Below are 115,343 nucleotides of genomic sequence, written 5' to 3'. Positions count from 1 at the left end.
GCGCAATTCGAGCGGCAGCATGACATTTTCGAGTGCCGTCAGATGGCCGACCAGCTGAAACGACTGGAACACGAAGCCGACATGCCTGCCGCGCAGTGCTGCGCGCCCGTCCTCGTCAAGCTGGAACAGGTCCTGGCCGTGCAGCCGGACGGCGCCCGTAGTCGGCAGATCGAGCCCGGCCAGCAAACCGAGCAGCGTCGACTTGCCCGAACCCGACGCGCCAACAATGGCCAGCGTCTCGCCGGCCGTGACGGAAAACGAGACGTCATGCAAAATCGTCAACGAACCCGTGGCGTCGGAAACGGTCTTTCCGAGAGACTCGACAGCAAGAATGGATGAGGACATGCGCGAGAGAATAGGAAACGTTGTACGCCGGCGATTGCTGGCGGCTTGTTGTGCGACCGCCTTCGCGGCGTTCGGTTCACAACTGGCGCTGGCCCAGCCCGCACCGCGCGCCGCTCCATCGCTGCTGATACTTGGCGACAGCCTGTCCGCCGAGTATGGCATCGCGCGCGGGACCGGCTGGGTCAGCCTGCTACAGGAACGGCTGCGCCGCGAGCGCTTCGATTATAGCGTTGTGAACGCAAGCATCAGCGGCGAGACCACGGTCGGCGGCAAAACCCGCCTGCCCGACCTGCTGCAGCGGCACAAGCCCGCCATCGTGCTGGTCGAACTGGGCGCGAACGACGCCCTGCGCGGGCTGCCCCTGCCGTCGACCGAAACCAATCTGCGCACCATTGTCGGCAGCGCCCAAAAGGCCGGGGCGAAAGTCGTGCTGATCGGCATGCGCATTCCGCCCAACTACGGCCCCGACTATACGGAGCGCTTTTTTCAGCTGTTTCCGAAAGTCGCGAAGGAATCGGGCGCGCAGCTCGTGCCGTTCTTGCTGGACCGCGTCATCACGCGGCCCGACTGGTTTCAGGACGACCGCATCCACCCGACTTCGGCAGCCCAGGCCACGTTGCTCGACAATGTCTGGCCCGTGTTGAAACCGCTGTTGAAGCCGGCTGCATCTTCGCGTTGATCGCCTAGGCCGGATTTGCACCGGCCTTTACTCCACGCTTGGATACCGCGTCGACAAAACAAAAAGCCCCTGCGGCCAATGCCTGCAGGGGCTTTTGTCACTCGGGATCCGAGCGACCTAGCGCGCGTCAGCCTCGCTGGCGGGTGCTGCATCCTCGGTCTTTGTCGGATGCAGGATCTTCACCTTCGCCTGAGCCTTCAACGCATCATAGAAGGCAGCGAGTTCTGTCTGGCCGGCCAGCTGGCTCAACTGCTGCGCGTCGGCATCCCGCTGCCCCGGATTCGAGGGCGCGGGCGTGCCGACCTTAGTGATCCGGTAGATGGCATAGCCATCGGCACCGAGATCGACGCCGACCAGCGAAGGCACCTTCGACGCATCGGCGCGCATGATCGCTTCCAAGGCCTTCGGAGACACACCATCGGCCTTGGTGCGCGACACGGTCATCACCGGACCGAAACCTTCGGCAGCTCCGCTCTTCTTGAGCGTTTCCAGTCGCGCTTCGCCATCCTTGCGGGCAAGTTCGGCCGCTTGCTGGGCAATATAGGCCTGGCGCACCTGCGCTTCGACGTCCTCGAACTTGCGCGCCGCCGCGGGGCGGTAGTCGACGATGCGCGCCGATACCAGCGTCGTGGGGCCGACCTGAACCGCTTCGATGTTGCGCTTGCTCTTGATCGCATCGTCGCTAAACAGGGCCTTCAGCACCTTCTCGTTGTTCAGCGGGCTATCCTTGAGCGCCGGGTTCGGCTGGCGCGTCACGTCGTCGGCGGTCTGGATCGTCAGCTTGAACTTGTCGGCCGCCGGCTTGAGGCTGTCCGACTGCTCGTAGACCATGTTGCCGAACGCATCGGCCTGCTCGGCGTATTTCTTGCCGGCCAGTTGCTTCTTCAGTTCACCTTCCAGCTCCGCACGCACCGCTTCCAACGGCTGCGTCTGCGCCGGCTTGATGCCGGTGAGCTTGATGATGTGGTAGCCGTAGTCGGTCTCGACGAGGTCGCTGATCTGGTTTTCCTTCAGCGCATACATTGCATCCTCGAACGGCTTGACCAGTGCGCCGCGGCCCATGAAACCGAGATCGCCGCCCTTTTCGGCCGAGCCGGGATCCTGCGAATTCTTCTTCGCCACATCGGCAAACGTCTCGGGATGCTTGCGCACTTCGTCGAGCAGCTTCTGCGCCTTTTCCTTGGCGGCCTGGCGGTCCGCCGGCTTGGCGTCCTTGGGCGAGGTGATCAGGATATGGCTGGCGCGCCGTTGTTCGTCAACGCGGAAGCGCTGGATATTGCTGTCGTAATAGGACTTCAGCTCTTCCGGGGAAACCTGCTGGCTGGCGGCCAGCGCATCGCCAGACAACACGACGTACTCGACCTTCGCCTGCTCCGGCGTGGTGTATGCGGCCAGATGCGATTCGTAATAGGCCTTCAGCGCGGCGGCGTCGGGCGAGACCTTCGACGTGAAATCGGCGGGCTTGATCGTCAGCGCCTGCACATCGCGCTGCTGGTCACGGATGGCAATCAGCCGGTCCAGCAAGGACTTCGGAACGAAGGCCGTGGTGCCGACGGCAGCGCCAAGCTGCTGCGATGCAAGCTCGAAGCGAATGCGCGAATCGAGTTGATCCGGCGTCATGCCCTGCGCGGCCAGCAACTGCACATAGGCCTTTTCGTCAAACTTGCCATCCGCCGTACGCAACTGCGCGACTGCGGGAATGCTCTGGATCGCCTGGCGCACCTGCTCGTTCGAAGCGGTCAGATATTTCTTCGCCGTCACGTCGGAAATCACGCGCTGCAGGATCAGCTGATCGAGCACCGACTGGCGCGCGGCGGCACCTTCGAACATGCGCGGGTCATAGTTGTTGCCAAGCATCTGGCGCATGCGTTCGCTCTGATCCCGTACCACGTTATCAACTTCCTGGACGGTGATGGCCCGGCCGTCGACCTTGGCGGCGTCGTGCGAGCTGTCCATGAAGCGCGAGTAGCTCTCGACGCCGAAGAACACGAACGACGGGAAGACGAGCACCAGCAGCAGCAAAAGCATCAAGCGCCGGTTATTGCGTACGAAATCAAGCATGCTGATCGGGTAAAAGGTTGGGCCTTGGGCCGATGGTCAAACCTTGCGATTCTAGCAGGTATGGAACTCCAGACAGCGGCAATCCCACGCTTGCGCGCAATATCTGACGCGAAAGGGATTTACAGTGCGTGCGCTGCGCGATGCGTCGCGCGCTCGCGGCGCAAGGCTTTCCGCATCGAGCCGACACGCATCGGATCGAATATGGAATGCATGCCTGAAAAACAAAAAAGCCCGCTGATGCGGGCAATTTTCGTTTGGCGGAGTGGACGGGACTCGAACCCGCGACCCCCGGCGTGACAGGCCGGTATTCTAACCGACTGAACTACCACTCCGTGTCGGTCCCTGGCTTGGCAACATGCTGGCGTGCAATGGTGAAGTGGTGGGTGCTGAGGGGCTCGAACCCCCGACCTACGCCTTGTAAGGGCGCCGCTCTACCAACTGAGCTAAGCACCCACTAGACCATTGCAAGCGATTGCCTGCAGGGTAATCTCGCTTCGCACGATTCGGCGGTTACTGCTTTGTTGCCGCTGTTTGCGTTGCGAGGCCGCGATTGTAATACGAGAGTTTTCGATTTGCCAAGTCTTGATTGCAAGATTCTTGCGGTCCTCGCCTGCCATATCGAGTGACCGGATGCGGGCGCCTGCGCACGCAAACAAAAACGCCGCAGGAATTACCCTGCGGCGTTCGAACGCGCGGATGACGCGACGCTCAGTGATGAATACGCTCGACCTGCGCGGCGGCCTTGTCTGCCACTTCGGCAGGCTTGGCTTCTTCGTCAGGCAGCGGCTCGGGCTTGCGCTCGAGTGCCAGCTCCAGCACCTTGTCGATCCAGCGCACCGGCACGATCTCGATGGCGTTTTTGACGTTGTCGGGGATGTCCGACAGGTCCTTCACGTTTTCCTCAGGAATCAGCGCCAGCTTGATGCCGCCACGATGGGCTGCCAGCAACTTCTCCTTGAGACCACCGATCGGCAGCACTTCGCCGCGCAGCGTGATTTCACCGGTCATTGCGACGTCGGCGCGCACCGGAATGCCCGTTAACACCGAGACCAGCACCGTGGTCATCGCAATGCCTGCCGACGGGCCATCCTTCGGCGTGGCGCCTTCGGGCACGTGGATGTGAATGTCGCGCTTCTCGAACATCTCATCCGCGATACCCAGACGGCGCGCACGCGAGCGCACGACCGACCGCGCCGCTTCGACCGATTCCTTCATCACGTCGCCGAGCGAACCCGTACGCGAGATGTTGCCCTTGCCCGGCATGATCGCGGCTTCGATCGTCAGCAGGTCGCCGCCGACTTCGGTCCACGCCAGACCAGTCACCTGGCCCACCTGGTTTTCCTTGCCGGCCAGGCCGAAGTCGTACTTGCGTACGCCAAGGAATTTATCCAGGTTGTCGGAATCCACCTTCACCGCACCAGATTCCTTCTTGAGCAGCAGCAGCTTGACCACCTTGCGGGCAATCTTCGACACCTCGCGTTCCAGCGAACGTACGCCCGCTTCACGGGTGTAGTAGCGGATGATGTCGCGGATCGCTGCCTCGGTGACCTCGATCTCGCCCTGCTTCAGGCCATTGTTGCGAATCTGCTTCGGCAACAGGTAGCGCGTCGCAATGTTGACCTTCTCGTCCTCGGTATAGCCGGACAAGCGGATCACTTCCATACGATCGAGCAGCGGCGGCGGGATGTTCAGCGAGTTCGACGTCGCCACGAACATCACGTCGGACAGATCGAAATCGACCTCGATGTAGTGATCCTGGAACGTGTGGTTTTGCTCGGGATCGAGCACCTCCAGCAACGCCGACGAAGGATCGCCACGGAAATCCATGCCCATCTTGTCGATTTCGTCGAGCAGGAAAAGCGGATTGCGCACGCCGACCTTCGACAGGCTTTGCAGGATCTTGCCCGGCATCGAGCCGATATAGGTGCGACGGTGGCCGCGGATCTCGGCCTCGTCACGCACGCCGCCCAGCGCCATGCGCACGAACTTGCGGTTCGTGGCGCGCGCCACCGACTGGCCGAGCGAGGTCTTGCCCACGCCGGGAGGCCCAACCAGGCACAGAATCGGCGCCTTGAGCTTGTCGACGCGCTGTTGCACGGCAAGATACTCGAGGATACGTTCCTTGACCTTTTCGAGGCCGTAGTGATCCTCGTCGAGCACGCGCTCGGCGTTTGCCAGGTCGTTGTTGACCTTGCTCTTCTTGCGCCACGGCAGGTTTACCAGCGTGTCGATGTAGTTGCGCACGACAGTCGCTTCGGCCGACATCGGCGACATCAGCTTGAGCTTCTTGAACTCCGCTTCGGCCTTCTTCTTGGCTTCCTTGGGCATGCGGGCCGCCTTGATTCGCTTGTCCAGCTCTTCAAGATCAGCGCCTTCCTCGCCCTCGCCCAGTTCCTTCTGGATCGCCTTGACCTGTTCGTTCAGGTAGTACTCGCGCTGACTCTTTTCCATCTGGCGCTTGACGCGGCCACGGATGCGCTTTTCCACCTGCAGGATATCGATCTCGCCCTCGAGCTGCGACAGCAGGCTCTCCAGACGCTCGGTCACCTTCACCATTTCCAGGATCTTCTGCTTTTGCTCGAGCTTGATCGGCAAATGCGCGGCAATGGTGTCGGCCAGACGGCCGGCCTCGTCAATGCCCGACAGCGACGTCAGGATTTCCGGGGGGATCTTCTTGTTGAGTTTTACGTACTGGTCGAATTGCGACACGATCGCACGGCGCAATGCCTCGGTCTCGGCCGATTCGACGGGTGCGGGCGGCACAGGCACGGCTTCGCACATGAAGTGCGAATCGTCCTCGCTCACCTCGGTGATGTTTGCACGTTGCGTACCCTCGACAAGCACCTTTACGGTCCCGTCGGGCAGCTTCAGCATTTGCAGGATATTGGCGATGCAACCGACCTCGTAGAGGTCTTCGGCAGTCGGTTCGTCTTTGGCGGCCGCTTTTTGCGCCACGAGCATGATGCTCTTACCCGACTCCATCGCAGTCTCAAGCGCCTTGATGGACTTCGGGCGACCCACGAACAGTGGGATCACCATGTGCGGAAACACCACCACGTCGCGCAACGGCAACAGTGGAAGGCGAATCGGCTCAGCCGGGAGGAGTTGTGTTCCGGACATCATTTTCCCCAGTCAGTCATTTAAGGCGTAAATAGGGTCACGGGAATCGATTGCAAGATACCCGTCATCAATTCCGTGCACAAAACGTGCTGCAAACTGCACCTGTGACCCCCAGTGAAACAGCATACCCGCGTTTGCTCCCGTTCGTTTGTGGAATTGAAGAAAAAAAGCCGTTCGCTTCCCTGCGAACGGCCGCTTGAAGATTTCGCCAGTCTGGTAAGGACCCCGCGGGTCCGGCGCATACGGCGTCAGTGCGATCTCCGCGTTCAGTTGGACCCCGCCACCTTGGGCTGCTGCTCCTCATACATCAGGAGCGGCGGCGCATCGCCGGTGATGGTGTTTTCGTCGATTACCACTTTCTGGACGCCCTTGTAGTTCGGCAGGTCGTACATCACGTCCATCAGCGATTGTTCGAGGATCGAGCGCAGTCCACGGGCGCCGGTCTTGCGGCGGATCGCCTTGCGGGCAATGGCCGTCAGCGCGGCCGGACGGATTTCCAGTTCGACGCCTTCCATCGCCAGCAGCTTCTGATATTGCTTGACCAGCGCATTCTTGGGCTCGACCAGGATCTGCATCAGCGCGGCTTCGTCCAACTTGGCCAGCGTGGCAACCACCGGCAGGCGCCCGATCAGTTCAGGAATCAGGCCGAACTTGATCAGATCTTCCGGCTCGGTCTGCGGCAGCACTTCGCTCGCGTCGCGCTCTTCCTTGCTTTGCACTTGCGCGTCGAAGCCGATACCGGTCTTGTCCGAACGCTGCATGATGACTTTTTCGAGGCCGTCGAACGCACCGCCGCAAATGAACAGGATGTTGGTGGTGTCCACCTGCAGGAAATCCTGGTTCGGGTGCTTGCGGCCACCCTGCGGAGGCACCGAGGCCATGGTGCCTTCGATCAGCTTCAGCAGCGCCTGCTGGACGCCTTCGCCGGACACGTCGCGCGTAATCGACGGGTTATCCGACTTGCGCGAGATCTTGTCGATTTCGTCGATGTAGACGATGCCGCGCTGCGCCTTTTCGACTTCGTAATTGCAGTTCTGCAGCAGCTTCTGGATGATGTTCTCGACATCCTCGCCGACATAGCCGGCTTCCGTCAGCGTGGTGGCATCGGCGATCACGAACGGTACGTTGAGCAGGCGCGCCAGCGTCTGGGCCAGCAGCGTCTTGCCCGAACCGGTTGGGCCGATCAGCAGAATATTGCTCTTGGAAAGCTCGACGTCGTCCTTCTTGCCGAGATGCTTGAGGCGCTTGTAGTGGTTGTACACCGCTACGGCCAGAATTTTCTTGGCCTGCTCCTGACCGATCACATACTGGTCAAGGCTTTGGCGGATTTCGTGCGGCGTGGGCAGGTCGGAGCGCGCAGCTGCGGTGGCGTCCTTGTCGGTCGCCGTGGCCTCGTCGCGGATGATCTCGTTGCACAGGTCGATGCATTCATCGCAAATGAACACCGACGGGCCAGCGATGAGCTTCTTCACCTCGTGCTGACTCTTGCCGCAAAACGAGCAATACAGAAGCTTCTCGCTGGATGAACCTTTTTTGTCCGCCATAGGAATCAGTCACATTAGCAGTGTGGCCCCCCGCCGGAAAAACCCTGACGGGAAACGCATAAAACGCATCATACGCCAAAACAATTGGCGCAGTCGGCGGCATCCCCTGCATGTGGGGCAAAACGCAAAAACGAGGCACGCGGCCTCGTTCCGGTGTAGCCTGCGTCATTTGGGACGATGCAGACTTCGTCGGCAGAAGCCCGGCATCACCGGACCCGGCTCGGATAATTCCGAGCGAATCCGCCGAGCCGACATGCCGTCACACCCGCTCCATTGTTAGCCGCGGCGCGAAATCACCTTGTCGATCAGGCCGTAGTCGACTGCCTGGTCGCCACTCATGAAGTTGTCGCGATCGGTGTCGCGGGCAATCTTCTCCACCGGCTGGCCCGTCACTTCCGACAGGATGCTGTTCAGACGTTCACGCAGGTAAAGAATCTCGCGCGCCTGGATCTCGATGTCCGACGCCTGACCACGCGCACCGCCCAGCGGCTGGTGAATCATGATCCGCGAATTCGGCAGCGCGCTGCGCTTGCCCTTGGCGCCTGCTGCCAGCAGGAATGCGCCCATGCTTGCCGCCATGCCCATGCACAGCGTTTGCACGTCGGGCTTGATGAACTGCATCGTGTCGTAGATCGCCAGCCCAGCGGAAACCGAACCGCCCGGCGAGTTGATGTACAGCGACACGTCCTTGTCCGGGTTCTCGCTTTCCAGGAAGAGCAACTGGGCCACTACCAGATTGGCGGTCTGGTCGTTGACTTCGCCAACCATGAAAACGACACGTTCCTTGAGCAGGCGCGAGTAGATATCGTACGCGCGCTCGCCCCGGCCGGACTGCTCGACGACCATCGGCACCAGTCCGAGACCCTGGGTCTCCAGGGCGGAAGCCTGCGTGGTAGCGAGACGATCAAGCAAATCATTGCGAGTCATGCAGGTTCTCCAGATATACAGGAATAGCGTCGATCGGCCAGCGCGCCAGGCCGATCGACGTTGCCCGGCGCCGCGTCATTCACGGCTGCCGGCCAGCCCGACGTCAGGCTTGCGCCGGGGCGGCGGTGAGTTCTTCGAACGACACCGTCTTGTCCGACACCTTGGCCTTGTCGCACACGAAATTTACCACGTTGTTTTCGAGCACGTAGGCTTCCATCTCGGCCAGGCGTTGCTGGTCGCCGTAGTACCAGCGCATGACTTCCTTCGGATCTTCGTAGCTCTTGGCGAAGTCCTCGATCTCGGCCTTGACCTGCTCCGGCTTGGCTTCCAGGCCGTTGGCCTTGACGATCTCGGCCAGGATCAGGCCCAGCTTCACGCGGCGCTCGGCCTGTTGCGTGAACATCTCGGCCGGAATCGGCATGTCCTTGGCATTCGGCATGCCGCGCTGTTCCAGATCGCGACGCGCCATTTCCACCAGACGCTGCTGATCCTGCTCGACCAGGGCCTTGGGCACGTCCAGCTCGCTGACCTTCAGCAGAGCTTCCATGACCTGGTCCTTCAGCATCGAATGCGTACGGCGCTTGACTTCGCGCTCGAGATTTTCGCGGATGTCGGCGCGCATCTTCTCGACGCTGCCGTCGGCGATGCCGAGCGACTTGGCGAAAGCGTCATCGACTTCCGGCAGATGCGCCCACTCCACCTTCTTCAGCGTGATCGTGAACTCGGCGGTCTTGCCGGCCACTTCCTTGCCGTGGTAGTCCTCGGGGAAAGCCAGCGGGAACGTCTTGCTTTCGCCTTCCTTCAGACCCAGCGCGGCCTGCTCGAATTCGGGCAGCATGCGGCCTTCGCCCAGCACGAAAACGAAATCTTCCGCCTTGCCGCCGGGGAATTCGACGCCGTCGATCTTGCCAACGAAATCGACCGTCACGCGGTCGCCATTCTGAGCCGCCACATCGCCGCCGCCGTCGCCATGCGCGCCGGCTTCGCCGCGGGCGTGGTAGTGCACGCGCTGCTTGCGCAGGATGTCGACGGTCTTGTCGATTTCCGCGTCGCCGATTTCGGTCTTCGTGCGCGTCACTTCGGCCGAAGCCAGATCGCCGATCTTGACTTCCGGATAGACCTCGAACGTTGCCTCGAAGGCCAGTTCGTCATCGGCCACGCCTTCGGTCTTCACGTCGAACTTCGGCTGGCCGGCAACCTTTACGTCCTGGGCCTGCGTGATGTCGAAGAACTTGCGGGCGGCCTTGTCGAAGCGGACTTCGAACTCGACTTGCTGGCCGTATTGCTTTTCGACCATCTTCATCGGCACCTTGCCCGGACGAAAACCGGACATCTTCACGGTCTTCGACAGGCGAACCAGACGCTCCTGGGTTTCCTTCTGCACTTCGGCCTTGGGGATAGCCAGGGTTACCTTGCGGTCCAGCTTGCCGAGGTTTTCAATGACGTTCGACATGGTCGTTAATCCAATCCAGAAATGTTGTTGTCAGCGCATCCGCTTGCGCGCCGCCGCTTGCGCGACCGGGAATGCTCGCGAGCGTGGTTCTCCGCGCAAACGGAAAACGCGGATTATCGCACGGATTTCATTCGCTTCCGGCAGTTTTTACCCTTGCCGGCATTAAGCGTGCTCAGAATGGGGATCCGGCCCGTCGCCTGCGCGCCCGTGGCGCAAGGCACGCAACAACAGACGCGCCGGGTCCAGCGCATCCGCCAGGTCGGCCTCCAGCGGCAACGGCTCGCCCTCGATCTGCGAGACGATCAGCTCCGCGCCCAACGCTGCCCAGGTGAGGCCGCGCGAGCCATACGCAAGGGCGGCGTAGAGGCCCGGCAGCCGCGGCACATCGCGCAGATGCGCGCCGCGCAGCGCTTCGGCGCGCGCCAGCGCCGCGGTGTCGTCGGCGATGCGGCCGATCAGCGGCAGGCGGTTGTGCGTCACCGTTCGCACGCCAACATAACCGCGCAAATTGGCTGGATCCAGCCGCCCGATCGCTGCGCCGCGATCGGGCAATAGCGACGCCAGCCGCGCAAGATTGGCCGCGTGGGTATCGGCACATTCGACCAGCGGCCCCTGGTCCTCGTCGTAGCTCGATCCCACGCGCGCATCGCCCCGCTCGCCGCGCGGCAACAGGTAGCCGTTGCCGGTGACCACGCAATCGGGCCACGCGCCCAGCGCCTCCACCTGCCGTGAGTCCAGATCGGTCAACTGGCCGCGAATGCGCCGCAGCGCGAGGAACCGGCCCGATACCAGCCGTTCGGCTTCATGCGCATTTGCCAGCACTGCCAGCGGCGCGCGCGCCAGCAGTTCGCCGCCCTCGCCCAGCGCATGCCATTCGCCTTCGACATGCGCCAGCGACGCCACGCGGCAGTTGAAGCGCGCGTCCACGGCGGCCCCGGCCTTGGCCAGTTGTGCGCGACAGATGTCCGGCGGCGCGACCCAGCCGCCTTGCGGAAACCACAAACCGCCGCGCGGCACGGGCGCATCGTGCTCACGCGCCGCCTCGTCGGCCGACATCCAGCGCACGAACGATTCCGGAAACCCGAGCGTCTGCAGGGCCGCGCGTTGCGCCGCATTGTCGGCAGCGTCCTCGCCGATCTGCAGCACGCCGCAGCCGTGCCAGCCGACCTTGTGGCCGGCTGCCTCCAGCGCATGCCACGCCCGCAACGCGTGGAGATTTCCCGCGCGCGACAGGCGCGACAGCACACTGTCGTCGGCCGACACATGCGCATGCATCGCGGCTGCGCGGTGAGCCGACGTCTGCCGGGCCTGCGCGTCGTGCTGATCGAATAGCGTCACGCGCCAGCCGCGCGCGGCCAGTCGCTCCGACACCGCACAGCCGGCCAGTCCGGCGCCGATCACGATGGCATGCCGGTCCGGCCAGTGCGCGGCGTCGGGCGGCGCATAGCGGCGATTTTTCCAGGCCGGGGCGAAATGCGCGGCGATCATGTCGCGCTTGCCGGCAAAGCCCGGCGCTTTTGTCACCACAAAACCCGCGGCCTGCAACCCGCGGCGCACGAAGCCGGCCGCGGTATAGGTGGCCAGCGTGGCGCCCATCCGGGCGAGCCTGCCCAGGCCACGAAAGACCGAATCCGACCACATGTCGGCATTGCGCGACGGCGAAAAACCGTCGAGATAGAAACCGTCGGCGCCGAGCGCAAGCCGCGGCAGCATCGTCTCGATATCGCCGAAGGCGAGCGTCAGCGTTATCACGCCGTCCTCGAAACTCAACCGGTGCAGTCCCGGCAGCGCATCGGGCCATTGCGCCTGCAGTTGCGTGGCCAGTGGCAGCAGATCGCCCAGCGCGGCGTGCAGCCGCGCCAGGCCGTCGCGCGTGAACGGGTGCTTTTCGATCGAGACGAAATGCAGGCGGCGACAGCGCTGCGGATCGTCACGCCAGGCCTGCCAGGTCGCGAGGAAATTGAGCCCCTGCCCAAAACCGGTTTCGACGATGACGAATTGCTCGCGCCGCGCCCAGTTGCCGGGCAGGCCGTTGCCGCCCAGGAATACGTGCCGCGCCTGTTCCAGGCCGCCGGCGGTGCTGTGATAGACATCGTCGTAACGCGGCGAATAGGGAATGCCGTCTTCGGAGAAAACGGGCTCGGCAGGCTCGAGAGCACGCGACATGGCGGATGGATATACGGCCGGAAATGGCGGCGGATGGTAGCATAGCGCCCTTCCCGCAAACCGCCCGGAATACCAAGCCCAACCGGATTCCCACGCGACATTTGCGCGCCGTCATTCCCCGCCGCCATGCTCAGTTATCGTCACGCCTTTCACGCCGGCAATCATGCCGATGTTCTCAAGCACGCCGTCGTAGTCCAGCTGCTCGACTACCTGACGCAGAAGGACAAGCCGTTCTGGTATGTCGACACTCACGCCGGCGCCGGGCTCTACGCGCTGGACCATGCCTATGCGCAAAAGAAGTCCGAATTCGAAACCGGCATCGGGCCGCTCTGGCGCGCGTCGGCCGCCGGCACGGCGCTGCCCGGCTTGCTGGAGGCATACCTGGAACAGGTGCGCGAACTGAACCCGGACGGCGCACTCAAGCATTACCCTGGCTCGCCATGGCTGGCGTGGCAAATGCTGCGCGACGCCGACCGCCTGCGCCTGTTCGAGCTGCACAGCACCGAGATCCAGGTGTTGCGCGACAACTTCCGCGGCGCCGGCCGCAAGGTCATGCTGTACGACGGCGATGGCTTCACCGGCATCAAGGCGATCCTTCCGCCCCCGCCGCGCCGCGCGCTGGTATTGATCGATCCGTCCTACGAGGACAAGCAGGATTACGCGCGCACGCTCGATACGCTCAAGGCCGGCCTGGAACGCTTTGCAACGGGCATGTACGCGATCTGGTATCCCGAGGTACAGCGCCGCGAATCGACGCAATTGCCGGCGCAGCTCAAGCGGCTGCCGCTCAAGAGCTGGCTGCATGTCACGCTGACCGTCAAGCATCCCGTCGAAGGCGGATTGGGTCTGCACGGCAGCGGCATGTTCATCGTGAACCCGCCATGGACGCTCAAAGCCGCGCTGCAGGACGCCATGCCGACGCTGGTGGACCTGCTGGGCCAGGACGACGGCGCGCGCTTCACACTCGAATCGCTCGAGAGCTGAACAGCATGCCGATCGCGATCCCGCAGGCATCGGCCACCAGGTCGAGCCACGAGGCGTCGCGATAGCCGGTCATCGACTGCAGCAACTCGATCAAGCCGCCGTAGGCGATCATGCCGACCAGCAGACGCCACGGCCGCCCCGGCCAGCCGCGCGCGCCCAGCATCGTCAGCACTCCAAACGCCAGCAGATGATTGGACTTGTCCCAGCCGGTGGTCGGCTCGGGCACCGATGGCGGCAGCAATGCCAGGATCAGCACGACCAGCGCGCAGACGGCGAATAACAACCGGAAATGTGAAGTTGCGAGACGAAACACTGCGCTGATTGCACGGAAGGCGGAACCGGGACGCTGTCAATCATTGCACAGTCAGAAACAGCGCTGTGTGGCGCACTGCACCGACCTTGCCGAGCCAGCCGCGCCTTGTCGAGCCGTCTCGCGGCGCTGGCCCGCCTCCAGGTACTCACGTCCGCAAGTCCCCAAGCTCCCAAGGGGGATCGGGCGGCGTTTGAGCGGCATTTCCCGTGGGGACGTATATTGCCGGATCCTGTAACGTCCGCCGGCATGTTGCGAGGGCACTGCGGCGGCGATCTTCCCTACGATGACCAAGACCCGCATCGACCCGACCACGCTGTTCCTGCTGACATTCCCGCCGCTGGCCTGGGCCGGCAACGCGATTGTCGGCCGCATGGCTGCCGGGACCATTCCGCCGATCACGCTGAATCTTGTCCGCTGGATCATTGCCGGCCTGTTGCTGGCGCCCTATGCGTGGCGCGGCGTCGTGGCCCATCGCGACACACTGCGGCGTCATGCGGGCATTCTGACCGCCATGGGCCTGCTGTCGATCGCCAGCTATAACGCATTCCAATATCTGGCGCTCACCACATCGACGCCGATCAACGTCACGCTGATCGGCGCGTCGACTCCGCTTTTCCTGCTGATCATCGGCGCCGGGTTCTTCCGGGAGCGCTTCCGCGCGTGGCATGTGGCCGGCGCGCTGCTGTGCCTGGTCGGCGTGACGTTCGTCCTGATGCGTGGCGAACCGCAGCGGCTGACGCAACTCGCGTTCGTCCCCGGCGACCTCTATATGCTCGCCGCAACCGTCGCATGGAGCTTCTATACGTGGCTGCTGCGCAAGAACCGCCCCGACCTGCCGTTGCCCGCGCTGCTGCTCGCGCAGATCGTTACCGGCGTGATCGCCAGTATTCCGCTCTCCGTCTGGGAAATCAGCGTGCTCGCGCAACCGCTGGAGTGGAACGGCAAAGTCGCGTGGATCCTGCTCTACGTTGGCACCGTGCCGTCGCTGCTGGCGTACTTCGTCTGGGATCGTGCGATTGCCAGCGCCGGCGCCCAATTGCCGGTTTTCTTTATTACGCTCACTCCGCTGTTTGCGGCCGTGCTTTCAACCGTGCTGCTGGGCGAGTCGCCGCATTGGTATCACGGGATAGGGTTGGCCTTTATCGCGGTGGGCATCTGGCTCGCCCAGCGTCGTTAGACCCGCCGGCCTCGCGAAAACGCCCCCATCACCCGCCGCACGACTAGCGGACGCGCTCCGGCCAGCGATCCCCACGCGCAATCACGTCCGCAAAAATTGCGCAGCGCCTGCGCCCGCCACCTGCCCACTGGCGAAGCACGCCGTCAGCAGGTATCCGCCGGTGGGCGCTTCCCAGTCCAGCATTTCCCCTGCGCAGAACACGCCGGGCATCGCGCTCAGCATCAGCCGATCGTCCATCGCCTCGAAGCGGACGCCGCCGGCCGAGCTGATGACTTCGTCGATCGGCCGCGCCCGTATCAGGCGCAGCGGCAGCGCCTTGATGGCCGCGGCGAGCGCCGCCGGATCATGCATCGCGTCCTTGTCGAGCACCTCGCGCAGCAATGTCGCCTTGACGCCCGTGATGCCCAGCCGGCTCTGCAGATGGCTCGATACCGAGCGCGAGCCACGCGGTCGCGCCACCTCCGCGGCGACGTTCTCGACCGAGCGGCCCGGTGCCAGATCCAGCGTGACGGTGGCGTGCCCATGCGCATCGATCAGATCGCGGATCGGAGCGGATAGCGCGTAGACCAGACTGCCTTCGATGCCGGATTCGCTGATCACGAACTCGCCCTGGCGCTGCCATACCGTGCCGTCCAGCGCGGTGACGCCGAGCGCCACCGATTTCACCGGATCGCCCGCATGGCGGACGCGGAACAGCTCGCTCCACTCGACATCGAACCCGCAATTGGCCGGCCGCAATGGCGCCATGCCCACGCCGCGCGCCGCCAGTATCGGCAGCCATGCTCCGTCGGATCCAAGGCGCGCCCAACTGCCGCCACCCAGTGCCAGCACCACGGCCCGGGCCGCCACCTCGACTTCCCCTTCCCGGGTGGCAAGGCGCAGCACATGCCAACCATCGCTCGACTGGCCAAAACCGGTCCAGCGATGCCGGGTATGGATCCGCACGCCCGATTCGCGCACCCGATGCAGCCACGCACGCAGCAAGGGCGCGGCCTTCATGTCGGTGGGAAACACACGGCCCGAACTGCCGACAAACGTGTCGATGCCAAGCGCATGCACCCAGGCGCGCAGACGCTCCGGACTCAACGCGTCAAGCATCGGCCCGATCCGGTCCGCACGCGCGCCATAGCGGCGCACGAATGCGTCCGCCGACTCGGAATGCGTGATATTCATGCCGCCCTTGCCCGCCATGAGGAATTTGCGCCCAAGCGACGGCATGGCGTCGTAGAGATGCACCGCGACGCCCTGCGCGGCCAGTGTTTCGGCCGCCATCAAGCCGGCAGGCCCGCCGCCGATGACAACGGCGCCTTCATGGCGAATAGGATCAGAGCGAGGGGAATCGGGCATGGCATCCGCAGAATCGAAAGACCCCGTCAATGGCGCGGTATCGCTACCCAAAGCGGCGTTGCGCGGCCCTGTCGCCATCGAAGAACGGCTCGGGAGCGGTGCTGCGTGCGAGTACCGCGAACGGGGCACGCTCATCCGGAATTCGTGGTGCGAGGGAGGGGACTCGAACCCCTACACCATTGCTGGCGTCAGGACCTAAACCTGGTGCGTCTACCAATTTCGCCACCCTCGCGGTCCTTGGACGGCGTTTGACAAAACAAAAAAGGCGGCTGGAACTGCCCGCCTTTGTTGCACGCGGCGCCGGGAGCGCCTGGAACGTCGTCCGTGCCGCCGGCGCAACTTCGGCCTGCGGCGCAATAAGGATGCGGATTGTAGCGCAAGGCGCGGGGGGAATCCAGCCCCCTTCGCCCTGCCCGCCGGCGCCGCCGGAATTACGCGCGGGCGCGGATGAAAACGACGACCAGCACCGAGGCGCAGAACTCCAGCGCCGCCACAAAGTACAGGCCAGCGGCCAACTGGCCGGTGTTGGTCTTGAACCAGCCGATCATGTAGGGCGCGACAAAGCCCGCCAGGTTGCCGATCGAGTTGATCAGCGCGATCCCGCCCGCGGCGGCCGTGCCGGCCAGGAATGCCGAAGGCAGCGACCAGAACACCGGGAACGCCGCCAGGATGCCGATCGACGCCACGGTCAACGCCACCAGCGCCAGCACTGCGCTATGCAGCAGGTAGCCCGTCAGCGTCAGGCCCACCGCCGCCAGCAGCGTCGCCAGCGCGCAATGCATGCGGCGCTCGCCGGTGCGGTCCGAATGGATGCCGTTGAGCACCATGGCGATGGTGCCCGCCACGAACGGAATCGCCGACACCAGCCCGATCTGCAGGTTGCCGTGCACACCCAGTTCCTTGATGATCGAAGGCGACCAGAACGCAATCGTCGCATTGCCGCTGACCACGCAGAAATAGATGGCTGCGCAGACCCACACGCGCGAATTGGCGAACGCATCCTTCAACGACGAGTGCTTGGCCGGATCGCGTGCCTCGGCCTCCACGTCGCCGGTGACGATGGCCTGCTGGGGCTGCGTCAGCCATTTCGCGCTGGCCGGCTTCTCGGGCAGGTACAGCAATACGGCGATCCCGGCCAGCACCGACGGAATCCCCTCGATCACGAACAGCCACTGCCAGTTGGCCAGGCCGTCGACGCCGTCCATCGCGCTCATGATGAAGCCGGCGATCGGACCGCCGACCACGCCTGCAATTGCAAACGAGGTCATGAACAGCCCGTTGATGCGCGCGCGGCGCGCGGCGGGGAACCAGTACGTGAGATACAGCACCACCCCCGGAAAGAAACCCGCTTCGAAGACGCCGAGCAGAAAGCGCAGTGCGTAGAACTGCGTGGGCGTCTTCACGAAAATCATCGCCATCGACGCCAGGCCCCAGAGAATAGTGATACGCGCCAGCGTTTTGCGCGCGCCGATCTTCTCGAGCAGCAGGTTGCTCGGCACCTCGAACAGGAAGTAGCCGATGAAGAAAATGCCGGCGCCCAGGCCGTACACGGCCTCGCTGAACTGCAGGTCCTGCAGCATCTGCAGCTTGGCAAAGCCGACGTTGACGCGATCGATCCAGGCCAGCACGAACAGGAAGACGAGAAACGGGATCAGGCGCACGGTGATCTTGCGATACGCCTCGTTGCGTTGCTGCGCCAACTGCGCTGGCGGCAAATTGTCCATGGCGCGTGGCGCGCCAGTCATCACGGAAGACATCGGTGGCTACTCCTTGGGTGTGGTTGACGGGGCTTTGCTACATTGGCAAAGCCCTCTCGCAGGGCGTTGTGCTGGCGTGGGAATCCGCCCGTCACTTCAATTTCGATGCGACGACATCGCGCGCGGCGTCACGCCAGCGCCTGCTCGATAGCGGCGGACACTTGAAGCACGCGCGCATCGCGGCCGTGCAGTCCGCAAACGCCGAGCCCCATGCCGTCGCCCATCGGCAACGAAGCCGCGCAGCCATCGAGGAAATTGATCACGCTGGCGTTGCGCAACACCAGGCCATTGGTTGCAAAGAAATCCTCGTCGCGTTCCAGCGCATCCAGACGCGGCGGCCGCACCGCGACGCTCGGCATCAGCCAGGCGTCGGCATCGCGCAGCCGCTGCGCAGCGCTTTGCTGCATCGCGCGCCGCTCGGCCAACAGGACGATGTAGTCGGCGGCCGTCAGTTTTTCGCCGCGACGAATCCGCTGGGCCACGCGCTGGTCATACTGGTCGCCCTTTTCCTGGAGCAACGTGCGATGCCAGGCCCACGCCTCCGCGGCGGTCAGGCCGCCAGCGGCGTTGATTTCGGGCAGGCGCCGCAGTTCCGGGAAATCGAACTCAACGATCTGCGCACCCTGCGTCGACAGCAAGCCGAGCGTCGCCTCGAATGCCTGCGCCACGGCCGCGTCAAGCCCTTCGCCGACGAAATCGCGCGTCACATACAGACGCGCGCCGCGCAAGTCCGCCGCGCGCGTGTCGAGCGTTTCGCCGCTCAGTACCGCATCCATCGCGGCGCAACATGCCACCGAGCGCGCCAGCGGCCCCGCGGAATCGAGCGACGTGGAAAGCGGCACCGCGCCGTCGAGCGGCACGCGCCGCGCGGTCGGCTTGAATCCGGTGAGCCCGCAGAATGCCGACGGAATGCGGATCGAGCCGCCCGTATCGGTGCCGAGCGCAGCCACGGCCATCTCCTCGGCCACGCTCACCGCGCCGCCAGAGGTGGAGCCGCCGCTGATGCACGCGGCGTCAAACGGCGTGCGCGGCGTGCCGTAGTGCGGATTGAGGCCCAGCCCCGAGAACGCGAACTCGCTCATATTGGTGCGTCCGATCAGCACCGCGCCAGCGGCGCGCAGACGCGCCACCGCCGGGGCATCCGCCTGCGCCGGGGCGCTGCCTTCGAGCGCCTTCGATCCCGCGCGCGTCACCTGGCCGCGCACGTCGAACAGATCCTTGATCGATATCGGCAAGCCGGCCAGCGGCGATGCAACATAGCCGGCCGCGCGCGCCTGATCGGCGGCGCGTGCCTGCGCCAGCGCGCCCTGTGCGTCCACGCTCATGAACGCCGCGCCGCCGGCCTCGCGATGGCGCTCGATCTTTGCCAGCGCGGCCTCGGTCAGCGCCACACTGGTGGTGTGGCCCGCCGCCAGCGCTGCCGCCAGTTCCGCGATCGTCGGGGCCTTCGGCCCGGAGGTCATCGGCGCGCTCATTCCGCCACCGCCAGTGCTTCGACGCGATACGCGTGGCGCAGCGTGCGGTTGCGCACGGGATCGTGCAGCTCCACCTCGAAGGCGTCGCCGTGGCCCAGTTCGCCGATGACTGCCTGCGTGCCGCAGAACATCGCGGTACCGGGCGGCAGTTGCGCTTCACCGGTCAGCCGCTCGATCAGGTCGCGCGGATCCAGCAGGCGCGTGACCTTGCCTTCCTGATACAGCGCGCGCTGGCCGTCGCGCACGCGCCAGCAGCGCATTTCCAGCGCGTCCCAGTGATCGGCGACCTCATCGAAACGCCACACTTCGTGGCCGATCGGCTTGGCGCACATCTGCTTGGAGACGGTGACGTCGTAGGCCTCGACCTTGCGGTCCGTGTGGTCCGATCCGATGCCGATGTAGAGCGCATCGGCGCCTTGCAGCAGCACGAATTCGGTTTCGCCCGACGAATCGCCGCGCGGCACTTCCAGCACGTCGTCGGTGGTCAGCAGTTGGGCGGCCAGCGGATAGAAGGTCGGCACGGTGGCCGGCGGCTTGACGCCGATGGCCTTCAGTTCGTCGATGTGATGCTGGACGGCGTCCAGGTCGCGGCCGGTCCAGCCGGCGATGATCAATCGTTCGATGTCGAGGGCGAGCGCGCCCCCGCCGGCTACCTGGAGATGCAGTGTCGGCATGGCTTACTACCTTGTTACGAGGGGAAAAATTCGGTCAGAGCGTCCGGATGATGTTCTTCCGGAATTCGTCGATGTGTTCACGGACGGCCTCGCGCAGCGCGGGCACGTCGCGCCGTTCCAGCGCGTCGATGATCTCGAGGTGCTCCTGATAGACGTTCTCGAGGTGCTGGGGATCGGACAGCGACAGGAACCAGAAACGCGCCTGCTTTTCATGCAGGCCGCGCAGCAGTTCGGCCAGTACGCGGTTGCGCGATGCGGCCGACATCGCGGTATGGAACTTCAGGTCCAGCGATGCCAGCGCGGGAATATCGCGGCGCGCGATCAGGTCCGGGGAGCGGTCGACGATTTCGCGCATCGCCTTGAAATCGCTGTCGTGCCCGCGTTCGCAGGCCAGCGTGGCGCACAGCACCTCGTTGGTGGCGCGCACTTCGATCATATCGAGCACTTCGTTGAGCGACAGCGGCGTCACCAGTACGCCCTTGCGCGGCAGGATAGAGACCAGCCCTTCCACTTCCAGCCGATGCAGCGCCTGATGCACGGGCGTGCGGCCCAGGCCCAGCAGCGTGGCCACCTGCGCTTCGTTGAGCGGCTCGCCCGGGCGGAATTCGCACGCGATGATGCGGCGCTTGATTTCGGTATAGGCCTGCTCGCGCAGCGCAGCGCCGCTCTGGGCGGGCGTCAGCGCAGCGGGCGCGGCGGCAGCGGCGGCGTCAACCAGCCGGATCGGATTCACCATGGCGACATCTCGGTCTGCATTTGAAGTTGCAGTGATACTAGTGTGATATTTCACTGCGCACAACCGGGAAATATCTAGGGGTAAACACTAGAACGCGACAGGTTTGGCGCGCGCCCGGTATCATGCCGCATCCGTTCCGAATCGATAATCGATTCTTATATATCTTGGTGCAATATTCAGCCATCGTGGTGCAGCGGATCACAGCGATGGTGCCGCCGATCCAATCCTTATGAGCGCAGCCGACGACGACCGCCCCGACCCGCTGTTCAACCAGTCACTGGAAAAAGGGCTGCAGGCGCTGCGCGCCTTCGGCGCGGTTCACCGTACGCTGACGCTGGCCGAACTGGCCGAACTGGCGGGCATGTCCAAGAGTTCGGCGCAGCGCACCGTGCACACGCTGGAACGGCTCGGGTACATCGACAAGCACCCGCAGACGCGACGCTTCCGCCTGACGCCGAAGGTGATGGAGATCGGCTACAACTATCTGGCCGCCGATGCGCTGATACCGATCGCCAGCCCCTATCTCTCGCAACTGGCCAACGCGAGTGGCGAAACCGCGAATCTGACCGAGCCGGTCGGGCTCGACATGGTCTACGTGGCGCAGTTGATGACCGCTAAGCACATGCCGGTACTGACGCCCGTCGGCATGCGCATTCCGATGTACTGCACGAGTTCAGGCCGCGCGTGGCTTAGCACGCTGCCCGACGATCAGGCCCGGGCGATGCTGGAAGCGTCAGCGCGGCCGGCACGCACGCCGGCCACGCTGACCGATGTCGACCAGATCATGCAGCGCGTGGTGGCCTGCCGCAGCGTCGGCTATGCCTGCAACGAGGAAGAGCTGTTCCTGGGCGACATGGGCATCGGCGCGCCCATCGTGAACAGCCGCGGCGAAGCGGTCGGCGCGGTGCACGTGTCGCCGCCCGCCAGCCGCTGGACGATGGAAGAGGCGCAGAAAAAACTGGCGCCGCTGGTGATCGAGTGCGCGTGGGCAATTTCCCGATCGATCTCGCATTGACCGCCGGGTAGCGGCGCAGCCTTACTGACTGCCGCCAGCGTGCTCGAGCATGGCCTGCAGCAGCACATTGGCGCCCGCCTCGATATGTTCGGGCAGCGCGTCTTCGAGTTCGTTGTGGCTGATGCCGTCCTTGCACGGCACGAAGATCATGCCCGTTGGCGCGCGTTGGGCGATGTACACCGCGTCATGACCGGCCCCGCTGACCACGTCCATATGCGGCAGTCCCAGGCGCGCGGCGGCGCGGCGCACGCTGTCCACGCACGCCGGCGCAAACAGGCACGGTTCGAACTTGACCACCTGGCGGATCTCGACGCTGACGCCCGCCGCCTCGGCGATGCCCGCAAACGCGCCGCGCATCGCCGCATCCATGCGGTCGAGGCCATCCTGCGACAGATTGCGGAAGTCCACCGAAAAATCCACGCGCCCGGGGATCACGTTGCGCGAGTTCGGCTTGACCTCGACAAAGCCAACCGTGCCGCGCCCATGCGGCGCCTCGTCGCGCGCGATGCGATTGACGGTCTCGATCATCCGTGCCGATGCCAGCAGCGCGTCGTGGCGCAGCGCCAGCGGCGTGGGGCCCGCGTGCGCGTCCTGGCCGATCACGGTCACGTCGTACCATTGCTGTCCGAGCGCGCCGGACACCACGCCGATCGGCAGGCCCGCTGCTTCCAGCACCGGCCCCTGCTCGATATGCGCCTCGAAATACGCCGCATACATGCCGCCCGGCACATCGCCCGCGCGCTGCGCGCCACGATAGCCGATCGCACCCAGCGCATCGCCCACGCTGATGCCGTCGCGATCCTGCTGCGCGCAGGCGAACGCGGCGTCGAACACACCCGCGAACACGCCCGATCCCATCATCACCGGCGTAAAGCGGGTGCCTTCCTCGTTGGTCCAGAACGCCACCTCCAGCGGCGCGCGCGTGCGGATGCCGAGGTCGTTGAGCGTGCGCATGACTTCCAATCCCGCCAGTACGCCGAAGTTGCCGTCGAACTTGCCGCCAGACGGTTGCGTGTCGATATGGCTGCCAGTCGCCACGGCCGGCGCGGTGGGATCGGTGCCCGCGCGGCGCGCAAACACATTGCCGATCTCGTCCACGCGCACGTCCAGCCCGGCCTCGCGGCACCAGCTCACCACGAGGTCGCGCCCCTTGCGGTCTTCCTCGGTCAGCGCGATACGGCACACGCCGCCCTTCGGCGTGGCGCCGATCGCGCCGAGATCCATCAGCGATTGCCACAGGCGGGCGCCATTGATGCGGGGAGTGAATTGCGAATCCATGTCTTTGTTGTCTGCAGTGAGTGAGCGTCGGCATCGATCCAGCAAGAAGCAGACCACGCGAAACGCGTCGATGCATGCCCACGGTGATGGTGCACGGCACTGGCACATCAATTGCTAGATCGAACCCGGCCTTCCCATCGTCCATTCCTCAATCAGGAGTTCAGCCTGTGATCCCCACCCAGTTCTCCCATGCGAAAGGTTTTTCCGCGGCGGCCCGTTCGATCTCTGCCGCCGTTGCGCTGTCGCTGCTCGCACTGCCCGGCGTTGCGATGGCGGAAAAGGTACTGCGTATCGGCATGACGGCCGCCGACATTCCGCGCACGCTTGGCCAGCCCGACCAGGGCTTCGAAGGCAATCGCTTCACCGGCATCCCGATGTACGACGCGCTCACGCAATGGGACCTGTCCAAGAGCAACGGCCCCAGCCTGCTGATTCCCGATCTGGCCACCGAATGGAAGGTCGACGACAAGGACAAGACCAAGTGGACGTTCAAGCTGCGGCCCGGCGTGAAGTTCCACGACGGTTCGGCGTTCAATGCCGACGCGGTGGTCTGGAACGTCAACAAGGTGCTCGACAAGACCGCGAAGCAGTTCGATCCAAGCCAGGTTGGCGTGACCGCGTCGCGCATGCCGACGCTGCGCAGCGCGAAGAAGATCGACGACCACACCGTGGAGCTGGTGACGTCCGAGCCTGATTCGTTCCTGCCGTACAACATCTCGAACCTGTTCATGGCATCGCCCACGCAATGGGAAAAGAAATTCGCAGCCGTGCCGGCCTCGGTGACGGACCCCGCGGAGCGCAGCAAACAGGCATGGGTGGCGTTTGCCGCCGATGCGTCGGGCACCGGCCCGTTCAAGATGACGCGCTTCGTGCCACGCGAGCGGCTGGAGCTGGCCAAGAACGCCAGCTATTGGGACAGCAAGCGCGTGCCGAAGATCGACAAGGTGGTGATGCTGCCGATGCCGGAGGCCAACGCGCGCACCGCCGCGCTGCTGTCGGGTCAGGTCGACTGGATCGAAGCGCCCGCGCCTGACGCCGTGGCGCAGATCAAGAGCCGCGGCTTCGAGGTCTATGCCAACGCCCAGCCGCATATGTGGCCGTGGCAGTTGTCGTTTGCGCCGAATTCGCCGTGGCTGGACAAGCGTGTGCGCCAGGCGGCCAATCTGTGCGTGAACCGCTCGGGGCTCAAGACGCTGCTGGGCGGCTACATGGCCGAAGCGAAAGGCATCGTCGAATCGGGCAATCCATGGTGGGGTAATCCGAAGTTCGACATCAAGTACGACCCGGCCGCGGCGCGCAAGCTGATGACCGAAGCCGGCTATTCGGCCGCCAAGCCCGTCAAGGTCAAGGTGCAGGTGTCGGCGTCGGGATCGGGCCAGATGCAGCCGCTGCCGATGAACGAATACGTGCAGCAGAACCTCAAGGAATGCTTCTTCGACGTGGATTTCGACGTCGTCGAATGGAACACGCTGTTCACCAACTGGCGCATCGGCGCGAAGGACGCCAGCGCGCACGGCGCCAACGCCATTAACGTGAGCTTCGCGGCGATGGACCCGTTCTTCGCGATGGTCCGCTTCGTCAGCACCAAGACGCAGCCGCCCGTATCGAACAACTGGGGCTTCTTCGGCAATCCGGAGTTCGACAAGCTGATCGAGACCGCACGCACATCGTTCGGCGAAAAGGACCGCGACGCCGCGCTGGCGCGCCTGCATGCGCGCATCGTCGAGGAATCGCCGTTCGTGCTGATCGCGCACGACGTGGGTCCGCGCGCGATCTCGAAGAAGGTCAAGGGCGTGGTCCAGCCGCAAAGCTGGTTTATCGATATCGCGACGATGTCGATGGACTGACCGCGCAAGCGCGCCGCCGCTGGCGGCTGGCGCGCTTGCGTGGCGCTGCGGCGTCAACCGTCTTCACCCCTTTCCCGCCGCACGCGGCGCATAGGCAAAACCACAACCACCCACAAGCCGGCCCAGACCATGACTTACCTGCTCCGCCGCATCGTGTATGCGTTGCCGATCCTGCTTGGGGTCGCCCTGCTGTGTTTCTCGCTGGTTCATATCGCGCCGGGCGATCCGCTGGTCTCGGTATTGCCGCCCGATGCGTCCGAAGAGCTGCGGCGGCAACTGAGCGCGCTGTACGGCTTCGACAAGCCGTTCCTGGAGCAATTCATCCACTGGCTGCTGCGCGCGCTGCATGGCGACCTCGGGACCTCGATCGCGACCAACCGGCCGGTCATGACCGAGGTTTCCACAGCGGTCGTCAATTCGATCCGGCTCGCCGCGGTGGCCACGCTGATCGGTTTCACGTTCGGCTGCCTGTTCGGCTTTGTCGCGGGATACCTGCGCGACTCCGTGTCCGATCGCATTGCATCGTTCCTGTCAGTGCTGGGCGTCAGCATTCCGCACTACTGGCTGGGGATGGTGCTGGTGATCGCGTTCTCGGTGCTGCTGGGCTGGCTGCCAGCCACGGGCGCCGGTCCGGGCGGATCGGGCGACTGGGCATGGGACTGGGAGCACGTGCAGTACATGCTGCTGCCGGCAGTGACGATGTCGGTGATTCCAATGGGCATCGTGGCGCGCACCATCCGCGCGCTGGTCGCGGAAATCCTTTCCAACGAATTCATCGTCGGGCTGCGAGCACGCGGCTTATCGGACATGGCGGTGTTCCGGCACGTGGTCAAGAACGTAGCGCCCACCGCGCTCTCGGTCATGGGCCTGCAGCTTGGCTATCTGCTCGGCGGCTCGATCCTGATCGAGACCGTTTTCTCGTGGCCCGGCACGGGTTTCCTGCTCAACTCCGCCATTTTCCAGCGCGATTTTCCGCTGCTGCAGGGCACGATCCTCGTGCTGGCGGTGTTCTTCGTGATGCTCAACCTGCTGGTGGACGCGCTGCAAACGCTGTTCGATCCCCGCATTCAACGTAACTGAGGACGCCATCATGGACGCGACACTGAACAAACCCATGGCGGCGCTACCGGTGGAGCGTTCGCCCGGCTACTGGTCCACGGTCGGCCGCCGCCTGCTGCGCAACCGCCTGGCGATGCTCGCCGCGCTGATCCTGCTCGCGCTGATCGTGATGGCGATCTTCGCGCCTGCGCTGATGCCGGCAGACCCCTATGCCTCCTCGATTCTCAAGCGCCTCAAGCCGATCGGCTTCGCGGGCTATCCGCTCGGCACCGACGAACTGGGACGCGACATGCTGTCGCGGCTGATGCTCGGCGCGCGCCTGTCGCTGTTCATGGGCATCACGCCGGTGCTGATGGCGTTCGTGCTGGGCAGCGCGATCGGCATCGTGGCTGGTTACGCCGGCGGCTGGACCAACACGATCATCATGCGGCTGACCGACATCCTCTACGCGTTTCCTTCCGTGCTGCTGGCCATCGCACTGTCCGGCACGCTCGGCGCGGGCGTGGGCAATGCGCTGCTGTCGCTGACGATCGTGTTCGTACCGCAGATCGTGCGCGTGGCCGAAAGCGTGACCACGCAGGTGCGCAACCGCGAGTTCGTCGATGCGGCGCGCGCCTCGGGCGCTTCGTCGCTGACCATCGTGCGCGCCCACATCCTCAACAACGTGCTCGGACCGATCTTCGTCTACGCCACGAGCCTGATCTCGGTGTCGATGATCCTCGCCTCGGGCCTTTCGTTCCTGGGCCTTGGCGTCAAGCCTCCCGAACCCGAATGGGGCCTGATGCTCAACACGCTGCGCACGGCGATCTACACGCAGCCGTGGGTCGCCGCGTTGCCCGGCGCGATGATTTTCCTGACCTCGATCTCGTTCAACCTGCTGGCCGACGGCATTCGCTCGGCAATGGAAATCAAGGAGTGAGCATGACCGGCAGAATTCCGATGCCTGTGTCCGCCGCCACCGATGTCGGCGGCCCCGCACAGCCGCTCGTCATCGCGCGCGATCTGATCAAGCACTTTCCGCTGAAATCGCCGATCCCGCTGCGCAAGGGCGGTGTGGTGCGCGCGGTCGACGGCGTGAGTTTCGACGTGCTCAAGGGCGAAACGCTCGGCGTTGTCGGCGAATCGGGCTGCGGCAAGTCCACCACCGCGCGATTGCTGATGCAGCTGACACCGCACGACAGCGGCGAACTGATTTTCGACGCGCAGGCAGTGGGATCCGCGCAACTGCCGATGAAGGCATTCCGCAGCCAGGTGCAGATGGTGTTCCAGGACAGCTATTCGTCGCTGAATCCGCGCCTGACGATCGAGGAATCGATCGCCTTCACGCCGCGCGTGCACGGCCTGCCGTCCCGCGAAGCCACCGAGCGAGCGCGCTATCTGCTGGAGCGCGTGGGGCTGGACGCCAAGCGGTTTGCGGGACGCTATCCGCACGAACTGTCGGGCGGGCAGCGCCAGCGCGTGAATATCGCGCGAGCGCTCGCGCTGCGTCCGCGGCTGGTGATCCTCGACGAAGCGGTGTCCGCGCTGGACAAGTCGGTCGAGGCGCAAGTGCTGAACCTGCTGCTCGACCTGAAGGCCGAGTTCGACCTCACCTACGTCTTCATCAGTCACGATCTCAACGTGATCCGCTACCTGTGCGATCGCGTGATGGTCATGTACCTCGGCAAGGTGGTCGAAATCGGCGACACCGAGACGGTCTACGCCAATCCCGCGCATCCCTATACGCGCGCGCTGCTGGCGTCGATGCCGTCGATGGATCCCGACCATCGCACGCTGGCCGCGCCGCTGGCAGGCGATCCGCCCAATCCGATCGATCCGCCGCCCGGCTGCAGTTTCCACCCGCGCTGCGCGCGCGCCGAACCGGTCTGCGAACGCCGCGCGCCCTCGTTGACCGACGCGATCGCCGGCCATCCCGTGTCCTGCCTGATGGCCATGCCGGACGGCGGCCATTCGTTGCCGCTGCAGCGCCTGACGCCGGGCCTGCACGCCGCCACGCCCTGATTTCGCGGAGATATCGATGTCCCATCCCTCCCCAGCACCCGCCATATCGGTACGCGACCTGCACGTGACGTTCTCGGGCGGCGGCAAGACGATCCAGGCCGTCAACGGCGTATCGCTCGATGTCGCCCCGGGCGAAGCCGTCGCGTTGATCGGTGAATCGGGCTCGGGCAAGAGCGTGACGCTGCGCGCGCTGATGCGCCTGCATCCGCCACGCCGCACCACGATTGCCGGCAGCATCCGCGTGGAAGACCAGGACGTGCTCAAGCTGGACAAGCGCGCGCTGGCGCGCCTGCGCGGCGGCACCGTGGCGATGGTGTTCCAGGAGCCGCTGCTGGCGCTCGATCCGGTCTACACCGTTGGTCAGCAGATCGTCGAATGCATCCGCACCCATCGCAAGGTGTCGAAGCAGGAAGCGCACGCGCTGGCGCTCAAGGCGCTGCAGGCGGTGCGCATTCCCAGCCCGGAGCGGCGCCTGGCCGCCTATCCGCACGAGATGTCGGGCGGCATGCGGCAACGCGCGATGATAGCGCTGGCGCTCTGTGCGCAACCGCGGATCCTCCTGGCCGACGAGCCGACCACTGCGCTCGACGCCACGGTGCAGATCCAGGTACTGATTCTGTTGCGTGAGCTGCAACGCGAGCTTGGTTTGTCGATCGTGTTCGTGACGCACGACATCGGCGCGGCGGTGGAAATTGCCGATCGCGTCGCGGTGATGTATGGCGGGCGCATCGTCGAGGAGGGCCCGATCCGCACGCTGATGCGCGAGGCGCGCCATCCCTACACCATCGCCTTGCTGCAAAGCCGCCAACACGGCATGGCGCGCGGCGAACGTCTGCAGACGATTGGCGGCGCCCCGCCCGATCTCGCCGCGCTGCCCGCCGGCTGTACCTTCGCACCGCGCTGCGCGCATGCCCGTGCCCAATGCCTGGCCCAGGTGCCGGCGGCGGTGTCGCTTGGCAATGGCCACCGCGTCAGCTGCGTGCTGGTGGGCGCGCCAGCCGCGACCGAATGCGCCGCGTAATGCGTCTTTCCCAGCGACGTTTCAAGAATCGAGGAATCCGAACATCATGAGCCTGTCCACCCATCCCGCCCGCGCATTCCTGCCCTATCCCGAGGCGGCTGTGCCCAACGCCGCCAGCGGCCCGCTGCACGGCCTGCGCTTTGCCGTCAAGGATCTGTTCGATGTGGCCGGCTATCCCACCGGAGGCGGCAACCCGCACGTGCTGGCGCGCTCGGGCATCAAGACTTCCACCGCGCCCACGGTTCAGAAGTTGCTCGATGCCGGCGCGAGCTTCGTCGGCAAGGTTCATACCGACGAGCTGGCGTTTTCGATGAACGGCCAGAACCATCACTACGGCGGCCCGTACAACGGCGCGGCGCCCGACCGCATCACAGGCGGATCGTCATCGGGATCGGCGTCGGCGGTCTCGCACGGGCTCGCCGATTTCGCGCTGGGCACCGACACCGGCGGCTCGGTGCGCGCCCCGGCCAGCCATTGCGGGCTATTCGGCATCCGTCCTTCGCATGGGCGGATTTCGCTGGCGCAATGCATGCCGCTGTGCGAATCGCTCGATACCTGCGGCTTCTTTGCGCAGGATATCGCCACGTTCGCCCGCGTTGCGGACGTGCTGCTCGGCACCGACGGCGATCCGCTGCCCGCCAGTCCGAAGCTGCTGCTGGCCGCCGATCTGTTTGAACTGCCCACGCCCGAAGCCCGCGCGGCGCTGGCGCCCGCCGTCGCGCGTATCGAAGCCGTGTTTGGCAAGGCGGTGCCGGTCGATGTGGCGGATCGCCCGCTATCGGACCTGTACTGGGCATTTCGTTACGTGCAGGGCTGGGAAGCGTGGCAGGCCGACGGTGCGTTGATCGAGCAATACGGACTGCAACTTGGCCCCGACGTGGCGGGCCGCTTTGCCTTCAGCAAGGCCGTGACCCACGCGCAATTCGAAGCGTCGAGCGCGGTCCGGCGCGAGTTCACCGCACACCTCGGCCGCCTGCTGGGGCACGACAGCGTGCTGGTGCTGCCGACGATGCCGGACATCGCGCCGCTGCGCACCACTCCGATGGAATCGCTCGAGGATTACCGTACGGCTGCCGCGCATACGCTGTGCCTGACGCCGCTGTCCGGCTTTCCGCAGATCAGCCTGCCGTTGGCGGGCCGCGCTGGCGCCCCGCTGGGCATTTCGCTGATCGGCCCCAAGGGCAGCGACCGAAGCCTGATCGCGGCAGCGCAGACGTTGATGGCGACATCGGTCTGAACTACGCTGGTAGCTGGCCGCTGCGGGCGGCGGCCAAGGCAAGGCCCAATCCTGCTGCCCCACTTTTACTCGCCCTTTTGCGGTCGCCTCGCGGGGCCGCGCCAACCAGAACGACGACAACCACAACCACATGACCCGACTGCGCATGACGGCCGCCGGCCACACCTTTATCGCCGAAACTCACCCGGACGCGCCGCAGACCGTGGCCGCGTTCCTGAAGCTGCTGCCATACCGGCAGAAACTGATCCACGTGCGCTGGAGCGGTGAAGGCTGCTGGATCCCGCTTGGCGAATTCAAGCTCGGCGTCGGCTTCGAAAACCACACCAGCCACCCGTCGGTCGGCGACATCCTGTTCTATCCCGGCGGCTATAGCGAAACCGAGATCATCCTGGCCTATGGCAGCTGCTGCTTCGCCAGCAAGATGGGCCAACTGGCGGGCAACCACTTCCTGACCGTGGTCGAAGGAAAGGAAAACCTGCGCGCGCTGGGCACCAAGGTGCTATGGGAAGGCGCGCAGGACGTGTTGTTCGAACTGGCCGAGTAGCCCGATCGGCGGCGCGGACCGCGCGCCGCCGGGCGTCAGCCGGCCGTCACGACGCCGCGCGCGTCGCCGGGCGGCTTGACGCGGAACCATGTGGCATATAGCGCCGGCAGGAACAGCAGCGTCAGCACCGTCGCCACCACCAGTCCACCCATAATGGCCACCGCCATCGGCCCCCAGAACGTCGAGCGGGACAGCGGGATCATGGCCAGCACCGCTGCGGCCGCGGTAAGGATGATCGGTCGGAAGCGACGCACCGCGGATTCGACGATCGCCTCCCAGGGCGGCAGGCCAGACTTGATATCCTGCTCGATCTGATCGACCAGAATCACCGAATTTCGGATGATCATGCCCAGCAGCGCGGTAATGCCAAGTTGCGCGACGAAACCCATTGGCGCGTGCAGCAACAGCAGCGTCGCGGCTGCGCCGATCAGCCCCAACGGCCCGGTCAAGAACACCATCACAGCGCGCGAGAAACTGTGCAACTGCAGCATCAGCAGCGTGAAAATCAGGAAGATACACAGCGGCAATTGCGCGGCAATCGACGCGCCCGCCTTGCCGCTTTCCTCCTGCGCGCCGGCAATGGTGATGCGGTAGCCGGGCGGCAGCGCGGATCGGATCGGATCGAGCTTGGGATCGATCTGCGCGGTCACGGTCGGGCCCTGGATGCCGTCGACGATATCGGACTGCACGGTGATACCGAAATCGCGGTTCTCGCGCCAGATCACCCCTGGCTCCGACTTCAGCGCTATCCGTGCGACCTGCGTCAGCGGCACTGCGCGCCCGCTGCTGGTGGGCACCAGCACGTTGTTCAGGTCGGCCATCGTGTCGCGTTCGCTGCGCGGCGTGCGCATGATGATGTCGATCAGCTTGTCGGCGTCGCGGTACTGGCCCACCGGTACACCGGTCAGCACCGCTTGCGTCGCGCGCGCGATGGCGTTGGTGGTCACGCCGAGCGCGCGCGCCTTGTCCTGGTCCAGTTCGAGACGCAGCATCTTGACGTTCTCGTTCCAGTTGTCGTTGACGCCGACGGTGTTCGGATTGGCCGCCATCACCGCGCGAACCTGGTCGGCCGCCTTGCGCACGCCAGCCGCGTCGGGCCCGATCACGCGAAACTGCACGGGATACGGCACCGGCGGGCCGTTCGGCAACAGCTTCACGCGGCCGCGCAACTGCGGGAAATCGCTGGCCAGCACGCGCTCTATACGCTTGCGCAGCGCATCGCGCGCCTCCAGGCTCACCGGCATCACGATCGCCTGCGCCACGTTCGATTGCGGAAAGATCTGGTCGAGCGGCAGGTAGAAGCGCGGCGCGCCGGTGCCGACGAACGACGTCACGCTCTGCACGGCCGTATCGCGCCGCATGGCCGCTTCGAAGCGCTTGGTCACGGCTTCAGTCTGCGCGAAACTCGTGCCTTCCGGCATCCACAATTCCACCATCAGCTCCGGCCGGCTCGAATCGGGGAAGAACTGCTTTTCCACGTACTTGAACGCGAACAGGCCTAGTGCAAACGCCGCCAGCGTGATCGCGATCACGGTCTTGCGCCACGTCACGCACCAGTTCACGAGCCGGCGAAAGCGCGCATAGAACGGGGTATCGAATACCTCGTGCTGGCCACCGGCGTTGCTGCGCGTCTTCAGGATCAGATAGCCAAGGTACGGTGTGAAGTACACCGCGGCCAGCCATGACAGCACCAGCGCCAGCGCCGTCACCGCGAAGATCGCGAAGGTGTATTCGCCCACCGTGGAACGCGCCAGGCCCACCGGCAAAAAGCCGGCCGCCGTGATCAGCGTGCCGGTCAGCATCGGCATCGCGGTGGACGTATAGGCGAACGTCGCCGCCTCCATTTTCGAGAAACCCTCTTCGAGCTTGCGCACCATCATTTCCACCGCGATGATGGCGTCGTCGACCAGCAGGCCGAGCGCGATGATCAGCGCGCCGAGCGAGATCTTGTGCAGCCCGATGCCGAAGATGTTCATGAACAGGAACGTCACCGCCAGCACCAGAGGAATGGTGAGCGCCACCACCAGACCGGGCCGCACGTCGAGCCGCAGCGGGCGGGTATGCAGGCCCAGCGACACAAAGCTCACGCCCAGCACGATCACCACGGCCTCGATCAGCACGCGCACGAATTCGCCGACGCTGCGCTTGACGGCCTGGGGCTGGTCCTGCACCTGATCCATCTCGATGCCGATCGGCAACTGGCCGCGCAGGCGATCGGTCACGGCGCGCAATTCCTTGCCCAGCGCGATGATGTCGCCGCCCTTTTCCATCGAAATGCCAAGCCCGATCACATCCTTGCCGTTGAAGCGCATGCGGCTGACCGTCGGATCGACATAGGCGCGATAGACGTGAGCGATGTCGCCGAGCCGGATGTTGGCGATGCCGTTCGGGCCGCGCAGCACCAGGTTCTGCAGATCCTCGACATCGCCAAGCTGGCCCGTGACACGCACTTGCAGGTTGTCGGTGGGCGTCACCAGCACGCCGCTGCCGGTGGGATTGTTCTGTTCCGCGATCTGGTTGGAGATGGCGTTGATATCGAGTCCCAGTTGCGCAAAGCGCGCCTGGTTGAATTCGATATAGAGCTTTTCGTCCTGCAGGCCTAGCAGCGAGACCTTGGCCACGGCAGGAATGCGCAGTAGTTCCTGGCGCACCAGGTCGGCATATTCGCGCAATTCCTTGTAGTTGAAGCCGTCGGCCGACAGCGCGTAGATCGATCCGTAGACATCGCCGAATTCATCGTTGAAGTACGGGCCGCGCACGCCTTGCGGCAGTGTTTGCTGGATGTCGCCGATCTTCTTGCGCACCGTGTACCAGATCTGCGCGGTGTCCCTGGCTGGCGCATTGTCGGCCAGTTGAAAGATCACCGTGGTTTCGCCGGGCTTGGAAAAGCTGCGGATCTTGTCGGCGTAGGGCACTTCCTGCAGCTGGCGCTCGATCTTGTCGGTCACCTGCACGGCAATCTGCTCGGCGGTGGCGCCCGGCCAGAACGCCTGCACCACCATCACGCGGAACGTAAATGGCGGATCTTCGTCCTGGCCCAGTTGGAAGAACGCCAGCAGCCCGCCCAGCAGCAGCACGACCAGCAGATAGCGCGTGAGCGGCTGGTGCTCCAGCGCCCAGCGCGACAGATTGAAGCGGGAATGTTCCATGCGCGGATCTCAGCCCAGATGCCGGTCGAGGGCGCTCAGTTGCGCGCCGGGATCCGAGGCCGGCTGGGCCGGCGCCACGCTCTGCATCGGCTTGACCTTCTGTCCCGGCTTGAGCAGATGCACGCCCGCGGTGACGATGGTCTGCCCCGGCGCAAGGCCCTGGCGCACTTCGATCAGATTGCCCTGCGCTTCGCCGAGCGTCACCGACACCGGCTTGACTGTGCCGGCGCCGTTAGCGCCTGGCTGGTAGATCCACACCTGATTGCTGCCCCTGTCCTGCAGCAGCGCGGTCAGCGGCACGCGGATCGCCGCGGCCTGGCCGGTGCGCGTGAACGACACCACGGCGGTCATGCCGATGCGCAGATCGGCCGGCGGATTTGGAATGCTGACGCGCGTGGGATAGGTGCGCGTGACGGGATCGGCCGCCGCGGAGATTTCGCGCACCCGGCCCGGCAATGCGCGATCGGGATCGGACCATGTATGGATCGACACCTCAGAAATACCGCGCAGCATGTCGACCTGATCTTCAGGCAAGCCGATGGCCACTTCCTTTTCCGCGGTTTGCGCCACGCGGATCACCGGCTGGCCGGGCGTGACGACCTGTCCCACTTCGGTATCGATCGCCGTGACCACGCCGTCGGCATCGGCGGTCAGCACCGCATAGCCGGTCTGGTTCGACTGGTTGCGCAGGTTGGCCTGCGCCTGGCCCAGCCGCGCGTCGGCGGAATCGAAAGTGGCCTGGCGACGCTGCAGTTCGGCGGCACTGATGAAGTTGCGCGCGGCCAGCTCCTTGTAGCGCTTCAGGTCTGCGGCGGCGAGATCGCGATCGGTCTTGGCCGCGTCGAATTGCGCGCGCGCGCCGGTTTCGGCCAGCGCCAGATCCGTGGGGTCCAGACGCGCCAGCGGCTGCCCCTTGCGCACCGACGCGCCGACGTCGACCAGGCGCGCCGCGATCTTGCCGCCGACGCGGAATCCCAGTCGCGACTCGATGCGCGGGCGCACCTCGCCCGAAAACTCGAAATCGGTCCTGCCTTGCGCCGGGCTCAACTGCATCAGCCGGACTGGCCGCACCTCCTCGACCGGTTCCACCTTCTTGCCACAACCCGTCAGCACCAGCGCTGCCGCCGCAAGCAGAAGCCCAAGTCGCGCGCGACCGACACGGCGCTGCACGACGCGGCGCGCCATTGGAGGTTCGTCAAATCTGGCGGCCGCAACTTCCGGCCTGGCGTAAGGCTCTGGCATGACAAGCGTCTTGATCGGTGGGAACGGTGAGGCGAAATTTGGCTGCTACGTCGCGGCTCGATGTTTCGCAATCGGGCCGGCGGGGAAACGGCCACGCGCGGCATCGGCCGAAGTGCCTCCCCAGGCGCCTCCGCTGCTGCGCGGAAATAAATAACTGGCCGGTCAGTAATATAGCGACGGACCCCGGGTGCGTCAAACGCCGGATGACGAACGCCTGTATGGCGCGACAAACCGCCACAGCGGCGGTGCCGGCCGATCACGCGTGCCCGTCGCGAAGACTGCTGCGGGCGTGCATGCGTTGGCGGGCGCCGATGTTACAATTCGCCGCTTTGGCGCCGCCCCGCCGCCCACCACTAAGAGATTGGCGTGACGCCCGATCAGTACTGCCAGGAAAAAGCCGCGAAAAGCGGCTCCAGCTTTTATTACAGCAGCCTGCTTCTCCCTCCCGAACGCCGCCGTGCCGTCACGGCCCTGCAGGCCTGGCGCCTCGAACTCGACGCCATCGTTCATGAAAATCACGATGCGGGCGTAGCGTTGCAGCGCCTGGACTGGTGGCGCGCAGAAATCCGCCGGCTATACGACGGCCAGCCCAGCCATCCCGTCAGCCACGCGCTGCAACCCTACCTGGCCGACCTGCCGCAGGCGGAAATGACCCAGGTGATGGACGGCACGGAGATGGATCTGGCGCAATCGCGCTATTTCGATGACGCTGCGCTGGGCAAGTATTGCCGCGCCGTCGGTGCGACGCTTGGCAAGCTCAATGCGCGCCTGCTCGGTTTTACCGATCCGCGCACGCTCGACGCGGCCGAACAGCTTGGCATGGCGCAGTTGCAGGTGCGTATCGTGCGCGAAGTCGGCCATGACGCGCGCCAGGGGCGCATCTATATTCCCGTCAGCACGCTGCAGCGCTTTGAAGTGCCTGCAGCGGACATCATGCAGTCGCGTAGCTCCGATCAGTTTGTCGCGCTGATGCGGGATCAGGCCGCCGCGGCGCGCACGCAGTACCGCGACGCCCTGGCACTGTTGCCGCGCGCAGACCGCCGCGCGCAGCGCGCCGCGCTGGCGTTGGCCGCCATCCACCAGGCATTGCTCGACGAAATCGAAGCGAGCCACTTCCAGGTGCTGTCGCAGCGCATCGCGCTCACGCCGATGCGCAAGCTGTGGATCGCCTGGAAAACCTGGCTGCGCAACGGTTGAGGCCGCGCCATGCGGGCGACCGTTTTTTGCACGCTGAAGTGTCGATGTATTGAAGCCACAAAGTCATGACCACTGCCATACCCGCCCTCGGCCAGTCGATACTGGACCACGCAGACGCCCTCGCCCGTCATTCCGATATGGAAGGCGGCCTCACCTGCGCGTTTCTCACGCCGGCCCATCGTCAGGCGCAGGCGCAACTGGCGCGCTGGATGGAAGATGCCGGCATGACCGTACGCATCGACGCAATCGGCAACGTGATCGGACGCTACGCCGCCGATCCCGCCGTCACCGCGCCCAAGGTGCTGATGACCGGCTCACACTTCGACACGGTGCGCAACGGCGGCCGCTACGATGGCCGGCTGGGCATCCTGTTGCCGATCGCGGTGGTCGGCGCGCTGCGCGATGCAGGCATTCGCCTGCCGTATCACCTTGATGTCGTCGGTTTTGCCGAAGAAGAAGGGCTGCGTTTCAAGACCAGCTTCCTGGCCAGCAGCGTGCTGGCCGGCCGGTTCGATGCGGCACTGCTCGACCGCGTCGATACGGACGGCGTCACGATGCGCGACGCGCTGACCGCTGCGGGCTTCCCGGGCGCCGGCAGCATCGACGCACTGCGCGCCGCCGCCATCGACCCCACTTCGCTGGCCGGTTTTGTCGAAGTCCATATCGAGCAAGGACCGGTGCTGCTCAATCGCCAGCTGCCGCTGGGCATCGTCACGCAGATTGCCGGCAGCAGCCGCTTCCAGGTGCGCGTGGAAGGACTGGCCAGCCATGCCGGGACCACGCCGATGGATATGCGGCGCGACGCGGCCACGGGCGCCGCGGAAATGATCCTGCTGGTGGAATCGCGCTGCGCCGCGGCGCCTACGCTGGTCGGCACGGTGGGCCAATTGCAGGTGCCGGACGGATCGAGCAACGTGATCCCGGCCGCGTGCGTGTTTTCGATGGATATCCGCGCCGGCGAAGACGGCATCCGCGAAGCCGCAATTGCCGACATCGTGGCGGGCATCGAGCGGATCGCGAAGCGTCGCGGGCTGCGCGCCAGCGTCGAGCGTGTGACGCCGGTCAATAATGCGCCGTGCGCGCGCTGGCTGATGGATCAGTTCTCCGCCGTGTTGCGCAAGCGCGGGCTCGATGCCTTCGAGCTGCCTTCCGGCGCGGGACACGACGCGATGATGATGCAGCGCGTCACCGACGTGGCGATGCTGTTCGTGCGCTGCGGCAACGGCGGGATCAGCCACAATCCGCTGGAGACGATCACCGTGGAAGACGCTCAGCTGGCAGCCGAAGTATTTGTGGATTTCCTGCGCCACTTCCAGCCCAGAGGCTAACGAACAAGGCGCGGCGGTTTAGCTGCCGCGGTACATCTCGCGGCTGAGATCGTAGAGATTCTTGCGCAAGGATTTGCGCTCGTCTGGCGAAAGCCGCGGATTGCCGCCGCGCTGCCCCTGACGGCCCGCGCGTTCGGCCATGTCGCGCTCGGTCTCGGATTGATTGGCGCGCCGTGCCGGCTGGCGGTTGCGCTCGGACTGGGCCTGGCTGCTGCCCTGTTGCTGGCCATTGGGATGAAGCAGGTGTGCCATGCCCGCGGACTGGGCGTGCGAGGCGGCTGGTATCGCCGCCCACAGTAGGGACACGCCGGCAAGCCATGCCACCCGTGCGCAGACTGCGCGACGCAGGGTTTGCCCGTGCCGGTTTTGCTTCACTTTCATTGGATAATGGCGGTTTCGACTGTGCTCCGGAAGGGCTTTGTCCCTTTCGATGCCGGCGCATCCGCACTCCGCCTGGCGATAACTGGCTGCGTGCCAGCGTTGCCGGATAGGGTTGCGCGATACCCGTGGTGTCTTGTTTCCGATGCAATCGAATCAGTCTCGGAAAACGGTTTGCGGAGTGTAAATGCACAAAAGGTGCACGCCGCCATACCACAGGGTAAAGTATGTAACGTTTTGTTAAGCCATTTTGAGCGAAAGCGATAATCGCTAAGATACCGCCATGGAAAATACCAGCCACAAGATTCTCGTCGTGGATGACGACCCGCGTTTGCGCGACCTGCTGCGCCGCTACCTTGGCGAGCAGGGCTTTACGGTCCTCGTGGCGGAAAATGCCACGGCCATGAACAAACTCTGGCTGCGCGAGCGATTCGACCTGCTGGTGCTCGATCTGATGATGCCCGGCGAAGACGGCCTGTCGATCTGCCGCCGGCTGCGTGGCGCCAATGACCAGACGCCGATCATCATGCTCACCGCCAAGGGCGAGGACGTGGACCGCATCGTCGGCCTGGAAATGGGCGCCGACGACTACCTGCCCAAGCCTTTCAATCCGCGCGAGCTGATCGCCCGCATTCACGCGGTATTGCGCCGCAAAGGCCCGGCCGAAGTGCCAGGCGCGCCGTCCGAAACCCCCGAAACCTTCGCCTTCGGCGATTTCGTGCTGAACCTGGCCACGCGCACGCTGACCAAGAACGACGAGGAAATCACGCTGACCACCGGCGAATTCTCGGTGCTCAAGGTCTTTGCCCGTCATCCCCGCCAGCCGCTGTCGCGCGAAAAACTGATGGAAATGGCGCGCGGACGCGAATATGAAGTGTTCGATCGCAGCCTTGACGTGCAGATCTCGCGCCTGCGCAAGCTGATCGAACCCGATCCCGGCAACCCGCGCTTTATCCAGACGGTCTGGGGCCTGGGTTACGTTTTCATCCCCGATGGCGTGAAGTAGAGCCGGTCCGTCCGCAAGCAGCATCGTGGCGACCGCTCTCGGCCGTACCGCAACGCGGTTCTTCGGTTCGCTGTTCTGGCGAACCTTCATGCTTATCGCCCTGTTGCTGGCGATCTCGCTGGGCATCTGGTTCCAGAGCTACCGGCTGTTCGAACGCGCGCCGCGCGCCCAGCAGATCGCCATGCAGGTGGTCAGCGTGGTCAAGCTCACGCGCGCCGCCCTGCTCTATTCGGACCCGGCGCGGCGCCGCTTCCTGCTGCTGGACCTGGTGCAGAACGAAGGCATCAAGGTTTATCCGCGTGAAAAGGACGACGATTTTGCCGCGCCCACGGCCAATCCGTTTCTTACCCAGCTGGTGCAGCAGGAAATTCGCAGCCGCCTGGGCGAGGACACGGTTATCGCCACCACCGTCAACGATATTCCCGGCGTGTGGGTCAGTTTCGAAATCGAAGGCGACGACTACTGGGTAGCCATCAGCCCCGAACGTTTCGAACGCGTGCCCGGCATCCAATGGCTGTGGTGGAGTATTGCCGCGCTGCTGCTGTCGATCATTGGCGCGGCGTTCATCACCGCACGCGTGAATTACCCGCTCAAACGGCTGGCCAACGCCGCGCGCCAGATCGGCACGGGCGGCGACCCGCCGCCGCTGCGCGAGCAAGGCGCCAGCGAGGTGGCGCAGGCCAACCGCAGCTTCAATCAGATGGTGCGCGATTTGCGCCAGCTCGACGACGATCGCGTGGTCATGCTGGCCGGCATTTCGCACGACCTGCGCACGCCGTTGACGCGCCTGCGGCTGGAAACCGAGATGTCTCCGGTCGATACCACCACCCGCGACGCGATGATCGCCGATATCGAACAGATGGACGCCATCATCGGCCAGTTCCTCAACTACGCGCGTCCCGGTCAGGAAGTGGTGGAACCGGTCGATCTTTCCGCGCTCGTGCAGGAGTCGGTTGGCGTCTATGCGGCCCACGACGATGTGCGCGTGCATGTGCGTTCGAACGGCCCAGTGATGGCCGTCGCAAATCGCATGGAAATCCAGCGCATTCTCGACAACCTCGTGGAAAACGCGCGCCGCTATGCCAAGGACGAAGAAACCGGCATGGCCGACGTGGAAATCTCCACGCGCGTCGAGGACAAGGACGCCGTGCTGATCGTCGCCGATAACGGACCGGGCGTGCCCAACGAGCAACTGTCGCTGCTGACGCGTCCGTTCTATCGGCTCGACAGCGCGCGCAGCGAAGCCAAGGGCGCAGGCCTTGGCATGTCCATCGTCAACCGCATTCTCCAGCGCAACGGCGGCCGACTGGTGCTGGCCAATCGCGCCGCGCCTAAAACCGGCCTCGTGGTCAGCGCGTTCTTCCGCCGCGCCTGAGGCGGCACACCACGTCTCGCATCGCGCCGCACCTTGGGACCGCGGACGGCAGTCCGCACCCTCTCTCCTCTTGATCCAACCGCATCAGCCCACGCCGCAATGGCGCATGCGCCGCATTGACAGGTTTTCTTCAGGAATTGATACGGAATTGAAAGGTTGTTGACAGGCGATTGACAGCGACACCGCGCACACTCCACGCCATCGACAGGCCGATGCATACCGATGCATCCGCAGCCACGGCGCCGCCTGCCGCATGACCACCGCCGTGGCTGATAACGATCGACAACATGCCGCCGGACCCAACTGGTGGCGACCGAGAGACAGCCATGTCCAACACTTCCAATCCTCAGCACAGTTTTCGCACCGTGTTCCGCGTTGTCAGCGGAAACTTTCTGGAGATGTACGACTTCATGGTGTACGGCTTCTATGCCGCCGCCATCGCACATACCTTCTTTCCGTCCGGCGACGAGTTTGCCTCGCTGATGCTGTCGCTAGCGACGTTCGGCGCGGGATTTCTGATGCGTCCGCTCGGCGCGATCGTGCTGGGCGCCTATATCGACCATCACGGCCGTCGCAAGGGGCTGATCGTCACGCTGGTTCTGATGGCGCTCGGCACGCTGCTGATCGCCGTGGTGCCCGGCTATGCGACGATCGGCATCGCCGCGCCGCTGCTGGTGCTGCTGGGCCGGCTGCTGCAGGGCTTCTCGGCAGGCGTGGAACTGGGTGGCGTGTCGGTCTACCTTTCCGAAATCGCCAAGCCGGGCAAGAAAGGCTTCTACGTGGCGTGGCAATCGGCCAGCCAGCAGGTGGCGGTGATCTTCGCGGGCCTGCTCGGCGTCGTGCTGCACGCCACGCTTGCTCCGGCGCAAATGGATAGCTGGGGCTGGCGCCTGCCGTTCCTGATCGGCTGCCTGATCGTACCGTTCCTGTTCATCATTCGCCGGTCGCTCGAAGAGACCGAGGAATTCCGCGCGCGCAAACATCGTCCCAGCATCAGCGAGATCTATCGCTCGATGCTCGACAACTGGGGCATCATCATTGCCGGCTGCATGATGGTGGTGATGACGACGGTGTCGTTCTACATGATCACCGCTTATACGCCGACGTTTGGCAAGACCGTGCTCAAGCTCGACGACGTGGACAACCTGATCGTCACGATGTGCGTGGGTCTGTCGAACTTCATCTGGCTGCCGCTGATGGGCGCCCTGTCCGACCGCGTCGGGCGCAAGCCGCTGCTGGTGATCTTCACGATCGCCACGCTGATTACCGCGTACCCTGCCGTGTCGTGGCTGGTGGCGGCGCCCTCGTTCGAACGTCTGCTGATGGTCGAGCTGTGGCTGTCGTTCCTGTACGGCAGCTATAACGGTGCGATGGTCGTCACGCTGACCGAAGTCATGCCGCCCGCCGTGCGCACCGCTGGTTTCTCGCTGGCCTACAGCCTGGCCACGGCGCTGTTCGGTGGCTTTACCCCGGCGATCTCGACCTACCTGATCCACACCACGGGCAACAAGGCCGCACCGGGACTCTGGCTGATGTTTGCTGCAGCATGCGGCCTGGTGGCGACGCTGATCATCTTCCGTACGCGCCGCACGCAAGCCACGCTCCGCGCGGCCTGAGCGCGTCTCGCGCGTTTGATCGCATTCATGCGTAGCCGGCGCCGTTTGCCAGCTACGCATGAAACGCGTGTGACCGCTTGAGACAAATCTGAATATTTCCGACGCTTCCCGTCATGCGCCGTCGCGCGTGGCATACTCGCTGCAGCCGCTCACGGCTGCACGCCCCCTCGCACGATGCGCGCCACACGATTCATCAGACGGCGCCTATCGGGCTGGTTGAGAATATCAATTGGCCGCAGCGCCTCCGGCGACGCATAATCACGTTTTAATGCGATCGCGCATCGACGCGTTCCTGCCCTGTGGGAACCGATTCGCGTATCGCGCGCCTCACTCTGTTCAACCGTATCAGGAGAAGTCTATGAAGACCGTTGGTGACAAGCTCGAAGCCTTCCACGTTGTTGGTGTCAAGCCTGGTTTCAACAACCACGAAGAGAACGGCCAGTCGGCTTTCGAAGACATTACCGAAAAGTCGTTCGAAGGCAAGTGGAAAATCATCTACTTCTACCCGAAGGACTTCACGTTCGTCTGCCCGACGGAAATCGTGGCCTTCGCCAAGCTGAACAACGATTTCGCCGATCGCGACGCAATCGTGCTGGGCGGCTCGACCGACAACGAATTCGTGAAGCTGGCATGGCGCCGTGAACACAAGGACCTGAACAAGCTGAACCAGTGGCAGTTTGCCGACGTGACCGGTTCGCTGGTGGACCAGCTGGGCGTGCGTGACCACGCTGCCGGCGTTGCCCTGCGCGCCACGTTCATCGTCGATCCGGACAACACGATCCAGCACGTTTCGGTGAACAACCTGAACGTCGGCCGCAGCCCGGAAGAAGTGCTGCGTATTCTGGACGGCCTGCAAACGGACGAACTGTGCCCGTGCAACCGCGCCGTTGGTGGCGCCACGCTGTAATTTGGCAGCACCTGCCAGGCCGCTTTCAAGCGGATCGGCACAGCGCGAGGAAGAGCACCATGCCCTTCCTCGCCGAAACCCGCTATGTGCGGGTTTTTTGAGCCCTCGTCGATAGGAGAAATGTATGGAATTCCTCAGTACGATCAAGAATTTGATTCCCGACTACGCCAAGGACATTCGCCTGAACGTGGATGGCACGATCGCGCGTTCGTCGCTGGAAGGCAACGATGCGGTAGGCGTGGCCCTTGCGGCCGCCTTTGCGGCAAAGAGCAAGGTCATCGTCGACGTGATCCGCAATGCCAACGTGCTGTCGCCCGAGGAAGTGACGGCGGCGCAGACGGCAGCTGCGTTGATGGGCATGAACAATATCTGGTATCCGTACGTCGAAATGGCCGAGGATCCGGATCTGGCGAGCCAGCCGGCCGGACTGCGCATGAATGCGTATGCTTCGCACGGCGGCGTCGACAAACGTCGCTTCGAAATGTACGCGCTGGCCGCTTCGATCATCGGCAAGTGCCATTTCTGCGTGAAGTCGCACTATCAACTGCTCAAGACCGAGCAGGGCATGAGCGCCCAGCAATTGCGCGATGTGGGGCGTATCGCCGCGGTGATCGGCGCGGCCGCCAACGTCATTACCGCCGAATAAGCGGCGATCGGCGTCCAACGCGCCGATTACATCCCGTGCGGGACCGCCGTACCAACGGCGGCCCGCGCCACAAGCCGGCCCACGCTTTGGCGTGCTGTCGGCTTTTTTCCCGTCTGCGGGGTCAGAAAGTCCTATGCCTCAGATCCGGTCGACACGCGTTCGTCAATCGGTGCAGACAGGCACAAATGAGCCGGTGCATTTGTGGATTGGACGGCCTACAATCGAGCCAAGGTCACGCTTTTCATCGTAGTCATGAGCACCTTGCCTTCGCACACTTCGCCGCGCTTTCGCTTTCGCCTGGCCGCGGTGCATGACTGGGGCGACATCGCCGCCGTTACGCAGCAAGCCTATGGGCAATACGAGCTGGGCATCATGGAAGATTGCCGCGCGTCGTTCCAGCGTGGCATGCAATCCGTGCTGGCCGCCAAGGACAATCCCGATATGGAGTGGTGGGTTGCGGAAACGGATCACGGCATCAGCGGCGCCGTGCTGTTCTGCCATCCGGGCGCGACAGTGCCTGCGCTCGACGACAGCCTCGTCACCCTGCCCCTTCCGGAAGCACGTCTGCTGTCCGTGAGTCCGCAAGCGCGCGGGCTGGGACTGGGCAAGCGGCTGATGCAGATCTGTATCCAGCGCGCTCGCGATATCGGCGCCCCAATGCTGGTATGCCGGACGATGCCGGAGATGGACTCGGCCATCAAGCTGTGCGAGCACATGGGCTTCGAGAAACGCACGGAAGCCGGATCGCGTCACGGTGCGATGGCCAGGCTGATCGACTACGTCTACACGATCCAGCCCGAAGACGCGCCGGCGCCGCCGCCGGCCTGACCGGCACGCCAGCGCAAGCCGCCCGGCCAACCGCGGCCAAGCCGCGAGCGAAGCGCGCCGCAGGCGCATCGCTCATCGGATTTCGTCTGTGATTCAGTCCTGCACGTCAGCGGTACGGCGGTAGATCAGCACCGCCGCCTGCGCGACGATCCCCTCCTCCTTGCCTTCGAAGCCAAGCTTCTCGTTGGTTTTCGCTTTCACGTTGCAATGCGTGACCGGCAGGCCCAGGTCGTAGGCCAGGTTCTGCACCATGCCCGCAATATGCGGCGCAAGTTTCGGTTTTTGCGCAATGACCGTGGCGTCGACATTGCCGATTTCGAAGCCCGCTTCACGCACGCGCCGCGCCGCTTCACGCAGCAGGACGCGGCTGTCCGCACCGGCGAAATCGGGATCTGTATCGGGAAAATGGCGCCCGATATCGCCCAGGGCCGCCGCACCGAACAGTGCGTCGGTGACCGCATGCAGCAACGCGTCGGCGTCGGAATGCCCCAGCAGTCCGCGATCGTGCGGAATCTCGACGCCACCGAGAATGAGCTTGCGACCGGCTACCAGCGCGTGCACGTCATAGCCCTGTCCAACGCGAAAATCGAACGGATTCAAAACAACTCCTTGAAGAAAAGGATCAGGCCGCGGACGGGGTCGATCCCGTGCGCAGCAGGACATCGGCCAGGGCGAAGTCCTCCGGATAGGTCACCTTGAAATTGCGCAGCGATCCGTTGACCAGACGCGGATGCAGTCCCAGCCGCTCGATCGCGCTGGCTTCGTCGGTCACCACGGCGCCAGCTGCCATCGCGTCCTCGAGCGCGTGACGCAGCACGCCAATGCGGAACATCTGCGGTGTCTGCGCCTGCCACAGGCCCTCGCGCGGCACCGTCGCGCCGATGCGCGCGCCGGCGTCGGCGCGCTTCAGCGTATCGGGCACGGGCACGGCAAGAATGCCGCCGATGGGCTCGCTGGCGGCGTCATCGGACTCCACCGCGCGCACCAGCGTGTCGATCATCGCCGGCGTCAGGCCTGGACGCGCGGCGTCGTGCACCAGGACCCAGTCGGTATCGCGCGCGCCGAGCGTGGCCAGATGATGCAGCCCCGCCAGCACCGACGCATGGCGCGAATCTCCGCCGACAAACGCGGTATCGAAGCGCAGTCCCGCAAACACCTGCGGACCGAAACGCGCCTCCAGCGGCAGGTCGTCCGGCGCCAGCACCAGCGCCGTGGCGCTGATGGCCTCACATGCCGAAAACGCGGCCAGCGCGAACCACAGCATCGGCCGTCCGGCCACCGTCTGGTATTGCTTCTGCACGGCGCCGCCGGCACGGCTGCCGGTACCGGCACAGGGAATCAGGGCGAATCGACGATCGGACACGGGCTTGGCGGTTGGGATATCGGAAGCCGGCCTGCAGGCCGGCCGGTGCGCATTCTATAATACGGCCCTCGCCCGCCGCCACGATCCTCCGATCCAGGCAGGCAAAAACCGATTTTCCCTGCCCGCGACATGCCGCACGCATGCGCCGGCGGGGTATGGTCGTTTACGCGTTATCTGCTGCCAATGCCTGACAACCAAGCTGCTTACCCGTTTGCCGTGCTGCCGCTGATCAAGCCCGGCATGCGCCATGCCGTGCCCGGCCTGACCGGATCTTCCGACGCGCTTGCCGTGGCCGCCTACGCGCGCCAGCATCGCGACAGCGTGCCGATGGTGGCCGTGGTGTGCGCCCATGCGATCGATGCGCAGCGGCTGGCCGACGAAATCCCGTGGTTTGCGCCCGAACTGCGCGTGCGCCTTCTGCCTGACTGGGAGACGCTGCCCTACGACAGCTTCTCGCCACATCAGGATCTGGTGTCCGAGCGGCTGGCGACGCTGCACGATATTCAAGGTGGCCAATGCGACGTGATGATCGTGCCGGCATCGACGGCGCTCTATCGTCTGGCCCCGCCGTCGTTTCTGGCTGCCTACACGTTCTTCTTCAAGCAGGGCGAAAAGCTCGACGAAGCCGCGCTCAAGGCGCAATTCACGTTGGCCGGCTACGAGCATGTGAGCGCCGTGATGCGCCCCGGCGAGTACAGCGTGCGCGGCGGGCTGATCGATCTCTATCCGATGGGCTCGGCGTTGCCATACCGGATCGACCTGTTTGGCGACGAAATCGAGACTATTCGCGCCTTCGACCCCGATTCGCAACGCAGCCTCTACCCGGTCAAAGAAGTGCGGTTGCTGCCGGGCCGCGAATTTCCGCTCGACGAGGCCGCGCGCACGGCGTTTCGCGGACGCTGGCGCGAGGTGTTCGAAGGCGACCCGACCAAATCGCCGATCTACAAGGATATCGGCAACGGCGTGCCGTCGGCCGGGATCGAGTACTACCTGCCGCTGTTCTTCGAGCAAAGCGCCACGCTGTTCGACTACCTGCCGCAAGGCACTCAGCTGGCATTCACCGGCGGCGTCGACGACGCCATCCGGCGTTTCTGGGCCGACACCACGCAGCGCTACAACTTCATGCGGCACGACCGCGAGCGCCCGCTGCTGCCGCCTGCGGATCTGTTCCTGTCCGAAGAACAGTTCTTCGTCGCGGCCAAGCCTCTTGCGCGACTGTTGCTGCAGCGCGAGCCCGCGCCGGAGCAGGCGCCATCGTTCGCGGCCGGGCTGCCCGATGTTTCGGTCAACCGGCGCGCCGAAGATCCGCTGGTCAATCTGGAAGCGCTGCTGCTGAACAAGGCCACGCGCGTGCTGATGTGCGCGGATTCGGCCGGCCGGCGCGAGACGCTGCTGCAGCTGTTTGCCGAAAGCGGCTTGCGTCCGACGATCGTCGACGACTTCGCATCGTTCCTGAGCGGCGAGTCGCATTTCTCGATTGCCGTGGCCCCGCTGCAAAGCGGCTTCGCACTGCCATCGGCGCAACTCGCGTTCGTCACCGAAAACGAACTGTATGCAGGCACCGCGCGCCGCGCGGGCCGCCGCAAGCAGGAACAGGCCAGCACCGTCGATGCCATGGTGCGCGACCTGGCCGAACTCAAGATTGGCGATCCAGTCGTCCACAGCGAACACGGAATCGGCCGCTACCAGGGCTTGGTCACGCTGGACATGGGCCAGGGCGACGAAGAGTTTCTGCATCTGGACTACGACAAGGCCAGCAAGCTCTATGTGCCGGTGCACCAGTTGCACGTGATCTCGCGCTATTCCGGCGCCGATCCCGAAACCGCGCCGCTGCACTCGCTCGGCACCGGCCAGTGGGACAAGGCCAAGCGCCGTGCCGCGCAACAGATCCGCGACACCGCCGCTGAACTGCTGAACCTGTACGCGCGCCGCGCCTCGCGCGAGGGCTTTGCGTTCCCGCTGCAGCCAAAGGATTACGAGACCTTCGCCGAGAGTTTCGGCTTCGAGGAAACGCCGGACCAGGCCGCAGCCATTGCCGCGGTGATCGCCGACATGACGTCGGGCAAGCCGATGGACCGCCTGGTCTGCGGCGATGTGGGCTTTGGCAAGACTGAGGTGGCGTTGCGCGCGGCGTTCGTGGCGGTGCTTGGCGGCAAGCAGGTGGCCATGCTGGCGCCCACCACGCTGCTGGCCGAGCAGCATTTCCAAACCCTGTCCGATCGCTTCGCCGAATGGCCGGTGCGGATCGTCGAGCTCTCGCGCTTCAAGACCAAGAAGGAAATCGACGCGGCGATCAAGCAGATCAACGAAGGCACGGTCGATATCGTGATCGGCACGCACAAGCTGCTGTCCGACGACGTGAAGTTCCAGCGGCTGGGGCTCGTCATCATCGACGAGGAACACCGCTTTGGCGTGCGTCAGAAGGAAGCGCTGAAAACGCTGCGCGCCGAGGTCGACGTGCTAACGCTGACCGCCACGCCGATTCCGCGCACGCTGGGCATGGCGCTGGAAGGCCTGCGCGATTTTTCCGTGATCGCCACCGCGCCGCAAAAGCGCCTGGCGATCAAGACGTTCGTGCGTCGCGAGGAAGACGGCGTGATCCGCGAGGCCATCCTGCGCGAGCTCAAGCGCGGCGGCCAGGTGTACTTCCTGCACAACGAAGTCGAAACCATCGAGAACAAGCGCGCCAGGCTGGCCGAACTGGTGCCCGAGGCGCGCATCGCCGTGGCTCACGGTCAGATGCACGAGCGCGAACTGGAGCGCGTGATGCGCGATTTCGTCGCGCGTCGCGACAACATCCTGCTGTGCACGACGATCATCGAAACCGGGATCGACGTGCCCACGGCCAACACGATACTGATCCACCGCGCCGACAAGTTTGGCCTGGCGCAGTTGCACCAGTTGCGCGGTCGCGTCGGCCGCAGCCACCACCAGGCGTACGCCTACCTGCTGGTGCACGATGTGGATGGGCTGACCAAGCAGGCACAGCGCCGGCTCGAAGCAATCCAGCAGATGGAAGAACTTGGTTCGGGCTTCTATCTGGCCATGCACGACCTGGAAATCCGCGGCGCCGGCGAGGTGCTCGGCGACAAGCAATCGGGCGAAATCCACGAAATCGGCTTCCAGCTCTACACGGACATGCTCAACGCGGCCGTGAAGGCGCTGAAGGCGGGCAAGGAACCTGATCTGATGGCGCCGCTGGCCGCCACCACCGAGATCAATCTCGGCACGCCGGCGCTGCTGCCCAACGATTATTGCGCCGATGTGCACGAGCGCCTGTCGCTGTACAAGCGGCTCGCCAACTGCGAGACCGGCGAGCGCGTGGACGACATCCAGGAAGAGCTGATCGACCGTTTCGGCCGGTTGCCGGCGCAGGCCCAGGCACTGATCGAAACGCACCGGCTGCGTATCGCCGCCGCGCCGCTTGGCGTGCGCAAGATCGACGCAGGCGAGGCGACGGTCAGCGTGCAATTCGTGCCAAACCCGCCGATCGACGCCATCCGTATCATCGATCTGGTACAGAAGAACCGCCATATCAAGCTGGCCGGCCAGGACAAGCTGCGCATCGAGGCAAAGATGCCCGATGTGGCCGCGCGTGCGCAAACCATCAAGCACACGCTGCGCCAACTGGCCTGATACGACCGCCCGGTGTACGATCACATCCTTGACGAATCAACCGTTTCGACGCCCCATGCAAGCCACTTCCGACACCAAGACCGCCGCAACCGAAGCGTCCGGGCGCCATAGTGCGCTCGACTGGACCAAGCGCCTGGTGTCGTTCGACACCACTTCGCGCCATTCCAACCTGGGATTGATCGAATCGGTGCGCGACCACTTCCTGGCCAAGGGCCTGCGCCCGCACCTGAGCTACAACCCGCAGGGCGACAAGGCAAACCTCTTCGTCACGGTGCCCGCCGCAAACGGCGCAACCGATGGCGGCATCGTGCTTTCGGGCCATACCGATGTGGTGCCCGTGGACGGCCAGAACTGGACCACCGATCCGTTCACCCCGGTGATCCGCGACGGCAAACTTTACGGCCGCGGTACGTGCGACATGAAGGGCTTTATCGGCACGAGCCTAGCGCTGCTGCCAACCATTCTCGAAGCGAAGCTGCGCGAGCCGGTCCATTACGCGCTGTCGTTCGACGAGGAAATCGGCTGTATGGGCGCGCCGTATCTGCTGGCCGAACTGCGCGATCGCGGCGTCAAGCCGGCCGGATGCATCGTTGGCGAGCCGACCAGCATGCGCGTGATCGTCGCGCACAAGGGCATCAATGCCTATCGCTGCTGCGTAAAAGGCCAGGCCGCGCATTCGTCGCTCACTCCGAAAGGCGTCAACGCCATCGAATACGCCGCGCGCCTGATCTGCTACATCCGCGACATCGCCGACGAATTCAAGGCCAACGGCCCGTACGACCGGGCTTTCGATGTGCCGTTCACCACGGCATCGACCGGCACCATTCACGGCGGCATTGCACTCAACACCATTCCCGCGGAATGCGAGTTCGTGTTCGAATTCCGCAATCTGCCCGGTGTCGATCCCGAAGCCATCCTCGCGCGCATCGAAGCCTACGTGCACGATGTACTGGCGCCGAAGATGCGCGCCGAGCATGTCGACGCCGGAATGGTCATCAGCAAGATTGCCGCCGCGCCCTCGCTCGACGCTGCGGAGGCCGATGCCATCACGCAACTGGTGCGCGCGCTGACCGCCGACCGCGACACCAACAAGGTGGCCTACGGCACCGAGGCGGGCCTGTTCCAGCGCGCCGGCATTCCGGCCGTCGTATGCGGCCCCGGCGATATCCAGCAGGCGCACAAGCCTGACGAATTCGTCGCCCTGGACCAGCTCGCGGCATGCGAGGCGTTTTTGCACAAGGTGGTGGACAGCCTGCGCGTGGCATAACCGCCAGCGCTTCCGTGCGCGCCTCGCCCCGGGGCGCGCATGCACTCGCAGTACAATACCGCCTCCCCGCTTCCAGCCTATTCTTCCGCTGTCATGCCCCTGATTCTCCAGAGCTTGTCCCCGCTGTCCGCGGCCGACATCGCCGCCGTGCGCACCGTGGCCAACGCGTCAGCCTTCGCACTGCGCGATGAAAACGTCGCCGTTGCGGACGAATGCCTGCCCTTGTCGCCCCCGTTGCACACTGCGCTCGATGACTTGTGCGGACCGCGCGGCATCGACTGGGCAGTGGTGCCGGCCGGCCGCAAGCTGTCGGACTTTCGCCTGGTCGCCATGGACATGGACTCGACCCTGATCACGATCGAGTGCATCGACGAGATCGCCGATTTCTGCGGGCTCAAGGCTGAAGTGTCGGCGATCACCGAAGCCGCGATGCGCGGGGAAATCACCGATTTCAACGAAAGCCTGCGCCGCCGCGTGGCGCTGCTCAAGGGCCTGGACGCGAGCGTGCTCGACCGGGTGTACGAAGAACGGCTGCGTCTGTCGCCGGGCGCCGAGCGCATGCTCAAGGCGGTCCAGGCACTCGGCCTGCGCACGCTGCTGGTTTCCGGTGGATTCGTGCATTTCACGGACAAGCTCAAGCCGCGCCTCGGGCTCGATTTCACGCGCGCCAACACGCTGGAAATCGTCGATGGCAAGCTGACCGGCAATGTGGTCGGCGAAATCGTCAATGCCGACGTCAAGGCGCGCACCGTGCGCGAGGTCTGCGAACAGATCGGCGCCGATCCCGCTCAGGCAATCGTGATGGGCGATGGCTCGAACGACCTGAAAATGATGGCCGTGGCCGGGCTGTCGGTGGCTTTTCGCGCCAAGCCCATCGTTCGCGCGCAGGCCAGCGTCGCATTCAATCATGTCGGACTTGACGGCTTGCTGAACCTGTTCGCCCAGTAACGCGCCCCCGCTCAGCATCCCACCCGCCCGGCCATCGTGCCGGGCGTTTTCATTTGCACGACTGGCTGCGGCGTGGACATTACATTTTTGTCATGTCGCTGCGGGCCGAGAGCGTACCAAATCGTCACATAAGGCCCTGATTTCCTTGTGAAATTAAATGCGAATCATTATTATTATGTTTTTATTCGTTACCGCCTTCGGGACGCCCGACGCATGCAAGCGTTAGCCATACTTTTCTCCCTGGCCGCTGCCGCGTGCCTGTATCTTGCCTCGCCGAATCAGGTGTTGATGGTCGACGCCAACGGCAAGGGTCGTGCGCCGCTGTCTGCGCGCACGCTTTGCTGGATCGCCGTGTTGCTGGCTGCGGCCGGCATGTGGCTGATGAGCGTGCCCGAAGGCTGGCCAGTTGCCATCGCCGCGACGCTCGTCACGCTTACCTGCTGCCTGTCGCTATGGCCGTTCATCGGCACCTGGCTCCATCACCACCGCGACGATGAATCGTGCAGCGAAGGAAATCCATCATGATGGGCACCAAATGGCTGGCCGGAACACTGCTTGGATTGCCGCTGGCGATTGCGCTTTGCACGCTCGGCGTGCTGTGGCTGCCGGGCGGCTGGGAAGGCGGCGTGGTCGTTGCCATCGTACTGAGCTTCGTGCTGTGGGTCGCCATCATCAGCGTGACCCTGCTGTTCCACAGCAGTCGCGCCGCATGGCTATGGCTGGCCGGCGGCAATCTGGTCTGTTACGGCATTCTGTGGGCCGTGCGAGCCATGCATGCGATGCCACCCGCTTCCACGCTCTCCGCAGTGACTGGCTCCTGAGACGATTCGCATGAAACCCAATACTCTTCGCGTGTTCAATACGCTTCACACCTGGGTCGGGCTGATGGCCGGATGGGCGCTCTTTATCGCGTTCTTCGCGGGCGCGATCACGGTGTTCCATCACGAACTGCATGTCTGGCAGAACCCGGCGCGCCTGGAAGGCCATCACGCCACCGATGTCGCGGTGGAAGGCCCCGCCATCGACGCGTTCGTGCAAAAGCTGGTCGCCGTGCATCCCGAAGCGGCCAATAGCGTCTTCGTCGGCCTGCCCAGCAAGGAAGAGCCGGACTTCAATGCCTACTGGCAGGACAAGGCGGGCGAGTGGCAGACGATAAACGGCGCGCGCCTGAACGGCGACAAGGCGGCGCAGAACGACACCTCGCTCGATCATGTCACCGGCGAGTTGTCGGCGTTCCTGAATTCCCTGCACTATGCGCTCGGGCTCGGCATGAACGGCATGTACTTCATGGGGATCATCTCCGTGCTGTATGGCCTGGCGCTGGTGTCCGGCGTGATCCTGCATCTGCCACGCCTGAAGAAAGACCTGTTCGCGGTGCGCCCGGGGCGAAATCTCAAACGCTTCTGGATGGACGCGCACAACGTGGTCGGCTTGTTCAGCCTGCCGTTCCATCTGATCTTCGCCATCACTGGGGCCATGTTCTGCCTGTCGCTGGTGATGGTGATGGTCTTCAACACGCTCACGTTCGACGGCAAGTTGTTCGAGGTGGTGCCGCGTGTGACCGCCGCCACGCCGGAAGTCACGGCGTCGGGCCGTCCGTCGCCCACGTTGCCGGCCGCGCAATTGCTGGCCATCGCGCGCGACCATGGCGGCGAGCGCTTCACGCCGAATGCGATCCGCTTCCAGCGCTACGGCGACGCAAATGCCGTGGCCGAAGTGCGCGGTGACAGCAGCCGCGCTCTCGGCAACGGCGGCGGCGTCGGCATTCATGCGGCGTCGACCGAATCCAATGCCGGCCAGTTGATCGCCAACCAGACCGCGGGCGCGCGCGACACGAATCACATGTTGCTCAGCGCCATGTATGCGCTGCACTTTGGCACCTACGGCGACCTGGCCGTCCGGCTGGTCTATCTGCTGGCCGGCCTGGGCGGCGCCTTCCTGTTCTATTCCGGCAATCTGCTGTGGATCGAGACGCGCCGCAAGGCGCGCCAGAGCGAACAACCGCGCGTACATAAGTTGCTGGCGCAGGCTACGGTGGGCGTGTGCATCGGCACCTGCATCGGCGTGGCGCTGTGCTTCCCCGCGGCACTGCTTTGGCCCGAGCGCGCCGTGAGCTACGTGTTCTGGCCGGTTTTCGCGACCGCGATCGTCTGGGCACTGATCCGGCCGCCGATTCGCGCCGCCGTGGAATTGCTCTACATCGCCGCGCTGGCTGCGCTGAGCGTGCCCGTATCGAACGCATTGCTGACGGGTGACCACCTGTTTGTCGCCGCGCTCAACGGGCGCTGGGTCATCGCCGGCTTCGACATTGGCGCCATCGCGATGGCGGCGGGCTTTGTCGCCATCGCGCGCGCCACGCAGCGTCGCGCCCGGAATGGCCCGGCCGAATCGGTGTGGTCGACACGCGCCGCTGCGGAACATCTATCGCCGCAAACGAGCATGCGCAACGCCGACTTATCCTGACCCGCCTCCCGCGCATCCATGCAAAAGCCCCGCCGTTTCCGCGCGGGGCTTTTTGTTGGTGTCGCAAGGCGCAACAGTACGCCGCGGGTTCCGGCCTATCGCAGATGCGTCTCCATCGCCTGTTTCAGATCGGCGATGAGGTCGCGGGTGTCTTCGAGTCCGATATAGAGCCGCACCAGTTCGCCAGCATTTTCCCATCCGGCTGGCGGCCACGTGCCGGCCGGGCGCATGGTCTCGACGTGGTACGGCACCGCCAGGCTATGCGCGCCGCCCCACGACCAACCGATTGCAAACAACTTCAGCGCTTCGACAAACGCATCCACCTGCTCAGGCGTGTAACGACGGTGAACAATTAGCGAGAACAGGCCACCGCCGCCCGTGAAGTCGCGCTGCCATGCGTCGTGACCCGGGCAGTCCGGCAGCGCCGGATGCAGTACGCGCGTCACTTCGGGACGTCGTTTGAGCCATTCGGCTACCTCCCGCGCGGCGCGATCATGCGCGGCCAGACGCACCGGCATGCTGGACAGTCCGCGCAGCACAAGGAAGCAGTCGTCCGCAGACACGCCCCAGCCCATGATCATCCGCGTGCGTTTGAGACGATCGTGCAACTTTTCGTCGCGCGTAATCACGGCGCCCATCAGCACGTCGCTGCCGCCCGACTGGTATTTGGTCAGCGCCTGCACGGAGATGTCGATGCCTTTCTCGAACGGCTTGAAATACACCCCTGCGGACCATGTATTGTCGATCGCGGTGAGGACGCCGCGGGCGCGCGCCGCCGCCACAATCGCTTCGCTATCGGGCACTTCCATCGTGACCGAACCCGGCGCCTCCATCCAGATCAGCCGCGTGTTGGGCTGAATCAGCGCGGCGATGCCAGCCCCGATCGACGGATGGTAGTAACGGACCGTGACACCATATTCGCGCGCCAGCCACTCGCCGTGGTCGCGGTTCGGGCCATAGACGTTATCGGGCACGAGCACATCGTCGCCCGAGCGCAGGCATGCGAAATACACCAGCGAAATGGCCCCCATGCCCGACGGCAACAGCAGCGTCTGCCGGCCGCCCTCGATCTGGGCCAGTTGCTGGCACAGTGCCTCGCTGGTGGGCGTGGCGTGCAGACCGTAGCGCCAGTACGTCTTGCTGCGATCGCCGTAGGCGCGCAGCTCTGCCAGATTGCGGAAGACGATGGTCGACCCACGATAGGTAGGCGTGGAAAACGATTCAAAGCCCGGCGCGATATCCAGTTCGGGCTGGACCGCGGTGGTCTGAATGTAATGGGACGATTTACGGGACGAGTCGGATGCAGACACGGCGAGTACCCTGGGAAGTCAGTTCGGACGCCCGAGCTTACCAGCAAATGCCGGGTCCGCTACATCGCGCGCGGCGATCCTCGGACTGCGGTCCAGGTGCGGATCCGGCTGGCGCACCAGATCGCCCAACGATCAGCACCTACCGATCCGCAGGCGGTCACTTTGCGCGGGCCACGCGGCTATCGCGTCTTTCCCGTCGAAATCGACGACTTGGGCGGCGGCGGCGCGTAGGTGACGCCGCTGCCCGCGCGCATGTCGAACGGCGGGATCACGAGATTGCCTCCAAACGGGCGGATAAAGAACGGCAGCACTATGGACGGATCAAATGCATCGGTCCACGTGCCGCGCACAGCGCCATTCTGGTCGATCTGCCCTTCCCAATTGCCGGAAACACGCGTGCCGTCGTCGGACTCTTCCATCAGGAAGCTGCCATCGTCCCATTCGCCCGATAACAGCCGCACACTTTTGCCGTCGCCGATCGTGTATTCGCCTTGCAGACTGTCTCGTGTGTCCGACTTCGGCGCCACGCGCATTCTTACGGGCTTGTCCCCAACCGTGCCGACATAGACCGGATAATTCGCATATTCCGATCGCGGTAGTAGTGGGCGCGCCGGCCCGGTGGAAAGCGAGGTGCCGCGCCTGGCTTCTCCCGCGCGGATGGCGTCGTTGATGCCGAAGGCGCTGCCCTGTCCTTCCCCGGTCGACACCATCTCGTCGGCCGCCAACACAGCGGTGGGAAGCGAGAGAATTGTCGCGATTATCACCAAACACAGCGATCGAAACGGGGCAAAACGGAACAAGACAGCCTTCCTTCGGCAAATGGGGCAACAGGACTTTAGACGCGCTCGAAGATCGCGGCAATCCCTTGCCCGCCGCCGATGCACATCGTCACCAGCGCATAGCGTCCTTGCACGCGCTGCAACTCATGCAAGGCCTTCACGGTGATCAGCGCACCTGTCGCGCCGATCGGATGGCCCAGGGAAATTCCGGAGCCATTCGGATTGACCTTGGCCGGATCCAGGCCCAGCGCCTTGGTAACCGCACAGGCTTGCGCGGCGAACGCCTCGTTAGCCTCGACGACGTCGAGATCCTTGACGGACAGACCCGCGCGCTCCAGCGCAATCTTCGTCGCCGGAACCGGCCCGATGCCCATCGTCTTCGGATCCACGCCAGCGTGGCCATAAGACACCAGCCGTGCCAGCGGCTTGAGGCCACGTCGCTCGGCTTCGGCACGCTCCATCAGTACCACGGCGGCAGCGGCGTCATTGAGTCCCGACGCGTTGCCGGCCGTGACCGTCCCGTTTTCCTTGGCGAACACCGGCTTGAGCTTGGCCATGTCGTCCATCGTCGCATCGTGACGCACGTGCTCGTCGGTATCGAACACCACATCGCCCTTGCGGGACTTCAACGTGATGGGAACGATCTGATCCTTGAAATATCCGGCCTTGATCGCTGCCGACGCGCGGCGATGCGATTCCAGCGCAGCTTCATCCTGCTGCTGCCGCGAGATGTCATATTCCTTGGCGACATTCTCGGCCGTCACGCCCATATGAATGCTGTGGAACGGATCGTGCAGCGCGCCGAGCATCATGTCGATCAGCTTGGCATCGCCCATGCGCGAACCCCAGCGGGCCATGGGCGCCAGATACGGCGCCCGGCTCATGCTTTCCGCGCCGCCGCCGATGGCCACGTCGGCATCGCCGAGCAGGATGGTCTGGGCAGCGCTGACGATCGCCTGCAGGCCGGACCCGCACAGCCGATTCACGGTCAGGGCCGGCGCGTTGATCGATACGCCGCCGTTCACTGCGGCGACGCGGCCGAGATACATGTCCTTCGGCTCGGTCTGAATCACGTTGCCGAATACCACGTGGCCGACGTCGTCGCCGGATACGCTCGCGCGCGCCAACGCCTCGCGGACAACGAGGGCTCCGAGTTCGGTCGGCGCCAGGTCTTTCAGGCTGCCGCCAAAGGTACCGATGGCGGTGCGTACACCGCTGACAACCACTACTTCACGCGTCATGTCTGTCTCCATGCGTTATGTTGCGGTGCACAGTATAGACCCCGGGCAAGAAAAACGAACGACCGTACTTTTACCTAATTGTGCAGACAGGTGACGGGCCGAGCCCGCCCCACCGAGCGATGCCTTCAGGCCACTTCACCCCACAGATCGTGACCGTCGGCGCCGGTAATCTTCACGTTGACGAAATCGCCGGTCTTGTAGCGTTGCGACGTCTTGGCGGCCGGATCGATATAAACCAGACCATCGATCTCCGGCGCATCCGCGGACGACCGGCCGATGCCACCATCCTGATTCACCTCGTCGACCAACACGCGCAGCGTCTGGCCGACCTTGCGCTGCAGGCGCCGCGCGGACACCGCCTCGGCCACTTCCATAAACCTTGCACGGCGCTCCTCGCGAACTTCGTCCGGCAATGCGCCCGGCAGATCGTTGGCGGTCGCACCTTCCACCGGCGAGTAGGCAAAGCAGCCCACGCGATCCAGCTCGGCTTCGGCGATGAAATCGAGCAGGGTCTGAAACTCGGCTTCCGTTTCCCCCGGGAATCCGGCGATAAAGGTGCTGCGGATGGTCAGGTCGGGACAAATGGCGCGCCACGCGCGGATGCGGTCGAGCGTCTTTTCGGCATTGGCCGGGCGCTTCATGCGCTTGAGGACATCGGGATGCGCGTGCTGAAGCGGTACATCAAGGTACGGCAGCACGTTGCCCTGGTTCATCAGTGGGATGATTTCATCGACGTGCGGGTAGGGATAAACGTAGTGCAGGCGCACCCACGCACCGTACTGGCTCGCCAGTTCGCCCAGCGCCGCCACCAGCTCGGTCATGCGCGTCTTGAGCGGACGGCCGTCCCAGAACCCCGTGCGGTATTTCACATCCACGCCGTAGGCGCTGGTGTCCTGGGAAATCACCAGCAATTCCTTGACCCCGGCCTTGAAGAGGTTTTCCGCTTCCAGCATGACCTCGGCGACGGGACGCGACACGAGGTCGCCACGCATCGACGGGATGATGCAGAACGAGCACCGGTGATTGCATCCTTCCGAAATTTTTAGGTATGCGTAGTGCTTCGGTGTGAGCTTGATGCCGGCTGCCGGCACCAGATCGGTAAACGGATCATGCGGCTTGGGCAGGTGCGTGTGCACGGCCTGCATGACCTCGCCCAGCGCATGGGGGCCTGTGACGGCCAGCACCTTTGGATGCACCGACGTCACCACATCCTGCCCCGCCGCGTCTTTCTTTGCACCGAGGCAGCCGGTCACGATCACCTTGCCATTCTCGGTCAGCGCCTCGCCGATGGCGTGGAGGCTTTCCTGCACCGCTTCATCGATGAAGCCGCAAGTGTTGACCACAACGAGATCCGCGCCGTCATAGGTTCCGCTGATGGCGTAGCCTTCGGCACGCAGCTGGGTAATGATCTGCTCGGAATCGACCAGGGCCTTGGGACAGCCAAGTGAGACAAAGCCGACTTTTGGCGCGGAGTTGGACAAATTGGTTTCAGACGACATGGGGCACCGCAAATGTGGGAGGTCCGGACGCTTCCTACCGTCCCCGGTGGCGCGCCTCGTTGGGCTACGGCATCCGGCGAGCCTGCCGGGCGCCGTTGTTGCCGTAAAAGGCGGCAATTTTAACCCGGCAACGCCAAGTTGGCTCGCGTCTCGACGCCCGGCAGATCATCGCGCCCATGGGAGAGTGGTTGCGAGTGGTCGCGGAGGTTCGTGCAAGCGCCCAACGAGAACGCTGAACGATTGGATCACACCAGCACGGTCGAAGTCTTTCGTATCGGCTCAGTGCATCGCGAATATGGCAAATTGCCACGCAACCACAACAAGCCGTGGCAGCGACGCAACCAAAAAGGCCCTGCATGTGCAGGGCCTCGGATTCGCGTGCCAACCTGGCGCGGCTACTTCTTCTCGGGCTGATTGAAGGGGAACGTGCCGAACATGTTCTTGGCCTGGTTCTGCATCTGCTCTTGCATCTGGACGAACAGGTTCTTGCTCTGCTCGATGTAGTTGCTCATCATGCCCTGCATCATCGGCCCCTGCAGGTTCATGAACTGCGACCACATGTCAGGGCTGAACGCCTCGCCCGAGTACAGGCCCTTGGAGTTTTCCGCCAGCTTGCTCTGGATATCGATGAAGGCCTGGATGTTCTTTTCCAGATAGGTGCCCATCATGCCTTGCATGGCATGACCGTAGAAACGGATGATCTGCGAGAGCATCGCGCTCGAGAACATCGGCACGCCGCCGGTTTCTTCTTCCAGGATGATCTGCAACAGGATGCTGCGGGTGAGTTCCTCGCCGGACTTGGCGTCAACGACCTTGAAGTCCTCGGTATCCATGACCAGCTGCTTGACGTCCGCCAGCGTGATGTAGGTGCTGGTTTGCGTGTCGTAGAGCCGGCGATTCGGATACTTCTTGATCAGTCGCTCTGCGCCTTTCTTGGTCGTGGCCATCGGTGCTCTATCCTTTTGTCGTCGCTGATGCCGGACGGACACCGGCAATCCGCTGCTGCGGCATCGCTCTCTTACTGCTGCACCGCATGCGGTGCAGTGCGCAATGAGGCGTCATTTCCGCGTGAAATCCTGCCGCAGGCGCACAAGAAACAACTGGACCAGACCCGTGTAGAGCGCTCTACTTTGGTGCCGGTTGCGCCATTGCCCTGATTCTATGCTCAAGAAAGCACTATGGAAAGACGGCCGGGTTTAAGGAAAACCCGCAGCAAAAGCGCACCTGACGCGAGAAAACTGGCGCCGCGAGGGGCTCGATCCAGCTAGTGCTTTCTAAAAATACGAACGCGGGCCCGCATGCGACCCGCGCTTGTGCACTGCGCTCGGTGCGCCGCATCAACGACGCACCGCATCGCTCACGTGCCCATCAGCCCATGTGCAGGCCGCCGTTCAGCGAGAAGTCCGCGCCGGTCGAAAAACCCGATTCGTCCGAAGCCAGCCACGCGCAGATCGAAGCAATTTCCGACGGCTCGCCCAGACGCTTGACCGGAATCGTGCCGACGATCTTGTCGAGCACATCCTGGCGAATCGCCTTGACCATGTCGGTGGCGATGTAGCCCGGCGACACCGTATTGACGGTCACGCCCTTCGTCGCCATTTCCTGCGCCAGCGCCATCGTGAAGCCGTGCAGCCCGGCCTTAGCGGTCGAGTAGTTGGTCTGTCCGAACTGGCCCTTCTGGCCGTTGACCGACGAGATGTTGATGATCCGGCCCCAGCCGCGGTCGGCCATGCCGTCGATCACCTGCTTGGTGACGTTGAACAGCGAGGTCAGGTTGGTGTCGATGACGGCGTCCCAGTCCGCGCGGGTCATCTTGCGGAATACCACGTCACGCGTGATGCCGGCGTTGTTGACCAGCACGTCGACCTCGCCCAGCTCGGCCTTGACCTTGTCGAACGCGGCCTTGGTCGAATCCCAGTCGGCAACATTGCCCTCCGAAGCCACGAACTCGAAGCCGAGCGCGCGCTGCTGCTCGATCCATTTCTCGCGGCGCGGGGAATTCGGGCCGCAACCGGCCACCACCTTGAAGCCGTCCTTGGCCAGACGCTGGCAAATGGCAGTCCCGATGCCGCCCATGCCGCCGGTCACATATGCAATGCGCTGAGTCATATCTACTCCTGGGTTGGCTCGCTCGATTTGTCTTATCGATGCTTAGCGTCGTTGTTTTAGAAGCCGACAGCGGCGTACCTCGGCCGCCGCTGCCGGCAATGCCCCTCACTTGCGGGCGTGCACTTTCTTATCGCTCAACCGCCAGTGCAACACCCATGCCGCCGCCGATGCACAGCGAAGCCAAGCCTTTCTTTGCATCCCGACGCTTCATTTCGTGCAGCAAGGTCACCAGAATACGGCAACCCGATGCGCCGATCGGATGGCCGATGGCGATGGCGCCGCCGTTCACGTTGATCTTCGACTGGTCCCAGCCCATCTGCTGATGAACGGCCAGCGCCTGCGCAGCGAATGCCTCGTTGATTTCCATCAGATCCAGGTCCTTGACCTCCCAGCCCGCGCGCGACAAGCAGCGCTTGCTGGCCGGAACCGGGCCCATGCCCATCACGGCCGGATCGACGCCGGCATTGGCGTACGCCTTGATCGTCGCCAGCGGCGTCAGGCCCAGCTCGCGGGCCTTGGCGGCGGACATCACCACCACCGCGGCGGCGCCGTCATTCAGCCCCGATGCGTTGGCGGCGGTGACCGTACCGGCCTTGTCGAAAGCCGGCTTGAGGCCCGCCAGGCTCTCTAGCGTGGCGCCGTGACGAACGAATTCGTCGGTCTTGAACGCGACCGGATCGCCCTTGCGCTGGGGAATCATCACCGGAACGATTTCCTCGTCGAACTTGCCGGCCTTCTGCGCGGCCTCAGCCTTGTTCTGCGAGCCCACGGCAAATTCGTCCTGCGCCTGCCGCGTGATGCCGTATTCCTTGGCGACGTTTTCGGCCGTGATGCCCATGTGATACTGGTTGTAGACGTCCCACAGGCCGTCGACGATCATCGAGTCGATCAGCTTGGCGTCGCCCATCCGGAAACCGTCGCGCGATCCCGGCAGCACGTGCGGCGCGGCGCTCATGTTTTCCATGCCGCCAGCCACGACGATCTCGGCCTCGCCCGCCAGGATCGCATTCGCGGCGAGCATCACCGCCTTCAGGCCCGATCCGCACACCTTGTTGATGGTCATGGCCGGCACCATGTCGGGCAGCCCGGCCTTGCGCGACGCCTGACGCGCCGGGTTCTGCCCCGACCCTGCCGTCAGCACCTGGCCCATGATCACCTCGCTGACCTGATCGGGCTTCACACCGGCGCGCTCGAGCGCGGCCTTGATCACGATGGCGCCCAGTTCCGGCGCCGGAATCTTTGCCAGGGACCCGCCGAACTTGCCTACGGCGGTACGGGCTGCGGAAACGATGACGATGTCAGTCATTTGAGATCCTTTTAAGAAAGCGATTCGATGATGGATGCAAAGCTGGCCGGCAGACGTCCGCCGACCCTTGTGCAATTCATGCGCGCTGCCTCACATAGCGGCCGGGGGCTGGTTCTATAGCCTTGTAATGGTCATTGCCGAACCTGGTGGGCGCGGCACGCTTCTGGCCGGCGTGCTTGCCAAGCCAGCTCATCCAGTCGGGCCACCAGCTGCCGCGATGTTCCTGCGCGCCGGCCAGCCAGTCATGCGCGGACGTCGGAAGCGCGTCGTTGGTCCAATGGCTGCGCTTGTTCTTGGCCGGAGGATTGATGACGCCGGCAATATGGCCCGATGCCCCGAGCACGAAACGCAGCTTGTTCTTCAACAGCGCCGTCGATGCGTAGGCCGCGGTCCATGGCACGATGTGATCTTCGCGCGAACCATAGAGATAGGTCGGCACATCGATCGCGCCCAGGTCCACCGGTGAATTGCACACCGAGAGCTTACCCGGCACCTTGAGTTCGTCCTGCAGATACGTATGCCGCAGGTACCAGCAATACCAGGGCCCCGGCAAATTGGTGGCATCGCCGTTCCAGAACAGCAGGTCGAACGGGACAGGCGTGTTGCCTTTCAGATAGTTGTCGACGACGTAGTTCCACACGAGGTCGTTCGGGCGCAGGAACGAGAACGTGTTGGCCAGCTCGACGCCGCGCAGCAGACCGCAGGGCGCACCGGCCGCGCCGCCCAGCGTGGCTTCGCGCAATTGCACGTGGGCTTCGTCGACGAAGACGTCGAGAATGCCGGTGTCGGCGAAATCGAGCAGCGTGGTCAGCAGCGTGAGGCTGGCGGCCGGGCGTTCGCCGCGCGCCGCCAGCACGGCCAGCGCGGTGGAAATGATCGTGCCGCCCACGCAGAACCCAAGCACATTGATCTGGTCCAGCCCGCTGATGTCACGCGCCACTTCTATCGCGCGAATGGCGGCGTGCTCGATGTAGTCATCCCAGGTTCGCTCGGCCATCGTCGCATCGGGATTGCGCCACGACACCAGGAACACGGTGTGCCCCTGCTCCACGGCATGGCGCACCAGCGAACTTTCGGGCTGCAGGTCGAGAATGTAGAACTTGTTGATGCACGGTGGCACCAGCAGCAATGGCCGTGCATAGACCTTTTCGGTCAGAGGCTTGTACTGCAGCAGTTGAAAGTACTCGTTTTCGTAAACGACGGCCCCTTCCGTCACCGCCACATTGCGGCCAACTTCGAAGGCGGTTTCGTCGGTCTGCGAAATCTTTCCGCGCCCCAGATCCTCGAGCATGTTGCGCACGCCATTGCGCAACGATTCTCCGCCCGATTCGATCAGACGCTGCTGGGCTTCGGGGTTGGTCGCCAGGAAGTTGGCCGGGGACATTGCATCGACCCATTGCGACACGGCAAACCGGATGCGCTGGCGCAGCTTGGGATCGGCCTGTACGGCATCGGCCAGCTCCGTCATGGCGCGTGCGGTCAGCAGGTAAAACGCCGCGGTGTAGCGATACGAGGCATTGTTACGCCACGCCGGGCTGGCAAAGCGCCGGTCGGACAGGCGCTGGCTGGCATGGTCGGCATCGGCGCCGGGCCTGGCCGCGGCCGCCACGGCGCCCTCGCCCATTTCGCGCCAGAGGTCGGCAAAGTCCTTCAGATAGCGCTGCTGGATCTGCGCCAGCTGGGTCGGTTCGATCTTGATCGCACCATTGGCGCCGTTGCCCTGCAAGACGTGCTGGAACGCCTTGGCAAGCACGTCGCCACCCGGGAAGCCATTGGAAGGTGCGCCAGCCAAGCCGGCGGGAAAGCCTGACGGCAGCTCTCCAATGCTTTCAGGCATCCACTGACGGGACCACTCCAGCCATGCGGCTGGATCGAATGGCCCCGGCGCAAACTGAAACGGTTGGGACTTGCCTTCCTGATTGGAAGCTGCCGCACCTTTGCCGGTCGCCATGATGTAATCGTCTCTCTGCCAGTCGTGATGGATGACGGGCTCGGGGTAACTGTCTCCCGACCCGCCCCGAATCCGGGTTGCGTTCGCAGGCCGCCCAGGGCGACTTGCCTCTTACGCTATGCTTGCCGGCGAAACCCTGGAAGACTTCCTCGGTTCCGATACATTTGAAGGCATTGTTGCCTTGCTATGGAGAGACTGTCAATGCGGAAATCCGCATTGGCACGGCGCGCCCCGGCCCGCCAGGACTGACCTACCGGACGGTAGCCAAAAGCCGCACACTGCGCCCTGCAACCCTTACACCAGCGAGATGAAAGTCCGATGTATATCGTGGCAATTGGGTGGCTTTACGTCGCCATGATGATGGCCATTACCGAGACGAACATCGTCGCCGGCGCGGCGACGTTTGTGTTCTACGGCCTCGTACCCGTGTCGATCCTGATGTACATAATGGGCACGCCGGGCCGGCGGCGCCGGCGCAAGGCTGCGGAAGCGCGCGAGCAGGCCGCGACGACCCAGCCGAAGGCGGCGCCCAGCGATCCCGACGCCGGCGCCTAGGCGGCGAGCCAGACCAGGGTGGCCATGCGGCCGGTCGTCCGATCCCGGCGATAGGAGAAAAAGTCCTCCGCATCGCTGACCGTGCAGGCGCCGCCGCCAAACACCTGGGTACATCCGGCCCGCGACAAACGAATGCGCGCCAGCGCGTAGAGATCGGCGAGGTACTTTCCCGCATTCCCGGCGCGGAAGGCGGCGTCGACCCCGGCCTGTTCCGCCGGCTGCGCGCGCTGCAGGAACGCATCGCGCACTTCCGGACCGACTTCGAATGCGTCCGGGCCGATGGCCGGGCCCAGCCACGCCAGCCATTCGGCATCGGCCCCGACCCGTTCGGCCATCCGCGCCAGGGTAGCCTCGATCACGCCATCGCACAGTCCCCGCCAGCCGGCATGCGCCGCGCCGACGACGCGGCCCGCGGTGTCGCAAAGCAGGACCGGCAGGCAATCCGCCGTCATGATCGCGCAAACCCGCCCGGGCGACGTGGCGATGCTGGCGTCGGCGCGCGGCACGCCGTCCGCACCATCCGAACTGTCCGCGCCATCGGCGGCCTCCTCGGCTGTCACCACCCCGCAGCCATGCACCTGGTCGAGCCAATGCGGCATAGCCGGCAGGTGTCCGGCCAGAATCCGGCGATTTGCCGCGACGGCTGCGGGATCGTCGCCCACATGCGAGCCCAGATTCAGGCCGCCGGGGCGGCCATCTGCCAGCCCATACGGCGCCACGCTGACCCCGCCGCGCCGCGTGGTCGACAGCGCGCGCACCCGGGCCGGCGCCGGCCAATCAGGCACGATCCAGGGCGACTTGTCAGTCGTCGTCATCGGCTTCCCCTTCGTACCATTCGGGCTCGTCGTCCTCGTCCTCGTCTTCATGGCCATCGAAATCGAGCGCGTCGATCAGCGCCTGAAGATCCTCGGGCGCCTCGGCTTCCCATGAGATCTTGCGGCCCGTCACCGGGTGCACGAGGCCCAGCTTGTAGGCATGCAGCGCCTGGTGCGTGAACGGCACGGGAAGCGGCACCCGAACGGCCGGACGCTGGCCGCGCTGCGTGGCCTTGTGATAGACCGGGTCGCCCACGAGCGGATGGCCGATCGATTCGAAATGCACGCGGATCTGATGCGTGCGTCCGGTTTCCAACTGACACATCACCATCGACACCTTCGAGCGTCCCAGCGGCACGGTGCCGAGCGTTTCGAAGTGCGTACGCGACGGCTTGCCGCTGTTGGTGTGCACAATGGCCATGCGCGTGCGCTCGCGCGGATCGCGGGCGATCGGCGCATCGATGGTGCCTTCATCGGGCGTCTCGCCCCAGACCAGCGCGAGGTAGGTCCGCTTGACGGTGCGCGCGGCAAGCTGCCGCACGAGGTCTGTCTGCGCGGTCAGCGTGCGCGCCACCACCATCAGGCCGGAGGTTTCCTTGTCGAGCCGATGCACGATCCCGGCGCGCGGCAACCGCGCCGCGTGCGGATCCCGATGCAGCAGGCCGTTGAGCACGGTGCCACTCCAGTTGCCCGCGGCGGGATGCACGACCAGACCGGCCGGCTTGTTGATGACCAGCAGCGCGTCGTCTTCATAGAGCACGTCCAGCGGCACGTCTTCGGCCGTGAATGCCATCGACTCCGGCGCGGCCTGCGGGCGGATCTCGATCCGCTGCCCCATCTGGACCGACGCCTTGGCCCGGCTCGGCTCGCCATCGACGCGCACCGCGCCGTTCTCGATCCATTGCTGGATGCGGCTGCGCGAAAATTCGCTAAAGTGTCGCGCTAGCAGTTTGTCGAGCCGCTCGCCATGTCCGGCGCTATCGACCTCGAGGTACATCGGCACCAGGTCGGGCGCCGCGGGCGCCGTTGCCGGCACCTCGTCGTTGAACTCGCGGCCGTCGTCGATCGGATCGTCCAGATCCTCCGATACGAGGTCAATTTCCTCGGCGGATTCGATGTGGCGTTCCAGACCGGTTTCGGCACTGGGGGTTCGGCTATAATGCTTGGCGCTATTTTTTTTCATCCGGAACAGGTTGCCCATGCAATTGCAGAGCATGAAACGCGCTGATTGGCGCGCGAAATTTGGAGCGATTTTGCTCGCAGGCGGCTGCCTTATGCTGTCTGCATGCGGCCTGCTGGGAGACCAGCCGGACGAAACCGCCAGCTGGTCAGCGAACAAATTATATTCGGAAGCAAAGGATGCTCTCGACGGCGGAGACTATACCCGCGCTGTCAAGCTTTACGAAAAGCTCGAGGGCCGCTACCCGTTCGGCCGGTTTGCGCAGCAGGCGCAGATCGACACCGCCTACGCCAACTACAAGGATGGCGAGACGGCTGCCGCGCTGGCTGCCGTGGACCGCTTCATCCAGCTCCACCCGAGTCATCCGAACATCGATTACGCCTATTACCTCAAGGGCCTGATCAATTTCAATGACAACCTGGGCTGGCTGGGCCGGTTCTCGGGCCAGGATCTCAGCGAACGCGATCCCAAGGCTGCCCGCGCGGCCTATGACGCGTTCCAGACTCTGGTCACACGCTATCCGGACAGCAAGTACACGCCCGACGCGACGCTGCGCATGCAGTACATCGTCAACTCGCTGGCCCAGCACGAGGTGCACGCTGCGCGTTACTACTATCGTCGTGGCGCGTATCTGGCCGCGGTGAACCGCGCGCAGCAGTCGCTCAAGGACTATGACGGCGCGCCGGCCAACGAAGAAGCGCTCTACATCATGGTCCGGTCGTACGACGCCTTGGGCATGAAGGATCTGCGCGACGACGCGGCGCGCGTGATGGAGCGCAACTACCCGAACAGCGACTTCATCAAATACGGCCAGCGCCGCAAGGACAAGTCCTGGTGGGAAGTGTTCTAGGCGGCTGAGCATCGGCGGCCGACAAACCTGCGTCGCCGCCTTGATCCGACTTTTCGCAAGTGTCTCGCCTCCTCAGCACCCCAAAGCCGCGCGCGGTTTTGGGGTGTTTTGCTTTGGGCGCCGACGCACCCCAGTCCGAGCGCGCGGTCTGCGCAGACGAAAGGCCGTCGATCCGGATACGAGATTCAGCATTTGCCGATGCCGATGCGGGCGGACTTCGGGTAGTTTCATGGCCCCACGTCAAACGGACCCGATCGTGATTCGCCTACTCGTTGCCGATGACCACCCGCTGATCCTGATGGGGGTGCGCTCTGTCCTGTCTTCGCTGACGCGCTTCAAGATCGTTGGCGATGCATTGGGTCCCGAATCGCTCTTCGCGCGGCTTGCCGATGTGGGCTGCGATGTCTTGATCACCGATTTTCATATGCCGGAGGAGCGCGTTTCCGACGGACTCGCGATGCTGGGCGTCATCCGGCGCAAATTCCCGGAGGTCAAGACCATCGTGCTGACCGGGCTTGCCAATCCGGCGTTGATGAACAGCATGCTTCAGGAAGGCGTGATGGGCGTGCTCAACAAGCGCAGCGACATGGGGGAACTGCCTGCCGCCATCGATCTGGCGTCGAAGGACAAGATCTATCTCGGCAAGGCGACGCAAAAGGAAATGGCGCGCCTTGGCGATGCGCGTGCGCCCGGCATGCCGGCAAGGGCATTGAGTCCGAGCGAGCTCGAAGTGATTCGCTTGTATGCAAGCGGCCTGCCAGTATCCGGCATCGCCGTGCAACTGCGCCGCAGCATCAAGACGATCAGCACGCACAAGCGAAGCGCCATGGAAAAGCTCGGCCTTCGCAGCGATGCCGAGCTCTGCCGCTACGCGGCGGGCAATGGGCTCGGGTAGGCGCGCGCCTCAGTCCGGATCCCGCCCTTCCGGTTCGATCGCCGGCTTGCGCAGGTCTGTCAGAAAACGGATCACAGTATCGGCTTCGCGCGTGCGGGTAAACGGCGGAAGACTCTGCCAGATCTGCCGGCCATAAGGTTTTTCCACGAGCCGCGTATCGCAGATCGCCAACACGCCGCGATCGGACTCCGATCGAATCAAGCGTCCGGCGCCTTGTTTCAGCGTAATGACCGCGTGCGGCAGCTGATGAACCGCAAACGGGCTCAGCCCCTTCTTTTGCAGCACTTCCATCCGCGCCGCCAAAACGGGATCGTCGGGCGGTGCAAACGGCAACTTGTCGATGATGACCAGCGACAATGCCTCGCCGCGAACGTCCACCCCCTCCCAGAAACTCTGGCTTCCCACCAGCACCGCATTGCCCAGTTGCCGGAAGCGATCGAGCAATTCAGTACGGCTGGCCTGCCCCTGCACCAACAGCGGCAGACTGATACCGCGCTCGGCGAACAGGTCGTACAGCATATCGGACGCCTTCTGCACCGCGCGCAGCGTGGTGCACAGCAGGAACGTGCGGCCGCCCGCCGCTTCGATCAGAGGCAGCGCCTTTTCCACCACGGCTTCCGTGAACTGCGGTGACTGCGGCGGCGGCATGTCGCGCGGGACGTACAACAAACCCTGCTTCGCATAGTCGAACGGACTCGGCAGCGTCAGCGACCGGTCCTTGTCGAGCCCCAACTGCGCGGCGTAGTGTGTGAAATTGCCTTTTACCGATAACGTGGCCGACGTAAACACCCAGGCGCGGGGCTGGCCTTCGCGCTGCCGCGTGAAAATCGGCGCAATCGACAGCGGCGTGCGGTGCAGTTGAACGGTGTGGGAAAACACCTCGACCCAACGCACGGTGTCCGGACCCAGCGGCACGGGTTTCGGCGGGGGACTATCCAGGGCGTTTTTTCCCGGCGCGTCCGATAACGAGGCCCGGTCCGACGCCTGCCCTGACTGCAGATCCAACGACTGATCCAACGACTGATCCGCCAGCGCCGCCGGCATCGGCGCAGCCACCGCACCATCGTCGCGCCATGCCGTCAGGCGCTGCATCAGTTCCACCGCGCGGCGATGGCACTGCTCCAGCGTCTCAGCCCGCTCGGCCTGCGATTCCAGCGCTTCGACAAACCCCGACAGCGCCTCTTCCAGCGCGTCGAGCGTTTCATAAAAGGGCTCGCGCGTGCGCGGATCGGCGTCGATCTGACCCAGCGCCATGCGTGCGTTGTCCTTGCCGAATGCGAGGCGCAGATCGCGCGCCGCGCGTTCCAGCGGCGCGCCCAGCGCCACCCAGTCCACGGCGTCGCGTGCGTGGGACAACCCTTCTGCAACGGTATCGCGCGCCAACTCCAGCAGTTGGCTGGTCGACAGCGTTTCGCCAAAAAACAGCGTGGCGGTTTCCGGCAGCTGGTGCGCTTCGTCGAAGATCACCGTATTGGCGGTCGGTAACAGCTCGGCCATGCCGGTATCGCGCAAGACGACGTCCGCAAAGAACAGATGATGATTGACGACCACGACGTCGGCCTGCTGCGCTTCCTTGCGCGCGCGCATCACAAAACACTCTTTGTAATGCGGACATTCGCTGCCCAGGCAATTGTCGCGTGTCGATGTCACCATCTGCCACACCGGCGCGTTTTCAGGCACGGCGGCCAGTTCCGCCTTGTCGCCGGTCGACGTGGTCATCGCAAAGCGCGCGATATCGCGCAGCCACGCGGCATCCTGTTTCGACGCCAGACGGCCATTGGCCTGAGCCCGTTCCAGATGGTAGTGGCACAGGTAGTTTGCCCGCCCCTTCAGCAGCGACACCGACACCGGCACATTGAGCGCGTGCCGCACGGTCGGGATGTCGCGCAGGAAGAGCTGGTCCTGCAGATTCTTGGTCCCCGTGGACAGGATGACCTTGCCGCCCCAAAGCATGGCAGGCACCAGATACGCAAACGTCTTGCCGGTTCCCGTGCCCGCCTCGACGATCACGGTGTCGTTCTCGGCAATGGCCTTTGCCACCGCTTCGGCCATCTTCTGCTGCGATGCGCGCGGGCGATAGCCGGGAATCGCCGTCGCCAGCGTGCCGGTGTCGGCGAACATCGTCGCCAGCTGCGCAGACTGCGAGGCCGCCTGTTTGGCGGACGCCGCCTGCGCGTCACCGGACGACTGCGCATGGTCGGCCGCTTCGGATGCATCTGCGTGACCGGAAAGAAGGTCTTCGTTGGAATCGGGCAAGGTGGGGATTTTTCTTTGATACCTGCGGCGGCACATCGCCGGGCAGGAAAAGTGCAACGCGAGCGATGTCAGGCGGGCACGTCGGGTTCCAGATGGAGCTGCAGCAGCGTGATGGCGTCCTTGAGCTTCAGCCTGCGCTTTTTCAGGCGACGCAACTGCAGCTCATCGTGGTGCGGGTCAGCGGACAGACGATCGATCAGGAAGTCGAGATCGCGATGCTCGATTTGCAATTCAATGATCTGTCTTTCCAGCGTGTTGAGGTTTTCATCCATGATGCGCTTCCCTGCTCATCGACGCCGGCGATAGGGCCGCGCCTGACCTGGTGGTCGACTCAGAATCCAAACGGACTCGGCGTCGAACCCTGGCCTTCTTTCTGCTTTTCCGCGGCGCGGGCACGGCGCTCGTCCAGATCCTTCTGGCGTTGCACGGCATCGGCCTGCTTCTGCTGGTACGCCTTGGCATTTTCCTGCCGCTGGCGCGCCTGCTCGGCCCCCTTCTGCTGGGCCTCGTTCACGCGCGCATTGAAGTCGTCCTGCTTCTTCTGATAGGCCTCAGCGTTGGCGGCGCGTTGCGGCGCCTGCGCGTTGGCCTGCGCATCGCGTAACGCCTGTTCCTGCTGCTTGCGGTCGAAGGCTTCGCGGCTCGCCTGCTCGTTGGCGGCCCGGCCCGGCTGGCCGGCCTCGTATTCGGCGCGGCGAATGGCCTGTTCGCGATCGCGCTTCGCGGCCTTGTAGGCACGCTCGGCATCGCCGATTTCCAGATCCTTCGCGCGCAGCACATGCAGTTCTTCGCGCTGCGCGTCCTTGGCCTTCTCGATGCAATGATTGACCAGGAACTTGCTGTAGCACGCGCGCTCAGCCACGGAAAAACGATAGTTGGTCCAGGCGCGGGAATCGCTGATGGCCTTGCGTTCGGCCTCGAAATCGCGGGGCTGGCCAGGATCGGCTGGAATCGCTGCCGCGGACGGCTGCGATCCGGGTGCGGATGCCTGTGCGTGCGCGATGCGCGGCGCAACCGCCAGCAGCATCGTCGCCAGCACGAGGGAGGAAAGCGTTACGGTAACCGGGGCAGCCATGGCGGCCGAATGGGGCTTGACGATCATGCCCGGATTCTAGCATCCGGGGCCACCTCGGACGCCGACACGAAAGTTGCAATATGTGTCCACGTGGCGCCACGCCCGCGCGCTGCGAAAAGGCGGTGGAAAAGCTGCCTTTCCGTCACCGGAACCCCATCCCGCTTGTGGCACAATGCCCCGCTTTCGACTGACTCGTTTTCTCGATGTCCAATCTGCCTGCTTCCGTGCTGCAAAAGATTGTGTCGCTGATCGCGGCCGAACTGACTGTGCAACCTCGCCAGGTGGCGGCTGCCGTCAACCTGCTGGACGAAGGCGCCACGGTGCCGTTCATCGCCCGCTACCGCAAGGAAGTGACGGGCAACCTCGACGATACGCAGTTGCGTACGCTCGAAGAGCGGCTGCTATACCTGCGAGACATGGAAGATCGGCGCGCCACCATCCTGGCGTCGATCGAAGAACAAGGCAAGCTTACCGACGAACTGCGCGCGGCCATCGAAGCGGCCGACACCAAGCAGACGCTCGAAGACCTGTACCTGCCCTACAAGCCGCGCCGGCGCACGCGCGCCCAGATCGCGCGCGAGTGCGGGCTGGAACCGCTGGCCCAGGCGTTGCTGGCCGACCCTACGCTCGACCCGCAGGCCGAGGCCGCCAAGTACGTCAACGGCAACCCGACCGCCGATGGCGGCGTGCCCGACGGGAAGGCCGCGCTCGACGGCGCGCGCGATATTCTTTCCGAGCAATTTGGTGAAACAGCCGAACTGCTGGGCAAGCTGCGCGAACACCTGTGGAACAACGGCGTGGTGTCGTCCTCTGTCATGGAAGGCAAGGAAACCGCCGAGGAAGAAAAGTTCCGCGACTACTACCAGTACAGCGAAACGATTCGCACCGTGCCGTCGCACCGCGCGCTGGCGCTGTTCCGCGGCCGCAATGCAGGCGTGCTGATGGTCAAGCTGGGCCTGGGCGAAGAGCAGGACGCAATGGTGCCGCATCCGTGCGAAGGCATGATCGCGCGCCACGTCGGCATTCAGAACCAGAACCGTCCGGCCGACAAATGGCTGTCCGACGTGTGCCGCTGGTGCTGGCGCGTCAAGGTGCAGCCGCACCTGGAAACCGAATTGCTCACGCAACTGCGTGAATCGGCCGAGGCCGAGGCAATCAAGGTGTTCGGACGCAATCTGCACGAACTGCTGCTGGCCGCGCCGGCCGGTCCGAAGGCCGTGATGGGCATCGATCCGGGCATCCGTACCGGCTGCAAGGTCGCTGTGGTCGACGCCACGGGCAAGCTGCTCGAGACCGCCACGATCTATCCGCATGAACCGCGCCGCGACTGGGCCGGCTCGCTGGCCACGCTGGCGCGTCTGGCCAAGCAGCACAACGTGGCGCTGTGCTCGATCGGCAACGGCACCGCCAGCCGCGAGACAGACAAGCTCGTGCAGGACCTGATGAAGGGCGCGCCGGAGCTCAAGCTGACCAAGATCGTCGTGAGCGAGGCCGGTGCGTCGGTGTATTCGGCCTCCGAGCTGGCGGCCAAGGAATTCCCCGATCTCGACGTTTCCCTGCGCGGCGCGGTGTCGATCGCACGACGCCTGCAGGATCCGCTGGCCGAACTGGTCAAGATCGATCCCAAATCGATCGGCGTGGGCCAGTATCAGCACGACGTGAACCAGCGCGAGCTGGCGCGTGCGCTGGACGCCGTGGTGGAAGACTGCGTGAACGCGGTTGGCGTGGACGTGAATACGGCGTCGGCGCCGCTGCTGGCGCGCGTGTCCGGCCTGAACTCGGTGCTGGCGCGCAACATCGTCGAATTCCGCGACGCCAACGGCGCGTTCGTCAATCGCGACGCGCTCAAGAAAGTGCCGCGCCTGGGCGACAAGACGTTCGAACAGGCCGCCGGCTTCCTGCGCATCAACGATGGCGATAATCCTCTCGATCGTTCGTCGGTCCACCCGGAGGCCTATCCGGTGGTGCAGCGCATCCTCGAACATATCAAGCGCGGCCTGCCCGATGTGATGGGCAACCGCGAAGCCCTGCGCGGCATCTCGGCGCAACAGTTCGCAGACGACAAGTTCGGCCTGCCGACGGTGCGTGACATCCTTGCCGAACTCGAAAAACCGGGCCGCGACCCGCGCCCCGAGTTCAAGACCGCGACGTTCCAGGACGGTGTGGAAGACGTCAAGGACCTGCAGCCGGGCATGATTCTCGAAGGCGTCGTCACAAACGTGGCGGCCTTTGGCGCGTTCGTCGATATCGGCGTGCATCAGGACGGTCTGGTCCATATCTCGGCGCTGTCCACCAAGTTCGTCAAGGATGCGCATGAGGTGGTCAAGGCCGGCCAGATCGTCAAAGTCAAGGTGATGGAGGTCGACGTCAAGCGCAACCGTATCGGCCTGACGATGCGCCTGGACGACGAGCCGGGCCAGACCGCTGCGCGCGTTGGCGGCGGCGACCGCACCGCGGACCGTCCCGGCCAGCGCAACGGGGGCGGATCCGGGGCCAACCGGGGCGGTGGCAATCGCCGCGAAGTGGAAACGCAAGGCGCCATGGCCGCGGCATTCGCCAAGCTCAAGCGCTAGTTCCGCCGCTGCCCTCGCCTAACGAAAAAACGCCCTTGCGGGCGTTTTTTTCATGCGGCGTCGGCGCTCAGATTTCGACCTTCGTCCCGAGCTCCACTACGCGATTGGCCGGAATAGAGAAGAAATCGGACGGCTTGGCGCCGTTCTGATGCATCCACGCAAACAGGCTTTCGCGCCACATCGACATGCCGGGCAGCTTGGATGGAATGACCGATTCGCGCGCGATGAAGAACGAGGTCTCCATCAGCTCGAAATGCATGTCCAGCTTGCGCTGAGCGAGGTCCAGCACGCGCTGCACGTCGGGGGTTTCCTTGAAGCCGTATTCGGACTTGAGGATGAACACGCCGCCGCCCAGGTCCTTGCAGGTCAGGCGATGGTCGTCGTCCACGTACGGAATATCGCGCGTGACAAAACACAGGAACACCACGCGCTCGTGCAGCACCCGGTTGTGCTTCAGGTTGTGCAGCAGCGATACCGGCACCGATTCCGTGCTGCCCGTCAAAAACACGGCCGTGCCTTCCACGCGGTGCGGCGGATGGGCCAGCAGGCCGGCGATGAACGGCTCCAGCGGAATGCCGTCTTCGAGGCTGCGCGCGCGCAGCAGCTTGCGGCCGCTATGCCACGTCATCAGCAGGAAGAACGCCAGCGAACCCATCAGCAGCGGGAACCAGCCGCCTTCGGCCACCTTGAGCAGATTGGCCGCGAAGAATGACAAATCGACGATCAGGAACACCATGCCTAGCACGGTCACCAGCACGCGATTCCATTTCCAGAACCGGCGCATGACGATGACGGCCAGGAACGTGGTGATCAGCATCGTGGTGGTCACGGCGATGCCGTAGGCCGCGGCCAGATTCTCGGATTTCTTGAACGACAACACCACGCAGATCACCAGCAGCAGCAGCACCCAGTTGATCACCGGCATGTAGATCTGGCCGATTTCGGCTGCCGAGGTGTACTGGATGCGCATGCGCGGCAGGAAGCCCAACTGGATGGCCTGGCTGGTGAGCGAGAACGCGCCCGAAATCACCGCCTGCGACGCGATCACCGTGGCCGCGGTGGCCAGCAGCACCATCGGCAACTGCAGCAGTTCCGGCACCATCAGGAAGAACGGATTCTCGATCGACGAGGGGTTGCCCAAAAGCATCGCGCCCTGGCCAAAATAATTGAGCATCAGGCACGGCATGACCATCATGAACCAGCCGTAACGGATCGGCTTGGCGCCGAAGTGGCCCATGTCGATATAGAGCGCTTCGGCGCCGGTCAGCACCAGGAAGACGCTGCCCAGCACGATAAACGCCTGCAGCGAATGGTCGATCAGGAACGAAATGCCGTACCAGGGATTGATCGCCTTGAGGATTTCCGGCGACTGCATCAGGTTGAAAATGCCCAGCCCGCCCAGCGCCAGGAACCACGCGACCATGATCGGCCCGAACAGCTTGCCGACGGCGCTGGTGCCGTGGCGCTGGATCAGGAACAGCACGCACAGGATCGACACCGTGATCGGCAGGACGAAATGCGATAAACCCGGCGCGGCGATTTCCAGGCCTTCCACGGCCGACAGCACGGAAATGGCCGGCGTGATCACCGCATCGCCATAGAACATGCAGGCGCCGAAGATGGCCGACATCATGATCACCTTGGCCATGCGCGAGCGCGGCGCGGCGGTGCGTAACGCCAGCGCCATCAGCGCCAGCACGCCGCCTTCGCCATCGTTGTCGGCACGCATCACAAACAATACGTACTTGATCGAGACCACGATGATCATGGCCCAGAACAGCAGCGAGATGATGCCAAGCACGGCCTCGGCGCTGAACGGAATGCCGTGGTCCTTGCTGAAGCATTCCTTGAGGGCATACAGGGGGCTGGTGCCGATATCGCCGAAGACGACACCGATCGCGCCGATCACGAGCGCACGAGTGCTCGGGCTATCGACGTAGTAGTGGCTGGTTGTGGATGGAGTCATGTATTTGGGTCAGCTGGACCAGCTTGCGCCTCCCATGCCTGGGTTCAACCGCGCCGGCAGAACGCCCGGCCAGATATGCAGTTGAAGTGATACATCAGGCACAGTTTCTCTCACGCAAACGGTTCCGGTCCCGGATGGGGCGTGTTGGCCTTCTCTGCTTCTATTGCGTTGCACAAACGCGCGCATTCTAGATGAAGTGTCGTGCGGCGACCACTATGGAAACGCCCGTAAGCGTAACGCGACCGATCAAGCATCGGAAAGAAGCGCGGCCGGGTCAAGGTTGAAACGGCTCGTCGGCGTGGGATTCCCAACGGTCCGCAGCGTTGCGAGGTTGCGACACGGGTTGACGATACACCACTTTTTGTGACAGGACCGCTTACACGCCGAGATAGCGATCCAGCGCGGCGGGTGCAGCGGCAAGTTCCACCGCTGGCGCCGCCATCACGACCGCGCCCTTCTCCAGCACCACCACGCGCTCGGCATGCGCCAGCACCGCGCGGTAATTGCGATCCACCACGATCGAGGCGATGCCGGTGGCGCGGATCCTGGCGATCACGCCCCAGATCTCGTGCACGATCTTGGGCGCCAGCCCTTCGGTGGCCTCATCAAGGATCAGGCAGTCCGGATTGGTCATCAGCGCGCGGCCGATCGACAGCATCTGCTGCTCGCCGCCCGACAACTGCTGCCCGCCATGCGACAGCCGCTCCCGAAGGCGCGGAAACAAGTCCAGCACCCGTGCTTCGTCCCAGTCCTTGCGCCCGCCAATGCCGGGCCGCGCCGCCATCAGCAGGTTTTCGCGCACGCTCAGGTTCGGAAAGATGCCGCGCCCTTCCGGCACGTAGGCGACGCCAAGTCGCGCCACTTCATGGGGCCGCGCGCGCGACATGTCGCGCCCGGCCACGTGGATCCGACCGTCACGTTCGCGCACTTGTCCCAGCAGCGTGCGCAACAGCGTGCTCTTGCCCATGCCATTGCGGCCCAGCAGCCCCACTGTTTCGCCCGCGCCCACGCGGAAGTCCACGCCGCGCAAAACATGGCTCGATCCGTACCAGGCGTGGATGGCGGTGGCGTCGATGATGGCGTCGCTCATGCGCGCGGCTCCCCATGCGTGTCGCCTTCTTCGCCAAGATAGGCCAACTGCACCTCGCGGTTGGCGCGGATGCTGGCGGGATCGCCCGACGCGATCACGGTGCCGTTGACCATCACGGTGATGCGGTCGGCCACGGCGAACACGGCTTCCATATCATGCTCGACGAGCAGGATGGCATGTTCTTCGCGCAAACCGCGCAGCAGTTCCAGCATGCGCGACGACTCCTCCGCACCCATCCCGGCCAGCGGCTCGTCCAGCAGCAACGCCACGGGCTCCGTGGCCAGGCACATCGCCACCTCCAATTGCCGCTTCTGGCCGTGGGCGAGTTCGCTGGCCAAGCGTTCCGCGTGCGCGGCCAGCCCGGCCCGCTCGAGCGCGTCGTCGGCAAGGCCGCGGCTGGTGCGGCAGGCCTGCGCGGGCTCCCAGAAACGCCAGGCGCGCTGGGCGCGCGATTGCGCCGCCAGACGACAGTTCTCGCGCACGGTCAGCGGCAGGAAGATGTTGTTGCGTTGATAGCTGCGGCCCACGCCGTGTCGCGCCAGCTTCGGCTGCGGCCAGCCGGTGACGTCCTGCCCCTGCAGTTGCAGGCGCCCTTCCGTCGGCGGCAATTCGCCCGACAGCATGTTGATCAGCGTCGATTTGCCTGCGCCATTGGTGCCGATCACGGCGTGGATCTCGTTCAGGTGCAATGACAGATCGACCTGGTTCACCGCCGTCAGTCCGCCAAAACGGCGCGACAGCATATGCGCTTCCATGACTGGCGCGGACATGCCTGGACTCATATCGCCTCCCGGCTGCGGGCATTGGACTCGGCAGTATCCGGGCCGCGGCGCACGCGGCGAGGCGCACGCTGCCGCACCACGGCCGGCACGCTGACCAGCCCGCGCGGCAGCAGCGCTACGGCGGCGATGATGAAGGCGCCCATCAGCAATTGCCAATGCTTGGTCAGCGCTGCCGACCATTCAGCCAGCAGCACGAACGAGAAGGCCCCGAGCACCGCCCCCGCCAGGCTGCCGACGCCGCCCAGGATGACCATCAACATCGCGTTGCCGGATTGATGCCACGAGGCGATCTCCGGATTCACGAAGCCAAACTGGATGGCATAGAGATAGCCGGCCAGCCCGGCCAGCATGCCGCCCACTACAAAGGCGCCCAGTTGATAGCGATACGTGGCGTAGCCGGCCGCCCGCATGCGCTGCTCGTTATGGCGAATGCCCACCAGCGCGTGGCCGAAGCGCGAGCGCAGGATCAACGCCAGCAGCCCCACCGTCAGCACCAGCGCCGCCAGCACCAGCCAATAGAACTGCACCGGCTCGTTGACGGTCAGCGGACGCGCCGAAAACAGCCCGAATTCGGGCCGGAAATAGATATAGGTGCCGTCGCTGCCGCCCGCGATCTTGGTGTCGTGGAACACGAAATAGACCATCTGCGCAAACGCGAGCGTGACCATGATGAAGTAGACGCCGCGCGTGCGCAGTACCAACGCCCCGACCACCAGCGCCAGCGCACCGGCTGCGCCCACCGCGCCGAGCATCAGCAGCCAGCCGTTGCCCGCGCCGCTCTGGGGCGCAAGCAGCGCCGTGGCGTAGGCGGCCATCGCAAAATACGCCGCGTGCCCCAGGCTGACCAGGCCTGTATAACCGATCAGCAACTGCAGCGACAGCGCAAAGATCGCCATGATCATGACTTTGCTGAGCAGCTCGATGTAGTACTTGTCGCTGTCGGCGGTCAGCAGCGCGGGCACGGCGCACAGCAGCGCCAGGGCCAGCATCCAGCCCATGGCCGCAAGCCACGCGGGCCGTCGCACGGGCTGTGGCGAAGGCGTCGAAAAATCCGTTTGCATGTGAGGTTTTCCAACTCAGCCCGCGCGGAACAGCCCTTGCGGCTTCCACAACAGGATCATGGCCATCAGCAGATACACGAGCACGCCCGCCCCGTCCTGCCAGAAGACCTTGCCGAATGTATCGACAAAGCCGATCAGCAGCGACGCCACGAGCGCGCCCTTGACCGATCCGATACCGCCAATCACGACCACCACGAAGCAGATGATCAGCACCTGCCCGCCCATGCCCGGATACACCGACGACACCGGCGAGGCGATCATCCCCGCCAGCACGGCCAGCGCCACGCCGAGTGCGAACACGAAGCGATACAGCATGGTCACGTTGATGCCGAGCGACTGCACCATCTCGCGATTGGTGGCGCCGGCGCGAATCATCATGCCCATGCGGGTGCGGCGGATGACGTAGTACATGGCCCCGGCCACCAGCAGGCACACAGCGGAAATGAACAAGCGGTAGACCGGATAGGTCATGTCGTTGCCGATCGGCAGCGCACCGTCGAGCAACGCCGGCACCGGCACGCCGTGCACATCATCACCGACCAGGATGCTGCGCAATTCCTCGAAGACAAGGATCAGGCCATAGGTCATCAGCACTTGTTGCAGATGGTCGCGCTGGTACAGGTAGCTGAAAAACGCCCATTCCAGAACGTAGCCGAACACGATGGCCAGCACTACGCCCAGCGGCAGCGCAATGAACAGGTTGCCGGTCAGGCTGGCCAGCGTGAACGCCAGGTAGGCGCCCAGCATGTAGAAGCTGCCATGGGCGAGATTGATCACGCCCATGATGCCGAAGATCAGCGTCAGCCCACTGGCCACCAGGAACAGCAGCAAGCCGTACTGGACGCTGTTCAGGCACTGGATCAGGAATGAAACGATGTCCATCGCGATGCCTGTTGCCGAAGCCTCTTGCCGAAGAAATATGTCATCGCGGCCCCGTTACAGCCGGCAGCCGCGCGCCGGATCGGCCAGCGACTTGACGGCCACGCTGCTGAGCTTGTTCTCGCGGCCATCGACCTTGCGCAGATAGAAATCCTGCACCGGGTTGTGCGCGCGGGACAGCGTGAATGCGCCGCGCGGGCTGTCCACCCGGGCCGCCTCCATCGCCTTGATGACCTCGGCCTTGCGCGTCATGTCGCCCTTGACCGCATTGGCGCCCGCGGCCAGCAGTTGCGCGGCGTCGTAACCCTGTACCGCGTAGACGTCCGGTTGCAGCTTGTAGGTCTTGGCGTAGTCCAGGCGGAACGTCTTGTCGCGCGCATTGGTCAGGCCGTCCGCGTAGTGCAGCGTGGTTTCCAGCCCCTGCGCCGCGGCGCCCTGCGCTTCGAGCGTGCCGTCGGTCAGGAAGCCCGATCCATAAAGCGGAATCTTGTCCTTCAGGCCGGCCGCCTGCCAATCCTTGACGAACTTGACCGCGCCGCCGCCCGCGAAGAACACGAATACCGCATCCGGCTTCAGCGACGCCACCTCGGTGATCAGCGCCTGGAATTCGACGTTCGGGAATGGCAGGCTCAATTCCTTGATCACCTTGCCGCCCTTGGATTCGAACGCCTCCTTGAACCCCTTGACCGACTGTTCGCCAGCCGCGTACTTCCAGGTGAGCGTCACCACCTTCTTCATGCCCCGTTCGGCCAGTACGTGGCCCATGGCGTAGCCCGGCTGCCAGTTCGAAAACGACGAGCGGAAGATGTTCGCGCCGCACAGCGGGCCGGTGGCTTCGTCGACGCCGGCGTTCGGAATGATCAGCAGCGTGTTGTTTTCCTTGGCCACCTTGACGATGCCCATTTGCACGCCCGAATGGACGGTGCCGACCACCACGTCGACCTGGTCGCGCCGGATCAGCTTGGTGGCATTCTCGGGCGCCTTGGCCGGATCCGATTCGTCATCGACCTTGAAATACTCGACATCGCGCCCGCCCAGCTTGCCGCCCTGCTGGCCGACATACATGCGAAAGCCGTTCTCGATCGCCGTGCCCAACGCCGCATACGTGCCGGTGTACGGCAGCATGAAGCCGACCTTGAGCTTGCCGCCGGATGCGGCCGGTGCGGCTGGAGCGGCAGTTTGGGCGATGGTGGCGGTGCCGGCGGCCATGAGCGCGGCGGCGCCCAGCGAAACTGTCAGACGACGCGCGTGCAGCAGCCTGCGCAATGCATTGCGATGCATGGATTTCCTCCTGGTGGTCTACAGCCGTCGGCCCCGTACGGCATCGATTCCAAGCGGAACCGGCCATCGGCGCGAATTATTTTAGGATTGAAGTATGTGTGGTTATAAACGCCACGCTCGCCGCCGTCAATGCGCCCGCCTGATCGCGGTGTGGCGAATGCCCACAGCGCGCGAGTTTAAGCAGCACGGTCTGCGGGGCATATCGATGGATACCCTCGATCTGGGCCATCGTGCCGTACTCGTCGTCCTCGCCCTGCACCGCCAGCACCGGGCAGCGGATATCGGCCAGCAGCGGCCTCAGATCGAAGCGCCGAAATGCCGGATCGAGCCAGATATCGTTCCAGCCCCAGAATGCCGAATCGACGTCCTGATGATGACGCGCCAGCCGCGCGCGCAAGTCGGTGTGCAGATAGGTGTCGCGCGTGATTGCGATACTGCGCACCGACAGGTCCTCGACGAAGATATGCGGCGCCAGCACGGTGAGCCCGTCCACGGCGTCTGGAAAGCTGGCGCCGTAGATCAGTGCGATCGACCCGCCATCGCTGTGGCCCAGCAGCCAGGGCTTGCCGTGGCGCCGCCCCACGCCGATGTCGAGCGCATCGAACAGGGCTGGCAGCATCTCGCGCGCCTGCCGGTGCATGAAATCGACGCCCCATTTCTCGTCGTGCGGCCGCGGGGTGGACCGGCCATAGCCATAGCGCGAGATCACCAGTCCGCGAAAATCACCGGCATCGCAAATCTGCTGCGGGAAGTCGCGCCACATGCTGATGGACCCGAGGCCTTCATGCAGGAACACCACCAGCGGCCGCTGCATCCGCGTCTCACGCAGCCACTGGTATTCGATGTCGATCTGCCGGCCGTCGAACGGAATGCGAACGGTGTCGCTGCCCATGATTGCGTCGCTCATGAAAGGCGCGCGGCTTCCTCGCGCTGGCGCAGCCGGAAGCGCTGGATCTTGCCGGTTGCGGTCTTGGGCAATTCTTCCACGCATTCGATCTGGCGCGGGTACTTGTACGGTGCGAGCCGGCTTTTCACAAACGCCTGCAGTTCAGCGGCCATGCCGTCGTGCCACGTCTGACCCGGCTTCATCACCACGAACGCTTTCGGCTTGATCAAATCGTCGGCATCGGCCACGCCGATTACCGCAGCTTCCAGCACCGCTGGATGTTGGGCAAGCACGGCCTCGACCTCGAACGGCGACACATAGATGCCACCGACCTTGAGCATGTCGTCGCTGCGACCCGCGTAGGTGAAATAGCCGTCGGCGTCGCACACGTATTTGTCGCCGCTGCGCGTCCACTCACCGACAAAGGTATCGCGGCTCTTGTCGCGATTGCCCCAGTACATCAGCGCCGCGGACGGTCCCTTGATATACAGATCGCCGATTTCGCCAGGCGCGCATGCTTTGCCCTGCTCGTCGAGCAGCTTGAGCTGGTAGCCCGGCACCGGCTTGCCCGTGGTGCCGTAGCGCACCTCGCCAGGGCGGTTCGATAGAAAGATATGCAGCATTTCCGTGGAGCCGATGCCGTCGAGAATGTCGCAGCCGAAATGCGCCAAAAACCGGTCGCCGATATCGCGCGGCAACGCCTCGCCTGCCGATGTGCAGACGCGCAGCGCCACGCTGTCGCGAGACGGCAGATCGACGGCGGCCAGCATGCCGGCAAACAGCGTGGGCACGCCGCAGAACACCGTGGGCCGATGCGCGACCAGCCGCTGGAACACGGCCTGCGGCGTCGGCCGCTCCGCCATCAGCACGGTGGTCGCGCCAACCGAAAGCGGAAACGTCAGCGCATTGCCCAGCCCGTAGGCAAAGAACAACTTGGCCGCGGAAAACACCACGTCGTCCTCGCGAATGCCAAGCACCCGGCGCGCATAGAGATCCGCGGTATGGAACAGATTGCCGTGCGTATGCACGGTGCCTTTGGGCCGGCCGGTCGATCCCGATGAATACAGCCAGAACGCCATGTCGTCGGGTCCGGTGCTGGCGACGTCCGATGCAGGCGCGTTGTCGGCCACCATGCGCGACACAGACTGCGCGACGCCCGCGCCGTCATCGACGCCCCCGGCGTACGGCGCGGCGACGATGACCTCGGGCTGCATTCCGGACTTGTCGATCGCAGCACGCATGGCCGGCAACAATGGCGTGGACACCACCACTGCGCGCGCGCCGCTATGTTCGAGCATGTACGCATAATCCTCGACGGTCAGCAGCGTGTTGACAGCAACCGGCACCACGCCGGCCAGCAGGCAGCCGAGAAAGACTATCGGAAAGTCGATGGTGTCGAGCGCGCACAGCAGCACGCGCTCTTCGCGCCGAAAACCAGCCCGACTCAGCGCGGCCGCAAAACGGCGGCAGCGCGCGTCCAGCTCGGCATAACTGAGGCGTTCCGTATCGTCGATATAGGCAATACGCGCGCCGCGCCCAGCGTCCAGATTGCGCCCGAGCAGATCGGCGGCAGCGTTGTAACGCGCGGGCAAGACCGTTATTGCGTGCACGTCCGGCGCGGACGAATGCGGCGGCTGCGCGGGTACTGAAGATACGGCGGATACAGCGGAAAGCGCGTGCCCAGCCGGATTGGCTGCCGGCGCGGCACTGGTGATCGGGGGCGTCATGTCTCCACTCCTCGAGCCGTCCGGAGCGTCGCCTGGGAGCAGCGCACGACGGTACGGCTTTCAGCACTTTGTCTTCTTGTACCGACAGCCAAGGGGCTACGCTGCCGTGATGATGCATTTTATTTCACATCGACTATTATGCAAGCAAGGGTATGCACTATAGAACAGCCGAAAGCCGCGCCGCCCGGAAATTTGCTGCACGTATAATGCGCGACGCCGTCCCCGCTATCCCGCCCCGCCGCCCTTTTTTCTGGCTTATTCCGCATGCGCCGCGATCCCCAGCCGCTCCTGACTTCCGACAGCCCCGCCGAGCATCGCGCCGACCCGCGCACCAGCGGCGAGCGCGATCCCTATCTGACGCAGCTTGGCGAACGCATCCGCTCGTTGCGGGCCGCGCGCGGCATGTCGCGCAAGGATCTGGCGCGCGGCGCCGAGGTGTCCGAGCGCTATCTGGCCAATCTGGAAACGGGCACCGGCAATGCATCGGTATTGCTGTTGCGCCAGGTGGCGGGCGCGCTCGACGTGCCGCTGCCAGTGGTGCTGGCCGAAGTCGACGGGCACGCCGATCCGGCTGGGCAGAACGCGCATCGCGCCGCCGAGTTTTCGCAACTGGTGCAATGGCTGGCGCAGTTGCCGGCCAACGATCTGGCGCGCGTACGCGAGGCCGCGCGCCAGGCGCTTTCGCCGGCGGAATCGCGCGACGCGCGACACCGCCGTATCGCGCTGATCGGCCTGCGCGGCGCCGGCAAATCGACGCTGGGACGCGCCCTGGCGGCCGCCGAAGGCGTGCCGTTCGTCGAGCTCAATGCAGCAATCGAGCAGGAAGCCGGCGCAAGCCTTTCCGAGATCCATTCGCTGTATGGCCAGGCAGCCTACCGCCGCTACGAGATCCGCGCGCTCGAGCGCGTGCTGCGCGAACACACGACCATGGTGCTGGCCACGCCGGGCAGCCTGGTGTCGGAGCCGGCTACATTCAACCTGCTGCTGGCGCGCTGCTTCACCGTGTGGGTAAAAACCACGCCGGAAGAACACATGGCGCGCGTGGTGGCGCAGGGCGACATGCGGCCCATGGAAGGCAACCGCGAAGCCATGGCGGACCTGCGCCGCATCCTCCAGGCGCGCTCGCCCCTCTATTCACGCGCCGATATCGCGATCGACACCAGCGGCCAGGACGCCGCGTCGTCGCTTCTCGCGCTACAGACCCAGTTGCGCGCCAAGACTAGCTGATCGTTAGACCCGCCGTCGGGCGGGCTTTCCGACTGAACCTGCCATGACGTGAGCGATGCGTATCAACGCGCATCGCCGGCCTTGCGTCGACCTTGCGTCGATCGTTTCGATGCACTATATTTCATCTCCAATGATAAGGCACTATAGTGCATTAAGGAGACAGCCCCCATGTCGACAACGGACCTCGCCGCGCACGACCCGGTCACGTTCGAGCGCCATCCCGAGCAGTATCGCCACTGGCAGCTGACGTTCGACGGCCCGATTGCCACCCTGGCCATGAACGTGGACGAAGAAGGCGGCCTGCGCCCCGGCTACGCGCTGAAGCTCAATTCCTACGACCTCGGTGTCGACATCGAACTGCACGACGCACTGCAGCGCATCCGCTTCGAGCATCCCGAAGTGCGCACGGTCGTGCTGACCAGCACGAAGGAGCGCATTTTCTGCTCAGGCGCGAACATTTTCATGCTCGGCAAGTCAAGCCACGCGTGGAAGGTCAATTTCTGCAAATTCACCAACGAGACGCGCAACGGCATCGAGGATGCCAGCCGGTATTCGGGCATCAAGTTCATCGCCGCATGCAACGGCACGACGGCTGGCGGCGGCTATGAACTGGCGCTGGCATGCGATGAGATCATCCTGATCGACGACCGCTCGTCGGCGGTCAGCCTGCCGGAAGTGCCCTTGCTGGGCGTGCTTCCCGGCACCGGCGGGCTCACGCGCGTGACCGACAAGCGCCGCGTTCGTCGCGATCACGCCGATATCTTCTGCCTCACCACGGAGGGCGTGCGCGGCCAGCGCGCCAAGGACTGGCGTCTGGTGGACGACGTCGTCAAACCGGCGCGCTTTACGGAACACGTGCGCGAACGTGCGCAGGCGTTGGCCGCGCAGAGCGACCGCCCGGCCGGCGAACGCGGTATCACGCTGACGCCGCTGGCACGCCAGAGCGACGCGGCCGGGTATCGCTATGACACCGTGCGCGTCGAGATCGACCGCGACGCGCGCCACGCCACCATCACCGTGGCCGCGCCGATCGGCGATCAGCCCCGGGATCTCGCCGCGATCGTCGACGCCGGCGCGCAGTGGTGGCCGCTCAAGATGGCGCGCGAGCTCGATGACGCCGTCCTCACGCTGCGCACCAATCATCTCGACATCGGCATGTGGATCCTCAAGACCGAAGGCGACGCCGCGCAGGTGCTGGCAGCCGACGCGCTGATGGATGCCCACGCCGGTCACTGGTTTGTGCGGGAGACCATCGGCATGCTGCGCCGCACGCTGGCGCGTCTCGATGTGTCGTCGCGCAGCCTGTTCGCGCTGGTGGAACAGCGGTCGTGCTTTGCCGGCACGCTACTCGAACTGGCGCTTGCCGCCGATCGCAGCTACATGCTGCAGTTGCCCGATGCGCCCGACGATGCTCCGCGCATTTGCGCGGGCTCCGCCAACTTCGGCCGCTATCCGATGCCCAACGGGCTGACGCGGCTGGCCGCGCGCTTTTACGAGGATGCGCAGGCAATCGAGGCGGTGCGCGAGCAGGCGGGCAAGCCGCTCGATGGCGCCACGGCGGAGGCGCTTGGACTGGTGACCGCCGCGCCCGACGATATCGACTGGGAAGACGAGATCCGCATCGCCATCGAGGAGCGCGCGAGCTTGTCTCCGGACGCGCTGACCGGGCTGGAGGCGAATCTGCGCTTTGGCGGCCAAGAGACCATGGAGACGCGCATCTTCGGCCGGCTGACCGCGTGGCAGAACTGGATTTTCAATCGCCCGAATGCGGTCGGCGAGCATGGCGCGCTCAAGGTGTTCGGCACCGGCAACAAGGCGCGCTTCGACTGGGACCGCGTCTGACAACGCCCCTCGATCCACTGAAAAAACGATAACGGAGACGCCACGATGAGCATCGACTACAGCCAGAAGATTCCCAACAATGTGAATCTTTCCGAGGATCGCGCGCTGCAGCGCGCGCTGGAACACTGGCAGCCCGCGTTCCTGGACTGGTGGCGCGACATGGGCCCGGACGGCTCGCACAATTTTGACGTGTATCTGCGCACTGCTGTATCGGTCGATCCATCGGGCTGGGCGCATTTCGATCATGTGAAGATGCCCGACTATCGCTGGGGCATTTTTTTGCAGCCGGCCGATGCCGATCGCAAGATCCATTTCGGCGAGCACAAGGGCGAGGCCGCGTGGCAGGAAGTGCCGGGCGAACACCGCGCCAACCTGCGCCGCATCATCGTCACGCAAGGCGATACCGAGCCGGCGTCGGTGGAACAGCAGCGGCACCTTGGACTCACCGCGCCATCGCTCTACGACCTGCGCAACCTGTTCCAGGTGAACGTCGAGGAAGGCCGCCATCTGTGGGCGATGGTGTACCTGCTGCATCGCCATTTCGGCCGCGACGGCCGCGAGGAAGCCGAGGCGCTGCTGGGCCGGCGCTCCGGCGATGAGGACAATCCCCGCATCCTGGGCGCTTTCAACGAACGCACGCCGGACTGGCTGTCGTTCTTCATGTTCACGTACTTCACCGATCGCGACGGAAAATTCCAGTTGTGCGCGCTGGCCGAATCGGGCTTCGATCCGCTGGCGCGCACCACGCGCTTCATGCTGACCGAGGAAGCTCATCACATGTTTGTTGGCGAGTCGGGTGTGTCGCGCGTCATCCAGCGTACCTGCGAGGTGATGCGCGAACGCGACATCCAGGACCCCGCCGATGTCCGCGCGGCCGGTGTGATCGACCTCGAAACGATCCAGCGCTACCTGAACTTCCACTACAGCGTGACGATCGACCTGTTTGGCGCCGACCAGTCGTCCAACGCCGCGACGTTTTACAGCGCGGGGCTCAAAGGCCGTTTCGAGGAAGGCAAGCGCGCCGACGATCACCTGCTCAAGAACGACGTGTACCGCATCCTGGAAGTCAAAGACGGCAAGCTCGGCGAACGCGAAGTGCCAATGCTCAACGCGCTCAACGAAGTGCTGCGCGACGACTACATCAAGGACTCCGTGGGCGGCGTGGCGCGCTGGAACAAGGTGATAGAAAAAGCCGGCATTGCGTTCCGCCTGAGCGTGCCGCACAAGGCATTCAACCGCAAGATTGGCTCGTTCGCCAATGTGCACGTGTCGCCCACCGGCGAAGTGATCGGCGAGGCCGAGTGGCGCGCCAATCAGGACAAATGGCTGGCCACCGACGAGGACCGCAGGTTCGTGGCGTCGCTGATGGGGCGCGTGGTGGAACCGGGCAAGTATGCCAACTGGATCGCCCCGCCGGCCGTTGGCATCAATCGCCAGCCCGCGGATTTCGAATACGTGCGTTTCAACTGAATGGCCGGAACACCAAAGATCATGGGCGCCCCCGACATCATCAAGCAACATCTGATCGATCCGGAAATCTGCATTCGCTGCAACACTTGCGAAGACACCTGCCCGATCGATGCCATCACGCACGACGACCGCAACTACGTCGTCAAGGCGGACGTCTGCAACGGCTGCGGCGCATGTCTGTCGCCCTGCCCGACCGGCGCCATCGACAACTGGCGCACGATGTTCAAGGGCCAGGCGTATTCCATCGACGCCCAGTTCGGCTGGGACGAACTGCCAGCCGAGGTGCCGCTGCCCGAAGCCGAGATCGATGCGGCGGCGGCCAGCGGACAGGCCGTCGAGCAGGCCGCCCAGACGCCGGAATCGCTGACGCTGCAGCAGGTGCACACCAGCCGCCATACGTCGCCCAAGGCGCCGTGGTCGGCCGCGCACCCATATGTGAACCTGCACGGCGTACGCGCACCGGTGACCGCGACTGTCGCCGGTAACTACCGTCTGACCGAAGCCGATGCGTCGAGCGACATCCATCACATCGTGCTCGATTTCGGCAACCACTTTTTCCCGGTGCTGGAGGGCCAGGCGATCGGCGTGGTGCCGCCCGGGGTGGACGAATCGGGCAAGCCGCACTACATCCGCATGTATTCGGTGGCCAGCCCACGCGACGGCGAGCGGCCCGGCTACAACAACCTCGCGCTGACCGTGAAGCGCGTGGTGAGCGATCACGACGGCAATCCGGTGCGCGGCGTGGCGTCCAACTTCCTGTGCGATCTGGGCAAGGGCGACAAGGTGGAGGTGGTGGGCCCGTTCGGCAACACCTTCCTGATGCCCAACCATCGCGAGGCGAGCGTGATGATGATCTGCACCGGCACCGGATCCGCTCCCATGCGCGCCATGACCGAACGCATGCGACGCAACATGGCCGATTTTGGCGGACGCCGGCTGTTGTTCTTCGGCGCGCGCAACCGTCGTGAACTGCCCTACTTTGGTCCGCTGCTAAAGCTGCCGCGAGACTTCCTCGATATGCATTTCGCTTTCTCGCGCGACCCCGAAGCGCCGCGGCGCTATGTGCAGGATGCGATTCGCGAGGCTGCGGCAAGCGTGGCAGCTCTGCTCGGCGATCCACATGGCTACGTCTACATCTGCGGGCTGAAGGGGATGGAGGAAGGCGTGCTGGAAGCGTTCGGGCAGGTTTGCGCCGCGGCGGGGCAGTCGTGGCCCGACATCGAGGCGCAACTACGTGCGGAGGGGCGGCTGCACATCGAAACCTACTGACCACCGCGTGGGGGCGTTGTGTGCGCCGCGCCGCGATTTGCGTCTTCCCAACTGAAATCGGGCTCCTATAATGTTTCTCAAGAAACAGGAGCGAGGCGATGCAATCGAGGCAAATCCCGCAGCCCGAAACCGGCGGCAGCCCCGACCCCGGCGTGACGCTGACCAAGGCCGTCATGCGCGCGGCGGGCTTTCTTGGCATCAGCCAGGCCATCGTCGCCAGCGTGCTCGGCATCAGCACCGCCTCGGTTTCCCGCATGGCCTCGGGCGGCTATGTACTCGATACGCATCGCAAGGAATGGGAATTCGCGGTGCTGTTCGTCAGGCTGTTCCGCTCGCTCGACGCCATCCTGGGGCATGACGAGCAGGCGCGGCTGTGGCTGACGCATGACAATCTCGCGCTCGGCGGCAAGCCGCTGGAGCTGATCCGAACCACCGAGGGCTTGGTCCGTGTCGTTCACTACCTGGACGCCACCCGCGGTCGCATCTGAGCGCAAGCCCTTTGCGCTCACGCTGTGGCGCGCCGTCGAGGCACAGCACGTGGCATCGACCATGCCGCTGGTCGACAGCCTCGACGAACAGGCGGTGCTCGAAGCGGTGCTGGACGCCGGCAAGCCCGCCGTGCCGCCTGAGGCACGTCATCTGCACTACCTGATATTCACGCCGTTTCGCTATCCGGCCAGCGCATCGGGCTCGCGCTTTCGCAGCAACCACGACCCAGGCGTGTTTTATGGGGCCCAGACCATCGGCACCGCGTGCGCGGAGCTCGGTTACCTGCGCTGGCGCTTTCTGCTCGACTGCCCCGATCTGCCACGCATCGACGCGCGCCCACAGACGCTGTTCCAAGTGGGAGTAAAAACGGAGGGCGTGGCGCTGGACGCACCACCGTTTCTGCAGGATGCGTCGCAATGGGCCGATCCCGACGATCACAACGCCTGCCAGGCATTTGCCGCGATCGCCCGCGAGGCGCGCGTCGGCCTGATCCGCTACGCTTCGGTGCGCGACCCCGGGCACGGCGTCTGCGCCGCGGTGCTCTCCCCGCGCGCGTTCGATCCGCCGCAGCCGCTGGCCACCACCACGTGGATGCTCACGGTGCGCCGCGAGCGCGTGATCTGGCAGCGCGACGACCTGCAGCAGCGCGACAGCTTCGAATTCGAAAGCGCGATGTGGGAAGGCCTGCCGCGACGCACAACAGATCGCCCGCAAACGGGTTGAACGCTCGGCGCCAGGATCGCTCCAATGCTTGTGTGCGTGGCAATTTGATGATGGGTGAAGTTTCTGTTGCATTGCGCCAACAGCTAACCTATAATCACCTCTTCGACGGACGCGGGGTGGAGCAGTCTGGCAGCTCGTCGGGCTCATAACCCGAAGGTCGCAGGTTCAAATCCTGCCCCCGCAACCAACCGATTTTCCCGTCGCACAGCAAACCCGCCATTGGCGGGTTTTTTGTTTTCCGCGCGCATCTGCGCTTCCCGACGAAGCGGCATGCGGCAGCGTCCCGCCGCCTGGCAAGACACGGGCCGCGCGCATGGCCCAGCACGGGCAGGCACGCGTCGCGGTGATACACTTGGCGCCATTCTTCCCGGACGCTCCCCATGAAATTCTGCTCGAACTGTGGTCATGCGGTTGTGTTGCGCGTGCCTGACGGCGACAACCGCCCGCGCAGCGTATGCGACGGCTGCGGCACCATTCATTACGTCAATCCGCGCAACGTGGTCGGCACGATTCCGGTCTGGGAAGACAAGATCCTGATCTGCAAGCGCGCCATCGAACCGCGCTACGGCTTCTGGACCCTGCCCGCGGGCTTCATGGAAATCGGCGAGACCACGGCGCAGGCCGCATCGCGCGAAACCCTCGAGGAAGCAGGCGCGCGCGTGGAAGTGGGCGAATTGTTTTCGCTGCTCAACGTGCCGCACGTCCACCAGGTGCACCTGTTCTATCTTGCCAGGCTGCAGGATCTGGATATCGCGCCGGGCGAGGAAAGCCTCGAAGTGAAGCTGGTCGACGAAGCCGACGTGCCGTGGGACGACCTGGCCTTCCCGACCGTCATTCATACGCTGCGCTGCTTCTTTGCCGATCGTGCGGCCGGCAGGATCGCCGACGGCAACTTCCGCCTGCACACACTCGATATCGACAAGCCGATGCGGCCGCTCACGAGCCGCGCCACGGTCACGCCCTGAGCGCGGCCGCGCCAGATTACCCGCATGATCACCTGGCTCGACCCGCACGACCCGTTTCCGCCGGTCGAACGTGCGCTCGGCCCCGCCTCTGACGCGCCGGGGCTGCTCGCGGCCAGCCGGGACCTCACGCCCCAGCGTCTGCTGCTGGCGTACCGGCAGGGCATCTTCCCCTGGTATTCGGACGGCCAGCCCGTGCTGTGGTGGAGCACCGACCCGCGCATGGTGCTGCGGCCCGAGGCGTTCGCGGTGTCGCTTTCGCTGCGCAAGACGCTGCGGCGCGTACTGCGCGATCCGGCGTGGGAAATTCGTGTCGACGACGACTTTGTGGCAGTCATGCGCGCCTGCGCGATGACACCGCGCGACGGGCAGCTCGGGACCTGGATCACTGACGAGATCGTCGATGCCTACAGCGTGCTCCATCGCGCCGGTCTCGCGCACTCGGTAGAGACTTGGTATCAGGGCGCGCGCGTGGGCGGCCTTTATGGCGTAGCGCTGGGCCGCATGTTCTACGGCGAATCGATGTTTGCCCACCGCACCGACGCTTCCAAGATCGCATTGGCCGCCCTGTGTGCATTCCTCGTCCAGCACGCTGTGGCCATGATCGACTGCCAGCAGGAAACCGAGCACCTGGCCTCGCTGGGCGCCCGGCCGATACCCAGGGCAGACTTCGTGGCCCACGTGAAGACGGCCAGCGCCAGTCCGGACATCAACCCCTGGCGCTTCGACAAGTCGGTGCTGGCGCGCTGGGCGCATCCGCCGCTTTCCACCCCCACCTTCGACTGACCCCCCCGGGGTGCGTCACGCGCCCCTTTTTCGTCTTTCGTATTTCGTCTTCCACACATCTAGTCGACTGCCGTCCCGATCGGGACGCTGCCGTTACGTCGCGGCGCGCCATCGCACCGCCGGCCGCACTCGCTTTTAAGCTATTAACGACATCCAAATCGGGCTTGCCGATTTACATTTCACCAGCGCCCAAAAGTCGGCATCGGCCAATCTCCAGATAATCTGGCATTACAAGATTATATCCCTTTGCAGATTCTGACTGAAGTCCGGCTTGTCGGGCGTTGTCGAGTTGATTCCTGTGGTTTTGCAGATAGTCCAAAGCGCGTTTCCAACGATTTTCCCTGCAGCCCTCGTCCTCGGCAACTTTCCATACATCCATATCTGGAATTTCACATGAAATTCATTTCACGAAAGCACACCCTGGGATTGATGTCGGCAGTATCGTGCGCCGCCCTGCTGGCGGCATGCGGCGGTGACGGCGGCGACAGCGGCGGCACCGGCACGTCGGCCGGCGGCGACACCCCGCCGCAAACGGTGAAAACGGTGCCCACGGTACCGGTGGCCGTCCAGTCGAATTACGCCGCCGATCAAAACGGCAATACCACCGATAAATACAACGCGGCACTTCAGAACTACAACAGCCTCGGCGAGGCGATTCACAATCAATAATCGGCTGCCATGAAAATCAGAAATACCTTCAAGACAGTTTCCCTGTCTGCACTGCTTATCAGCCCACTGGCCATGGTCGCATTTGCCGCGGGCACAGGTTCTTACGAGAATTACAGTCCCAGCAAAACCTACGACAGCGCCGGCAATTACGTCACCTATACCGAAAACGTCGACGGCAAGATCAAGACGGCGACATTCGTCAATTCGTGGTGGACGCAGGGCGAAACGCCGCGTTTTTATCCCAACGACGGCCCCTGGAAAATGGTCGGCAAGGCCGAAATCACCGATGAGACTTCTGGCGCCGCCGTGATTGAAAGCGTGCCGGAGTGGAATGCCAATGCGGCCTACGCTGGCGGATCGCAGGTCAGCAAGAGCAACGCCTGCTACGAGGCCAAGTACTGGACGCAAGGCTTCGATCCCGCCACGGCTGTCACGTACGACTGGGAAACGCCTTGGCAACCGCTGGCAACATGTCCGTCCGGCGGCAAGGATCCCACGCCCACGCCCACAGATGACACCAGCGGCGGTAGCGGCGGCGGCGCAAGCAGCGACGATATCGACAAGATTCCGCCCACCGAGGGCGGCTCGGGCGAACTTCCCGTCGACACCCCGGTGGTCCCCCCTGTGATTCCCGTGGAACCGTCTGAAGAAACAACGCTGCCCGCACCGGACGTCTGGAACAACGGCACACTGCCGGCAGAGGGCTACGCCTTCCTGCGCCAGGTCACCGACGTCCAGTGGGACTGGCTGTTCCCGATGCGCTCCGGCAAGTTCAACACCGCCGGCGGCACGCGCAATACCGATCCCACGCTTGCCCGCGCCGACGGCAGCACCGACGTATTCACGCTGACGGCGTTCCGCAAGGCGGTTCTCGAATACAACAACTGGGCCAAGATCAACGGCTACAAGCAGTTCCTCAACGAAGGCACGGCCAAGCAGCAGGCACAGGAATTCATCGCCTTCTGGGCCAAATCGGCACGCGAGACGTCCGGATCCTGGAGCGGCGCGCCCGCGCCATGGATCGTCGACTACACCGCGGCAGACGGCGAATCGACCAAGGTCTGGAAGGGCGGTCTCTACTGGGTCGAGGAAGTGGGCTACACGACCGACGCCACCGGCGTGAGCTCGGCAATCGGCTACGTCGATGCAGGCTCGGCGGACTATCCCCCGGTTCCCGGCCGCTCGTACTACGGCCGCGGCATCATCCAGTTGTCGTGGAACTACAATTACGGCGCGTTCTCGTCGTGGCTGTACAAGAACGGCATGCTCAAGAGCCTGATCACGGAAAAGGACACGCTTCTCAAGCGTCCCGACTACGTGGCAACCAATGGCGAATTGTCGATCCTGTCGGGGATCTGGTTCTGGATGACGCCGCAAGGCGCCAAGCCATCCGCGCACGACGTCCTGTACGGCGATGTGACCAATATCTCCAAGAGCAGCAACGATCAGGGACTGCCCCAACTGCGCGCCGGCTACATGGTCGACGGCCAAAACTACGGCCCGACGGCCCCTGGCGACACCGCCGATGAAGGCGTCATGGCGTTCCGGCTGGGCTCGATCATCAACATCGTCAACGGCGGTCTGGAATGCAACGGGGCATCGTCATGGCATGGCGGTCCGCCGCAGCGCGTGTCGTACTACAACGCGTTCGCCATGTACTTCAATGACCAGATGCCTGGCCTCAACGTCACGCGCGTGAAGCCGGCCACCAATATCTGGGATGACAAGATCTCGAGCAAATCGAACGAGAAAGTCCAGAGCGCAACCTGCTTCAACCAGAAGTCGTACTACGGCTGGTAACGGGATCGCGGCGCTCATCGCCCGGGCCATGCGGACGTCGATCCGGGCAGGTTGAGCGCGGCGTCCGACCTCGCAGCGATTGCACGGGGAATCCCAACCGGGATTCCCCGTTTGCATTCCCGCCGCGCTGGGCGGCGCCCTCCCGATCGCCTGCAGGCATGGCCTGTTTCGCTCTGATAGACTGCCAGACAAGACCGACTCGCCGACGCGCCCCCGCCCCGGCTGCGCCCCTGACGCAGCGTCCCAAGGAAGGCCGCGCCAGCCACTATTCGACGTCATGAGCAAGCTGAAGGAACTACCGCTATCCGCGCTGCAGTTTTATGCGACGGCGCCGTACGCTTGCAGCTACCTGGAAGGCCGCATGGCGCGCTCGCAAGTGGCCACGCCAGCGCACCTGATCAACGCTGATGTCTATTCCCGGCTGGTTCGCGCCGGCTTCCGGCGTAGCGGAATCTTCACCTACCGACCCTATTGCGACGAATGCCGCGCCTGCACGCCGTGCCGCGTGGTGGTCGGCCAGTTCAAACCCGATCGCAGCCAACGCCGCGCCTGGCGTCAGCATGAACGGTTACAGGCGCTGGTGGCGCCGCTGACATATGTCGAAGAGCACTACGCGCTGTATCTGCTCTATCAGTCGATGCGGCACGCGGGCGGCGGCATGGATCAGGACAGTCGCGACCAGTACGAACAGTTTCTGCTGCAAAGCCGCGTCAATTCCCGCCTGGTGGAGTTTCGCGAACCGCCCGGTTCGGCCGAAGCCGGCAAGCTGCGCATGGTGAGCATGATCGATGTGCTGGACGACGGACTCTCGTCCGTCTACACGTTCTACGATCCGACCATCGAGGGCGCCAGCTACGGGACGTACAACATCCTTTGGCAAATCAACCAGACGCGCGAACTCGGGTTGCCCCACCTCTACCTCGGCTACTGGATCGCCGACAGCCGCAAGATGGCCTACAAGGCGCGTTTCCAGCCGCTGCAGGTACTGACCGGCAACCAGTGGCACGCCTTCGAGGGTGCGGCGGCAGCGCCCGAACCGCAGCGACGGCCCGAGCCGGGCCCGGCCCAGGAATAAGCCGAAACCCGGGGGCAAGCGGGCCGAGCGGATACAATGCCGCCCTGGTTCCGACTTCTCGCCGGCCTGCCGGCCGCGCCCCACCCGTGCTCAACGCGCTCTACCCTCTTTTTCGCCCCGCCCTGTTTTCGATGGACGCGGAGGACGCTCACCATTTCACGCTCAACAACCTGATGCGCGCGCAGCGCATGGGGCTGGCCGGGTGCATCGGCAACAGCATTGCCGACGATCCACGCACCGTGATGGGCATACGCTTTCCGAATCCCGTCGGCCTGGCCGCGGGCCTGGACAAGGACGGTGCGTATATCGACGGATTGGCGGCGTTCGGCTTCGGCTTTATCGAAGTGGGCACGGTCACGCCGCGGGCACAGCCGGGCAATCCGCGGCCGCGCATGTTCCGCCTGCCACAGGCTGACGCGCTGATCAATCGCATGGGCTTCAACAATGGCGGCGTCGACGCATTCATCCGCAATGTGCAAGCGTCGCGCTGGAAGGCCAAAGGCGGCGTGTTGGGCCTGAATATCGGCAAGAATGCCGACACGCCGATCGAGCGCGCAGCAGACGACTACCTGTATTGTCTGGAGCGCGTCTATCCGCACGCCAGCTATGTCACGGTGAATATCTCGTCGCCGAACACCAAGAACTTGCGCCAGTTGCAGGGCGCCAGCGAACTCGACAGCCTGCTGTCCACCCTCAAGGCCGCGCAGCGGCGCCTGGCGGATCAGCACAAGCGCTATGTCCCCGTGGCGCTGAAGATCGCGCCCGATCTCGATGACGACCAGATCCGCAACATTGGCGACGCGCTGGTGCGGCACCGCATCGATGGCGTGATCGCCACCAACACGACGATTTCGCGCGATGCCGTCAAGGGCCTGCCGCATGCCGACGAAGCTGGCGGCCTGTCCGGCCGCCCGGTCTTCGAGGCCTCCACGCGCGTGGTGCGTGAGCTGCGCAAGGTGGTGGGCAACGAGTTGCCGATCATCGGCGTCGGCGGCATTTTCGACGGCGCCGGCGCGCGCGCCAAGATCGATGCGGGCGCGCAACTGGTACAGGTCTATAGCGGCCTGATCTATCGCGGCCCAACGCTGGTGCGCGATTGCGCGACAGCGCTGCGGCAATAAGCGGGTCAAGCGGGTCAAGCGGGTCGAGCGGGGCAAACGGGGCAAACGGGTTCGCGGCGGCCTTGGCGGGCAAGTTGGCGGCGGGCTTGGCGGCAATCCGGCCGCCGCGGGGCCGCCGCCCGGATCGGATCAGAGCGGCAGGGTCAGGCGCGCCGCCAGGCCGCCTTCCGCGCGGTTTTCCAGCCACAGATCGGCACGGATGGCCTGGGCCAGCCGCCGCGCGATCGACAGCCCCAGGCCGCTGCCGGGCGCGCGCCCGGCCGTATCCGGCACGCGATACCACGGCATGAAGACCGCCTCCAGCTGGGTGGGCGCGATGCCCGGCCCAGAATCGAGAATCGCCACATGCAGCCGCTGCGCCTCGATGCGCACCAGTAGCCGGGCATCGTCGCCATAACGCAGCGCATTGTCGATCAGGTTGGCAAGAATCCGACGCAGCGCGTGCGGACATGTTGTCACGGGTCGACCGATTCTTCCGTCCAGTTCGATCACCCGACCGGCGCCCCGGTAGTTTTCCACCATGACTTCGAGCAGCCTGTCGGCGTCGACCTGCCGCAGCGTCTGCACCGTGCGTCCCTGCATCCGCGCACACGCCAAACTGGCTTCGGCCAGCTCGCGCATTTCATCGAGATCGCGCTCGATTGCGGCGCGCAGCCGCGCATCGTCAACCAGTTCGCAGCGCAGCATCAGGCGCGTCATCGGGGTGCGCAAATCGTGTGCATAAGACGCCTGGACCGCCAGCAGTTCCGCTTCCCGTTCCGCGCAGCGCCGTCGCGCGTCGTTGATGGCCTGAATCAGGCGCGCGACCACCTCGGGACCTTCCGGCGTCAGAAACCGGCTCGTATCGTCGGATGCCATCTGGTGGATCGTCGATGCCAATCGGGATAGCGCGGCGCGCACCGCCAACGCATGGGCGATGCACAACGCGGCCACGACCATGAGCGCCGCGCCGCACAGGACCAGGACCACCGCCAGCGGCATGCTGGCCAACTGCCCGTGGATGGCGAGCCAGCCCGCCGTCGTCAGCGATGTCGCCACCCCGATCGAACCTTTCACCGGCGAGCGTCGATATCGGGCAACACCGTCGCGAAACCATCGCATGCGTGCCGCCGCGCCGGTCTCCCGCAGCGCATGGGATGGCAAGCTCGCGCGCTGTGATGCTGTCGGGTGCATGGTCATCATCGCTCTCCATTACCGCTTCACCGGCGGCTTCGATGCATGACACCACGCTTGCGTGGGATCCGCCATCAGACGCGGGTTCGCACACCCTATACGATGATTTAGGTCCTTCCATGGAGCCCGCGGGGAAGGTCCAGTGCCTGCCGCATGCGACCAGATCCATCACCAAGCGCGTTCAACTTGCGCATGCCCTTGCCTCGCCGCTACGGACGCGGCAGAACGGGGGCATCCGGCATGGTGCAAATAGTTGGACGACGTGCTGCGGCCAGTGAAAACGCGACGACAACATATCGAACACAAGGCCCGGGATTGCCCGTCGCATACGCAGGTAGAGGGACAGTCATACCCAGGGATAGTCGCGACGGGCGAGCGCCTGATTGCCGCAGATGGCGGGCTCGACGCCACGCTTTTCGATTGCCTGTTTTGTATCCGTATGTGTCACCACGCTGTTTCGACGCATCCTGATACGCGCTCCCGCGGACGGCGACATATCCGCAATACATGGCTGCGTCCCAATGGCAACGCGATCAACTTTCCCAAGGAACGACCATGACACCGCAGCACATCGCCGCGATCATCCTGACTGCCGCCGCCGCGCTCTCTGCCGCGGCCACGAGCGCCGCCGAAAAACCGTCGCCCAGCGACAACGCCTCGCCAATCTACGGCGTCACAGTTCCGGAGGGTTATCGCAAATGGCAACTGGTAGGCCCTGCGCTGGAAGGCGCACCGCTCAACGAGTTGCGCGCGGTGGTCGGCAACCAAATCGCGATCGATGCCTACCAGCGCGGCCAGTTGCCGTTCCCGGACGGCGCGGTGCTGGTCAAGCTTGCATGGAAATACACGCAGTCTCCGGAATTTGAATCCGCGCTGGTGCCGGCGCAGGCGACCACCGTGCAGGTGATGGTCAAGGATTCGAAGAAGTACGCAGCGTCGGGCGGCTGGGGATACGGGCGCTTCGTCAACGGCAAGCCGGTGGACGAGGCGCAGCATCAGACTTGTTTCGCCTGCCACGCCGCTCGCGTGAAGGACCGTGACTATGTGTTTACCCGCCTTGCGCCGTGACGCAATTTGTAGTCGGAGCCCGGCGGCGCCAAGGAGCGAAAACCCGCCAAAATCGGCACTTTGCCGCAATAATTTGCGGTAGCGCTCCCCTCCAGTAGCGTTTTTCGGCAGGATATGCCGCCGTGCAGCACTAAAAGAGAGCCATGCTGACGGTGAAAATGGTATCCTCGCAGGCTTCGCGCCGTCGCATCCGAAGCGACTTTCGCGCGTGCCCGCACCTGCCGCCGGGCGCGCCGCCCCGCTTCCGGACCGGCCGGGCTCGCAGCAACACTCGGTTGTCTGCGGCGGCCCGCCAGGACGGTCGTCGTACTGCTTGCGGCTGACTGAAAGCACCGATTCTTCGGGGGAGAACAATTACATGCTGCGTCTGAAGGCATCCACCACTCAAACCATCCTCGGCAGCGCGGTAGCGCTGGCCCTGCTCTACGGCGGCGCCGTGCAGGCCCAGACGGCAACCGTGAAGGTCCTGTCGATCGTGGATCACCCTGCGCTCGACGCCATCCGCGACGGCGTACGCGACGAACTGAAGACCGCCGGCTACGAAGCTGACAAGAACCTGAAGTGGGAATACCAGAGCGCCCAGGGCAATCCGGGCACCGCCGCGCAGATCGCCCGCAAGTTTGTCGGCGACCAGCCCAGCGCGATCGTTGCCATCGCCACGCCGTCGGCCCAGGCCGTCGTTGCCGCCACCAAGACCGTGCCGGTGGTGTACTCGGGCGTGACCGATCCGGTCGCCGCTCAGTTGGTCAAGTCGTGGAGCGCCACGGGCACCAACGTGACGGGCGTCTCGGACAAGCTGCCGCTGGACAAGCAGGTATCGCTGATCAAGCGCGTGGTGCCGAAGGCCAAGACCGTCGGCATGGTCTACAACCCGGGCGAAGCCAACTCGGTCGTGGTGGTCAAGGAATTGAAGGATCTGCTGGCCAAGCAGGGCATGTCGCTGAAAGAAGCAGCCGCGCCGCGCACTGTCGATATCGGACCGGCCGCCAAGAGCCTGATCGGCAAGGTCGACGTGATCTACACGAACACCGACAACAACGTGGTGTCGGCCTACGAATCGCTGGTCAAGGTGGCCAACGAATCGAAGATCCCGCTGGTTGCCGCCGACACGGATAGCGTCAAGCGTGGCGCCATCGCCGCGCTGGGCATCAACTACGGCGACCTGGGCCACCAGACCGGCAAGATCGTCGTGCGCATCCTGAAGGGCGAGAAGCCCGGCGCGATTGCCTCGCAGACCTCCGACAACCTTGAACTGTTCGTGAACACGGGCGCCGCCGAAAAGCAAGGCGTGACGCTGTCCCCGGATCTGGTCAAGGAAGCCAAGACCGTCATCAAGTAATACCGCCGGATGCCGCGCGCCCCACCCGTGGCGCGCGGCCTGAAGCGCCCCCCAAGGCCCTATCCGGGCCGGCCGGTCGGCCTGCAAAGGATTTTTCCCCATGTCCCTCTTTTCCCTGCTGGGCGCCCTGGAGATCGGCCTGATCTTCAGCCTCGTGGCGCTCGGGGTGCTGATTTCGTTTCGCATCCTCAATTTTCCCGATCTGACCGTTGACGGCAGCTTTCCGCTGGGCGGCGCGGTAGCCGCCACGCTGATCGCCGCGGGCCAGGATCCGTTCGTCGCCACGCTGGTGGCGATCGTGGCTGGCGCGATGGCCGGCTTCGTCACGGGATGGCTCAACGTGCGGCTGAAGATCATGGATCTGCTGGCCAGTATCCTGATGATGATCGCGCTGTACTCGGTCAACCTGCGCATCATGGGCCGTCCCAACGTGCCGCTGATTACCGAGCCGACGATCTTCACGATCCTGCAGCCGGAATGGATGCCCGATTACGTGTTGCGCCCGGTGGTGCTGCTGGTCGTGGTGGTGCTGGCCAAACTTGCGCTGGACTGGTTCTTCTCCTCGCAGTTGGGCCTTGCCATGCGCGCTACCGGCGCAAATCCACGCATGGCGCGCGCGCAGGGCGTGCCGACCGGCCGCGCCACGCTGGCCGGCATGGCGCTGTCGAATGCGCTGGTCGCGCTGGCGGGCGCGCTGTTCGCGCAGACGCAAGGCGGCTCCGATATCTCGATGGGCATCGGCACGATCGTGATCGGCCTGGCTGCCGTGATCATCGGCGAAACGATCATCCCGGCGCGTCGTCTGGTCTTCGTCACGCTGGCCGTAGTGATCGGCGCGATCCTCTACCGCTTCTTCATCGCCCTGGCGCTGAACTCGGAATTCATCGGCCTGAAGGCGCAGGACCTGAACTTGGTGACGGCGGCCCTGGTCACGCTGGCGCTGGTCCTACCGGCCACGCGCAAGAAGCTATTCGCCCGCAAGAACGGAGGTGCCTGACATGTTGCGCGCTGAAAACCTGAAGCTCACCTTCAACCCGGGCACGCCGATCGAAAACCGCGCATTGCGCGGCCTGAACCTCGAAATCCCGGCGGGCCAATTCGTGGCCGTGATCGGATCGAATGGCGCCGGCAAATCGACGTTCCTCAACGCCGTCAGCGGCGACACGATGATCGACAGCGGCCGCATCCTGATCGACGACGCCGACGTCACGCGCCAGCCGGCATGGGATCGCGCCCATCTGGTGGCGCGCGTGTTCCAGGACCCGATGGCGGGCACGTGCGAAGCGCTGACGATCGAGGAAAACATGGCGCTGGCCATGGCGCGCGGCTCGCGACGCGGCTTCCGGCCGGCGTTGAACAAGACGTCGCGCGAACTGTTCCGCGACAAGCTGCGCCTGCTGAACCTGGGCCTCGAAAATCGCCTGACTGACCGCATCGGCCTTCTGTCGGGCGGACAGCGTCAGGCGGTGAGCCTGCTGATGGCATCGCTGCAGCCGTCGCGCATTCTGCTGCTCGACGAACACACGGCGGCGCTGGATCCGAAGACGGCCGCGTTCGTGCTGGAACTGACCGCGCGCATCGTCGAGGAAAGCAAGCTGACCACGATGATGGTGACGCACTCGATGCGCCAGGCGCTCGACTACGGCCAGCGCACGGTCATGCTGCACCAGGGTCAGGTCGTGCTCGATGTGTCGGGCGATCAACGCAAGGGGCTCGATGTGCCCGATCTGCTCAAGATGTTCGAGCAGACGCGGCATGAGCAACTCGACGACGACGCGCTGCTGCTAAGCTGATCGAGCTAATCGACACCGCATCGGCACAAGACCCGCTCCGCGCACGCGCAGCGGGTCTTTTCACATGCGCGCGACGGCTTCAGATCGTCGCGGCCTTGTCCAGCCAGCGCTTGAGCTGATCGGTCACGGCGCTGCTGGAGAATGAGCAGCTATCCTGCGCAAACGCGGCCGACATCTCCAGACGGCGCAGCAATTCCTCCATCGCCTGGCCAAACACGGGCGGCAATTCCAGCGATGCCGCCGATGACCGCCACTGCGCGATCAGATCGCCGACGGGCAGATCGCCCGCCAGATGGGCGTCCAGCGTCTGGCGCATCGCGTCCAGCACGGCTCGATTGGCACTCATGAACGCGCCCTCCTTTCCTTGTAAAGCTCGCGGAACGTGCGGCCGCTCGGCGCGGGCATGTCGCGGGTATCGGTCCAGCCCTTACCTGCCATCGGCAGACTGGCGATAAGCCGGGCGCGCCCGCCCATGCGCGACAGAATGCGTGCGCCGATGCGCGTCATCAACGCATACAGTTCGGGCCGGCGCGCGACATAGCCCCAGACCTGCAGCGCGATGCGCTCCTGCCACGGGCGAAGATGCCGTTCCATCTGTTTTTCGCGCAGTTTGCGCAGCAGATCGGACAGCGGAATCGATGCGGGGCACACGCGGTTGCATTCGCCGCAAAGCGTGGCGGCCTGCGGCAAATCCACCGCGTTGGCCAGGCCCACATAGCTCGGTGTCAGCACGCTGCCCATCGGTCCTGGATAGACCCAGCCGTACGCGTGACCGCCGATCTTCTGGTAGACCGGGCAGTGGTTCATGCATGCTCCGCAGCGGATGCAGCGCAACATCTCCTGGAATTCGCCACCGATCAGGCCGCTACGGCCGCCATCGACCAGCACGAAGTACATGTGCTCGGGGCCGTCGCGTTCGCCTTCGGCACGCGGTCCGGTCAGCAGCGAGAAATAGTTCGAAATGGCCTGGCCGGTCGCGGAGCGCGGCAGCAGCCGCATGACCGTCGCCAAGTCCTCTAGCGTGGGCAGCACCTTTTCGATCCCGGTCACGGCCACGTGGACGCGCGGCATGATCGTGCACATGCCCTCGTTTCCTTCGTTGGTGACCACGGCCACCGAGCCCGTCTCGGCGATGATGAAGTTGCCGCCCGTCACACCCATGTCGGCGGACAGGAATTCCGGGCGCAGCACTTCGCGCGCTTCGCGCGTCATTTCGGGAATGTCGGTCAGGCGGGGCTTGTTGTGGACCTTGGCGAACAGGTCGGCAATCTCGTCCTTGTCCTTGTGGATCACCGGCGCGATGATGTGCGACGGCGGCTCGGCGTCGTTGATCTGCAGGATGTACTCGCCGAGATCGGTCTCGATGCTCTGCACGCCCATCTCGCCCAGCACCTGGTTCAGGCGCATCTCCTCGGTCACCATCGACTTGCTCTTGATGACCTTCTTCACCCCGTGCTTCTGCGCGATCTCCGCCACCAGACGCGCGGCATCGGCGGTGGTCTCGGCAAACAACACCGTAGCGCCGCGCTTCGTCGCGTTTTCTTCAAAGGTGGCCAGCCAGACGTCGAGATTTTCCAGCGCGCGATTGCGGCGCTCTTTCAAGGCTGCGCGCGTCGCGTCGAAATCGATATCGCGCATGGCATCGGCGCGCGCGGTCACGAATTTCGTCGATAGCTTCTTGAGGTTTTGCTGCAGACGCTGGTCGGCCAGTTTCTGTCCGGCGCGCGCCTTGAATTCCATGCTGTGCACTTGCATCGTGGGGCTCTCTCTATTGCTTGGCGGCTGCGCGTTTTGGCGTATCAGGCGTCGCCGGCCAGAACCTGCGCGATATGGAGCACACGCGTACCAGTATCGCCGGATCGGCGCAGGCGGCCTTCGATATTGAGGATGCAGCCCAGGTCGCCAAGCACCACGGCGTCGGCGCCGCTAGCCTTGATATTGGCGCACTTCTCGTCGACGATCGCCGTGGAGATGTCGCCGTACTTGACCGAAAACGTTCCGCCGAATCCGCAGCACGCCTCGCAGTCTTTCATCTCAGTCAACTGCACGCCGGGCAGCTTGCCAAGCAATTCGCGCGGTTGCTGCTTGACGCCGAGTTCGCGCAATCCCGAGCACGAATCGTGATAGGTGACATGGCCGGTAAAGCCGGAATCGAAACTGTCGATCCGGGCGACGTTGACCAGGAAATCGGTCAATTCATACACGCGTTCGCGCAATTTCTCATACCGGCCGTGCAGTTCCGGATCGTCGCGCAGCAGGTCCTGATAATGCTGGCGGATCATCCCGCCGCAGGAGCCCGACGGCACGACCACGTAGTCGAACATCTCGAACTCACGCAGGAATTTTTCGGCGAGATCGCGCGACACAACACGCTCGCCAGAGTTGTACGCCGGCTGTCCGCAGCAGGTTTGGGCCTCGGGCACCATGACCTCATAGCCGGCGGATTCCAGCAATTTCAGCACCGAGAAGCCGATTTCCGGCCGCATGAGGTCCACCAGACAGGTGGCGAATAGTCCGATCCGCATTGCTTCCCTTTTCCAGACCCTGAAACGTCGCAATTATGCGCCCTCGGTCCGGGACTGCGCGCATTGCGCGCCGCAATCTTGTTCAGCGCCGCGCGAAATGCGCTTCATGCAGCATCCATGGCAACCGTCATGACTCGAAGGAAATCTCGGAAATTACGTTTCATCAGTTGAAATTTTCACAATGCGAGATAGAATCAGGCAAACGCTTAATTTGCCGCACGGCAACATTTTTCACATGGCAGAAGCAGACAAGTCACCCGGCAAGACCTCGATCCAGGTGATCGAGCGCATGATGACGCTGCTGGACGCGCTCGCCCAGCACGCGGATCCCGTCAGCCTGAAGGAATTATCGCTGGCCACCGGCCTGCACCCGTCCACGGCGCACCGCATTCTGAACGATATGGTCGCGTGCCGTTTTGTCGACCGCTCCGATCCAGGTAGCTATCGCCTGGGGATGCGGCTGCTGGAACTGGGCAATCTGGTGAAGGCGCGTCTGTCGGTGCGCGATGCGGCGCTGGCGCCGATGCGCGCGCTACATCGCGTCACCGGGCAGACCGTCAATTTGTCGGTGCGTCAGGGCGACGAAATCGTCTATATCGAGCGGGCCTACAGCGAGCGCTCGGGAATGCAGGTGGTGCGCGCGATTGGCGGCCGCGCGCCGTTGCACCTGACGTCGGTGGGCAAGCTGTTCCTCGCCGCCGACGAGGCCTCGCGGGTGCGCAACTACGCCACGCGCACCGGCCTGGCCGGACATACGCGCACATCGATCACCGACATCGCCAAACTCGAGCGCGAGCTCAGCTGGGTGCGCACGAACGGCTATGCGCGTGACAACGAGGAACTCGAACTCGGCGTGCGCTGCATCGCAGCGGGTATCTACGACGACTCGCGTCGGCTGGTGGCGGGACTCTCACTTTCGGCGCCCGCCGATCGCCTGCAGGACAGCTGGCTCCAGAACCTGAAGGACACGGCGCTGCAAATCTCGCGCGGTATGGGCTACGTGCAGGAATCGGCCGCCTGATCGCGCCGCGGCCGGCGCAACCGTTGGCACCAAAAAAGAACGCGCCGGGGGCGAGAGCCCGACGGCGCGTTTTCCATGCGCAACGGCAAATGCTCAGGTGCCGCGCGACTGCTGCGATGCCAGGATCGCCGCAGGGGATTTAGGACCCTGCGTAAGATTGGGCGTCGACGGGAAAGGGCGCGGTTGGCCGCCCGCCGAAGGTGATTGATGCTCAAGCCAGCTACGCACGCGCGTGGCATCGGCAAAGCGCGACAGCTTGCCGACCGAATCCAGGAACACCATCACGACATTGCGATCGTTGACGCGCGTCTGCATGACCAGGCACTGGCCGGCTTCGGAAATATAGCCAGTCTTCTGCAGGCCAATCTCCCAGTTGCCGCCGCGCACCAGGCGGTTGGTGCTGACGTAATGCTGCGTGCGGCCCAGCACGTTCACCTCATGCTCGGTCTGGGTCGAGAACTCGCGGATGGTCGGATTGCGGTATGCCGCGTTGACGAGGCGAGCAAGATCCATCGCGCTCGACACATTGCTGCTCGACAGGCCGCTCGAATCGACGAAGTGGCTGTCGTTCATGCCCAGCTCGCGCGCCTTCTTGTTCATCGCGCTGACAAAAGCCGGCAGGCCGCCCGGATAGCTGCGGCCCAGTACCGAAGCTGCGCGATTTTCCGAAGACATCAGCGCAAGCAGAAGCATTTCGTGGCGCGTCAGCGTGGTGCCGAAACGCAGGCGCGAGCTGCTGTGCTTTTCCGTGTCGCGATCTTCTTCGGACACGGTCAGCATTTCATCCATCGGCAGATGCGAATCCATCACCACCAGCGCCGTCATCAGCTTAGTGATCGACGCAATCGGCAGCACGGCCGTCGGGTTTTTCTGAAACAGGACCTCGTTGGTGTTTTGGTCCATCACCAGGGCGACCGATGAACGCAGCGACAACGCGTCATCGGTATCGCGCAATCCCATTGCCTCGCCCAGCGAAGGCTTGGCCGGCACGAACGCCGCGCGCACCGGCGCAGCGCGGCTGGCTACCACTGTGCGCTTGCCGTTCTTGACGACGATCACCTTGCGAGGACTCGTCGTCACCGCCGACGAAGCGACGGTTTTCTTTGTTTTCGACGCTTTTTCGGTCTTTTTAGCCGACGATTTAGTTGCAGTGGATTTCGTCGCAGTCGACTTCGTCGCTGCGTACGCGACCGGCGTTGCCAACAGGGCAGCGCTTACCAGTGCCGACGTGGCAAGGGCGGTCAATTCGGGAAGGCCAAAGAGTCGGGACATAACGGAATCGGTCCGGAACATGATCTGTTCAGCGCGGGGTGCGGAATGGCGCTAGTTTAGGAAATTACGAAATTCTTAGCAAGATTAATGACTTACAGCAGCTCTTTAAAGTTTGAATCGCAAACATTTCCGCATCATGGAAAAAGAGAAGCAAAAGACATTTATCCGCCGGCTTAAAAACATTCGGGCAACCTGCAAATGGCCGACACGCACCAAGCGCGAGTGAGCAATCGGTCACAGCAGTTGCGCTTACTTCATTCGTCTATACGTCGATAACGGTCGAACTGGTCGATTCCTGATAACAGTCAGGGCAAATCAGGAGAGAAAACGCGCGAACCCGCTGACCGGTTCACGTTCCGTCGTCAATTGATTAGCCGTGGCTTCCGGATCGGCGTAGCCAAGCGACATGCCGCAGACGACCATTTCCTGCTCTGTTAACTTGAGGTGACTGCCAATAATCCTGTGAAATTGCGTGAAGGCCGCCTGCGGACACGTATCGAGGCCGCGCGCACGCGCCGCCACCATGATGCTTTGCAAAAACATGCCGTAGTCGAGCCAACTACCCTGCTCCATGATGCGGTCGATCGTGAAAATCAGCCCGACCGGCGCATCGAAAAATCGGAAATTGCGCGCGTGCTGCTCATGCATGCGCGCCTTGTCCTCGCGACGAATATCCAGCAGGCTGTACAAATCCCAACCGACCTTGCGGCGGCGCGCCAGATACGGATCGACCCATTCGCGCGGATAGTACGGATATTCCTCGCGATATTTGGAGTCGCGTTCCGGATCGTCATACGCCGCCAGCACATCGGCGCAGAACCGCGCCTTGGCATCGCCGGACAGCACATACACGCGCCACGGCTGCGTGTTGGTACCCGACGGCGCGCGGCTGGCCACGCCGAGAATCTCTTCGACGATCTCGCGCGATACCGGTGTATCGAGAAATGCGCGAATCGAACGACGTGTCGTGATGGCGCGATCAACAATCGCTGCGTCACCGGGATTCGACATGCTTTGCGGTCTCCTAGATATTCTTCATCGTTCCGGCCGGTCCACGACCAGCGCCTGCAAGGCCTGCCGCAATGCCGGCGGCAACGCCACGGGGCGGCGCGTCTGCCGATCCACGTACACGTGCACGAAGTGTCCCTGCGCTGCGGCCACGTCGTCGTCGTTGCGAAACAGGCCCACTTCATAGCGCACGCTGGAATTGCCGAGCTTTGCCACACGCAAACCGGCCACGACCGTGTCCGGAAAGCTCAGCGACGAGAAGTAGTTGCACTGCGTCTCGATCACCAGCCCGATCGTCGTGCCCGTATCGATATCCAGCACGCCTTCGCGAATCAGGTACGTGTTAACCACCGTATCAAAATAACTGTAGTAGACAACGTTGTTCACGTGGCCATAGACATCGTTATCCATCCAACGCGTCGTGATGGGCTGGAAGTGCGCGTAAGCACCGCGGCGATCGGGTTCGGGCTTCATCGAGGGTGGATCGGTGGGACGTCAATGAACGACTGCGAAGGGAGCGGCGCTGCGTCAGCCACATGCGAGGTCGGTATGAGCGCACGAAACGCCGCAAGGTTCCAAATTTTTTGCGATTTCGGCAACAGTTTCATGATCATGATGCCGACGCATCTGCAACTGCGGAAATCTGCAACAGGCGATAGCGTTCGTGATAGCGCGCGGCCAGCATGACCGTCTGCGCATGCACCGCCACGGTGTTTTCGATCTCGTTGCCATATCCGCCGGCCATTGCCACAGCGATCGGAAGGCGGCGCGACAGCGCGAAATCAAACACCATGGTGTCGCGCTGCGCCAGGCCAGCCATGGTCAGACGCAGCCGACCAAGCCTGTCGCCTTCATGCGGATCGGCTCCCGCAAGGTAGATCAGCAGATCCGGCGCGAAGCGTGCGTCGAGCGTGTCAAGCGCCCGCGCGAGCGCATCGAGATAGGTTGCGTCGTCGCACCCGTCGGGCAGGCCGACGTCGAGGTCGCTGGCTTCCTTGCGGAACGGATAGTTTTTCTCGCCATGCAACGACAGCGTGAAGATCGTTTCGTCGCCCGCCAGGATCGACGCAGTGCCGTTGCCCTGATGCACATCGAGATCGATGACCGCGACACGGCTCACGCGGACGTCGCGCTGCAACACGCGCGCCGCCACGGCGGCGTCGTTGAATACGCAAAACCCGCCGCCCTTGTCGGCATAGGCGTGATGCGTTCCGCCGGCCAGATTGACGGCGATACCCTGCTCCAGCGCCGTGCGGCACGCGGCAATCGTCGCGCCGGCGGAACGGCGCGAACGCTCCACCATTTCAGACGACCAGGGAAATCCGATCTCGCGCTGGCGCGCCGCATCGAGCTGCCCCGAGGAAACCTCGCGGATATAGGCCTCGGTATGCGCGAGCCGCAGGGCGTCGTCATCGGCGCGCGGCGCTTCGTGCAAATGCAGCCCCGGCACGTCGCGCATCACCGCATCGCGCAGCATGCTGTACTTGCGCATGGGAAACCGATGGCCAGGTGGGAGCGGCAGGACGAAATGGTCGGCGTAGAAGGCAAACATGCGAAAAGCGTTGGGGTCGCGATTGCGGCCGGCGTGCGGCGTATGGCCTCGGCCAGCGCGTGATGCACGCGCATCATTGCCCGACCGGACAGTCAGCGATGGTAGCACCGCAGGCCGTGTGGTGCCGCAAAGCCCCGAAAATGCACACGTTTCTCGCATCGCACCACAGAATTTTCTAGGGAAAAACCCTTGCCCATGGCGACGTACGTGGAGGGTGCTGCGCTTGCAGGCCGATATGTGGCGCTATTTTTTGTGCAATGCACAAAATACGCTTGACACGCTTCGCAGTTCTCTTAGAATTGGAATTGTTGCGGCGCACCAAAGGTTTGGACCTGACTCAGGGCCACCGGAAAACGCCGACAAACAAGACCTACGCTCGGGCTGGCCAGGACATTTGAAGTCATGGCTTTGACATCTGGGCGGCTTAATTTCACCTAGCTAGACCTTGAAGTTCACCACTGGAGACCAGCAATGATCCTGACCCCGGAACAAGTTGCAGCCGCGCAAAAAGCCAACCTCGAGACCCTGTTCGGTCTGACCTCGAAAGCCTTCGAAGGCGTCGAAAAGCTGGTTGAGCTGAACCTGCAAGTGGTCAAGGCTACGTTTGCCGAAAACGTCGACAACGCCAAGAAGGCGCTGTCCGCCAAGGATGCCCAGGAGCTGCTGGCCATCCAGGCATCCCTCGTTCAGCCTGTCGCCGAAAAGACCCTGGCCTACACGCGTCACCTGTATGAAATCGCTTCGGAAACCCAAAGCGAATTCACCAAGGTGGCCGAAGCCCAACTGGCCGAAGGCAGCAAGAACGTGCAAGCCCTGGTCGACAACTTCGCCAAGAATGCGCCGGCCGGTTCGGAATCGACCGTCGCCATTGTGAAGTCGGCGATCTCGGCAGCCAACAACGCCTACGAGTCGGTCCAGAAGGCCACCAAGCAAGCCGTGGAAATGGCCGAGACCAACTTCCAGGCCGCTGCCTCCGCCGCCAGCAAGGCTGCCCAGCAAGCCAGCGCCACGGCCCGCACCGCGGCCAAGAAGTCGGCCGCTGCCGCCTAAGCTTTAACGCCAGCATCCAACGCGCCGGCTCCGGCCGGCCCGTTGGCAAAGCGCCCTGCCCTGGACGTTTCGCCAACGGCGGCAATGATCGCGTCTTCGCGCGATCGCCCTGTACCGATGTCTCCTCGGTACCGATTCCAAAAGGTATCGTTCAGGCCCGGCTCTGCTCAGCAGAGGCCGGGCGTTTTTTTGCCCGCGTTCTGTTGCGCCCCACGCTTGGCGGTTAATTGAATACGTTGGGTAACAAAAACCCGCCGGGTGGCGGGTCTGCGTAGCGCGGAAGATCAGCGTTTGCGCGGTGGCGGCACGTCGGTGCAGACACCTTCGTAGATTTCTGCGGCCATGCCAATCGATTCGCCCAGCGTCGGATGCGGGTGAATCGTCTTGCCGATGTCCACCGCGTCGGCGCCCATCTCGATGGCCAGGCACACCTCGCTAATCAGGTCGCCCGCATGGGTGCCGACGATTCCGCCGCCGATGATCCGGTGCGTTTCCTCATCGAAGATCAGCTTGGTAAATCCTTCGTCACGGCCGTTGGCAATCGCACGGCCCGACGCAGCCCACGGGAATACGCCCTTGCCGTACTTGATGCCCTGCGCCTTGCACTGTTCCTCGGTCAAGCCGGCCCATGCCACTTCCGGATCGGTATAGGCCACCGACGGAATCTGCTTCACGTCGAAGTACGCCTTCTCGCCATGCGCGGCCTCGGCGGCCACGTGCGCTTCGTGCACGGCCTTGTGGGCCAGCATCGGCTGTCCGACGATATCGCCGATCGCAAAAATGTGCGGCACATTGGTGCGCATTTGCTTGTCGACGTCGATAAAGCCGCGGTCGGTCACAGCCACCCCGGCCTTCTCGGCACCGATTTTCTTGCCGTTCGGCGAACGACCGACCGACACCAGCACCGCGTCGTAACGCACGGCCTCGGCCGGCGCGCCCTCGCCTTCGAACTTGACGTAGATGCCATCCGGTTTGGCTTCCACGCCAACCGTTTTGGTCTTCAGCATCACGTTATCGAAACGCTGCTTGTTCATCTTGTCCCAGACCTTGACGAGGTCGCGGTCGGCGCCCTGCATCAGGCCATCGAGCATTTCCACCACGTCGATGCGCGCGCCCAGCGTGTTGTACACGGTGGCCATTTCCAGGCCGATGATGCCGCCGCCGATCACCAGCATCTTGTTCGGGATGTCGCGCAGTTCCAGCGCGCCGGTCGAATCGAAAATGCGCGGATCTTCCGGGATGAACGGCAGCTTCACAGCCTGGCTGCCGGCCGCGATGATCGCCTTCTCGAAGCGAATCACGGTCTTCTTGCCATTGGTGGCTTTGCCGTCGCCTTCGGTTTCCTGCACTTCGAGGTGATTCGGATCCAGGAACGTGCCGATACCGCGCACCACCTGCACCTTGCGCGCCTTGGCCATGCCCGCCAGGCCGCCGGTCAGCTTGTTGACCACGCTTTCCTTGTAGTGGCGCAGGCCGTCCAGATCGATCTTGGCTTCGCCAAACAGGATGCCGTGCGCGGCCAGCGCCTTGGCCTCGTCGATCACGGCGGCGTTGTGCAGCAGCGCCTTCGACGGGATGCATCCCACGTTCAGGCAAACACCGCCGAGCGTGCCGTAGCGTTCCACCAACACGGTGTTCATGCCGAGGTCGGCGGCACGGAATGCGGCCGAATAACCGCCGGGGCCCGCGCCGAGCACGAGCATGTCGCACTGAATATCGGCGCTGCCGCTGTGCTTGGCAGCCGCCGGTGCTGCGGACGGTGCCGGGGCCGATGCGGACGGAGCCGGAGCCGCCGCGGGAGCAGGCGGCGGCGCTGCGGCCGCGCCGCCTTCGACGGTGCAGATCACGGTGCCCTTGGCCACCTTGTCGCCCACCTTGACCTTGACTTCCACCACCTTGCCCGCCGACGACGAGGGCACTTCCATGCTGGCCTTGTCACTTTCCAGCACGATCAGCGACTGCTCTTCCTCGACCGTGTCGCCAGCCTTGACCAGCACTTCGATCACTTCCACCGCGTCGAAATCGCCGATGTCCGGCACCTTGACTTCGATCACACTCATGCTTTTCCTCCTGGGATGCGCGCCCTGCCCGCCTCGGGGTCAGGCCGCGCCGTCGTTGTTGGTTGCCACGCCAGCGGGCGGCTGCGTCTGTATCGTCTCAAGCGCCATCGCATGCACGTCGATCGGCCCGGCCGAACTCTTGTCGAACTCGATGCCGGCATCGACGCCGATCCGCGCGATCGCGGCGGCATCGAGATCCGGCCGGTCGTACACGGCATGCATGGCGCCCAGCGCATAGTTGCGACCCGAGCCAATGCCCCAGAAGCGGTCGAACGAAAACACTTCGCGATAGGAATAGACGCCAAAAATGCCGCCAGGATTGGCGATCAGGCAAACGATCTGCGACGACTCGTACGGATCGTCCTCGTCTTCCTTCGTGTTGATGTAGTACTCGTTCTTGAGCTTCTCATGCACCTTGAGAAAGGTCCGGAACACGTCGTCGCGCGTATGCAGCCGGCATTCTTCACCCATGCCCGACAGCAGCGCGCGCATGACCGGAAAATGCGCGGTGGTGCCGGCCAGCGCGACGTAGCTGTCGCCGACCGGAAACACTTTCTGGTTACGCTCGTAGGCACGCGACAGGCGCGTATCGCCGAACGTCACCAGCGCATCGGCCGCGATCGCCACCTCGTCACCCTTTCTGACGACAACGCAGGTAGTCATGGCTCGCCCCTTTTACTCGGCAGTTCGCACGCCGGCGTCGCCGACGTGCGTTGCGGTTGCTTGCAGATGAAGCCTGACGCCGGACTGGCACGCGGCCACCGGGCGATTCACGCATCGGCCGGAGCCGCGCTGCGGCGCCAGATTCATCTTCAGGCGACCGTTACAGCAGGATGCGGCGGAAATCTGCCAGCAACGCGGCAAAGTACGTATTGAAGCGCGCGGCTTCGGCGCCGTCGATCACGCGGTGATCCCACGACAGCGACAGCGGCAGCGTCAGGCGCGGGGCAAACTGCTTGCCGTCCCACACCGGCTTCATGTACGACTTGCACACGCCCATGATGGCCACTTCCGGCGCGTTGATGATCGGCGTGAAATACGTGCCGCCGATCCCGCCCAGCGACGAGATCGAGAAGCAGCCGCCCTGCATCTGGTCCGGCTTGAGCTTGCCGTCGCGCGCCAGCTTGGCCAGTTCACCCATTTCCTGGCTGATCTCGAGCACGCCCTTCTTGTCGGCGTCCTTGATCACCGGCACAACCAGACCGTTCGGCGTGTCGGCGGCGAAGCCGATGTTGAAGTACTTCTTCAGCACGAGGTTGTCGCCGTCGAGCGATGCATTGAAGTTCGGGAACTTCTTCAGCGCCGCAACCGTGGCCTTGATCATGAACGCAAGCATCGTGACCTTGATGCCTGCCTTTTCGTTCTCCTTGTTCAGTTGAACGCGGAAGGCTTCCAGTTCGGTGATGTCCGCTTCGTCGCAGTTCGTGACGTGCGGGATCATGACCCAGTTGCGATGCAGGTTCGCGCCGGAAATCTTCTTGATACGCGACAGCGGCTTCGATTCCACTTCGCCAAAGCGCGTGAAATCCACCTTCGGCCACGGCAGCAGATCGAGGCCGACGCCCGAGCCGCCAGCAGCAGCGGCAGCAGGCGCAGCGCTCTGGCCGCTCATCACACCCTTGACGAAGTTCTGGACGTCTTCCTGCGTGATGCGGCCCTTCGGACCGGTGCCCGGCACGCGCGAAACATCGACACCCAGCTCGCGCGCGAACTTGCGCACCGACGGGCTGGCGTGCGCGGCCTTGCCGGTCGCGCCCTGCACCGGTGCGGCAGCGGGGGCGAATGCGGGAGCAGGTGCCGGGGCAGCGGCAGGTGCCGGCGCAGCAGCGGGTGCGGCGGCCGCGGGTGCCGGGGCCGGAGCCGATGCGGCGGGC

Annotated in this window: 100 protein-coding genes and 4 tRNA genes (1 of these 104 running past the window's edge); 49 read left to right on the top strand and 55 right to left on the bottom strand. The window is 64.2% G+C overall.

Annotated features, from left to right (window positions below):
* On the bottom strand, window positions 1-345 hold the 5' end (the start) of the coding sequence (locus F7R19_RS00510) for an ABC transporter ATP-binding protein (protein ID WP_061957785.1). It extends 354 nt beyond the left edge of the window; only the first 345 of its 699 coding nucleotides appear in the window; it begins with the start codon at window positions 343-345; the stop codon falls past the left edge of the window.
* Between F7R19_RS00510 and F7R19_RS00505 the strand changes: the two genes are divergently transcribed.
* On the top strand, window positions 332-1,024 hold the full coding sequence (locus F7R19_RS00505; RefSeq protein ID WP_150979012.1) for an arylesterase: 693 nt from the start codon (window positions 332-334) through the stop codon (window positions 1,022-1,024). The two genes, F7R19_RS00510 and F7R19_RS00505, sit on opposite strands and share 14 nt — an antisense overlap.
* Before the next feature lie 117 nt (window positions 1,025-1,141).
* Here the strand turns inward: F7R19_RS00505 and F7R19_RS00500 are convergent, their stop codons facing one another.
* From F7R19_RS00500 to mnmC, 8 genes are all read right to left on the bottom strand, one after another.
* Window positions 1,142-3,085, bottom strand: coding sequence for a SurA N-terminal domain-containing protein (locus F7R19_RS00500; protein ID WP_061957787.1), 1,944 nt, complete (start codon window positions 3,083-3,085; stop codon window positions 1,142-1,144).
* Between the two features lie 255 nt (window positions 3,086-3,340).
* Window positions 3,341-3,417: transfer RNA gene (locus F7R19_RS00495), tRNA-Asp, on the bottom strand.
* Between the two features lie 45 nt (window positions 3,418-3,462).
* A tRNA-Val gene (locus F7R19_RS00490) sits at window positions 3,463-3,538 on the bottom strand.
* Between the two features lie 255 nt (window positions 3,539-3,793).
* Complete coding sequence (lon, locus tag F7R19_RS00485) at window positions 3,794-6,205, bottom strand: endopeptidase La (RefSeq protein ID WP_061957793.1); 2,412 nt, start codon at window positions 6,203-6,205, stop codon at window positions 3,794-3,796.
* 266 nt (window positions 6,206-6,471) lie between these two features.
* On the bottom strand, window positions 6,472-7,749 hold the full coding sequence (clpX, locus tag F7R19_RS00480; RefSeq protein WP_061957788.1) for an ATP-dependent Clp protease ATP-binding subunit ClpX: 1,278 nt from the start codon (window positions 7,747-7,749) through the stop codon (window positions 6,472-6,474).
* A 276-nt stretch (window positions 7,750-8,025) separates the two neighbouring features.
* Window positions 8,026-8,676, bottom strand: a complete 651-nt coding sequence (clpP, locus tag F7R19_RS00475) for an ATP-dependent Clp endopeptidase proteolytic subunit ClpP (RefSeq protein ID WP_019448432.1) — start codon at window positions 8,674-8,676, stop codon at window positions 8,026-8,028.
* Window positions 8,677-8,779: 103 nt separating this feature from the next.
* On the bottom strand, window positions 8,780-10,129 hold the full coding sequence (gene tig, locus F7R19_RS00470) for a trigger factor (protein ID WP_150979011.1): 1,350 nt from the start codon (window positions 10,127-10,129) through the stop codon (window positions 8,780-8,782).
* 162 nt (window positions 10,130-10,291) lie between these two features.
* Window positions 10,292-12,295, bottom strand: coding sequence for a bifunctional tRNA (5-methylaminomethyl-2-thiouridine)(34)-methyltransferase MnmD/FAD-dependent 5-carboxymethylaminomethyl-2-thiouridine(34) oxidoreductase MnmC (gene mnmC / locus F7R19_RS00465; protein WP_150979010.1), 2,004 nt, complete (start codon window positions 12,293-12,295; stop codon window positions 10,292-10,294).
* Window positions 12,296-12,421: 126 nt separating this feature from the next.
* On the opposite strand from mnmC, the gene F7R19_RS00460 reads away from it, so the two are divergent.
* Window positions 12,422-13,279 carry a 23S rRNA (adenine(2030)-N(6))-methyltransferase RlmJ gene (locus F7R19_RS00460; protein ID WP_061957536.1) on the top strand — a complete coding sequence of 286 codons (858 nt, stop codon included), beginning with the start codon at window positions 12,422-12,424 and terminating at the stop codon, window positions 13,277-13,279.
* Here the strand turns inward: F7R19_RS00460 and F7R19_RS00455 are convergent.
* Window positions 13,254-13,592, bottom strand: coding sequence for a VanZ family protein (locus F7R19_RS00455; RefSeq protein WP_227459546.1), 339 nt, complete (start codon window positions 13,590-13,592; stop codon window positions 13,254-13,256). The genes F7R19_RS00460 and F7R19_RS00455 overlap by 26 nt on opposite strands.
* A 283-nt stretch (window positions 13,593-13,875) precedes the next feature.
* Between F7R19_RS00455 and F7R19_RS00450 the strand changes: the two genes are divergently transcribed.
* A complete protein-coding gene (locus tag F7R19_RS00450; protein WP_150979009.1) occupies window positions 13,876-14,769 on the top strand; it encodes a DMT family transporter in 894 nt (297 codons plus the stop codon).
* An 81-nt stretch (window positions 14,770-14,850) separates the two neighbouring features.
* Here F7R19_RS00450 and F7R19_RS00445 read toward each other — a convergent pair whose 3' ends face one another.
* From F7R19_RS00445 to F7R19_RS00420, 6 genes are all read right to left on the bottom strand, one after another.
* Window positions 14,851-16,116 (bottom strand): TIGR03862 family flavoprotein, encoded by a 1,266-nt coding sequence (locus tag F7R19_RS00445; RefSeq protein WP_150979008.1) that lies wholly within the window; start codon window positions 16,114-16,116, stop codon window positions 14,851-14,853.
* A gap of 145 nt (window positions 16,117-16,261) precedes the next feature.
* Window positions 16,262-16,348: transfer RNA gene (locus F7R19_RS00440), tRNA-Leu, on the bottom strand.
* A gap of 199 nt (window positions 16,349-16,547) precedes the next feature.
* On the bottom strand, window positions 16,548-17,840 hold the full coding sequence (locus F7R19_RS00435; RefSeq protein WP_223505952.1) for an MFS transporter: 1,293 nt from the start codon (window positions 17,838-17,840) through the stop codon (window positions 16,548-16,550).
* Window positions 17,841-18,001: 161 nt separating this feature from the next.
* Complete coding sequence (locus F7R19_RS00430) at window positions 18,002-19,336, bottom strand: amidase (RefSeq protein WP_150979006.1); 1,335 nt, start codon at window positions 19,334-19,336, stop codon at window positions 18,002-18,004.
* An 8-nt stretch (window positions 19,337-19,344) separates the two neighbouring features.
* Window positions 19,345-20,022: a DUF2848 domain-containing protein gene (locus F7R19_RS00425; RefSeq protein WP_150979005.1), complete on the bottom strand. Its 678-nt coding sequence runs from the start codon at window positions 20,020-20,022 to the stop codon at window positions 19,345-19,347.
* 34 nt (window positions 20,023-20,056) lie between these two features.
* Complete coding sequence (locus tag F7R19_RS00420; RefSeq protein WP_150979004.1) at window positions 20,057-20,758, bottom strand: GntR family transcriptional regulator; 702 nt, start codon at window positions 20,756-20,758, stop codon at window positions 20,057-20,059.
* Between the two features lie 229 nt (window positions 20,759-20,987).
* Here F7R19_RS00420 and F7R19_RS00415 point away from each other — a divergent pair, with 229 nt between their 5' ends.
* Window positions 20,988-21,773, top strand: coding sequence for an IclR family transcriptional regulator (locus F7R19_RS00415; protein WP_061957530.1), 786 nt, complete (start codon window positions 20,988-20,990; stop codon window positions 21,771-21,773).
* A 21-nt stretch (window positions 21,774-21,794) separates the two neighbouring features.
* Here the strand turns inward: F7R19_RS00415 and F7R19_RS00410 are convergent, their stop codons facing one another.
* On the bottom strand, window positions 21,795-23,051 hold the full coding sequence (locus tag F7R19_RS00410; RefSeq protein WP_061957529.1) for a Zn-dependent hydrolase: 1,257 nt from the start codon (window positions 23,049-23,051) through the stop codon (window positions 21,795-21,797).
* 269 nt (window positions 23,052-23,320) lie between these two features.
* On the opposite strand from F7R19_RS00410, the gene F7R19_RS00405 reads away from it, so the two are divergent.
* The 7 genes from F7R19_RS00405 (at window position 23,321) to F7R19_RS00375 (ending at window position 30,760) form a co-directional block, all read left to right on the top strand.
* The gene (locus F7R19_RS00405) at window positions 23,321-24,898 is read left to right on the top strand and encodes an ABC transporter substrate-binding protein (RefSeq protein WP_223505950.1); all 1,578 of its coding nucleotides are present in this window, start codon (window positions 23,321-23,323) and stop codon (window positions 24,896-24,898) included.
* A 129-nt stretch (window positions 24,899-25,027) separates the two neighbouring features.
* On the top strand, window positions 25,028-25,978 hold the full coding sequence (locus tag F7R19_RS00400) for an ABC transporter permease (protein WP_150979002.1): 951 nt from the start codon (window positions 25,028-25,030) through the stop codon (window positions 25,976-25,978).
* Between the two features lie 10 nt (window positions 25,979-25,988).
* Window positions 25,989-26,876 (top strand): ABC transporter permease, encoded by an 888-nt coding sequence (locus F7R19_RS00395; RefSeq protein ID WP_150979001.1) that lies wholly within the window; start codon window positions 25,989-25,991, stop codon window positions 26,874-26,876.
* Window positions 26,877-26,878: 2 nt separating this feature from the next.
* Window positions 26,879-27,958, top strand: a complete 1,080-nt coding sequence (locus F7R19_RS00390; RefSeq protein ID WP_223505708.1) for an ABC transporter ATP-binding protein — start codon at window positions 26,879-26,881, stop codon at window positions 27,956-27,958.
* A 16-nt stretch (window positions 27,959-27,974) separates the two neighbouring features.
* Complete coding sequence (locus F7R19_RS00385) at window positions 27,975-28,979, top strand: ABC transporter ATP-binding protein (protein ID WP_150979000.1); 1,005 nt, start codon at window positions 27,975-27,977, stop codon at window positions 28,977-28,979.
* Between the two features lie 46 nt (window positions 28,980-29,025).
* Complete coding sequence (locus tag F7R19_RS00380; protein ID WP_150978999.1) at window positions 29,026-30,216, top strand: amidase; 1,191 nt, start codon at window positions 29,026-29,028, stop codon at window positions 30,214-30,216.
* A gap of 130 nt (window positions 30,217-30,346) precedes the next feature.
* Window positions 30,347-30,760 carry a DUF3830 family protein gene (locus F7R19_RS00375; protein ID WP_061957522.1) on the top strand — a complete coding sequence of 138 codons (414 nt, stop codon included), beginning with the start codon at window positions 30,347-30,349 and terminating at the stop codon, window positions 30,758-30,760.
* A 35-nt stretch (window positions 30,761-30,795) separates the two neighbouring features.
* Here the strand turns inward: F7R19_RS00375 and F7R19_RS00370 are convergent, their stop codons facing one another.
* Together F7R19_RS00370 and F7R19_RS00365 are read right to left on the bottom strand one after the other, a co-directional pair.
* On the bottom strand, window positions 30,796-33,909 hold the full coding sequence (locus F7R19_RS00370) for an efflux RND transporter permease subunit (protein ID WP_150978998.1): 3,114 nt from the start codon (window positions 33,907-33,909) through the stop codon (window positions 30,796-30,798).
* A 9-nt stretch (window positions 33,910-33,918) separates the two neighbouring features.
* A complete protein-coding gene (locus F7R19_RS00365) occupies window positions 33,919-35,094 on the bottom strand; it encodes an efflux RND transporter periplasmic adaptor subunit (RefSeq protein WP_223505706.1) in 1,176 nt (391 codons plus the stop codon).
* Between the two features lie 423 nt (window positions 35,095-35,517).
* Between F7R19_RS00365 and hpnD the strand changes: the two genes are divergently transcribed.
* Together hpnD and F7R19_RS00355 are read left to right on the top strand one after the other, a co-directional pair.
* Entirely contained in the window at window positions 35,518-36,348 is an 831-nt protein-coding gene (hpnD, locus tag F7R19_RS00360; protein ID WP_150978996.1) for a presqualene diphosphate synthase HpnD, read from the top strand.
* Window positions 36,349-36,413: 65 nt separating this feature from the next.
* Window positions 36,414-37,676: a Zn-dependent hydrolase gene (locus tag F7R19_RS00355; RefSeq protein ID WP_150978995.1), complete on the top strand. Its 1,263-nt coding sequence runs from the start codon at window positions 36,414-36,416 to the stop codon at window positions 37,674-37,676.
* Window positions 37,677-37,694: 18 nt separating this feature from the next.
* Here F7R19_RS00355 and F7R19_RS30090 read toward each other — a convergent pair whose 3' ends face one another.
* Window positions 37,695-37,928, bottom strand: coding sequence for a hypothetical protein (locus F7R19_RS30090; RefSeq protein WP_223505703.1), 234 nt, complete (start codon window positions 37,926-37,928; stop codon window positions 37,695-37,697).
* A gap of 409 nt (window positions 37,929-38,337) precedes the next feature.
* Here F7R19_RS30090 and ompR point away from each other — a divergent pair, with 409 nt between their 5' ends.
* A complete protein-coding gene (gene ompR, locus F7R19_RS00345) occupies window positions 38,338-39,060 on the top strand; it encodes an osmolarity response regulator transcription factor OmpR (RefSeq protein ID WP_006576352.1) in 723 nt (240 codons plus the stop codon).
* A gap of 25 nt (window positions 39,061-39,085) precedes the next feature.
* Entirely contained in the window at window positions 39,086-40,435 is a 1,350-nt protein-coding gene (locus F7R19_RS00340; RefSeq protein ID WP_061957516.1) for an ATP-binding protein, read from the top strand.
* 130 nt (window positions 40,436-40,565) lie between these two features.
* Here F7R19_RS00340 and F7R19_RS29625 read toward each other — a convergent pair whose 3' ends face one another.
* Window positions 40,566-40,724 carry a hypothetical protein gene (locus tag F7R19_RS29625; protein ID WP_170292541.1) on the bottom strand — a complete coding sequence of 53 codons (159 nt, stop codon included), beginning with the start codon at window positions 40,722-40,724 and terminating at the stop codon, window positions 40,566-40,568.
* A gap of 37 nt (window positions 40,725-40,761) precedes the next feature.
* On the opposite strand from F7R19_RS29625, the gene tcuC reads away from it, so the two are divergent.
* From tcuC to F7R19_RS00320, 4 genes are all read left to right on the top strand, one after another.
* Window positions 40,762-42,051: an MFS transporter gene (gene tcuC / locus F7R19_RS00335; protein WP_061957515.1), complete on the top strand. Its 1,290-nt coding sequence runs from the start codon at window positions 40,762-40,764 to the stop codon at window positions 42,049-42,051.
* 358 nt (window positions 42,052-42,409) lie between these two features.
* Window positions 42,410-42,958 (top strand): peroxiredoxin, encoded by a 549-nt coding sequence (locus F7R19_RS00330; protein ID WP_061957514.1) that lies wholly within the window; start codon window positions 42,410-42,412, stop codon window positions 42,956-42,958.
* Window positions 42,959-43,082: 124 nt separating this feature from the next.
* Window positions 43,083-43,604, top strand: a complete 522-nt coding sequence (locus tag F7R19_RS00325; protein WP_150978993.1) for a carboxymuconolactone decarboxylase family protein — start codon at window positions 43,083-43,085, stop codon at window positions 43,602-43,604.
* Window positions 43,605-43,856: 252 nt separating this feature from the next.
* A complete protein-coding gene (locus F7R19_RS00320) occupies window positions 43,857-44,432 on the top strand; it encodes a GNAT family N-acetyltransferase (RefSeq protein WP_061957512.1) in 576 nt (191 codons plus the stop codon).
* Between the two features lie 93 nt (window positions 44,433-44,525).
* Here F7R19_RS00320 and ispF read toward each other — a convergent pair whose 3' ends face one another.
* A complete protein-coding gene (gene ispF / locus F7R19_RS00315) occupies window positions 44,526-45,032 on the bottom strand; it encodes a 2-C-methyl-D-erythritol 2,4-cyclodiphosphate synthase (RefSeq protein WP_061957508.1) in 507 nt (168 codons plus the stop codon).
* A 22-nt stretch (window positions 45,033-45,054) separates the two neighbouring features.
* Window positions 45,055-45,795 carry a 2-C-methyl-D-erythritol 4-phosphate cytidylyltransferase gene (gene ispD, locus F7R19_RS00310; RefSeq protein ID WP_150978992.1) on the bottom strand — a complete coding sequence of 247 codons (741 nt, stop codon included), beginning with the start codon at window positions 45,793-45,795 and terminating at the stop codon, window positions 45,055-45,057.
* Window positions 45,796-45,978: 183 nt separating this feature from the next.
* Here ispD and mfd point away from each other — a divergent pair, with 183 nt between their 5' ends.
* The 6 genes from mfd (at window position 45,979) to F7R19_RS00280 (ending at window position 54,109) form a co-directional block, all read left to right on the top strand.
* Window positions 45,979-49,431: a transcription-repair coupling factor gene (gene mfd / locus F7R19_RS00305; RefSeq protein ID WP_061957511.1), complete on the top strand. Its 3,453-nt coding sequence runs from the start codon at window positions 45,979-45,981 to the stop codon at window positions 49,429-49,431.
* A 55-nt stretch (window positions 49,432-49,486) separates the two neighbouring features.
* Entirely contained in the window at window positions 49,487-50,698 is a 1,212-nt protein-coding gene (gene argE / locus F7R19_RS00300) for an acetylornithine deacetylase (protein ID WP_061957506.1), read from the top strand.
* A gap of 93 nt (window positions 50,699-50,791) precedes the next feature.
* Window positions 50,792-51,646: a phosphoserine phosphatase SerB gene (gene serB / locus F7R19_RS00295; RefSeq protein WP_061957505.1), complete on the top strand. Its 855-nt coding sequence runs from the start codon at window positions 50,792-50,794 to the stop codon at window positions 51,644-51,646.
* A gap of 147 nt (window positions 51,647-51,793) precedes the next feature.
* On the top strand, window positions 51,794-52,171 hold the full coding sequence (locus F7R19_RS00290; protein ID WP_223505701.1) for a hypothetical protein: 378 nt from the start codon (window positions 51,794-51,796) through the stop codon (window positions 52,169-52,171).
* Window positions 52,168-52,467, top strand: coding sequence for a hypothetical protein (locus F7R19_RS00285; protein ID WP_150978991.1), 300 nt, complete (start codon window positions 52,168-52,170; stop codon window positions 52,465-52,467). The genes F7R19_RS00290 and F7R19_RS00285 overlap by 4 nt, the downstream gene beginning before the upstream one ends.
* 10 nt (window positions 52,468-52,477) lie before the next feature.
* The gene (locus tag F7R19_RS00280; RefSeq protein ID WP_150978990.1) at window positions 52,478-54,109 is read left to right on the top strand and encodes a PepSY-associated TM helix domain-containing protein; all 1,632 of its coding nucleotides are present in this window, start codon (window positions 52,478-52,480) and stop codon (window positions 54,107-54,109) included.
* Between the two features lie 95 nt (window positions 54,110-54,204).
* Here the strand turns inward: F7R19_RS00280 and F7R19_RS00275 are convergent, their stop codons facing one another.
* The 8 genes from F7R19_RS00275 to phaC all read right to left on the bottom strand — a co-directional run bounded on the left by F7R19_RS00275 (window position 54,205) and on the right by phaC (window position 64,304).
* A complete protein-coding gene (locus tag F7R19_RS00275; RefSeq protein WP_150978989.1) occupies window positions 54,205-55,419 on the bottom strand; it encodes a cystathionine beta-lyase in 1,215 nt (404 codons plus the stop codon).
* A gap of 179 nt (window positions 55,420-55,598) precedes the next feature.
* Entirely contained in the window at window positions 55,599-56,129 is a 531-nt protein-coding gene (locus tag F7R19_RS00270) for a hypothetical protein (protein ID WP_223505699.1), read from the bottom strand.
* Window positions 56,130-56,254: 125 nt separating this feature from the next.
* Window positions 56,255-57,439 carry a beta-ketothiolase BktB gene (gene bktB, locus F7R19_RS00265; protein WP_061957499.1) on the bottom strand — a complete coding sequence of 395 codons (1,185 nt, stop codon included), beginning with the start codon at window positions 57,437-57,439 and terminating at the stop codon, window positions 56,255-56,257.
* Between the two features lie 125 nt (window positions 57,440-57,564).
* Entirely contained in the window at window positions 57,565-58,938 is a 1,374-nt protein-coding gene (rimO, locus tag F7R19_RS00260; RefSeq protein WP_150978988.1) for a 30S ribosomal protein S12 methylthiotransferase RimO, read from the bottom strand.
* A gap of 395 nt (window positions 58,939-59,333) precedes the next feature.
* A complete protein-coding gene (gene phaR / locus F7R19_RS00255) occupies window positions 59,334-59,885 on the bottom strand; it encodes a polyhydroxyalkanoate synthesis repressor PhaR (RefSeq protein ID WP_061957497.1) in 552 nt (183 codons plus the stop codon).
* 421 nt (window positions 59,886-60,306) lie between these two features.
* Window positions 60,307-61,047: a 3-ketoacyl-ACP reductase gene (locus F7R19_RS00250; RefSeq protein WP_061957496.1), complete on the bottom strand. Its 741-nt coding sequence runs from the start codon at window positions 61,045-61,047 to the stop codon at window positions 60,307-60,309.
* Window positions 61,048-61,174: 127 nt separating this feature from the next.
* Window positions 61,175-62,353 carry an acetyl-CoA C-acetyltransferase gene (locus tag F7R19_RS00245; RefSeq protein ID WP_061957495.1) on the bottom strand — a complete coding sequence of 393 codons (1,179 nt, stop codon included), beginning with the start codon at window positions 62,351-62,353 and terminating at the stop codon, window positions 61,175-61,177.
* A 76-nt stretch (window positions 62,354-62,429) separates the two neighbouring features.
* Window positions 62,430-64,304 carry a class I poly(R)-hydroxyalkanoic acid synthase gene (phaC, locus tag F7R19_RS00240; RefSeq protein ID WP_061957494.1) on the bottom strand — a complete coding sequence of 625 codons (1,875 nt, stop codon included), beginning with the start codon at window positions 64,302-64,304 and terminating at the stop codon, window positions 62,430-62,432.
* 318 nt (window positions 64,305-64,622) lie between these two features.
* Here phaC and F7R19_RS00235 point away from each other — a divergent pair, with 318 nt between their 5' ends.
* Window positions 64,623-64,859 (top strand): hypothetical protein, encoded by a 237-nt coding sequence (locus tag F7R19_RS00235; protein WP_150978987.1) that lies wholly within the window; start codon window positions 64,623-64,625, stop codon window positions 64,857-64,859.
* Here the strand turns inward: F7R19_RS00235 and pgeF are convergent.
* The gene (gene pgeF / locus F7R19_RS00230) at window positions 64,856-65,674 is read right to left on the bottom strand and encodes a peptidoglycan editing factor PgeF (RefSeq protein ID WP_150978986.1); all 819 of its coding nucleotides are present in this window, start codon (window positions 65,672-65,674) and stop codon (window positions 64,856-64,858) included. The genes F7R19_RS00235 and pgeF overlap by 4 nt on opposite strands.
* Window positions 65,661-66,857: an RluA family pseudouridine synthase gene (locus tag F7R19_RS00225; protein ID WP_150978985.1), complete on the bottom strand. Its 1,197-nt coding sequence runs from the start codon at window positions 66,855-66,857 to the stop codon at window positions 65,661-65,663. The genes pgeF and F7R19_RS00225 overlap by 14 nt, the downstream gene beginning before the upstream one ends.
* Before the next feature lie 16 nt (window positions 66,858-66,873).
* Here F7R19_RS00225 and F7R19_RS00220 point away from each other — a divergent pair, with 16 nt between their 5' ends.
* On the top strand, window positions 66,874-67,704 hold the full coding sequence (locus F7R19_RS00220; protein ID WP_061957491.1) for an outer membrane protein assembly factor BamD: 831 nt from the start codon (window positions 66,874-66,876) through the stop codon (window positions 67,702-67,704).
* Between the two features lie 229 nt (window positions 67,705-67,933).
* On the top strand, window positions 67,934-68,599 hold the full coding sequence (locus F7R19_RS00215; RefSeq protein WP_150978984.1) for a response regulator transcription factor: 666 nt from the start codon (window positions 67,934-67,936) through the stop codon (window positions 68,597-68,599).
* Window positions 68,600-68,608: 9 nt separating this feature from the next.
* Here the strand turns inward: F7R19_RS00215 and F7R19_RS00210 are convergent, their stop codons facing one another.
* From F7R19_RS00210 to F7R19_RS00200, 3 genes are read right to left on the bottom strand one after another with little or no spacing between them, the layout of a single operon-like run.
* The gene (locus tag F7R19_RS00210; RefSeq protein WP_223505698.1) at window positions 68,609-70,891 is read right to left on the bottom strand and encodes an ATP-dependent DNA helicase; all 2,283 of its coding nucleotides are present in this window, start codon (window positions 70,889-70,891) and stop codon (window positions 68,609-68,611) included.
* A 32-nt stretch (window positions 70,892-70,923) separates the two neighbouring features.
* The gene (locus F7R19_RS00205) at window positions 70,924-71,127 is read right to left on the bottom strand and encodes a DUF465 domain-containing protein (RefSeq protein ID WP_061957488.1); all 204 of its coding nucleotides are present in this window, start codon (window positions 71,125-71,127) and stop codon (window positions 70,924-70,926) included.
* A gap of 59 nt (window positions 71,128-71,186) precedes the next feature.
* Window positions 71,187-71,957 (bottom strand): hypothetical protein, encoded by a 771-nt coding sequence (locus F7R19_RS00200; RefSeq protein ID WP_150978983.1) that lies wholly within the window; start codon window positions 71,955-71,957, stop codon window positions 71,187-71,189.
* A gap of 176 nt (window positions 71,958-72,133) precedes the next feature.
* On the opposite strand from F7R19_RS00200, the gene F7R19_RS00195 reads away from it, so the two are divergent.
* Window positions 72,134-74,503 (top strand): Tex family protein, encoded by a 2,370-nt coding sequence (locus F7R19_RS00195; RefSeq protein ID WP_150978982.1) that lies wholly within the window; start codon window positions 72,134-72,136, stop codon window positions 74,501-74,503.
* Between the two features lie 67 nt (window positions 74,504-74,570).
* Here F7R19_RS00195 and F7R19_RS00190 read toward each other — a convergent pair whose 3' ends face one another.
* From F7R19_RS00190 to F7R19_RS00155, 8 genes are all read right to left on the bottom strand, one after another.
* On the bottom strand, window positions 74,571-76,469 hold the full coding sequence (locus F7R19_RS00190; protein ID WP_061957485.1) for a potassium transporter Kup: 1,899 nt from the start codon (window positions 76,467-76,469) through the stop codon (window positions 74,571-74,573).
* Window positions 76,470-76,845: 376 nt separating this feature from the next.
* The gene (locus F7R19_RS00185) at window positions 76,846-77,559 is read right to left on the bottom strand and encodes an ABC transporter ATP-binding protein (RefSeq protein ID WP_150978981.1); all 714 of its coding nucleotides are present in this window, start codon (window positions 77,557-77,559) and stop codon (window positions 76,846-76,848) included.
* Complete coding sequence (locus F7R19_RS00180; RefSeq protein WP_150978980.1) at window positions 77,556-78,329, bottom strand: ABC transporter ATP-binding protein; 774 nt, start codon at window positions 78,327-78,329, stop codon at window positions 77,556-77,558. Before F7R19_RS00180 ends, F7R19_RS00185 begins: the two co-directional genes overlap by 4 nt.
* 8 nt (window positions 78,330-78,337) lie before the next feature.
* Complete coding sequence (locus tag F7R19_RS00175; RefSeq protein ID WP_061957482.1) at window positions 78,338-79,402, bottom strand: branched-chain amino acid ABC transporter permease; 1,065 nt, start codon at window positions 79,400-79,402, stop codon at window positions 78,338-78,340.
* Between the two features lie 15 nt (window positions 79,403-79,417).
* Window positions 79,418-80,284, bottom strand: a complete 867-nt coding sequence (locus tag F7R19_RS00170; protein ID WP_061957481.1) for a branched-chain amino acid ABC transporter permease — start codon at window positions 80,282-80,284, stop codon at window positions 79,418-79,420.
* Between the two features lie 54 nt (window positions 80,285-80,338).
* On the bottom strand, window positions 80,339-81,562 hold the full coding sequence (locus tag F7R19_RS00165) for an ABC transporter substrate-binding protein (RefSeq protein WP_150978979.1): 1,224 nt from the start codon (window positions 81,560-81,562) through the stop codon (window positions 80,339-80,341).
* A gap of 76 nt (window positions 81,563-81,638) precedes the next feature.
* A complete protein-coding gene (locus F7R19_RS00160; protein ID WP_150979268.1) occupies window positions 81,639-82,454 on the bottom strand; it encodes an alpha/beta fold hydrolase in 816 nt (271 codons plus the stop codon).
* A gap of 11 nt (window positions 82,455-82,465) precedes the next feature.
* Window positions 82,466-84,175, bottom strand: a complete 1,710-nt coding sequence (locus F7R19_RS00155) for a benzoate-CoA ligase family protein (protein WP_150978978.1) — start codon at window positions 84,173-84,175, stop codon at window positions 82,466-82,468.
* 264 nt (window positions 84,176-84,439) lie between these two features.
* On the opposite strand from F7R19_RS00155, the gene F7R19_RS00150 reads away from it, so the two are divergent.
* The 13 genes from F7R19_RS00150 to F7R19_RS00090 all read left to right on the top strand — a co-directional run bounded on the left by F7R19_RS00150 (window position 84,440) and on the right by F7R19_RS00090 (window position 97,608).
* Window positions 84,440-85,402, top strand: coding sequence for a helix-turn-helix transcriptional regulator (locus F7R19_RS00150; protein WP_150978977.1), 963 nt, complete (start codon window positions 84,440-84,442; stop codon window positions 85,400-85,402).
* A 168-nt stretch (window positions 85,403-85,570) separates the two neighbouring features.
* The gene (gene boxC / locus F7R19_RS00145) at window positions 85,571-87,244 is read left to right on the top strand and encodes a 2,3-epoxybenzoyl-CoA dihydrolase (RefSeq protein ID WP_150978976.1); all 1,674 of its coding nucleotides are present in this window, start codon (window positions 85,571-85,573) and stop codon (window positions 87,242-87,244) included.
* 45 nt (window positions 87,245-87,289) lie between these two features.
* The gene (gene boxB / locus F7R19_RS00140; protein WP_061957475.1) at window positions 87,290-88,714 is read left to right on the top strand and encodes a benzoyl-CoA 2,3-epoxidase subunit BoxB; all 1,425 of its coding nucleotides are present in this window, start codon (window positions 87,290-87,292) and stop codon (window positions 88,712-88,714) included.
* Between the two features lie 21 nt (window positions 88,715-88,735).
* Window positions 88,736-89,983 (top strand): benzoyl-CoA 2,3-epoxidase subunit BoxA, encoded by a 1,248-nt coding sequence (boxA, locus tag F7R19_RS00135; protein ID WP_150978975.1) that lies wholly within the window; start codon window positions 88,736-88,738, stop codon window positions 89,981-89,983.
* 98 nt (window positions 89,984-90,081) lie between these two features.
* On the top strand, window positions 90,082-90,471 hold the full coding sequence (locus F7R19_RS00130) for an antitoxin Xre/MbcA/ParS toxin-binding domain-containing protein (protein ID WP_150978974.1): 390 nt from the start codon (window positions 90,082-90,084) through the stop codon (window positions 90,469-90,471).
* Window positions 90,431-91,195: an RES family NAD+ phosphorylase gene (locus F7R19_RS00125; protein ID WP_211922694.1), complete on the top strand. Its 765-nt coding sequence runs from the start codon at window positions 90,431-90,433 to the stop codon at window positions 91,193-91,195. Before F7R19_RS00130 ends, F7R19_RS00125 begins: the two co-directional genes overlap by 41 nt.
* Window positions 91,196-91,305: 110 nt before the next feature.
* Window positions 91,306-91,382 (top strand) — tRNA-Met (locus F7R19_RS00120).
* 193 nt (window positions 91,383-91,575) lie between these two features.
* A complete protein-coding gene (locus tag F7R19_RS00115; RefSeq protein WP_061959661.1) occupies window positions 91,576-92,160 on the top strand; it encodes an NUDIX hydrolase in 585 nt (194 codons plus the stop codon).
* A 24-nt stretch (window positions 92,161-92,184) separates the two neighbouring features.
* Entirely contained in the window at window positions 92,185-92,943 is a 759-nt protein-coding gene (aat, locus tag F7R19_RS00110; RefSeq protein ID WP_150978973.1) for a leucyl/phenylalanyl-tRNA--protein transferase, read from the top strand.
* 393 nt (window positions 92,944-93,336) lie between these two features.
* Entirely contained in the window at window positions 93,337-93,612 is a 276-nt protein-coding gene (locus F7R19_RS00105; protein ID WP_150978972.1) for a hypothetical protein, read from the top strand.
* A 9-nt stretch (window positions 93,613-93,621) separates the two neighbouring features.
* A complete protein-coding gene (locus F7R19_RS00100; RefSeq protein WP_150978971.1) occupies window positions 93,622-95,412 on the top strand; it encodes a glycoside hydrolase family 19 protein in 1,791 nt (596 codons plus the stop codon).
* A gap of 277 nt (window positions 95,413-95,689) precedes the next feature.
* Window positions 95,690-96,487, top strand: a complete 798-nt coding sequence (locus F7R19_RS00095; RefSeq protein ID WP_061959665.1) for an arginyltransferase — start codon at window positions 95,690-95,692, stop codon at window positions 96,485-96,487.
* Window positions 96,488-96,573: 86 nt separating this feature from the next.
* A complete protein-coding gene (locus tag F7R19_RS00090; RefSeq protein ID WP_150978970.1) occupies window positions 96,574-97,608 on the top strand; it encodes a quinone-dependent dihydroorotate dehydrogenase in 1,035 nt (344 codons plus the stop codon).
* Between the two features lie 129 nt (window positions 97,609-97,737).
* On the opposite strand, the gene F7R19_RS00085 is transcribed toward F7R19_RS00090, so the two are convergent.
* Window positions 97,738-98,709 (bottom strand): sensor histidine kinase, encoded by a 972-nt coding sequence (locus F7R19_RS00085; RefSeq protein WP_223505696.1) that lies wholly within the window; start codon window positions 98,707-98,709, stop codon window positions 97,738-97,740.
* Between F7R19_RS00085 and F7R19_RS30440 the strand changes: the two genes are divergently transcribed.
* The 5 genes from F7R19_RS30440 to F7R19_RS00065 all read left to right on the top strand — a co-directional run bounded on the left by F7R19_RS30440 (window position 98,708) and on the right by F7R19_RS00065 (window position 102,981).
* A complete protein-coding gene (locus F7R19_RS30440) occupies window positions 98,708-98,830 on the top strand; it encodes a hypothetical protein (protein WP_263289453.1) in 123 nt (40 codons plus the stop codon). The two genes, F7R19_RS00085 and F7R19_RS30440, sit on opposite strands and share 2 nt — an antisense overlap.
* A 506-nt stretch (window positions 98,831-99,336) precedes the next feature.
* A complete protein-coding gene (locus F7R19_RS00080) occupies window positions 99,337-99,849 on the top strand; it encodes a cytochrome P460 family protein (RefSeq protein WP_084004258.1) in 513 nt (170 codons plus the stop codon).
* A gap of 358 nt (window positions 99,850-100,207) precedes the next feature.
* Window positions 100,208-101,188 carry an ABC transporter substrate-binding protein gene (locus F7R19_RS00075; RefSeq protein ID WP_150978968.1) on the top strand — a complete coding sequence of 327 codons (981 nt, stop codon included), beginning with the start codon at window positions 100,208-100,210 and terminating at the stop codon, window positions 101,186-101,188.
* 100 nt (window positions 101,189-101,288) lie between these two features.
* Window positions 101,289-102,185, top strand: a complete 897-nt coding sequence (locus tag F7R19_RS00070) for an ABC transporter permease (protein WP_061959669.1) — start codon at window positions 101,289-101,291, stop codon at window positions 102,183-102,185.
* 1 nt (window position 102,186) lies between these two features.
* On the top strand, window positions 102,187-102,981 hold the full coding sequence (locus F7R19_RS00065) for an ABC transporter ATP-binding protein (protein ID WP_061959670.1): 795 nt from the start codon (window positions 102,187-102,189) through the stop codon (window positions 102,979-102,981).
* 79 nt (window positions 102,982-103,060) lie between these two features.
* On the opposite strand, the gene F7R19_RS00060 is transcribed toward F7R19_RS00065, so the two are convergent.
* From F7R19_RS00060 to F7R19_RS00050, 3 genes are read right to left on the bottom strand one after another with little or no spacing between them, the layout of a single operon-like run.
* Window positions 103,061-103,327 (bottom strand): hypothetical protein, encoded by a 267-nt coding sequence (locus F7R19_RS00060; RefSeq protein ID WP_061959671.1) that lies wholly within the window; start codon window positions 103,325-103,327, stop codon window positions 103,061-103,063.
* Window positions 103,324-104,736 carry a LutB/LldF family L-lactate oxidation iron-sulfur protein gene (locus F7R19_RS00055; protein WP_061959672.1) on the bottom strand — a complete coding sequence of 471 codons (1,413 nt, stop codon included), beginning with the start codon at window positions 104,734-104,736 and terminating at the stop codon, window positions 103,324-103,326. Before F7R19_RS00055 ends, F7R19_RS00060 begins: the two co-directional genes overlap by 4 nt.
* Before the next feature lie 44 nt (window positions 104,737-104,780).
* On the bottom strand, window positions 104,781-105,506 hold the full coding sequence (locus F7R19_RS00050) for a (Fe-S)-binding protein (protein WP_150978967.1): 726 nt from the start codon (window positions 105,504-105,506) through the stop codon (window positions 104,781-104,783).
* 235 nt (window positions 105,507-105,741) lie between these two features.
* On the opposite strand from F7R19_RS00050, the gene F7R19_RS00045 reads away from it, so the two are divergent.
* The gene (locus F7R19_RS00045; protein WP_061959674.1) at window positions 105,742-106,527 is read left to right on the top strand and encodes an IclR family transcriptional regulator; all 786 of its coding nucleotides are present in this window, start codon (window positions 105,742-105,744) and stop codon (window positions 106,525-106,527) included.
* Between the two features lie 93 nt (window positions 106,528-106,620).
* Here F7R19_RS00045 and pbpG read toward each other — a convergent pair whose 3' ends face one another.
* The 4 genes from pbpG to F7R19_RS00025 all read right to left on the bottom strand — a co-directional run bounded on the left by pbpG (window position 106,621) and on the right by F7R19_RS00025 (window position 110,359).
* Complete coding sequence (pbpG, locus tag F7R19_RS00040) at window positions 106,621-107,820, bottom strand: D-alanyl-D-alanine endopeptidase (protein ID WP_084004259.1); 1,200 nt, start codon at window positions 107,818-107,820, stop codon at window positions 106,621-106,623.
* A 294-nt stretch (window positions 107,821-108,114) separates the two neighbouring features.
* The gene (locus F7R19_RS00035) at window positions 108,115-108,810 is read right to left on the bottom strand and encodes a nitroreductase (RefSeq protein WP_061959675.1); all 696 of its coding nucleotides are present in this window, start codon (window positions 108,808-108,810) and stop codon (window positions 108,115-108,117) included.
* Between the two features lie 24 nt (window positions 108,811-108,834).
* Entirely contained in the window at window positions 108,835-109,281 is a 447-nt protein-coding gene (locus F7R19_RS00030; protein WP_061959676.1) for an acyl-CoA thioesterase, read from the bottom strand.
* A gap of 136 nt (window positions 109,282-109,417) precedes the next feature.
* Window positions 109,418-110,359, bottom strand: coding sequence for a histone deacetylase family protein (locus tag F7R19_RS00025; protein ID WP_061959677.1), 942 nt, complete (start codon window positions 110,357-110,359; stop codon window positions 109,418-109,420).
* 471 nt (window positions 110,360-110,830) lie between these two features.
* Here F7R19_RS00025 and phaP1 point away from each other — a divergent pair, with 471 nt between their 5' ends.
* Window positions 110,831-111,409, top strand: a complete 579-nt coding sequence (gene phaP1 / locus F7R19_RS00020; RefSeq protein WP_061959678.1) for a TIGR01841 family phasin PhaP1 — start codon at window positions 110,831-110,833, stop codon at window positions 111,407-111,409.
* 284 nt (window positions 111,410-111,693) lie between these two features.
* Here the strand turns inward: phaP1 and lpdA are convergent, their stop codons facing one another.
* From lpdA to F7R19_RS00005, 3 genes are all read right to left on the bottom strand, one after another.
* Window positions 111,694-113,469 (bottom strand): dihydrolipoyl dehydrogenase, encoded by a 1,776-nt coding sequence (gene lpdA / locus F7R19_RS00015; RefSeq protein WP_150978966.1) that lies wholly within the window; start codon window positions 113,467-113,469, stop codon window positions 111,694-111,696.
* A 39-nt stretch (window positions 113,470-113,508) separates the two neighbouring features.
* Entirely contained in the window at window positions 113,509-114,132 is a 624-nt protein-coding gene (locus tag F7R19_RS00010; RefSeq protein ID WP_061960286.1) for an Ntn hydrolase family protein, read from the bottom strand.
* 160 nt (window positions 114,133-114,292) lie between these two features.
* On the bottom strand, window positions 114,293-115,343 hold a 1,051-nt coding region (locus tag F7R19_RS00005; RefSeq protein WP_150978965.1), incomplete at its 5' end, for a dihydrolipoyllysine-residue acetyltransferase.

The sequence above is a fragment of the Cupriavidus pauculus genome, assembly GCF_008801835.1.
GTDB classification, from domain to species: domain Bacteria; phylum Pseudomonadota; class Gammaproteobacteria; order Burkholderiales; family Burkholderiaceae; genus Cupriavidus; species Cupriavidus pauculus.
This window is presented reverse-complemented; position numbering and strand designations above follow the sequence as displayed.

Bases quoted from the DNA above. Each gene is read 5' to 3' on its own strand.
- F7R19_RS00505 (WP_150979012.1), top strand. From the start codon at position 332: ATGGATGAGGACATGCGCGAGAGAATAGGAAACGTTGTACGCCGGCGA.
- F7R19_RS00500 (WP_061957787.1), bottom strand. From the start codon at position 3,085: ATGCTTGATTTCGTACGCAATAACCGGCGCTTGATGCTTTTGCTGCTG.
- lon (WP_061957793.1), bottom strand. From the start codon at position 6,205: ATGTCCGGAACACAACTCCTCCCGGCTGAGCCGATTCGCCTTCCACTG.
- clpX (WP_061957788.1), bottom strand. From the start codon at position 7,749: ATGGCGGACAAAAAAGGTTCATCCAGCGAGAAGCTTCTGTATTGCTCG.
- clpP (WP_019448432.1), bottom strand. From the start codon at position 8,676: ATGACTCGCAATGATTTGCTTGATCGTCTCGCTACCACGCAGGCTTCC.
- tig (WP_150979011.1), bottom strand. From the start codon at position 10,129: ATGTCGAACGTCATTGAAAACCTCGGCAAGCTGGACCGCAAGGTAACC.
- mnmC (WP_150979010.1), bottom strand. From the start codon at position 12,295: ATGTCGCGTGCTCTCGAGCCTGCCGAGCCCGTTTTCTCCGAAGACGGC.
- F7R19_RS00460 (WP_061957536.1), top strand. From the start codon at position 12,422: ATGCTCAGTTATCGTCACGCCTTTCACGCCGGCAATCATGCCGATGTT.
- F7R19_RS00450 (WP_150979009.1), top strand. From the start codon at position 13,876: ATGACCAAGACCCGCATCGACCCGACCACGCTGTTCCTGCTGACATTC.
- F7R19_RS00445 (WP_150979008.1), bottom strand. From the start codon at position 16,116: ATGCCCGATTCCCCTCGCTCTGATCCTATTCGCCATGAAGGCGCCGTT.
- F7R19_RS00435 (WP_223505952.1), bottom strand. From the start codon at position 17,840: ATGGACAATTTGCCGCCAGCGCAGTTGGCGCAGCAACGCAACGAGGCG.
- F7R19_RS00430 (WP_150979006.1), bottom strand. From the start codon at position 19,336: ATGACCTCCGGGCCGAAGGCCCCGACGATCGCGGAACTGGCGGCAGCG.
- F7R19_RS00425 (WP_150979005.1), bottom strand. From the start codon at position 20,022: ATGCCGACACTGCATCTCCAGGTAGCCGGCGGGGGCGCGCTCGCCCTC.
- F7R19_RS00420 (WP_150979004.1), bottom strand. From the start codon at position 20,758: ATGGTGAATCCGATCCGGCTGGTTGACGCCGCCGCTGCCGCCGCGCCC.
- F7R19_RS00415 (WP_061957530.1), top strand. From the start codon at position 20,988: ATGAGCGCAGCCGACGACGACCGCCCCGACCCGCTGTTCAACCAGTCA.
- F7R19_RS00410 (WP_061957529.1), bottom strand. From the start codon at position 23,051: ATGGATTCGCAATTCACTCCCCGCATCAATGGCGCCCGCCTGTGGCAA.
- F7R19_RS00405 (WP_223505950.1), top strand. From the start codon at position 23,321: ATGGCGGAAAAGGTACTGCGTATCGGCATGACGGCCGCCGACATTCCG.
- F7R19_RS00400 (WP_150979002.1), top strand. From the start codon at position 25,028: ATGACTTACCTGCTCCGCCGCATCGTGTATGCGTTGCCGATCCTGCTT.
- F7R19_RS00395 (WP_150979001.1), top strand. From the start codon at position 25,989: ATGGACGCGACACTGAACAAACCCATGGCGGCGCTACCGGTGGAGCGT.
- F7R19_RS00390 (WP_223505708.1), top strand. From the start codon at position 26,879: ATGACCGGCAGAATTCCGATGCCTGTGTCCGCCGCCACCGATGTCGGC.
- F7R19_RS00385 (WP_150979000.1), top strand. From the start codon at position 27,975: ATGTCCCATCCCTCCCCAGCACCCGCCATATCGGTACGCGACCTGCAC.
- F7R19_RS00380 (WP_150978999.1), top strand. From the start codon at position 29,026: ATGAGCCTGTCCACCCATCCCGCCCGCGCATTCCTGCCCTATCCCGAG.
- F7R19_RS00375 (WP_061957522.1), top strand. From the start codon at position 30,347: ATGACCCGACTGCGCATGACGGCCGCCGGCCACACCTTTATCGCCGAA.
- F7R19_RS00370 (WP_150978998.1), bottom strand. From the start codon at position 33,909: ATGGAACATTCCCGCTTCAATCTGTCGCGCTGGGCGCTGGAGCACCAG.
- F7R19_RS00365 (WP_223505706.1), bottom strand. From the start codon at position 35,094: ATGGCGCGCCGCGTCGTGCAGCGCCGTGTCGGTCGCGCGCGACTTGGG.
- F7R19_RS00355 (WP_150978995.1), top strand. From the start codon at position 36,414: ATGACCACTGCCATACCCGCCCTCGGCCAGTCGATACTGGACCACGCA.
- F7R19_RS30090 (WP_223505703.1), bottom strand. From the start codon at position 37,928: ATGGCACACCTGCTTCATCCCAATGGCCAGCAACAGGGCAGCAGCCAG.
- ompR (WP_006576352.1), top strand. From the start codon at position 38,338: ATGGAAAATACCAGCCACAAGATTCTCGTCGTGGATGACGACCCGCGT.
- F7R19_RS29625 (WP_170292541.1), bottom strand. From the start codon at position 40,724: ATGTTGTCGATCGTTATCAGCCACGGCGGTGGTCATGCGGCAGGCGGC.
- tcuC (WP_061957515.1), top strand. From the start codon at position 40,762: ATGTCCAACACTTCCAATCCTCAGCACAGTTTTCGCACCGTGTTCCGC.
- F7R19_RS00330 (WP_061957514.1), top strand. From the start codon at position 42,410: ATGAAGACCGTTGGTGACAAGCTCGAAGCCTTCCACGTTGTTGGTGTC.
- F7R19_RS00325 (WP_150978993.1), top strand. From the start codon at position 43,083: ATGGAATTCCTCAGTACGATCAAGAATTTGATTCCCGACTACGCCAAG.
- F7R19_RS00320 (WP_061957512.1), top strand. From the start codon at position 43,857: ATGAGCACCTTGCCTTCGCACACTTCGCCGCGCTTTCGCTTTCGCCTG.
- mfd (WP_061957511.1), top strand. From the start codon at position 45,979: ATGCCTGACAACCAAGCTGCTTACCCGTTTGCCGTGCTGCCGCTGATC.
- argE (WP_061957506.1), top strand. From the start codon at position 49,487: ATGCAAGCCACTTCCGACACCAAGACCGCCGCAACCGAAGCGTCCGGG.
- serB (WP_061957505.1), top strand. From the start codon at position 50,792: ATGCCCCTGATTCTCCAGAGCTTGTCCCCGCTGTCCGCGGCCGACATC.
- F7R19_RS00285 (WP_150978991.1), top strand. From the start codon at position 52,168: ATGATGGGCACCAAATGGCTGGCCGGAACACTGCTTGGATTGCCGCTG.
- F7R19_RS00280 (WP_150978990.1), top strand. From the start codon at position 52,478: ATGAAACCCAATACTCTTCGCGTGTTCAATACGCTTCACACCTGGGTC.
- F7R19_RS00270 (WP_223505699.1), bottom strand. From the start codon at position 56,129: ATGGTGTCGACCGGGGAAGGACAGGGCAGCGCCTTCGGCATCAACGAC.
- bktB (WP_061957499.1), bottom strand. From the start codon at position 57,439: ATGACGCGTGAAGTAGTGGTTGTCAGCGGTGTACGCACCGCCATCGGT.
- rimO (WP_150978988.1), bottom strand. From the start codon at position 58,938: ATGTCGTCTGAAACCAATTTGTCCAACTCCGCGCCAAAAGTCGGCTTT.
- phaR (WP_061957497.1), bottom strand. From the start codon at position 59,885: ATGGCCACGACCAAGAAAGGCGCAGAGCGACTGATCAAGAAGTATCCG.
- F7R19_RS00250 (WP_061957496.1), bottom strand. From the start codon at position 61,047: ATGACTCAGCGCATTGCATATGTGACCGGCGGCATGGGCGGCATCGGG.
- F7R19_RS00245 (WP_061957495.1), bottom strand. From the start codon at position 62,353: ATGACTGACATCGTCATCGTTTCCGCAGCCCGTACCGCCGTAGGCAAG.
- phaC (WP_061957494.1), bottom strand. From the start codon at position 64,304: ATGGCGACCGGCAAAGGTGCGGCAGCTTCCAATCAGGAAGGCAAGTCC.
- F7R19_RS00235 (WP_150978987.1), top strand. From the start codon at position 64,623: ATGTATATCGTGGCAATTGGGTGGCTTTACGTCGCCATGATGATGGCC.
- pgeF (WP_150978986.1), bottom strand. From the start codon at position 65,674: ATGACGACGACTGACAAGTCGCCCTGGATCGTGCCTGATTGGCCGGCG.
- F7R19_RS00225 (WP_150978985.1), bottom strand. From the start codon at position 66,857: ATGAAAAAAAATAGCGCCAAGCATTATAGCCGAACCCCCAGTGCCGAA.
- F7R19_RS00220 (WP_061957491.1), top strand. From the start codon at position 66,874: ATGCAATTGCAGAGCATGAAACGCGCTGATTGGCGCGCGAAATTTGGA.
- F7R19_RS00215 (WP_150978984.1), top strand. From the start codon at position 67,934: ATGGCCCCACGTCAAACGGACCCGATCGTGATTCGCCTACTCGTTGCC.
- F7R19_RS00210 (WP_223505698.1), bottom strand. From the start codon at position 70,891: ATGTGCCGCCGCAGGTATCAAAGAAAAATCCCCACCTTGCCCGATTCC.
- F7R19_RS00205 (WP_061957488.1), bottom strand. From the start codon at position 71,127: ATGGATGAAAACCTCAACACGCTGGAAAGACAGATCATTGAATTGCAA.
- F7R19_RS00200 (WP_150978983.1), bottom strand. From the start codon at position 71,957: ATGATCGTCAAGCCCCATTCGGCCGCCATGGCTGCCCCGGTTACCGTA.
- F7R19_RS00195 (WP_150978982.1), top strand. From the start codon at position 72,134: ATGTCCAATCTGCCTGCTTCCGTGCTGCAAAAGATTGTGTCGCTGATC.
- F7R19_RS00190 (WP_061957485.1), bottom strand. From the start codon at position 76,469: ATGACTCCATCCACAACCAGCCACTACTACGTCGATAGCCCGAGCACT.
- F7R19_RS00185 (WP_150978981.1), bottom strand. From the start codon at position 77,559: ATGAGCGACGCCATCATCGACGCCACCGCCATCCACGCCTGGTACGGA.
- F7R19_RS00180 (WP_150978980.1), bottom strand. From the start codon at position 78,329: ATGTCCGCGCCAGTCATGGAAGCGCATATGCTGTCGCGCCGTTTTGGC.
- F7R19_RS00175 (WP_061957482.1), bottom strand. From the start codon at position 79,402: ATGCAAACGGATTTTTCGACGCCTTCGCCACAGCCCGTGCGACGGCCC.
- F7R19_RS00170 (WP_061957481.1), bottom strand. From the start codon at position 80,284: ATGGACATCGTTTCATTCCTGATCCAGTGCCTGAACAGCGTCCAGTAC.
- F7R19_RS00165 (WP_150978979.1), bottom strand. From the start codon at position 81,562: ATGCATCGCAATGCATTGCGCAGGCTGCTGCACGCGCGTCGTCTGACA.
- F7R19_RS00160 (WP_150979268.1), bottom strand. From the start codon at position 82,454: ATGGGCAGCGACACCGTTCGCATTCCGTTCGACGGCCGGCAGATCGAC.
- F7R19_RS00155 (WP_150978978.1), bottom strand. From the start codon at position 84,175: ATGACGCCCCCGATCACCAGTGCCGCGCCGGCAGCCAATCCGGCTGGG.
- F7R19_RS00150 (WP_150978977.1), top strand. From the start codon at position 84,440: ATGCGCCGCGATCCCCAGCCGCTCCTGACTTCCGACAGCCCCGCCGAG.
- boxC (WP_150978976.1), top strand. From the start codon at position 85,571: ATGTCGACAACGGACCTCGCCGCGCACGACCCGGTCACGTTCGAGCGC.
- boxB (WP_061957475.1), top strand. From the start codon at position 87,290: ATGAGCATCGACTACAGCCAGAAGATTCCCAACAATGTGAATCTTTCC.
- boxA (WP_150978975.1), top strand. From the start codon at position 88,736: ATGGGCGCCCCCGACATCATCAAGCAACATCTGATCGATCCGGAAATC.
- F7R19_RS00130 (WP_150978974.1), top strand. From the start codon at position 90,082: ATGCAATCGAGGCAAATCCCGCAGCCCGAAACCGGCGGCAGCCCCGAC.
- F7R19_RS00115 (WP_061959661.1), top strand. From the start codon at position 91,576: ATGAAATTCTGCTCGAACTGTGGTCATGCGGTTGTGTTGCGCGTGCCT.
- aat (WP_150978973.1), top strand. From the start codon at position 92,185: ATGATCACCTGGCTCGACCCGCACGACCCGTTTCCGCCGGTCGAACGT.
- F7R19_RS00105 (WP_150978972.1), top strand. From the start codon at position 93,337: ATGAAATTCATTTCACGAAAGCACACCCTGGGATTGATGTCGGCAGTA.
- F7R19_RS00100 (WP_150978971.1), top strand. From the start codon at position 93,622: ATGAAAATCAGAAATACCTTCAAGACAGTTTCCCTGTCTGCACTGCTT.
- F7R19_RS00095 (WP_061959665.1), top strand. From the start codon at position 95,690: ATGAGCAAGCTGAAGGAACTACCGCTATCCGCGCTGCAGTTTTATGCG.
- F7R19_RS30440 (WP_263289453.1), top strand. From the start codon at position 98,708: ATGCGTGCCGCCGCGCCGGTCTCCCGCAGCGCATGGGATGGCAAGCTC.
- F7R19_RS00085 (WP_223505696.1), bottom strand. From the start codon at position 98,709: ATGCGATGGTTTCGCGACGGTGTTGCCCGATATCGACGCTCGCCGGTG.
- F7R19_RS00080 (WP_084004258.1), top strand. From the start codon at position 99,337: ATGACACCGCAGCACATCGCCGCGATCATCCTGACTGCCGCCGCCGCG.
- F7R19_RS00075 (WP_150978968.1), top strand. From the start codon at position 100,208: ATGCTGCGTCTGAAGGCATCCACCACTCAAACCATCCTCGGCAGCGCG.
- F7R19_RS00070 (WP_061959669.1), top strand. From the start codon at position 101,289: ATGTCCCTCTTTTCCCTGCTGGGCGCCCTGGAGATCGGCCTGATCTTC.
- F7R19_RS00065 (WP_061959670.1), top strand. From the start codon at position 102,187: ATGTTGCGCGCTGAAAACCTGAAGCTCACCTTCAACCCGGGCACGCCG.
- F7R19_RS00060 (WP_061959671.1), bottom strand. From the start codon at position 103,327: ATGAGTGCCAATCGAGCCGTGCTGGACGCGATGCGCCAGACGCTGGAC.
- F7R19_RS00055 (WP_061959672.1), bottom strand. From the start codon at position 104,736: ATGCAAGTGCACAGCATGGAATTCAAGGCGCGCGCCGGACAGAAACTG.
- F7R19_RS00050 (WP_150978967.1), bottom strand. From the start codon at position 105,506: ATGCGGATCGGACTATTCGCCACCTGTCTGGTGGACCTCATGCGGCCG.
- F7R19_RS00045 (WP_061959674.1), top strand. From the start codon at position 105,742: ATGGCAGAAGCAGACAAGTCACCCGGCAAGACCTCGATCCAGGTGATC.
- pbpG (WP_084004259.1), bottom strand. From the start codon at position 107,820: ATGTTCCGGACCGATTCCGTTATGTCCCGACTCTTTGGCCTTCCCGAA.
- F7R19_RS00035 (WP_061959675.1), bottom strand. From the start codon at position 108,810: ATGTCGAATCCCGGTGACGCAGCGATTGTTGATCGCGCCATCACGACA.
- F7R19_RS00030 (WP_061959676.1), bottom strand. From the start codon at position 109,281: ATGAAGCCCGAACCCGATCGCCGCGGTGCTTACGCGCACTTCCAGCCC.
- F7R19_RS00025 (WP_061959677.1), bottom strand. From the start codon at position 110,359: ATGTTTGCCTTCTACGCCGACCATTTCGTCCTGCCGCTCCCACCTGGC.
- phaP1 (WP_061959678.1), top strand. From the start codon at position 110,831: ATGATCCTGACCCCGGAACAAGTTGCAGCCGCGCAAAAAGCCAACCTC.
- lpdA (WP_150978966.1), bottom strand. From the start codon at position 113,469: ATGAGTGTGATCGAAGTCAAGGTGCCGGACATCGGCGATTTCGACGCG.
- F7R19_RS00010 (WP_061960286.1), bottom strand. From the start codon at position 114,132: ATGACTACCTGCGTTGTCGTCAGAAAGGGTGACGAGGTGGCGATCGCG.